Source organism: Pseudomonas sp. 1D4 (genome assembly GCF_001728925.1).
Lineage (GTDB): Bacteria > Pseudomonadota > Gammaproteobacteria > Pseudomonadales > Pseudomonadaceae > Metapseudomonas > Metapseudomonas otitidis.
In genome coordinates this window covers 1-112,212 of sequence record NZ_LXJQ01000009.1, presented here as the reverse complement: position 1 = coordinate 112,212, position 112,212 = coordinate 1, and the positions used below count along the sequence as shown (strand labels likewise).

At 67.4% G+C, this 112,212-nt stretch carries 100 protein-coding genes (1 of these 100 only partly in view); 51 read left to right on the top strand and 49 right to left on the bottom strand.

Translation table 11 applies throughout. From position 1 onward, the window contains the following. A protein-coding gene (locus A7D27_RS07300) for a low specificity L-threonine aldolase (protein WP_069564494.1) crosses the window boundary here: on the bottom strand, positions 1–481 show its start. The gene continues 563 nt to the left of window position 1, outside the view; the window shows 481 of its 1,044 coding nt (coding positions 1–481); the start codon lies at positions 479–481; the stop codon falls past the left edge of the window. A 215-nt stretch (positions 482–696) separates the two neighbouring features. Here A7D27_RS07300 and A7D27_RS07295 point away from each other — a divergent pair, with 215 nt between their 5' ends. After that, positions 697–996: a hypothetical protein gene (locus A7D27_RS07295; RefSeq protein ID WP_069559109.1), complete on the top strand. Its 300-nt coding sequence runs from the start codon at positions 697–699 to the stop codon at positions 994–996. 182 nt (positions 997–1,178) lie between these two features. Here the strand turns inward: A7D27_RS07295 and A7D27_RS07290 are convergent, their stop codons facing one another. From A7D27_RS07290 to A7D27_RS07275, 4 genes are all read right to left on the bottom strand, one after another. Next, entirely contained in the window at positions 1,179–1,484 is a 306-nt protein-coding gene (locus A7D27_RS07290; RefSeq protein ID WP_069564493.1) for an NIPSNAP family protein, read from the bottom strand. A 402-nt stretch (positions 1,485–1,886) separates the two neighbouring features. Then, on the bottom strand, positions 1,887–2,411 hold the full coding sequence (locus A7D27_RS07285; RefSeq protein WP_069564492.1) for a hypothetical protein: 525 nt from the start codon (positions 2,409–2,411) through the stop codon (positions 1,887–1,889). Beyond that, positions 2,408–3,130, bottom strand: a complete 723-nt coding sequence (locus tag A7D27_RS07280) for a hypothetical protein (RefSeq protein ID WP_069564491.1) — start codon at positions 3,128–3,130, stop codon at positions 2,408–2,410. The genes A7D27_RS07285 and A7D27_RS07280 overlap by 4 nt, the downstream gene beginning before the upstream one ends. After that, the gene (locus A7D27_RS07275) at positions 3,127–3,627 is read right to left on the bottom strand and encodes a PAAR domain-containing protein (RefSeq protein WP_069564490.1); all 501 of its coding nucleotides are present in this window, start codon (positions 3,625–3,627) and stop codon (positions 3,127–3,129) included. Before A7D27_RS07275 ends, A7D27_RS07280 begins: the two co-directional genes overlap by 4 nt. Before the next feature lie 252 nt (positions 3,628–3,879). Between A7D27_RS07275 and glyA the strand changes: the two genes are divergently transcribed. From glyA to fdhA, 7 genes are all read left to right on the top strand, one after another. Then, a complete protein-coding gene (glyA, locus tag A7D27_RS07270) occupies positions 3,880–5,133 on the top strand; it encodes a serine hydroxymethyltransferase (protein WP_069559108.1) in 1,254 nt (417 codons plus the stop codon). Between the two features lie 15 nt (positions 5,134–5,148). Beyond that, a complete protein-coding gene (locus tag A7D27_RS07265) occupies positions 5,149–6,399 on the top strand; it encodes a sarcosine oxidase subunit beta family protein (protein ID WP_044409143.1) in 1,251 nt (416 codons plus the stop codon). Positions 6,400–6,410: 11 nt separating this feature from the next. Next, positions 6,411–6,737, top strand: coding sequence for a sarcosine oxidase subunit delta (locus A7D27_RS07260; protein WP_044409140.1), 327 nt, complete (start codon positions 6,411–6,413; stop codon positions 6,735–6,737). Then, positions 6,734–9,754: a sarcosine oxidase subunit alpha gene (locus tag A7D27_RS07255; RefSeq protein WP_069564489.1), complete on the top strand. Its 3,021-nt coding sequence runs from the start codon at positions 6,734–6,736 to the stop codon at positions 9,752–9,754. Before A7D27_RS07260 ends, A7D27_RS07255 begins: the two co-directional genes overlap by 4 nt. Beyond that, positions 9,747–10,376: a sarcosine oxidase subunit gamma gene (locus A7D27_RS07250; protein WP_044409134.1), complete on the top strand. Its 630-nt coding sequence runs from the start codon at positions 9,747–9,749 to the stop codon at positions 10,374–10,376. The genes A7D27_RS07255 and A7D27_RS07250 overlap by 8 nt, the downstream gene beginning before the upstream one ends. Positions 10,377–10,486: 110 nt before the next feature. Further along, positions 10,487–11,344 carry a formyltetrahydrofolate deformylase gene (gene purU, locus A7D27_RS07245; protein WP_069564488.1) on the top strand — a complete coding sequence of 286 codons (858 nt, stop codon included), beginning with the start codon at positions 10,487–10,489 and terminating at the stop codon, positions 11,342–11,344. A 187-nt stretch (positions 11,345–11,531) separates the two neighbouring features. After that, entirely contained in the window at positions 11,532–12,731 is a 1,200-nt protein-coding gene (gene fdhA, locus A7D27_RS07240; protein ID WP_069564487.1) for a formaldehyde dehydrogenase, glutathione-independent, read from the top strand. Positions 12,732–12,855: 124 nt separating this feature from the next. Here the strand turns inward: fdhA and betT are convergent, their stop codons facing one another. Beyond that, on the bottom strand, positions 12,856–14,817 hold the full coding sequence (gene betT, locus A7D27_RS07235; protein WP_218187182.1) for a choline BCCT transporter BetT: 1,962 nt from the start codon (positions 14,815–14,817) through the stop codon (positions 12,856–12,858). Between the two features lie 311 nt (positions 14,818–15,128). Further along, positions 15,129–16,022, bottom strand: a complete 894-nt coding sequence (locus tag A7D27_RS07230; protein ID WP_069559104.1) for an acyltransferase — start codon at positions 16,020–16,022, stop codon at positions 15,129–15,131. Between the two features lie 178 nt (positions 16,023–16,200). Here A7D27_RS07230 and A7D27_RS07225 point away from each other — a divergent pair, with 178 nt between their 5' ends. The 4 genes from A7D27_RS07225 (at position 16,201) to creC (ending at position 20,307) form a co-directional block, all read left to right on the top strand. Beyond that, entirely contained in the window at positions 16,201–17,454 is a 1,254-nt protein-coding gene (locus tag A7D27_RS07225) for an HD-GYP domain-containing protein (RefSeq protein WP_069559235.1), read from the top strand. Between the two features lie 111 nt (positions 17,455–17,565). Continuing rightward, the gene (locus A7D27_RS07220) at positions 17,566–18,084 is read left to right on the top strand and encodes an ATP-dependent zinc protease (RefSeq protein WP_069559103.1); all 519 of its coding nucleotides are present in this window, start codon (positions 17,566–17,568) and stop codon (positions 18,082–18,084) included. A 79-nt stretch (positions 18,085–18,163) separates the two neighbouring features. Beyond that, positions 18,164–18,856 carry a two-component system response regulator CreB gene (creB, locus tag A7D27_RS07215; RefSeq protein WP_069559102.1) on the top strand — a complete coding sequence of 231 codons (693 nt, stop codon included), beginning with the start codon at positions 18,164–18,166 and terminating at the stop codon, positions 18,854–18,856. 26 nt (positions 18,857–18,882) lie between these two features. Beyond that, a complete protein-coding gene (creC, locus tag A7D27_RS07210) occupies positions 18,883–20,307 on the top strand; it encodes a two-component system sensor histidine kinase CreC (protein ID WP_069559101.1) in 1,425 nt (474 codons plus the stop codon). Positions 20,308–20,515: 208 nt separating this feature from the next. Here creC and A7D27_RS07205 read toward each other — a convergent pair whose 3' ends face one another. After that, positions 20,516–21,235 carry a hypothetical protein gene (locus A7D27_RS07205; protein WP_069559100.1) on the bottom strand — a complete coding sequence of 240 codons (720 nt, stop codon included), beginning with the start codon at positions 21,233–21,235 and terminating at the stop codon, positions 20,516–20,518. Between the two features lie 141 nt (positions 21,236–21,376). Here A7D27_RS07205 and A7D27_RS07200 point away from each other — a divergent pair, with 141 nt between their 5' ends. The 4 genes from A7D27_RS07200 to A7D27_RS07185 all read left to right on the top strand — a co-directional run bounded on the left by A7D27_RS07200 (position 21,377) and on the right by A7D27_RS07185 (position 26,128). Then, the gene (locus A7D27_RS07200) at positions 21,377–21,814 is read left to right on the top strand and encodes a CBS domain-containing protein (protein ID WP_069559099.1); all 438 of its coding nucleotides are present in this window, start codon (positions 21,377–21,379) and stop codon (positions 21,812–21,814) included. Between the two features lie 196 nt (positions 21,815–22,010). Beyond that, on the top strand, positions 22,011–23,372 hold the full coding sequence (gene creD / locus A7D27_RS07195; RefSeq protein WP_069559098.1) for a cell envelope integrity protein CreD: 1,362 nt from the start codon (positions 22,011–22,013) through the stop codon (positions 23,370–23,372). Between the two features lie 64 nt (positions 23,373–23,436). Beyond that, a complete protein-coding gene (locus A7D27_RS07190; protein WP_069559097.1) occupies positions 23,437–23,778 on the top strand; it encodes a hypothetical protein in 342 nt (113 codons plus the stop codon). Positions 23,779–24,025: 247 nt separating this feature from the next. Continuing rightward, complete coding sequence (locus tag A7D27_RS07185; protein WP_069564486.1) at positions 24,026–26,128, top strand: TonB-dependent siderophore receptor; 2,103 nt, start codon at positions 24,026–24,028, stop codon at positions 26,126–26,128. Positions 26,129–26,315: 187 nt separating this feature from the next. Here the strand turns inward: A7D27_RS07185 and A7D27_RS28280 are convergent, their stop codons facing one another. The 7 genes from A7D27_RS28280 to A7D27_RS07155 all read right to left on the bottom strand — a co-directional run bounded on the left by A7D27_RS28280 (position 26,316) and on the right by A7D27_RS07155 (position 34,386). Then, the gene (locus A7D27_RS28280) at positions 26,316–26,480 is read right to left on the bottom strand and encodes a hypothetical protein (RefSeq protein WP_170832279.1); all 165 of its coding nucleotides are present in this window, start codon (positions 26,478–26,480) and stop codon (positions 26,316–26,318) included. Then, complete coding sequence (locus A7D27_RS07180) at positions 26,477–27,598, bottom strand: PepSY domain-containing protein (protein WP_069559095.1); 1,122 nt, start codon at positions 27,596–27,598, stop codon at positions 26,477–26,479. The genes A7D27_RS28280 and A7D27_RS07180 overlap by 4 nt, the downstream gene beginning before the upstream one ends. Positions 27,599–27,665: 67 nt before the next feature. Continuing rightward, positions 27,666–30,092, bottom strand: coding sequence for a TonB-dependent siderophore receptor (locus tag A7D27_RS07175; RefSeq protein WP_069564485.1), 2,427 nt, complete (start codon positions 30,090–30,092; stop codon positions 27,666–27,668). 112 nt (positions 30,093–30,204) lie between these two features. Beyond that, complete coding sequence (locus tag A7D27_RS07170) at positions 30,205–31,173, bottom strand: FecR domain-containing protein (protein WP_069564484.1); 969 nt, start codon at positions 31,171–31,173, stop codon at positions 30,205–30,207. Next, positions 31,170–31,652: a sigma factor gene (locus A7D27_RS07165; protein ID WP_069564502.1), complete on the bottom strand. Its 483-nt coding sequence runs from the start codon at positions 31,650–31,652 to the stop codon at positions 31,170–31,172. The genes A7D27_RS07170 and A7D27_RS07165 overlap by 4 nt, the downstream gene beginning before the upstream one ends. Positions 31,653–31,744: 92 nt before the next feature. After that, positions 31,745–32,452 (bottom strand): PolC-type DNA polymerase III, encoded by a 708-nt coding sequence (locus A7D27_RS07160; protein WP_069564483.1) that lies wholly within the window; start codon positions 32,450–32,452, stop codon positions 31,745–31,747. Next, positions 32,449–34,386: a putative nucleotidyltransferase substrate binding domain-containing protein gene (locus A7D27_RS07155; RefSeq protein ID WP_069564482.1), complete on the bottom strand. Its 1,938-nt coding sequence runs from the start codon at positions 34,384–34,386 to the stop codon at positions 32,449–32,451. Before A7D27_RS07155 ends, A7D27_RS07160 begins: the two co-directional genes overlap by 4 nt. Before the next feature lie 192 nt (positions 34,387–34,578). Here A7D27_RS07155 and A7D27_RS07150 point away from each other — a divergent pair, with 192 nt between their 5' ends. Beyond that, positions 34,579–35,094, top strand: coding sequence for a response regulator (locus A7D27_RS07150; RefSeq protein ID WP_069564481.1), 516 nt, complete (start codon positions 34,579–34,581; stop codon positions 35,092–35,094). 25 nt (positions 35,095–35,119) lie between these two features. Here the strand turns inward: A7D27_RS07150 and A7D27_RS07145 are convergent, their stop codons facing one another. After that, positions 35,120–36,643 (bottom strand): NCS1 family nucleobase:cation symporter-1, encoded by a 1,524-nt coding sequence (locus tag A7D27_RS07145; RefSeq protein ID WP_044411873.1) that lies wholly within the window; start codon positions 36,641–36,643, stop codon positions 35,120–35,122. A gap of 304 nt (positions 36,644–36,947) precedes the next feature. Here A7D27_RS07145 and A7D27_RS07140 point away from each other — a divergent pair, with 304 nt between their 5' ends. Beyond that, positions 36,948–37,397, top strand: a complete 450-nt coding sequence (locus A7D27_RS07140; RefSeq protein ID WP_069564480.1) for a hypothetical protein — start codon at positions 36,948–36,950, stop codon at positions 37,395–37,397. 45 nt (positions 37,398–37,442) lie between these two features. Here A7D27_RS07140 and A7D27_RS07135 read toward each other — a convergent pair whose 3' ends face one another. After that, positions 37,443–39,620, bottom strand: a complete 2,178-nt coding sequence (locus A7D27_RS07135) for a malate synthase G (protein ID WP_069564479.1) — start codon at positions 39,618–39,620, stop codon at positions 37,443–37,445. A 316-nt stretch (positions 39,621–39,936) separates the two neighbouring features. Here A7D27_RS07135 and A7D27_RS07125 point away from each other — a divergent pair, with 316 nt between their 5' ends. Next, complete coding sequence (locus A7D27_RS07125; RefSeq protein WP_069564477.1) at positions 39,937–40,389, top strand: GNAT family N-acetyltransferase; 453 nt, start codon at positions 39,937–39,939, stop codon at positions 40,387–40,389. A gap of 25 nt (positions 40,390–40,414) precedes the next feature. Continuing rightward, positions 40,415–40,933 carry a glycine cleavage system protein R gene (locus tag A7D27_RS07120; protein ID WP_069559084.1) on the top strand — a complete coding sequence of 173 codons (519 nt, stop codon included), beginning with the start codon at positions 40,415–40,417 and terminating at the stop codon, positions 40,931–40,933. A gap of 213 nt (positions 40,934–41,146) precedes the next feature. Here the strand turns inward: A7D27_RS07120 and rarD are convergent, their stop codons facing one another. After that, positions 41,147–42,037, bottom strand: a complete 891-nt coding sequence (rarD, locus tag A7D27_RS07115) for an EamA family transporter RarD (RefSeq protein WP_069559083.1) — start codon at positions 42,035–42,037, stop codon at positions 41,147–41,149. Positions 42,038–42,209: 172 nt separating this feature from the next. Here rarD and A7D27_RS07110 point away from each other — a divergent pair, with 172 nt between their 5' ends. Then, entirely contained in the window at positions 42,210–42,797 is a 588-nt protein-coding gene (locus tag A7D27_RS07110) for an SMI1/KNR4 family protein (protein ID WP_069564476.1), read from the top strand. Positions 42,798–42,803: 6 nt separating this feature from the next. Here the strand turns inward: A7D27_RS07110 and A7D27_RS07105 are convergent, their stop codons facing one another. The 4 genes from A7D27_RS07105 to A7D27_RS07090 all read right to left on the bottom strand — a co-directional run bounded on the left by A7D27_RS07105 (position 42,804) and on the right by A7D27_RS07090 (position 45,713). Beyond that, positions 42,804–43,778: a serine/threonine protein kinase gene (locus A7D27_RS07105; protein WP_069559081.1), complete on the bottom strand. Its 975-nt coding sequence runs from the start codon at positions 43,776–43,778 to the stop codon at positions 42,804–42,806. Between the two features lie 66 nt (positions 43,779–43,844). Further along, positions 43,845–44,609: a TOBE domain-containing protein gene (locus tag A7D27_RS07100; protein ID WP_069559080.1), complete on the bottom strand. Its 765-nt coding sequence runs from the start codon at positions 44,607–44,609 to the stop codon at positions 43,845–43,847. Between the two features lie 66 nt (positions 44,610–44,675). Continuing rightward, on the bottom strand, positions 44,676–45,404 hold the full coding sequence (locus A7D27_RS07095) for a ComF family protein (protein ID WP_083265551.1): 729 nt from the start codon (positions 45,402–45,404) through the stop codon (positions 44,676–44,678). 15 nt (positions 45,405–45,419) lie between these two features. Next, positions 45,420–45,713 (bottom strand): hypothetical protein, encoded by a 294-nt coding sequence (locus A7D27_RS07090; protein WP_069564475.1) that lies wholly within the window; start codon positions 45,711–45,713, stop codon positions 45,420–45,422. Between the two features lie 214 nt (positions 45,714–45,927). Here A7D27_RS07090 and bioB point away from each other — a divergent pair, with 214 nt between their 5' ends. The 11 genes from bioB (at position 45,928) to A7D27_RS07035 (ending at position 58,849) form a co-directional block, all read left to right on the top strand. After that, positions 45,928–46,986, top strand: coding sequence for a biotin synthase BioB (gene bioB, locus A7D27_RS07085; RefSeq protein ID WP_069564474.1), 1,059 nt, complete (start codon positions 45,928–45,930; stop codon positions 46,984–46,986). A gap of 109 nt (positions 46,987–47,095) precedes the next feature. After that, positions 47,096–48,277: an 8-amino-7-oxononanoate synthase gene (bioF, locus tag A7D27_RS07080; RefSeq protein WP_069564473.1), complete on the top strand. Its 1,182-nt coding sequence runs from the start codon at positions 47,096–47,098 to the stop codon at positions 48,275–48,277. Further along, positions 48,270–48,995 carry an alpha/beta fold hydrolase gene (locus A7D27_RS07075; protein ID WP_069564472.1) on the top strand — a complete coding sequence of 242 codons (726 nt, stop codon included), beginning with the start codon at positions 48,270–48,272 and terminating at the stop codon, positions 48,993–48,995. The genes bioF and A7D27_RS07075 overlap by 8 nt, the downstream gene beginning before the upstream one ends. Beyond that, a complete protein-coding gene (bioC, locus tag A7D27_RS07070; protein ID WP_069559074.1) occupies positions 48,988–49,797 on the top strand; it encodes a malonyl-ACP O-methyltransferase BioC in 810 nt (269 codons plus the stop codon). The genes A7D27_RS07075 and bioC overlap by 8 nt, the downstream gene beginning before the upstream one ends. Then, on the top strand, positions 49,798–50,487 hold the full coding sequence (gene bioD / locus A7D27_RS07065; protein ID WP_069559073.1) for a dethiobiotin synthase: 690 nt from the start codon (positions 49,798–49,800) through the stop codon (positions 50,485–50,487). Positions 50,488–50,577: 90 nt separating this feature from the next. Then, entirely contained in the window at positions 50,578–50,859 is a 282-nt protein-coding gene (locus A7D27_RS07060) for a hypothetical protein (protein WP_069559072.1), read from the top strand. Between the two features lie 61 nt (positions 50,860–50,920). Next, on the top strand, positions 50,921–51,565 hold the full coding sequence (locus A7D27_RS07055; RefSeq protein WP_069559071.1) for a putative metalloprotease CJM1_0395 family protein: 645 nt from the start codon (positions 50,921–50,923) through the stop codon (positions 51,563–51,565). A 161-nt stretch (positions 51,566–51,726) separates the two neighbouring features. Then, entirely contained in the window at positions 51,727–53,532 is a 1,806-nt protein-coding gene (locus A7D27_RS07050; protein ID WP_044411932.1) for a phenylacyl-CoA dehydrogenase, read from the top strand. Positions 53,533–53,680: 148 nt separating this feature from the next. Further along, on the top strand, positions 53,681–54,973 hold the full coding sequence (locus A7D27_RS07045) for a diguanylate cyclase (RefSeq protein WP_069564471.1): 1,293 nt from the start codon (positions 53,681–53,683) through the stop codon (positions 54,971–54,973). Between the two features lie 114 nt (positions 54,974–55,087). After that, positions 55,088–56,881: an acyl-CoA dehydrogenase C-terminal domain-containing protein gene (locus A7D27_RS07040; RefSeq protein WP_069564470.1), complete on the top strand. Its 1,794-nt coding sequence runs from the start codon at positions 55,088–55,090 to the stop codon at positions 56,879–56,881. Between the two features lie 189 nt (positions 56,882–57,070). After that, on the top strand, positions 57,071–58,849 hold the full coding sequence (locus tag A7D27_RS07035) for an acyl-CoA dehydrogenase C-terminal domain-containing protein (RefSeq protein ID WP_069559067.1): 1,779 nt from the start codon (positions 57,071–57,073) through the stop codon (positions 58,847–58,849). Positions 58,850–58,891: 42 nt separating this feature from the next. Here the strand turns inward: A7D27_RS07035 and A7D27_RS07030 are convergent, their stop codons facing one another. From A7D27_RS07030 to tssA, 17 genes are all read right to left on the bottom strand, one after another. Continuing rightward, the gene (locus tag A7D27_RS07030) at positions 58,892–59,860 is read right to left on the bottom strand and encodes a serine/threonine-protein kinase (protein ID WP_069564469.1); all 969 of its coding nucleotides are present in this window, start codon (positions 59,858–59,860) and stop codon (positions 58,892–58,894) included. Continuing rightward, entirely contained in the window at positions 59,857–60,582 is a 726-nt protein-coding gene (locus A7D27_RS07025) for a PP2C family serine/threonine-protein phosphatase (RefSeq protein WP_069559234.1), read from the bottom strand. The genes A7D27_RS07030 and A7D27_RS07025 overlap by 4 nt, the downstream gene beginning before the upstream one ends. Beyond that, positions 60,579–64,094: a type VI secretion system membrane subunit TssM gene (gene tssM, locus A7D27_RS07020; RefSeq protein ID WP_069564468.1), complete on the bottom strand. Its 3,516-nt coding sequence runs from the start codon at positions 64,092–64,094 to the stop codon at positions 60,579–60,581. Before tssM ends, A7D27_RS07025 begins: the two co-directional genes overlap by 4 nt. A gap of 15 nt (positions 64,095–64,109) precedes the next feature. Beyond that, positions 64,110–64,979, bottom strand: coding sequence for a type IVB secretion system protein IcmH/DotU (icmH, locus tag A7D27_RS07015; protein WP_069564467.1), 870 nt, complete (start codon positions 64,977–64,979; stop codon positions 64,110–64,112). Positions 64,980–64,983: 4 nt separating this feature from the next. Beyond that, on the bottom strand, positions 64,984–66,315 hold the full coding sequence (gene tssK / locus A7D27_RS07010) for a type VI secretion system baseplate subunit TssK (protein WP_069559063.1): 1,332 nt from the start codon (positions 66,313–66,315) through the stop codon (positions 64,984–64,986). 1 nt (position 66,316) lies between these two features. Continuing rightward, positions 66,317–66,802, bottom strand: a complete 486-nt coding sequence (gene tssJ, locus A7D27_RS07005) for a type VI secretion system lipoprotein TssJ (RefSeq protein WP_069559062.1) — start codon at positions 66,800–66,802, stop codon at positions 66,317–66,319. A gap of 5 nt (positions 66,803–66,807) precedes the next feature. Next, positions 66,808–67,995, bottom strand: a complete 1,188-nt coding sequence (tagH, locus tag A7D27_RS07000) for a type VI secretion system-associated FHA domain protein TagH (protein ID WP_069564466.1) — start codon at positions 67,993–67,995, stop codon at positions 66,808–66,810. A 20-nt stretch (positions 67,996–68,015) separates the two neighbouring features. Then, a complete protein-coding gene (locus tag A7D27_RS06995) occupies positions 68,016–68,153 on the bottom strand; it encodes a type VI secretion protein (RefSeq protein ID WP_069559060.1) in 138 nt (45 codons plus the stop codon). A 56-nt stretch (positions 68,154–68,209) separates the two neighbouring features. Then, positions 68,210–69,721, bottom strand: a complete 1,512-nt coding sequence (locus tag A7D27_RS06990) for a sigma-54-dependent Fis family transcriptional regulator (protein ID WP_069564465.1) — start codon at positions 69,719–69,721, stop codon at positions 68,210–68,212. A gap of 10 nt (positions 69,722–69,731) precedes the next feature. Then, the gene (tssH, locus tag A7D27_RS06985; RefSeq protein ID WP_069564464.1) at positions 69,732–72,326 is read right to left on the bottom strand and encodes a type VI secretion system ATPase TssH; all 2,595 of its coding nucleotides are present in this window, start codon (positions 72,324–72,326) and stop codon (positions 69,732–69,734) included. A gap of 14 nt (positions 72,327–72,340) precedes the next feature. After that, a complete protein-coding gene (gene tssG / locus A7D27_RS06980; RefSeq protein WP_069559057.1) occupies positions 72,341–73,357 on the bottom strand; it encodes a type VI secretion system baseplate subunit TssG in 1,017 nt (338 codons plus the stop codon). Beyond that, entirely contained in the window at positions 73,321–75,108 is a 1,788-nt protein-coding gene (gene tssF / locus A7D27_RS06975) for a type VI secretion system baseplate subunit TssF (protein ID WP_069564463.1), read from the bottom strand. The genes tssG and tssF overlap by 37 nt, the downstream gene beginning before the upstream one ends. A gap of 63 nt (positions 75,109–75,171) precedes the next feature. After that, the gene (locus A7D27_RS06970) at positions 75,172–75,444 is read right to left on the bottom strand and encodes a PAAR domain-containing protein (protein ID WP_044412074.1); all 273 of its coding nucleotides are present in this window, start codon (positions 75,442–75,444) and stop codon (positions 75,172–75,174) included. Positions 75,445–75,455: 11 nt separating this feature from the next. After that, positions 75,456–75,863 (bottom strand): type VI secretion system baseplate subunit TssE, encoded by a 408-nt coding sequence (gene tssE, locus A7D27_RS06965; protein WP_044411972.1) that lies wholly within the window; start codon positions 75,861–75,863, stop codon positions 75,456–75,458. 10 nt (positions 75,864–75,873) lie between these two features. Continuing rightward, positions 75,874–77,349 (bottom strand): type VI secretion system contractile sheath large subunit, encoded by a 1,476-nt coding sequence (tssC, locus tag A7D27_RS06960; RefSeq protein WP_044411975.1) that lies wholly within the window; start codon positions 77,347–77,349, stop codon positions 75,874–75,876. A gap of 30 nt (positions 77,350–77,379) precedes the next feature. Next, the gene (tssB, locus tag A7D27_RS06955; RefSeq protein WP_069559054.1) at positions 77,380–77,880 is read right to left on the bottom strand and encodes a type VI secretion system contractile sheath small subunit; all 501 of its coding nucleotides are present in this window, start codon (positions 77,878–77,880) and stop codon (positions 77,380–77,382) included. Between the two features lie 32 nt (positions 77,881–77,912). Next, complete coding sequence (gene tssA, locus A7D27_RS06950; RefSeq protein WP_069564462.1) at positions 77,913–79,469, bottom strand: type VI secretion system protein TssA; 1,557 nt, start codon at positions 79,467–79,469, stop codon at positions 77,913–77,915. 459 nt (positions 79,470–79,928) lie between these two features. On the opposite strand from tssA, the gene A7D27_RS06945 reads away from it, so the two are divergent. Beyond that, positions 79,929–80,447, top strand: coding sequence for an Hcp family type VI secretion system effector (locus A7D27_RS06945; RefSeq protein WP_069559052.1), 519 nt, complete (start codon positions 79,929–79,931; stop codon positions 80,445–80,447). Positions 80,448–80,500: 53 nt separating this feature from the next. On the opposite strand, the gene A7D27_RS06940 is transcribed toward A7D27_RS06945, so the two are convergent. Both A7D27_RS06940 and A7D27_RS06935 read right to left on the bottom strand, forming a co-directional pair. Continuing rightward, complete coding sequence (locus A7D27_RS06940; RefSeq protein ID WP_069559051.1) at positions 80,501–81,157, bottom strand: endonuclease I family protein; 657 nt, start codon at positions 81,155–81,157, stop codon at positions 80,501–80,503. A gap of 376 nt (positions 81,158–81,533) precedes the next feature. After that, positions 81,534–82,433 carry a LysR substrate-binding domain-containing protein gene (locus tag A7D27_RS06935; protein WP_069559050.1) on the bottom strand — a complete coding sequence of 300 codons (900 nt, stop codon included), beginning with the start codon at positions 82,431–82,433 and terminating at the stop codon, positions 81,534–81,536. 103 nt (positions 82,434–82,536) lie between these two features. Between A7D27_RS06935 and A7D27_RS06930 the strand changes: the two genes are divergently transcribed. The 4 genes from A7D27_RS06930 to A7D27_RS06915 are packed head-to-tail and all read left to right on the top strand — an operon-like array spanning position 82,537 to position 85,366. After that, positions 82,537–83,235: an MOSC domain-containing protein gene (locus A7D27_RS06930; RefSeq protein WP_069559049.1), complete on the top strand. Its 699-nt coding sequence runs from the start codon at positions 82,537–82,539 to the stop codon at positions 83,233–83,235. After that, the gene (locus A7D27_RS06925; protein WP_044411998.1) at positions 83,232–83,471 is read left to right on the top strand and encodes a hypothetical protein; all 240 of its coding nucleotides are present in this window, start codon (positions 83,232–83,234) and stop codon (positions 83,469–83,471) included. The genes A7D27_RS06930 and A7D27_RS06925 overlap by 4 nt, the downstream gene beginning before the upstream one ends. Further along, positions 83,464–84,660 carry an acetylornithine transaminase gene (locus A7D27_RS06920; protein WP_069564461.1) on the top strand — a complete coding sequence of 399 codons (1,197 nt, stop codon included), beginning with the start codon at positions 83,464–83,466 and terminating at the stop codon, positions 84,658–84,660. The genes A7D27_RS06925 and A7D27_RS06920 overlap by 8 nt, the downstream gene beginning before the upstream one ends. Position 84,661: 1 nt before the next feature. Continuing rightward, entirely contained in the window at positions 84,662–85,366 is a 705-nt protein-coding gene (locus A7D27_RS06915; RefSeq protein WP_069559047.1) for a type 1 glutamine amidotransferase, read from the top strand. 296 nt (positions 85,367–85,662) lie between these two features. Here A7D27_RS06915 and A7D27_RS06910 read toward each other — a convergent pair whose 3' ends face one another. After that, positions 85,663–86,457, bottom strand: coding sequence for a carbon-nitrogen hydrolase family protein (locus tag A7D27_RS06910; protein WP_069564460.1), 795 nt, complete (start codon positions 86,455–86,457; stop codon positions 85,663–85,665). A 12-nt stretch (positions 86,458–86,469) separates the two neighbouring features. Next, positions 86,470–88,152, bottom strand: coding sequence for an NAD(P)/FAD-dependent oxidoreductase (locus A7D27_RS06905; RefSeq protein WP_069564459.1), 1,683 nt, complete (start codon positions 88,150–88,152; stop codon positions 86,470–86,472). Positions 88,153–88,552: 400 nt separating this feature from the next. Here A7D27_RS06905 and A7D27_RS06900 point away from each other — a divergent pair, with 400 nt between their 5' ends. Then, on the top strand, positions 88,553–89,443 hold the full coding sequence (locus A7D27_RS06900; protein ID WP_165666055.1) for a fimbrial protein: 891 nt from the start codon (positions 88,553–88,555) through the stop codon (positions 89,441–89,443). A gap of 4 nt (positions 89,444–89,447) precedes the next feature. Here the strand turns inward: A7D27_RS06900 and A7D27_RS06895 are convergent, their stop codons facing one another. Next, complete coding sequence (locus A7D27_RS06895) at positions 89,448–89,918, bottom strand: Lrp/AsnC family transcriptional regulator (protein WP_069559043.1); 471 nt, start codon at positions 89,916–89,918, stop codon at positions 89,448–89,450. A gap of 73 nt (positions 89,919–89,991) precedes the next feature. Beyond that, positions 89,992–90,966, bottom strand: coding sequence for a fimbrial protein (locus A7D27_RS06890; RefSeq protein WP_170832278.1), 975 nt, complete (start codon positions 90,964–90,966; stop codon positions 89,992–89,994). A 207-nt stretch (positions 90,967–91,173) separates the two neighbouring features. On the opposite strand from A7D27_RS06890, the gene A7D27_RS06885 reads away from it, so the two are divergent. Together A7D27_RS06885 and A7D27_RS06880 are read left to right on the top strand one after the other, a co-directional pair. Beyond that, on the top strand, positions 91,174–92,172 hold the full coding sequence (locus A7D27_RS06885) for a fimbrial protein (protein WP_083265548.1): 999 nt from the start codon (positions 91,174–91,176) through the stop codon (positions 92,170–92,172). Positions 92,173–92,294: 122 nt separating this feature from the next. After that, positions 92,295–93,263 (top strand): fimbrial protein, encoded by a 969-nt coding sequence (locus A7D27_RS06880; RefSeq protein WP_165666052.1) that lies wholly within the window; start codon positions 92,295–92,297, stop codon positions 93,261–93,263. A gap of 6 nt (positions 93,264–93,269) precedes the next feature. Here the strand turns inward: A7D27_RS06880 and A7D27_RS06875 are convergent, their stop codons facing one another. Both A7D27_RS06875 and A7D27_RS06870 read right to left on the bottom strand, forming a co-directional pair. Beyond that, a complete protein-coding gene (locus A7D27_RS06875) occupies positions 93,270–94,304 on the bottom strand; it encodes an AraC family transcriptional regulator (protein WP_069564455.1) in 1,035 nt (344 codons plus the stop codon). 8 nt (positions 94,305–94,312) lie between these two features. Beyond that, entirely contained in the window at positions 94,313–95,230 is a 918-nt protein-coding gene (locus tag A7D27_RS06870) for a GGDEF domain-containing protein (RefSeq protein WP_069564454.1), read from the bottom strand. A gap of 892 nt (positions 95,231–96,122) precedes the next feature. Between A7D27_RS06870 and A7D27_RS06865 the strand changes: the two genes are divergently transcribed. The 6 genes from A7D27_RS06865 to A7D27_RS06840 all read left to right on the top strand — a co-directional run bounded on the left by A7D27_RS06865 (position 96,123) and on the right by A7D27_RS06840 (position 104,678). Continuing rightward, positions 96,123–98,651: a TonB-dependent receptor gene (locus A7D27_RS06865; RefSeq protein ID WP_069564453.1), complete on the top strand. Its 2,529-nt coding sequence runs from the start codon at positions 96,123–96,125 to the stop codon at positions 98,649–98,651. A gap of 58 nt (positions 98,652–98,709) precedes the next feature. Further along, complete coding sequence (locus A7D27_RS06860) at positions 98,710–100,638, top strand: phytase (RefSeq protein ID WP_069564452.1); 1,929 nt, start codon at positions 98,710–98,712, stop codon at positions 100,636–100,638. 72 nt (positions 100,639–100,710) lie between these two features. Beyond that, on the top strand, positions 100,711–101,415 hold the full coding sequence (gene tolQ, locus A7D27_RS06855) for a protein TolQ (RefSeq protein ID WP_069559035.1): 705 nt from the start codon (positions 100,711–100,713) through the stop codon (positions 101,413–101,415). An 8-nt stretch (positions 101,416–101,423) separates the two neighbouring features. Beyond that, entirely contained in the window at positions 101,424–101,870 is a 447-nt protein-coding gene (gene tolR, locus A7D27_RS06850) for a protein TolR (RefSeq protein ID WP_044412031.1), read from the top strand. After that, positions 101,867–102,682 carry an energy transducer TonB gene (locus A7D27_RS06845; protein WP_069564451.1) on the top strand — a complete coding sequence of 272 codons (816 nt, stop codon included), beginning with the start codon at positions 101,867–101,869 and terminating at the stop codon, positions 102,680–102,682. Before tolR ends, A7D27_RS06845 begins: the two co-directional genes overlap by 4 nt. A gap of 37 nt (positions 102,683–102,719) precedes the next feature. After that, positions 102,720–104,678 (top strand): PhoX family phosphatase, encoded by a 1,959-nt coding sequence (locus A7D27_RS06840; RefSeq protein ID WP_069559033.1) that lies wholly within the window; start codon positions 102,720–102,722, stop codon positions 104,676–104,678. Between the two features lie 83 nt (positions 104,679–104,761). On the opposite strand, the gene A7D27_RS06835 is transcribed toward A7D27_RS06840, so the two are convergent. After that, positions 104,762–105,298, bottom strand: coding sequence for a tetratricopeptide repeat protein (locus A7D27_RS06835; protein WP_069559032.1), 537 nt, complete (start codon positions 105,296–105,298; stop codon positions 104,762–104,764). Between the two features lie 205 nt (positions 105,299–105,503). Here A7D27_RS06835 and A7D27_RS06830 point away from each other — a divergent pair, with 205 nt between their 5' ends. The 3 genes from A7D27_RS06830 to A7D27_RS06820 are packed head-to-tail and all read left to right on the top strand — an operon-like array spanning position 105,504 to position 108,795. After that, a complete protein-coding gene (locus A7D27_RS06830; RefSeq protein ID WP_069559031.1) occupies positions 105,504–106,793 on the top strand; it encodes an FAD-binding oxidoreductase in 1,290 nt (429 codons plus the stop codon). Between the two features lie 43 nt (positions 106,794–106,836). Then, positions 106,837–107,394 carry a helix-turn-helix domain-containing protein gene (locus A7D27_RS06825; protein WP_069559030.1) on the top strand — a complete coding sequence of 186 codons (558 nt, stop codon included), beginning with the start codon at positions 106,837–106,839 and terminating at the stop codon, positions 107,392–107,394. Between the two features lie 51 nt (positions 107,395–107,445). Continuing rightward, the gene (locus A7D27_RS06820; RefSeq protein WP_170832277.1) at positions 107,446–108,795 is read left to right on the top strand and encodes a glutamine synthetase family protein; all 1,350 of its coding nucleotides are present in this window, start codon (positions 107,446–107,448) and stop codon (positions 108,793–108,795) included. A 233-nt stretch (positions 108,796–109,028) separates the two neighbouring features. On the opposite strand, the gene A7D27_RS06815 is transcribed toward A7D27_RS06820, so the two are convergent. Next, on the bottom strand, positions 109,029–109,937 hold the full coding sequence (locus tag A7D27_RS06815; protein WP_069564449.1) for a LysR family transcriptional regulator: 909 nt from the start codon (positions 109,935–109,937) through the stop codon (positions 109,029–109,031). Positions 109,938–110,046: 109 nt separating this feature from the next. Between A7D27_RS06815 and A7D27_RS06810 the strand changes: the two genes are divergently transcribed. Both A7D27_RS06810 and speB read left to right on the top strand, forming a co-directional pair. Then, positions 110,047–111,129, top strand: a complete 1,083-nt coding sequence (locus A7D27_RS06810) for a polyamine ABC transporter substrate-binding protein (RefSeq protein ID WP_069564448.1) — start codon at positions 110,047–110,049, stop codon at positions 111,127–111,129. 43 nt (positions 111,130–111,172) lie between these two features. Then, entirely contained in the window at positions 111,173–112,135 is a 963-nt protein-coding gene (gene speB / locus A7D27_RS06805; RefSeq protein WP_069559026.1) for an agmatinase, read from the top strand. Positions 112,136–112,212: the final 77 nt, after the last annotated feature.

Below are 112,212 nucleotides of genomic sequence, written 5' to 3'. Positions count from 1 at the left end.
TGATGGCGCGGACCTCTTCCGGGCGATAGACGGTGCCCACTTCGGTGGACTGGGTCAGCGTCACCACGCGGGGTTTCGGGTAGTGGATGTCCTGGCGCTTGAGGGCGATCTCGCGCACCGCATCCGGGGTCAGCTTGCCTTGCTCGGTGCGGGCCAGCAGCAGTTTGGAGCCGTTGGAGAAGAACTCCGGCGCGCCGCATTCGTCGGTCTCGACGTGGGCCGTCTCCGAGCAGATCACGCTGTGGTAGCTCTGGCACATCGAGGCCAGTGCCAGTGAGTTGGCCGCCGTGCCGTTGAAGGCGAAGAACACCTCGCAATCGGCCTCGAACAGGCGGCGGAAGTGATCGGCGGCGCGCGCCGTCCAGCTGTCCTCGCCGTAGGCACGCTCATGGCCCTGGTTGGCCTGGGCCATGGCGGCCCACACCTCCGGGCAGATGCCGGAGTAGTTGTCGCTGGCGAATTGCTGGGTCTTGTCGGTCATCGAAGGGTCCTTTCCGTGGGCCACCCTGTGCGTAGGCGGCCAATGGGATGTAAGTTAACGCCAGCTTGGATGCACGGAAACGTGCTCAGGCGACATCTGTTTCCACCCAGGCGCTGTCCGGGCGCCTTCAGGAACTCCGGGCGGGCTTTGCGGCTCACAACAGAACCGCGCCTGCCACGGGGCCGGACCCTGCCATCACCTGAGGAGTGTCACCGATGCGCTACACCCACCTGCTTGCCGTTGCCGCCACCCTTTCCGTCAGCCTGTCGGCCGCCGCCGCCCAGTGGGGCCCGGGCGAGCGCGAGCGTTTCGTCCAGGACTGCGCCGCCGGCGCCCAGGCCCAGGTGGCCGGGGACAAGCTGCAGAAATACTGCGGTTGTGCTGCCGACAAGGTCGGTGCCGAGTTCAGCCAGACCGAGCTGGACGAACTGAAGAACCAGACCACCCCGCTGCCCAAGCCCACCCACGAGCGCCTGATCAAGGTCACCAGCCAGTGCCTGGCGCACCTCAACTGACGATATCCCCCGGGCCTGGCCGCTGGCCGGGCCCTCTCCCCGCGTTCTGTATCCGCACTCCCGCGTAAAAAACCGACGTTGCCACTCGGGCGCTGCATCTGCACGCGTTAGCTGTGCCTGTGGGTATCAGGGGCGGGCGGCGCTGGCGAAGCGGAGGTGGCGCCAGGCCGCAGTGGGAGGGGTCAGTTGAAGACCGGGCGGAAGAAGCTGCGTTCGTAGCTGAGGATGCAGCGGGTCTGCTCCGCGTAGGCGAAGGCCGCCTGGCAGTCGGCGTCCTGCATCGACTGGGCGCGGTAGGTCTCGTAGGCGGCCAGGCTGGGGACGGTGAACATCGCCATCGCCACATTGTTGGCGCCCTCGGACGGCAGGAAGTAGCCGTGGTGCTGGCCGCCGAACTTCTCCACCAGCGGAATCCACAAGCGCCCGTAGTGCTCGAACTCGGAGAGCTTGTAGGGATCGATGATGTAGCGCAGGTAGCAGGTGACCATGGGGCGTCCTTTTCTGGTGGGCGATTGCCTGGGAGCCGGCGGGCTAGCCAGTGCCCGGGCGGCCTGTCCAGCACGCCCACATCCACAGCCTGCCCTGCCCACTGCACTGCGCTGTGGGCAAGTCGCGGATTGGACAACATTGCCGCAAGCCTTTCAAAGCCTCGTCAAACCTGATCCATGGCGATCTATCCACAGGCTGTCAATAGGGCAGTGCACAGTTTCTGTGGTCAAGTGCCGGGTGTAACTCGATACTGCGCCCTGCAACTGAATATGCCCTTGCGTAAACGCTGCGACTTCAAATGCGCGGTGAATTTAGAAGCAAACAGCACAAACAGCTATCGCCATGCATTAGTGCTCGACTATTAATTAATGATCACTGCATTGGGTTGTTTTATTATTTTTTTAGTCTTGGGGGATGAGGGGTAAGATGTCTTGAACGGGCAATGTCAGGGTGTTGGAGAAGTATGCTTTATAGCGAAAGGCGTACATTACTACTTTGCAGGGTATTTCTTGCCGGTCGGCTAGTATCGTTATGATTTTTTTTTGATTCAGAAATTTATAAGACCTGCCGTCATCTTTGGTTTCGGCGAAGTAAAGGTCAGCTTTATAGGTGTATAGGTCGCTTTTTTTATTGGCTAACTCTATTGTGCCGAGCCCGAAATTTGGAATGACATGGCCCATTTGAAATATGGGCTTGGGCTCAAGGGAGCAGTAAAGTTTTTGACTGATTTTGTTGCCGCCCTCTAGCTTGGAGTAGACCTCATCAAGGTTCAGGTCTGAGGTGAAATAGAGATTAAAGCTAATGGGGCGCTCACCGATATCTGCGTGCAAATAGCTTAGGTTGGCCAATGGTTGATTGTGCTCTTTCATGCAGGCGGAGCAGGCCAGTAAGCCTAGTGCCAAGGGCCAGAACTTTGCTGCGCTCATTTTGCCAAATACTCCCGGATGGATTGTTTGACGTATTCAAGCGCCGAGAGCCCCTGCGGCAGCATGACCTTAAACAGTCGATCGGCATACAGGTGATTGATATCTGCAACCGCACTGACATTTGCCCCCTTGGGCACCCAGCGCTCGCCGAATTCAGCGACATTGTCCGAAGAGTCTGGTTGCTTGGCGTCTGCGCGAATATTTATCCAGAATTTTGCTTTGGGTGTCGGTTCGCTCATATAGATATCGGAGCCCAACCAGACTAATAACCCTTTTCCAACCGGATCCAGAGTAACTAAGACCTCTACGTTATAGCCATCATCGGTCAGTATTTCGGCAAGGTGCGCGCCATTCCAACCTCCCAAGCTGTGGCCTATCAGATAAACCGGCATGGCTTTGGATGCGATTTTGGATTTGACATCTGAGTCAATGTCCCAGCTCCCCCGTACATCGCTGTAGCCTAAATGGTGGGACTCATAGGTGCCTGATTGTCTTTCGAGCTGAAAATGGGCGTCCAGTAAAATTTGTGCGTCTGCCACATTATTGTTTGGACCTTGGAAGTAGTAGGACTCCTTATCGGCCGCTCCGCCGATAAAGAACACCACCGCCTTTTTCACCTCCACCGGTACCTGCTTGACCGTTTGATCGGATGCTGGCGTCAGTGTTCGCTCAGTCGCGCTCTGGGGCTCTTTCGGGGCAGCGTTAGCGCCTTGGCTCATGCTGCACCCCCGACCAGAATCTGAACTTTCTCTGCCTTGCCCATGCAGCTGACTAGATGGGTAAAGCCTTGGTCATCCGATAAGCCTTTTTCGATTGCGCCGTTGGCGCGACGGATGGCGTAGGGATAGTTGCACAGTGGCTCGCCTGTTTCTGCGCAAACCAGTTGAAACTTGTCCTGGAAGGCGTTCGGCAAGGGGGCTGGCGGGACGAAGAGTGCGGGGTTGTGCTGGGTGCCGACCAGTACATCTCCGGAGCCAGTGATGATCACGCCCCCATGAGCCGTGGGGCTGCCGAGAAATGCGATGGGTTGGCCATTGACGAGGATCGTCGGAATACCGGCTGCCACTGCGTCTCCGCAGGCGCTGGCGTCGCCCACACGCAGGGCCGGTAGCCCGCTGATGATGACGTCAGGGGAACCCGTGATCGTGGGGTTCACGCCGTGAGTCGGTATGGGGCAGGCATTCTGGTCGCTCAGGCGAGCAGCGGGCTTCGACATGTTCGATCTCCTTCCTGGAAAGCACCACATTTATTGAGAGCAGCCGATATTGGTGATGGATGCCGTGCTGGAGCCATCCCCTTTTGGCACTTTCAGTCGTGTCCTACACGCTGGACGTGGGGCGTTCTTGTATGTCGCAAACGCACCTGCTCGTGGCGTGCTTAGGCATCTCAATCGAAAGGGGGGGCCATACCATCGCTGCGAGGGGGCAGTCGTGCCCCGCAAAGACGACGCCACCGCAGGAGATCAGCGATGTTCAGCAAGCAAGACCGAATCCAGGGCTACGACGACGAACTGTTCAGCGCGATGCAGGAAGAAGCGCACCGACAGGAAGACCACATCGAGCTGATCGCCTCCGAGAACTACACCAGCCAGCGGGTGATGGAAGCCCAGGGCAGCGGCCTGACCAACAAGTACGCCGAAGGCTACCCGGGCAAGCGCTACTACGGCGGCTGCGAGTTCGTCGACAAGGTGGAGCAACTGGCCATCGACCGTGCCAAGGAGCTGTTCGGCGCCGACTACGCCAACGTCCAGCCGCACTCCGGTTCCTCCGCCAACAGCGCCGTCTACCTGGCCCTGCTCAATGCCGGCGACACCCTGCTGGGCATGAGCCTGGCCCACGGCGGCCACCTGACCCACGGCGCCAAGGTGTCCTCCTCCGGCAAGCTGTACAACGCCGTGCAGTACGGCCTGGACCCGGCCACCGGCCTGATCGACTACGACGAAGTCGAGCGCCTGGCCGTGGAGCACAAGCCGAAGATGATCGTCGCCGGCTTCTCCGCCTACTCCAAGACCCTCGACTTCCCGCGCTTCCGCGCCATCGCCGACAAGGTCGGGGCGCTGCTGTTCGTCGACATGGCCCACGTCGCCGGCCTGGTGGCCGCCGGCCTGTACCCGAACCCGCTGCCCTACGCCGACGTGGTCACCACCACCACCCACAAGACCCTGCGCGGCCCGCGCGGTGGCCTGATCCTCGCGCGCAAGAACGAAGAGATCGAGAAGAAACTGAACTCCGCCGTATTCCCCGGCGCCCAGGGCGGCCCGCTGATGCACGTCATCGCCGCCAAGGCCGTGTGCTTCAAGGAAGCGCTGGAGCCCGGCTTCAAGACCTACCAGGCCCAGGTCATCAAGAACGCCCAGGCCATGGCCAAGGTGTTCATCGAGCGTGGCTACGACGTGGTCTCCGGCGGCACCGACAACCACCTGTTCCTGGTCAGCCTGATCAAGCAGGGCCTGACCGGCAAGGACGCCGATGCCGCCCTCGGCCGCGCCGGCATCACCGTGAACAAGAACGCGGTGCCCAACGATCCGCAGTCGCCCTTCGTCACCTCCGGCGTGCGCATCGGCACCCCGGCCATCACCACCCGTGGCTTCAAGGAAGCCCAGTCCACCGAACTCGCCGGCTGGATCTGCGACATCCTCGACCACCTCGGCGACGCCGACGTGGAAGCCCAGGTGGCCCGGCAGGTAGCCGCGCTCTGCGCCGACTTCCCCGTCTACCGCTGATCCAGGAGTCCGAGCATGCAACGTTATTCCGGCTTCGGCCTGTTCAAGCACTCCCTGAGCCACCACGAGAACTGGCAGCGCATGTGGCGCAACCCCACGCCCAAGCCGGTCTATGACGTGATCGTGGTCGGCGGCGGCGGCCATGGCCTGGCCACGGCCTACTACCTGGCCAAGGAATTCGGCGTGAAGAACGTCGCGGTGGTGGAGAAGGGCTGGCTGGGCGGCGGCAACACCGCGCGCAACACCACCATCGTCCGCTCCAACTACCTGTGGGACGAGGCGGCGCACCTCTACGAGCACGCCATGAAGTTGTGGGAAGGCCTGTCCCAGGACCTGAACTACAACGTGATGTTCTCCCAGCGTGGCGTCTACAACCTCTGCCACACCCTGCAGGACATGCGTGACGCCGAGCGCCGCGTCAGTGCCAACCGCCTCAACGGCGTGGACGGCGAGCTGCTCAACGCCCGCCAGGTGGCCGAAGAAATCCCCTACCTGGACTGCAGCAAGAACACCCGTTACCCGATCCTCGGCTCCACCGTGCAGCGCCGGGGCGGCGTCGCCCGTCACGATGCGGTGGCCTGGGGCTTCGCCCGCGCCGCCGACGCCCTGGGCGTCGACCTGCTGCAGAACACCGAGGTGATCGGCTTCCGCAAGCAGGATGGCGCGGTCATCGGGGTCGAGACCAACCGCGGCTTCATCGGCGCCAAGCGCGTCGGCGTGGTCACCGCCGGCAACTCCGGGCACATGGCCAAGCTCGCCGGCTTCCGCCTGCCGCTGGAATCCCACCCCCTGCAGGCCCTGGTGTCCGAGCCGATCAAGCCGATCATCCACAGCGTGATCATGTCCAACGCCGTGCACGGCTACATCAGCCAGTCCGACAAGGGCGACCTGGTCATCGGCGCTGGCATCGACGGTTACAACGGCTACGGCCAGCGCGGCTCCTACCCGACCATCGAGCACACCCTGCAGGCCATCGTCGAGATGTTCCCGGTGCTGTCGCGCGTGCGCATGAACCGCCAGTGGGGCGGCATCGTCGACACCACCCCCGACGCCTGCCCGATCATCGCCAAGACGCCGGTGAAGAACCTGTTCTTCAACTGCGGCTGGGGCACCGGCGGCTTCAAGGCCACCCCCGGCTCGGGCAACGTCTTCGCCGCCAGCCTGGCCGCCGGCGAGATGCACCCGCTGGCCAAGCCCTTCTCCATCGAACGTTTCCACAACGGCGCACTGATCGACGAGCACGGCGCCGCTGCCGTGGCTCACTAAGGAGACCCGCCATGCTGCACATCTTCTGTCCCCACTGCGGCGAGCTGCGCTCCGAAGAGGAATTCCACGCCAAGGGCCAGGCGCACATCCCGCGCCCGCTGGACCCGGGCGCCTGCACCGACGAGGAGTGGGGCGACTACATGTTCTTCCGCGACAACCCCCGTGGCCTGCACCACGAGCTGTGGGTGCACGCGGCCGGCTGCCGTCGCTACTTCAACGTCACCCGCCACACCGTGACCTACGAAATCCTCGAAACCTACAAGATCGGTGAGAAACCCAGCATCACCGAAGCCACCACCGGCGAGAAGAAAGCAGCGCCTGCAGGAGTAACGGCATGAGCCAGGTCAACCGCCTTCCCAAGGGGGGCCGCGTCGAGCGTGGCCAGCCCCTGACCTTCACCTTCAACGGCCAGAACTACCAGGGCTACGCCGGCGACACCCTCGCCTCGGCCCTGCTGGCCAACGGCGTGGACGTCGTCGGTCGCTCCTTCAAATACTCCCGCCCGCGCGGCATCGTCGCCGCCGGTGCCGAAGAGCCCAATGCCATCCTCCAGCTGGGCTCCACCGAACAGGCCCAGGTGCCGAACATCCGCGCCACCCAGCAAGCCCTGTACGGCGGCCTGGTGGCCAGCAGCACCAACGGCTGGCCGAGCGTCAACACCGACCTGATGGGCATCCTCGGCAAGGTCGGCGGCGGCATGATGCCGCCCGGGTTCTACTACAAGACCTTCATGTACCCGCAGAACCTGTGGCTGACCTACGAGAAGTACATCCGCAAGGCCGCCGGTCTGGGCCGCTCGCCCACCGAAGTGGACCCGGACATCTACGACCACCTCAACCAGCATTGCGACGTGCTGGTGGTCGGTGCCGGCCCCGCCGGCCTGGCTGCCGCCCTGGCGGCCGGCCGTAGCGGCGCCCGCGTGATCCTCGCCGACGAGCAGGAAGAGTTCGGCGGCAGCCTGCTGGACACCCGCGAAACCCTGGACGGCAAGCCCGCCGCCGAGTGGGTCGCCAAGGCCCTGGCCGAACTGGCCAGTCTGCCGGAGGTGACCCTGCTGCCGCGCGCCACGGTGAACGGCTACCACGACCACAACTTCCTCACCATCCACCAGCGTCTCACCGACCACCTGGGTGAAGTCGCCCCCCGTGGCCAGGCGCGCCACCGCGTCCATCGCGTGCGCGCCAAGCGCGTGGTGCTGGCCGCTGGCGCCCACGAGCGGCCGCTGGTGTATGCCAATAACGACGTCCCCGGCAACATGCTGGCCGGCGCCGTCTCCACCTACGTCAACCGCTACGGCGTGGCCCCGGGCCGCGAACTGGTGCTGTCCACCAACAACGACTACGCCTACCGCGTGGTGCTGGACTGGCTGGACGCCGGGCAGAATGTGGTTGCCGTTGCCGACGCCCGCAGCAACCCGCGCGGCGCCTGGGTCGAGGAAGCCCGCGCCCGTGGCGTGCGCATCCTCACCGGCAGCGCCGTGGTCGAGTGCCGTGGCAGCAAGCGCGTCACCGGTGCCCGCATCTGCGCCATCGACGTCAAGGGCCACCGCGTCACCAGCCCTGGCGAAGTGGTGGACTGCGACCTGATCGTCAGCTCCGGCGGCTACAGCCCCGTGGTGCACCTGGCTTCCCACCTGGGCGGCAAGCCCACCTGGCGCGAAGACATCCTGGCCTTCGTGCCCAGCGAGGGCGGCTTCCAGAAGCGCCTGTGCGCCGGTGCCGTGAACGGCGTCTTCGGCCTCGGTGACGTCCTCGCCGACGGCTACGAAGCCGGTGCCAAGGCCGCTGCCGAAGCCGGCTTCAAGCCGGTGGAAGGCGTCGTGCCCAAGGCCGCCATCCGTCACGAGGAACCCACCCTGGCGCTGTTCCAGGTGCCCCACGACAAGTCCACCGCCCGCGCGCCGAAGCAGTTCGTCGACCTGCAGAACGACGTCACCGCCGCCGGCATCGAGCTGGCCACCCGCGAGGGCTTCGAATCGGTCGAGCACGTCAAGCGCTACACCGCGCTGGGCTTCGGCACCGACCAGGGCAAGCTGGGCAACATCAACGGCCTGGCCATCGCCGCCCGTTCGATGGGCATCAGCGTCGCCGAGATGGGCACCACCATGTTCCGCCCGAACTACACCCCGGTGACCTTCGGCGCCGTGGCCGGGCGTCATTGCGGCCACCTGTTCGATCCCAAGCGTTACACCGCCATGCACAGCTGGCACCTGGCCCAGGGCGCCGAGTTCGAGGACGTCGGCCAGTGGAAGCGCCCCTGGTACTTCCCCAGGAACGGCGAGGACCTGCACGCCGCCGTGGCCCGCGAATGCAAGGCCGTGCGCGAGAGCGTGGGCATCCTCGATGCCTCCACCCTCGGCAAGATCGACATCCAGGGCCCGGACGCCCGTGAGTTCCTCAACCGCGTCTACACCAACGCCTGGACCAAGCTGGACGTGGGCAAGGCCCGCTACGGCCTGATGTGCAAGGAAGACGGCATGGTCTTCGACGACGGCGTCACCGCCTGCGTCGGCAACAACCACTTCATCATGACCACCACCACCGGCGGCGCCGCCCGCGTCATGGAGTGGCTGGAGCTTTACCACCAGACCGAGTGGCCGGAGATGAAGGTGTACTTCACCTCGGTCACCGACCACTGGGCCACCATGACCCTGTCCGGCCCCAACAGCCGCAAGCTGCTGGCCGAGGTCACCGACATCGACCTGGACAAGGACGCCTTCCCCTTCATGAGCTGGAAGGAGGGCAAGGTGGGTGGCGTGCCGGCGCGGGTGTTCCGCATCTCCTTCACCGGCGAGCTGTCCTATGAAGTGAACGTGCAGGCCGACTACGCCCTGGGCGTATGGAAGCAGCTGATCGAGGCCGGCAAGAAGTACAACCTGACCCCCTACGGCACCGAGACCATGCACGTGCTGCGGGCCGAGAAGGGCTTCATCATCGTCGGCCAGGACACCGACGGCTCGGTCACCCCGGACGACCTGGGCATGGGCTGGTGCGTCGGCCGCAACAAGCCGTTCTCCTGGATCGGCTGGCGCGGCATGAACCGCGAGGACTGCCTGCGCGAGGACCGCAAGCAACTGGTGGGCCTCAAGCCGCTGGACCCGAACAAGGTCCTGCCGGAAGGCGCACAGCTGGTGTTCGATCCCAAGCAGGCCATCCCGATGACGATGGTCGGCCACGTGACCTCCAGCTACATGAGCGCCAGCCTGGGCTATCCCTTCGCCCTGGCCATGGTCAAGGGCGGCCTCAAGCGCATGGGTGAGCGGGTCTTCGCGCCCCTGGCCGACGGCAGCGTGATCGAAGCCGAAATCTGCAGCTCCGTGTTCTATGACCCCAAAGGGGATCGCCAGAATGTCTAACGTCAACGTCTACGAACAACGCCCGGGCAACATCCAGGGCGAGTCGCCCCTGCACCACGCCGGCCTCGACGAGCTGGCGCGCAAGGGCAAGGCCAGCGCCGGTGTCGTGCTGCGCGAGAAGAAGCTGCTGGGTCACCTGGTGATCCGTGGCGAAGCCAGCGACCCGGCCTTCGCCGGCGGCGTGCACAAGGCCCTGGGCCTGGAGCTGCCGGTGGCGCTGACCCTGGTGGCCAACGGCGACACCTCGCTGCAGTGGCTGGGCCCGGATGAGTGGCTGCTGATCGTCCCCGGTGGCCAGGAGTTCGCCACCGAGCAACGCCTGCGCGAGGCGCTGGACGGCCAGCACATCGCCGTGGTCAACGTCAGCGGCGGCCAGACCCTGCTGGAGCTGAGCGGGCCGAAGGTGCGCGAGCTGCTGATGAAGTCCACCTCCTATGACGTGCACCCGAGCAACTTCCCGGTGGGCAAGGCGGTGGGCACCCACTTCGCCAAGGCCACGGCGGTGATCCGCCACACCGGCGAAGACACCTGGGAGCTGGTGGTGCGTCGCAGCTTCTCCGACTACCTCTGGCTCTGGCTGCAGGACGCCAGCGCCGAGTACGGGCTGGCGATCAAGGCGTGAGATGGAGGGTGGACGGCGTCGTTGCCGTCCACCGCAGGCCAGCTCAGGTGGAGGGGTGAAGCGTCCTCCCCCCTGCGCCCCCTGACAGCATGGATTACCGAGACCCCGACATGAGCCGCACCCCCGATACCTGGATCCTCACCGCCCACTGCCCCAGCGTGCTCGGCACGGTGGACGCGGTGACCGGCTACCTGTTCGAGCAGCGCTGCTACGTCACTGAGCACCATTCGTTCGATGACCGGTTGTCCGCACGCTTCTTCATCCGCATCGAGTTCCGCCAGCCCGACGACTTCGACGAGGCCGCCTTCCGTGCCGGTCTGGCCGCCCGCGTGGCGCCCTTCGACATGCAGGTGGAACTGACCCCGCCGGGCTACCGCGCCAAGGTGGTGATCATGGTCTCCAAGGCCGACCACTGCCTGCACGACCTGCTCTACCGCCAGCGCATCGGCCAACTGGCGATGGACGTGATGGCCGTGGTGTCCAACCACCCCGACCTGGAGCCGCTGGCCCGCTGGCACGGCATCCCCTACCACCACTTCCCCCTCGACCCCAACGACAAGCCCGCCCAGGAGCGGCGCGTGCTGCAGGTGATCGAGGACACCGGTGCCGAGCTGGTGGTGCTCGCCCGCTACATGCAGGTGCTGTCGCCCGAGCTGTGCCGGCGCCTGGATGGCTGGGCCATCAACATCCACCACTCCCTGCTGCCCGGCTTCAAGGGCGCCAAGCCCTACCACCAGGCCTACCAGAAGGGGGTCAAGCTGGTGGGCGCCACGGCCCACTACATCAACAACGACCTGGACGAGGGCCCGATCATCACCCAGGGCGTCGAACCGGTGGACCACGCCCACTACCCCGAGGACCTGGTGGCCAAGGGGCGTGACATCGAATGCCTGACCCTGGCCAAGGCGGTGGGCTACCACATCGAGCGCCGCGTGTTCCTCAACGCCAACCGCACCGTGGTGCTGTGAACCCACAGACGTAGCCCGGGCTTCAGCCCGGGAGCGGGCCTCGCCCCGGACTGAGGTCCGGCTACAGACTTCGGCAGCCGCCCTGCCAGTTCCACCCGGCGGCTCCCGCAACAGACACAAGCTCCAGTACAAGGCCGCGTGGCCCAGGCCGCGCCTTTGTATCCACAACAACAAAGGAGATTCATGCATGTCTGGTAATCGTGGTGTCGTTTATCTCGGAGCGGGCAAGGTCGAAGTGCAGAAGATCGACTACCCGAAGATGCAGGACCCCCGTGGCAGGAAGATCGAGCACGGCGTGATCCTGAAGGTCGTCTCCACCAACATCTGCGGCTCGGACCAGCACATGGTGCGCGGCCGCACTACCGCCCAGGTCGGCCTGGTGCTCGGTCACGAAATCACCGGCGAGGTGGTGGAGAAGGGCAGCGACGTCGAGAACCTGAAGATCGGTGACCTGGTGTCCGTGCCCTTCAACGTCGCCTGCGGCCGGTGCCGCTCCTGCAAGGAAATGCACACCGGCGTCTGCCTGACCGTCAACCCGGCCCGCGCCGGCGGCGCCTACGGCTACGTCGACATGGGCGACTGGACCGGCGGCCAGGCCGAGTACGTGCTGGTGCCCTACGCCGACTTCAACCTGCTGAAGCTGCCCGAGCGCGACAAGGCGATGGAGAAGATCCGCGACCTGACCTGCCTCTCCGACATCCTGCCCACCGGCTACCACGGAGCCGTCACCGCCGGCGTCGGTCCGGGCTCCACCGTCTACGTGGCCGGTGCCGGCCCGGTGGGCCTGGCTGCTGCCGCCTCCGCCCGCCTGCTGGGCGCGGCCGTGGTCATCGTCGGTGACGTCAACCCGGTGCGCCAGGCCCACGCCAAGGCCGTCGGTTTCGAGATCGCCGACCTGTCCAAGGACACCCCGCTGCACGAGCAGATCGCCGACCTGCTGGGCGAGCCGGAAGTGGATTGCGCCGTCGACGCCGTGGGCTTCGAAGCCCGAGGCCACGGCCATGCCGGTGCCCAGCAAGAAGCCCCGGCCACCGTGCTCAACTCGCTGATGCAGGTCACCCGCGTGGCCGGCAAGATCGGCATCCCCGGCCTCTACGTCACCGAAGACCCGGGCGCCGTGGACGCCGCCGCCAAGATCGGCAGCCTGAGTATCCGTTTCGGCCTCGGCTGGGCCAAGTCCCACAGCTTCCACACCGGCCAGACCCCGGTGATGAAATACAACCGCCAGCTCATGCAGGCCATCATGTGGGACCGCATCAACATCGCCGAAGTGGTGGGCGTGCAGGTCATCAGCCTGGATGACGCGCCCCGTGGCTACGGCGAGTTCGATGCCGGCGTGCCGAAGAAATTCGTCATCGACCCGCACAGGACCTTCAGCGCCGCCTGAGGCCTGAGCCGCAACCCCTGGTGCTGCGTTCTAGCGGCGCAGTACCTGTCCTTCGAGGAGCCATGACGGCTCCTCTTTTTTATCGACGGCGGATGGGGGGCCGGGCGTTTGCCCGGGGCTGCGGTCAGCGCACCAGGTGCAGGAACTGCAGGTGCCGTTCGTACTGGTCGAGCATGTCGTCGATCACCTGCTGGCGGCTGTAGCCCACCAGGTCGTAGTCCTGGCTGCCCTCGGCCAGGTGCACCTCGGCACGGTAGTAGCGGCGGTTCTGGCGGTTGCGCGCGTCCAGCCCGGCGACGGCGAAGGAGGGCGTGAAGTAGCCGCGCATCACCACCCGGTAGAGGAACGGGTGTTCCTCGCCATGTACCACCTCCAGGCTCAGGCTGGCGCCGGCCGGGTCCATGTGGGTTTCCACCGTCAGGCCACGGGTGCGGAACTGCTCGGCGAGGGCCTCCATGGCCGGCCGCACCTGTTCCTCCATGAAGCGGTACACCTCGTCCCGCGAGGGGAAGTGCACCGCCTGGGCCAGGCGCTGGCGCCAGCCGCTGCGGCGACGGGGCGAGCGCTGGTCCACCGGCGAGGGCGCATGCAGGCGGGCACGCTGGCGCTGGGACTCCAGGTAGAAGGCCTTGTGCAGCCCCCACATCATCAGCAGCAGGATCAGCGAGAAGGGCAGGGAGGTGAGCACCACCGCGGACTTCAGCGCGTCGATGCTGCCGGCGAACAGCAGGCCGATGGTGATCAGCGCGATCAGTGCGCCCCAGAACACCCGCAGCCAGCGCGGGCCGTCTTCGTCCACCGCACCGCCCCGGGAGGAGAGGGTGGAGAGCACCACGGTGCCCGAGTCGGCTGAGGTGACGAAGAACACGAAGCTGATGAACACCGTCACGGCGATCACCGCGCGGCTCCACGGGTAGCTTTCCAGCAGGTGGTAGATGGCCATGGACGGTTCGTTCACCGCCACCGTGGCGAGGTCGCTGGTGCCGTTGAAGGCCTGCTCCAGGGCACTGTTGCCGAAGATCGACATCCACGCCAGGGTGAAGCCCAGGGGAATGAACAGCACGCCGAAGACGAATTCGCGGATCGTCCGACCGCGGGAAATCCGCGCGATGAACAGCCCGACGAAGGGCGCCCAGGCGATCCACCAGGCCCAGTAGAACACCGTCCAGTCGCCCAGCCAGCGGGTGCCGCCGTCGTAGGCGTAGAGGTCGAAGCTCTTGGTCGGCAGCGCGCCCAGGTAGTCGCCGAGGTTCTGCACCAGCATGTTCAGCAGGTGCTGGGTGGGCCCGGCGAAGAGCACGAACAGCAGCAGCGAGCAGGCCAGCAGCATGTTGACGTCGGACATCACCCGCACGCCCTTCTCCACGCCGCTGACGGCGACGATCACGGCGGCACCCATCATCAGCACGATCAGCGCCACCTGCACCCACTGGTCGTGGGGGATGCCGAACAGGTAGTCCAGGCCGGCATTGAGGTGCAGCACGCCGAAGCCCATGTCGGCGCCCAGGCCGAACACCGTGGCGATGATGCCGAAGGCGTCCACGGTGTAGCCGATGGGGCCGTTGATGCGCTTGCCGATCAGCGGGTACAGCGCCGAACGCAGGGCCAGCGGCAGGTTGTGGCGGTAGGCGAAGTAGGCCAGGGCCATGGCCACCAGGGCGAACACGCCCCAGCCGTGCAGGCCCCAGTGCAGGAACAGCAGCTGCATGGCCTGGCGCGCGGCTTCGCTGCCGCCGGCCTCGCCCTTGGGCGGCTGGGCGAAGTGGGTCAGCGGCTCCGACACGCAGAAGAAGAACAGGGTGATGCTGATGCCGGCGGCGAACAGCATGCCGGCCCAGGACAGGTAGCTGAACTCGGGCTCGTCGTGGTCGGCACCGAGCTTGATCCGGCCATAGCCGGACAGCGCGGTGACCACCACGAAGACCAGGTACAGCGTCATCGCCAGCAGGTAGTACCAGCCGACGCTGCCGGAGGCCCAGGCCTGGGTGCGGGCGAGCCATTCACCGGCCTGTTCGGCGAACAGGGTGGCAGCCAGGCCGAAGATGAGGACAAAGGCCGCCGAGCCGATCAGCACCGGGGCGTTCATGCGCAGGGATGGGGTGGAAGCTGGGGTCGAGGTGGTCACAGGGTTCCCCCTGTGTGGGTGGTCGAGGGTGTCGGCAAGCGGCATCTCCTTTAACGCGGATTCGGGCATTCGGGTGAGAGTGCGGGAGCGGGTGCGGGGTTCCTTTTAAATTGATCGGGCGTTCAATATAAACACGCTAAAGCGCGCCAACGCCAATGGCGGCGCGCTCTACAGCCATTTCAGACAAGGCATCAGGCCGGGTGGTACGGGGGCTGCGACGCTTCGTCGGAAAGCGCAGCGGGGCGGGCCGGGCGAGCGCCCGGCCGCGAGCGTCAGCCGTGCAGTTCGCTGCGCAACTGGTGGATGCGGGCGTCCTTTTCGGACCACAGGCGGGTCACCCAGTCCTGCAGGTACTGGCGGAACACCGGGTCGTTCTCGTAGTCGCCCTGCCACAGGGACGGGTCAAGGTCGCGGGTCTGGATATCGACGATCACCCACGGCACCTGGCCCGACACCAGCGCCCAGAAGCCCGGCACCTGCTGGCCGGGGTAGATCAGCGTGACGTCGAGGATCGCATCCAGTTGCTCACCCAGGGTCGCCAGCACGAAGGCCACGCCGCCCGCCTTGGGTTTGAGCAGGTAGCGAAAAGGGGAGCCCTGCTGGGCCTGCTTGGCGGGGGTGAAGCGGGTGCCCTCCAGGTAGTTCACCACGGTGACCGGCAGGCGCTTGAACTTCTCGCAGGCGGCCTTGGTGATCTCCAGGTCCTTGCCCTTCATTTCCGGGTGTTTCGCCAGGAAGGCCTTGGAGTAACGCTTCATGAAGGGGTAGTCCAGCGCCCAGAACGCCAGGCCGATGAAGGGCACCCAGATCAGCTCCTGCTTGAGGAAGAACTTGAAGTAGGGCGCCTTGCGGTTGAAGGCCTGCACCAGCGCGGGGATGTCCACCCAGGACTGGTGGTTGGACACCACCAGGTAAGAGGTGTCGTTGCGCAGGCCGTCGCCGCCGCGGATGTCCCAGCGGGTGGGGGTGAGCAGGGCGAAGATGCGCTTGCAGTTCTCCGCCCAGGCCTCGGCGATGCCCATCACCGCGCGGGAGCAGGCGTCCTTGAGTGCCTGGCCGGGGAGCACCAGCTTGAGCAGGGCGATCAGCAGCATCGGGCCGATCAGGGCCAGGGTGTTGATCAGCACGAGGAGGATGGTGGTGATACCGGTCAGCAGCGCCCTCATGGGTCCTTGGCTCCTTGGCCTGTGGATGGCGTTGCCATGATACGCAGGCGTGAACGGCTGCCAAGACACTCGTCGCCTTCCTCGGCTAAAGTCAGGCACAGCGGCTGTCCAGGCCACTGGCCATGAGGCATCATCGCCCTCGGTCCAGTTTTCCCGTGTGTTTCCATCGGTGTCCATCGTGTTGAAGAAGATCGCTGTGTCGGACCTGCGTCCGGGCATGTACGTTCAGGAACTCTGCGGCTCATGGATGGACCACCCCTTCTGGAAGAGCAGCTTTCTGCTGAAGTCGCAGAAGGACCTGGCGCGCATTCTCGACAGCGCCGTCACCGAAGTCTGGATCGACACCGCCAAGGGTCTCGACCTGTCCCCTGAGCAGGCCGCTGCCCAGGTCACGGCCGAACAGGCCAACGAGGAAGCCGACGCCCAGTTGCTGGCTGCCAACCACCCCGACAGCACTGCCGTGCGCCCCGTCAGCCTGGAAGACGAGGTGGCCCGGGCCGTGGCGCTGTGCGAGCGCTCCCGCGCCGCCGTCATGGACATGTTCAAGGACGCCCGGCTCGGCCAGGTGGTGGAGCTGAGCCAGGCCGACGGGCTGGTGGAGGAAATCTCCGCCTCGGTGCTGCGCCACCCCAACGCCCTCATCAGCCTCGCGCGGCTGAAGAACTCCGACGAATACACCTACATGCACTCGGTGGCCGTCTGCGCCCTGATGATCGCCCTGGCCCGCCAGCTCGGCCTGCCCGAGCCTCAGGTGCGCGAGGCCGGGCTCGCCGGGCTGCTCCACGACATCGGCAAGATGGCCGTGCCCAACGCCGTGCTGAACAAGCCCGGCAAGCTCACCGACAGCGAGTTCGCCACCATGCGCGGCCACCCCATGGCCGGCGCGCGCATCCTGCTGGAGAGCCACCAGGTCAGCGCGCTGGTGCTGGACGTGTGCCTGCACCACCACGAGAAGTTCGACGGCAGCGGCTACCCCCATCACCTGGCTGGCGAGCAGATCAGCCTGCTGGCGCGGATGGGCGCGGTGTGCGACGTGTACGACGCCATCACCTCCGACCGCCCCTACAAGAAGGGCTGGGACCCGGCCGAGTCCCTGCACAAGATGGCCGAGTGGACCAAGGGTCACTTCGACCCCAAGGTCTTCCAGGCCTTCGTCAAATGCGTCGGCATCTACCCCACCGGCTCCCTGGTGCGCCTGGAGAGCGGGCGCCTCGGCGTGGTGCTGGAGCAGGGCAGCGGCTCCCTGCTGATGCCCAAAGTGCGGGTGTTCTTCTCCGCCCGCTCCAGGGTGCCGATCCCCCAGGAGGTGATCGACCTTGCCACCATGCAGGGCCGCGACCGCATCGTCGCCCGCGAATCCCCCGAGGACTGGGGCTTCCGCAACCTCGAGGAACTCTGGGGCGGGGTACGCCTGAAGAAATTGGGCGGGTAGACTGCAGCCCCGCTGCCGAACCAAAGGCCCGTCGCGCCGGTCCCAGAACCTGCCGGCGCATGTGCCCCGTCGACAGATCCGCCCACCGCGCGCCACGCCGAGGAGACCGATTTGAAACCCTTGCTCGCCCTGCTGACCCTGCTCGCCCTGCCGGTATTCGCTGCCCAAGAGCCCGACCTCTACGGCCGCTACGAATACATCCGCCTGCCCGAGATCGGCCAGACCCTCAAGGCCAAGATGGACACCGGCGCCCTTACCGCCTCCCTCTCGGCCAAGGACATCGAGCGCTTCAAGCGCGACGGCGAGGAGTGGGTGCGCTTCCGCCTGGCCACCAAGGACGCCGACGACACCCTCTACGAGCACCGCCTGGCGCGCATCAGCAAGATCAAGACCCGTGCCGAGGAAGCTGGCGACGAAGAGGATGACGAGCGCGAGAAGGCCGACCCGTCCAAGCGCCCAGTCATCGAGCTGGACATGTGCCTGGGTGACACCCAGCGTACCGTCGAGGTCAACCTCACCGACCGCAGCAGCTTCAACTACCCCCTGCTGATCGGCGCCAAGGCGCTGCGCGAGTTCCGCGCTGCCATCTACCCCGGTCGCAAGTACACCGCCGGCAAGCCGCAGTGCTGAACCGTCGGCCCGGGCGGGATTGACGCCGCCCCGGCCCGGCGGCACCCTGCCGGCTTTCCAGCCGCCTCGCACGGACGCCATGCCCAGCATCCTCATCGTCGAAGACGAAGCCGCCATCGCCGACACCCTCGTCTACGCCCTGCAATCCGAAGGCTTCACCGTCACCTGGCTCAGCCTGGCGGGCGAGGCCCTGGAGCGCCTGGCCCACGAGCCCTTCGACCTGGTCATCCTTGACGTCGGCCTGCCCGACATCAGTGGCTTCGAGGCCTGCCGCCGGCTGCGGCGCTTTTCCGAAGTGCCGGTGATCTTCCTCACCGCCCGCGATGCCGAGATCGACCGCGTGGTGGGCCTGGAGATCGGCGCCGACGACTACGTGGTCAAGCCCTTCAGCCCCCGCGAAGTGGCCGCCCGGGTCCGCGCCATCCTCAAGCGCATGACCCCCCGCGAGCCCGCCCCGGTCGCCCCCGCATCCCCTGCCGGCGACGGCCCCTTCCAGGTGGACCTGGAGCGCTTCCGCATCCACTACCACGGCCAGTTGCTGGCCCTGACCCGCCACGAATTCCGCCTGCTGCAGCACCTGCTCGGCCAGCCGGAACGGGTGTTCAGCCGCGAGCAACTGCTCGACGCCCTCGGCGTGGCCAGCGACGCCGGCTACGAGCGCAGCATCGACAGCCACATCAAGAGCCTGCGCGCCAAGCTGCGCCAGGTCGCCGATGCCGAGCCGATCCAGACCCACCGCGGGCTCGGCTACAGCTACGACCCCCGCGCCTGAGCCCACCCGGGCCCCAAGGACCTGCCATGCCACTGGGCATCCGAATCTTCCTGGTCTACTTCCTCTTCGTCGGCCTGGCCGGCTACTTCGTGCTCAGCACCGTGATGGACGAGATCCGCCCCGGCGTGCGCCAGTCCACCGAGGAAACCCTGGTGGACACCGCCAACCTGCTGGCCGAGATCCTCCGTGACCCGGTGCGCGACGGCACCCTCACCCAGAGCAACCTGCCCGAGCTGCTCAAGGCCTACGGCAAGCGCCAACCCGGCGCCGAGATCTGGGGCGTGCGCAAGACCGAAGTCAACCACCGCATCTACGTCACCGACGGCACCGGCCGCGTGCTGCTGGATTCCACCGGCCGTGCCGTGGGCCAGGACTACTCCGGCTGGAACGACGTCCTGCTGACCCTGCGCGGCCAGTACGGTGCCCGCTCCACCCGAGAAGACCCGACCGACCCCGATTCCTCGGTGATGTACGTGGCAGCGCCGATCCGTGCCGATGGGCAGATCATAGGCGTGGTCTCGGTGGCCAAGCCCAACCGCTCGCTGCAGCCCTACATCTACCGCTCCCAGGTGCGCCTGGCCTGGCTCGGCGCCGGCCTCATCGTCCTCGGGCTGCTGATCGGCGGCCTGCTCTCCTGGTGGCTCAGCGGCTCCCTGCGGCGCCTGACCCGCTACGCCCAGGCCGTCAGCGAAGGGCAGCGGGCCGAACTGCCCAGCCTCAGCGGTGGCGAACTGACCAAGCTGGCCCGCGCCGTGGAGCGCATGCGCACCGAACTGGAGGGCAAGGCCTACGTCGAGCGCTACGTGCACACCCTGACCCATGAACTGAAGAGCCCCCTGGCAGCCATCCGGGGCGCCGCCGAACTGCTGGAGGGCGACATGCCCGCCGAGCAACGGCAACGCTTCGTCGCCAACATCGCCGGCGAGGGCGCGCGCCTGCAGCAACTGATCGAACGCCTGCTGTACCTGGCCCAGGTCGAGCAGCGCCAGGGCCTGGAAGAGCGCGTCAGCGTGCCGGTGGCGCCGATGGTGGATGAGCTGGTGCAGGCCCAGGCGGCGCGCATCGAATCCGCCGGCCTGCGCGTCGAAGACGCCATCGGCGACGACGTGGAGGTGAAGGGGGAGCGCTTCCTGCTGCGCCAGGCCCTGGCCAACCTGCTGGACAATGCCCTGGACTTCACGCCCCCCGGCGGCCTCATCCGCTTCGCTGCCGAGCGCGAGGGCAGCCACTGGACGCTGTGCCTGTTCAACCAGGGCGACGCCATCCCCGACTACGCCCTGGCCCGCCTCACCGAACGCTTCTACTCCCTGCCGCGCCCCGGCAGCGGGCGCAAGAGCACCGGCCTCGGCCTCAACTTCGTGCAGGAAGTGGCCAACCTGCACGGCGGCGCCCTGCGGGTGGAAAACCGCGACGGCGGCGTCGAAGTCCGCCTGCGGCTGCCCGCTGCCTGAACGCCTGCGCACCCTCCTGGTGCCGATCAGCGCCCCGTATCGACGCGACGCACCTCGTGCCAGGCCCCGGCCCCGTGTGGTGGGTCGATGGAACGCGACCCACCCTACAACCGCCCCCGTGCTCAACCCCGCGAGGGTGGGTGGCGCTTTTCCCATCCACCAACGGAGCTGGGGCGTAGCCCGGGCTTCAGCCCGGGAGGGGAGGGTTCTACTGGGACGCCGCTGGGTTCTTCGCGTACTTCGTCAGCACGCCCTGCCAGAACGCCGGGAAGCCCTCGCTGAAGCGGGTGAGCGCGGCTTTTTCGGCGCGGATTTTCGACTCGGCCACGGCGTCTTCGGTGGACCAGGTGCTGGCGCGCTGCTCCTCCTGCGCGGTGGCTTCGGTCGAGCCGTAGATGTAGCCGCTGCGTACATCCACCAGAATGCCGGCCACGGTGCTGGTGACATGGGCCTGGTGATTGGGCAGGAAGCCCAGCGACACCGCCGTCAGTGGGCCCAGCGGGGTGCTGTCGACATAGAAGCGGGTGTCCACGGTGTAGACCAGCAGCAGGTCCGAGCGCATGTGGGCGGCCGGGAGGCGCAGGTCCTTCAGGCTCTTCATGTCATCGGGGACCAGCAAGCGGCTCAGGGGAGCGACCTGGCTGATCTGCGGCTGCTCGGCGATGCGCGCGAGGTCCGCGTCGGATTCGATGTCGCGGGTCTGCACCACCTCGAATCCGTCCCGGTAGAGGCTGGCCACGCGGACGATGCTCAGTTGGGCCGGGAAGGGGCTGGCAGGTTTCTTGCTGAACAGCTCCTCGATGTCGGTGTCGTCGATGCCGGCCAGGGGAACGCCATGGCTGGGCGTGACATAGCTTTTGCTGGAGCAACCGCCGAGCATGAGCAACGACAGGACGGCGAAGGTGCAGAGGGTTTTGCGGGGCTGCATGGAATCTCCATTTCCGAAAGGCCAGGAGGGCCGAGTGCGGCGATTCTGTCGCTTCTTGCAGGTGCCCACAATTGACTATTCTCAGTTCGTCGCCGTGATGGAACGCCGTGCGCAAATAACGAAAGAAACCGGGAGCAGCCTATGAAGACCGTCGCCGAAATACTGCGGGGCAAAGCCCACACGACCCTCTACCGCGTGGACCCCACCACCACCGTGCTGGAAGCGGCCGAGCTGATGGCCGAGAAAGGCATCGGTGCCGTGCTGGTGATGGAGCGCGACGAACTGGTGGGCATCGTCACCGAGCGCGACTACGTGCGCCGGGTGGCCGCCAAGGACCGCTCCTCCTACGGCACCGAGGTGCAGGAAGTCATGACCTCCAACCTCTACGTGGTCGGTCCGAAGGACAGCAACCAGTTCTGCATGCAACTGATGACCGAGAAGAACCTGCGCCACTTGCCGGTGCTGGACGAAGGCAAGGTGATCGGCCTGCTGTCGATCCGCGACCTGGTGCGCGACATCACCGCCGAGCAGGAAAGCCTGATCCAGCACCTGGAGCAGTACATTCGCGGCGCGTGCTGATCGCCCGGCCCCGTCTCCCGTAGGGTGGGCTTCAGCCCACCGTCAGCCATCGTTCCGCTCAGGGTGATCGGCCGGCAGGATCGCGCCGCGATCCCGGCTCTTCACCCAATTCCCACACAAACTCCACATTCCCCCCATAGCCCCACCCCAGGCGCGCTCCAGACTTTCCCCATCGAACACACGAGGAGAGTCCGAGATGACCCGAACCCTGGGCTTCAAGCTGGGCGCCATCGCCCTGCTGATCCTGCTGCTGCTGATCCCGCTGCTGATGATCGACGGCCTGATCGACGAGCGTCAGATGGCCCGCGACAGCGTGCAGGCCAACATCGCGCAGAGTTCCAGCTACGCCCAGCAGGTGACCGGCCCGCTGCTGGTGGTGCCGTTCCGCCGCACCGTGCGCGAGTGGAAGACCCACGAGAAGACCGGTCAGCGCTACCTGGACGAGCGTGAGCAGCGCGGCCGGCTGTTCTTCCTGCCCGAGCGCTTCCACCTGCAGGGTGACGTCGACACCCAGTTGCTGACCCGTGGCATCTACCAGGCCCGCCTGTACAAGAGCGACAGCCGCATCAGTGGTGAATTCGCCGTGCCGGCGCATTTCGGCATCGAGGAAGGGCTGGAGGACTACCAGTTCGAGACCCCGTTCCTGGCGGTGGGCATCAGCGACATCCGTGGCATCAACAACGCCCTCAAGCTGGAACTGAACGGCCGCAGCCTGGACTTCCAGCCCGGCAGCGGTGACCCGATCCTGGCCAGCGGCGTGCATGTACCGCTGCCCCACCTGGCCAGCGGCGAGGCCCAGACCCTCAGCTACGGCTTCACCCTCAACCTGCAGGGCACCGGATCGCTGCACATCACCCCGGTGGGGCGTGACAGCCAGGTGGAGCTGAAGTCGCCCTGGCCGCACCCCAGCTTCGTCGGCGAGTTCCTCCCCGCCGAGCGCGAAGTGCGCGAGGACGGCTTCACCGCCCGCTGGCAGACCAGCTTCTTCGCCACCGACCTGCAGCAGGCCCTGGCCGACTGCGCCTATGACGACCGTTGCCAGGCCTTCAACAGCCGGGTGTTCGGGGTCAGCTTCGTCGACCCGGTGGACCAGTACCTGAAGAGCGACCGCGCCATCAAGTACGCCCTGCTGTTCATCTGCCTGACCTTCGCCGGCTTCTTCCTGGTGGAGGTGCTCAAGCGCATCAACGTCCACCCGGTGCAGTACGGCCTGGTGGGCCTGGCCCTGGCGTTCTTCTACCTGCTGCTGCTGTCGCTCTCCGAGCACCTGGCGTTCGGCCTGGCCTATGCGCTGTCCGCCTCGGCCTGCGTGCTGCTGGTGGGCATCTACGTCAGCAGCGTGCTGCACAGTTGGGTGCGCGGTGGCGGCTTCACCGCCGGCCTCGCCGCGCTGTACGGGATGCTCTACGGCCTGCTCAGCGCCGAGGACTACGCCCTGCTGATGGGCTCGCTGCTGGTGTTCGGCCTGCTGGCCTGCGTGATGGTGCTGACCCGCAAGCTCGACTGGTACGCCGTTGGCCGCCCCGTCGCTCCGTCCCAAACCCCGATCCAGGCCTGAGCCCAGGCGATCCCCGACCCCCGGCGTGGCACCCGCCGCGCCGCCTACTGAAGGAAGACCCACCATGCGCGCACTGTTCCAGTTCTCCGCCTGCTTCGCCCTCGGGCTGGTGATCTCGGTGTTCATCCTCGGCGGCCTGATGTTCGCCAACGGCTTCGGCGTCATCGAGATCTGGCTGCTGACCGGCAAGCCCCTGGCCAGCCTGGCCCTCACCGTCATCCCGGACGGCTTCTGGCACGCCCTCACCGGCGTGATGGAGGCCCGCACCAACCCCACCGTCAACTCCTTCCTGCAGATGTGCGCGGCGCTGGCCCAGGTCGCACTGGTGCTGGGCTACGGGCTGTTCCGCCTCTGGTACCGCCGCGATGACGACGAAGAGGAGGCCTGCGATGGGACCGCTCACTGAGGAACGCCGACAGGCCCGACTGCTCGCCGCACGCATCGCCCTGCATTTCCCCGGCTACCAGGTGGCCCCGGAAGGTGTGACTGGCGTGCGGCAGCCGGCCCGGCGGCAAGGGGGCGATCTACGGCCCCAGCCGGGCAGGTGACGGTGCGATGTGTCGGGATTGTAGGGAATCGGTATCAGATGGCTATCAATATCAAATGCAAATAAATATCATCTGCGCCCTTTTCCTACGATCCGGACGCCGATCATGCACCACCCCGCCCATCCCCTCGCCCTTTCCCGACTCGCACTGGGCCTGGCCGCCACCCTGATGGCACCGCTGGCCCTGGCAGCCGGCGCTTCCACCGACCTGCCGGCCATCGAAGTGGAGGGCAAGGGCAGCCAGGACACCCGCACCCGCGAGGTCTCCACCGCCACCCGCACCGCCACGCCGGTACGCTACGTGCCCCAGGCCATCGACTCGGTACGCACCCAGGACGCCCTCAACTACGGCGCCACCCGCATCGGCCAGGTGCTCAGCGGCCTGCCCAACGTCAGTGACGCCAGCGATACCCGCTTCGACGGCCTGCGCATCCGCGGCTTCGACGCCAGCAACGACTTCTACCTCGATGGCCTGCGCGACGACAGCCAGTACACCCGCGACCTGCACAACATCGAGCGCATCGACGTGCTCAAGGGGCCGGCCGCCGTGCTCTACGGGCGTGGCAGCCAGGGTGGCCTGGTCAACCGCATCAGCAAGCAGCCCCAGGCCGGCCTCGGCTCCTCCATCGAGGCGCAACTGGGCAGCCAGGACTACCGCAGCCTGTACGCCGACCTCAGCGCCGATGCCAGCGACGACATCGCCCTGCGCCTGAACCTCGGCGAGCAGGACGCCAACAGCTTCCGCAAGGGCATCGACTCCAGCCGGCAACTGTTCGCCCCGGCCATGAGCTGGCAGCTCAGCCCCGACCTCAACTGGCTGGTGCAGTACGAGTACAGCCGCCACAACCGCACCCCGGACCGGGGCATCCCCGGCCTCAACGGCCGCCCCGCCGACGTCGGCCGCGACACCACCTACGGTGACCCGCAGCGCGACTACATCGACGACAAGGCCCAGTCCCTGCGCTCGCGCCTGACCTACGACCTCAGCCCCGACTGGCAACTGCGCCAGACCCTCGGGCTGTTCATGCTCGACAGCCGTTTCGACAACACCTACGTCACCCGCGTCGATGCTGCCGCCCGCACCGTCGGCCGCGCCCGCTGGCAGCAGGACCTGACCACCCGCAACCTGTTCAACAGCGTCGAGCTGGAAGGGCTGGTGATGACCGGCGACATCGAGCACCGCCTGCTCACCGGCGTCGAACTGGGCAGCCAGCAGCGCAACCCGAAGCTCTACACCAACGCCACCGGCGCGGCCAACGCCGTGCCGGCCCTCAGCATCTTCGACCCCGACACCGGCCGCCAGCACACCGGCCGCATGGTCGCCAGCAGCGATGCCCAGCACCACATCGACAGCCGCGCGCTCTACCTGCAGGACCAGGTGCGCCTGAACGAGCACTGGCAGGTGCTGCTCGGCCTGCGCTACGACCACTTCGAGGTGGACTCCGAAAACCGCCTCAATGGCCGCCGCGAACGCCGCGTGGACGACAGCTTCAGCCCCCGCGTCGGGGTGGTCTGGACGCCCGTGCCGGAGCACGCCTTCTACGCCTCGTTCAGCAAGAGCTACGCCCCGGTGGGCGGCGGGCTGATCGGCATCACCGCCGGCGCGGCGAGCAACACCAATACCCTCGACCCGGAACTGACCCGGCAGAAGGAAGTGGGGGTGAAGAGCGACTGGCTCGACGACCGCCTCAGCACCACCTTCGCGCTGTACGAGATCGAGCTGTACAACCGCCGCACCAGCGACCCGAACAACCCCGGCAACGTGCTGCTCTCCGGCCTGCAGCGCTCCCGGGGCGCCGAGCTGACCGCCACCGGGCGCCTGTATGGCAACTGGGTGATGCGCGGCGGCATCGGCCTGCAGGACGCCACCATCGTCAAGGACAACAACGGCTTCGAAGGCAAGCGCATCGGCAACGTCGCCAAGCGCAACGGCAGCCTGTTCATCGGCTGGCAGCCCGAGCAGGGCTTCTACGGCGAGACCGGCGTGACCCTGGTGGGCGACCGCTACGCCGACAACGCCAACACTGTGGTGCTGCCCGGCTACGGCCGCTGGGATGCCTTGCTGGGCTACCGGGTCGAGCACTGGGACCTGCGCGCCGCCCTCACCAACCTGACCGACAAGACCTACTACAGCACCGCCACCAGCGCCGCGCAGATCATGCCCGGCGACCCCCGTACCCTGATGACCACCCTGGCGTATCGCTTCTGATGCGCCCGGCCCTGATCTGGAATGCGCCGTTCCCGGACTGAAGTCCGGGCTACAGCAATCGCCGGGGCTGGGTGTAGGGACCGTTCGTGGTAACGCCGAGTGTCATAGGCGGGCCTTGAACGGCTCCCTTCCGAATCACCGCCATCCGGTCGCGGTTGGGCTCGGCGCCGAGGGTTCGCCTCCCGGCTCAGCGGCGCTGCAGGAAGGGGCGCAGGGCGAGGGCGACCGGGATGCCCAGGCCGATCCAGGCCAGGGCGTCCCAGATGCCATCGCCGAGCAGTGCGCCCACCAGGCCGATGGCACTCAGTGCGGCCAGCAGGGCGGGCACGGCGAAGATGCGCGTCAGGTTCATGCCGTGGCCTCCCGCCGGCGTGCCGGGGCGCGTCGGCGCACCCACCACAGGTAGAGCCCGCTGCCGAGCACGACGATGGTCAGCACGTCGAGGGCTGCCCAGAGCAGTTGCATGGGCCGGCCGCCGTAGTCGCCGAAGTGCAGCGGCTGGGACATGGCCAGGGCGTCCATGTACCAGGGGCGCTCGCCGACCGCCGTGACCTCCAGGGTGCGCGCATCGATCAGCACCGGGGTCCACAGGTGCGAGGTGAGGTGACTGCTGCCTTTCATGAACACCGCGTAGTGGTGCTCGCTGGAGAAGCGTGTGCCGGGGAAGGCGATGAAGTCCGCCGCCATGCCCGGCGTTGCCCGGCCGGCGATTTCCAGCAGGCGCGTGGCCGGGGCCCGCTCGGTGAGCGGCGGGGCGTCGTGGTAGGGCTCGACCATAGCGGCCAGGCTCTCATTGCGCCAGGCGGCGATCACCAGGTCGGCGCAGGCGCTGATCACCCCAGTGACGCCGACCACCAGGGCCCAGGTGAGGGTGACGATGCCGATCAGGTTGTGCAGGTCCAGCCAGCGGGTGCGGGGGGAACGGTCGCGGCGCACGGTGCCGAATTCCAGGCGGCGCATGAAGGGTGCATAGAGCACCACGCCGGAGACGATCGCGACCACGAACAACAGGCCCATGAAGGCCAGCAGCAGCTTGCCCGGCAGCCCGGCGAACAGGTCCACGTGCAGGCGCAGCATGGTCATCATGAAGCCGCCGTTGGCCGAGGGCATGGCCACCGGCTCGCCGCTGCGGGCGTCGAGCATGAAGGTGTGGGAAGCGTTGGGTTCGGTGCCGGCGGTGGCGGCGGTGATGGCTACCACGCCGTTGGGCTCGTCGTCTTCCCAGCCCAGGTACTGCACCACCTCGCCGGGGCGGTGGTCTTCGGCGGCCTGCACCAGTTGCTGCAGGTCGAGGCGCGGCGCATCGGCTGGCATCTCGCGCAGCACCGGGGCATCGCCCAGCAGGTGGTCGATCTCGTGGTGGAAGATCAGCGGCAGGCCGGTCAGTGCCAGGAGCAGCAGGAAGGCCGTGCAGATCAGGCTGCTCCAGGTGTGTACCTGGGACCAGCGGCGGAGGGTGGTGGTTTTCATGATCCGTCCAGAAGCCCAAGGCCACCCAGCGGGCGGCCTCGGTGGTGCGTGGCGTGCGGCGAGGGGCTCACCACCTGTAGGTGGCGCTGGCAACGACGCTGCGCTCGTCACCGTAGTAGCAGTAGTAGCCGTCGCAGGTGGAGAGGTAGTCCTTGTCCAGCAGGTTGGTGGCGTTGAGCGCCAGCGACGCGCCGTTCAGGCTGCTGTCCAGGCGACCGAGGTCGTAGTGCACGGCGGCATCGAACACGGTGTAGGACTTGGCGAAGCCGAGCTCGCTATTGGCCTGGTCGCCGAAGGTGTTGCCGGTGTAGCGGGCGCCGGCGGCGATGCCGAAGCCGTCGAGCACGCCGTTGTGCCAGGTGTAGTCGGCCCACAGCGAGGCCTGGCGGTTGGGCATCAATTGCAGGCGCTTGCCCTTGAACTCACCGTCCTGCACGTCGGATTTCGCCTGGGTGTAGGAGGCGATCAGCTTCAGGCTGTCGGTGACGTTGCCCACGGCTTCCAGCTCCAGGCCCTTGACCTTCACTTCGCCGTCCTGGCTGGTGACCGGCGTGCCGTTGATGCGGTTCGTGACCGAAACGTTCTGCTGGGTCAGGTCGTAGACGGCGGCGCTCAGCAGGATGTCGCTGCCCGGCGGCTGGTACTTCACGCCCAGCTCCCACTGCTTGCCTTCGGTCGGTTTGAACGAGTCGGTCGGTGAGGCCGTGGCGTTGCTGGTGGGCTGGAAGGATTCTGCGTACGACAAGTAGGGGGTGAAGCCGGAGTCGAACACATAGCTGAGGGCGGCGTTGCCGCTGAAGGCCCTGTCGCGCTCGGTGTTGGTGGCATCGCCCTGGTTGAGGAAGGTGGTGCCGGTGTGCACCCAGTCCTCGCGGCCGCCGAGGGTCAGGCGCCACTGGTCGAGGGCCATCTGGTCCTGGACGTAGAGGCCGGTCTGGTGGGACTTCTGGTTGTAGTCGTAGAACGCCAGGGAGCGCGGCGGGCGGACGATGGGCTGGCCGTGCACCGGGTTGTTGACGTTGATGTCCGGCGGGGCGTAGCCGTTGAAGGCGGTGCCGAAGACCGACATGTAGTCGGTTTCGATGCGCTGGTGGTCGAGGCCGAACAGCAGGGTGTGGTTGATTTCGCCGGTGGTGAAGTCGGCCTGGAAGTTGTTGTCCACCGCGAACTGGCTGATGGCCTCATCGGTGTTGGTGCTGTTGCGACCGACATTGCCATTGGCGTCGACCACATAGCCGGAACCGGCGAGCGATGGGATGTAGCTGTTGACGGTGACGGTCTGGAACGACAGCTCGGACTTGGTGTAGCGCAGGTTCTGGCGGAACTGCCAGACATCGTTGAAGCGATGCTCGAAGGCATAGCCCAGCGCGTAGTAGGTGCGGTCGTAGAAGTCGTAGTCCGGATCGCCCAGGTTCTTGTGGTGGGAGATCTTGCCGAAGGGCATGTCGATCTTGGTGCCCTGGATCGGCCTGAACTGGCTGGTGGTGCCGGTATCGTCGCGGGTGAACTGCGACAGCAGGGTGAGGCGGGTGTCGGGGTCGATGTTCCAGGTCAGGCTGGGGGCGAGGTTGTAGCGCTTGTTGTCGACATGGTCGATCTGCGTGCCGCTGTCGCGCACCACGCCGCTCAGGCCATAGAGGAACTGGCCCTGGTCGTCGATCTGGCCGGTGCTGGCGAAGTTGATCTGGCGATGGTTGTCACTGCCGTACTGCACCTCGATCTCATGGCGGGTCTCGGCGCTCGGGCGACGGCTGACCATGTCCAGCAGGCCGCCGGGAGGGGTCTGGCCACAGACCGATGAGGCCGGGCCGCGCAGCAGGGCCAGGCGGTCCAGGTTCCAGGTCTCCGGCTTTGGGTTGGCGTACACGCCGCGCGGCAGCGGCAGGCCATCGAGGAAGTGGGTCGGCTCGAAACCGCGCACGCGCATCCAGTCGTAGCGGGTGTCGCTGCCGAAGCTGCTGGAGACGATGCCCGGCATGTACTTCACCGCGTCGTCGAGGCTGTGCACGCTGCGGTCCTGCATCTGCTCGCGGGTGGCGACGGAGATCGAACGCGGAGCCTCGGCCAGGGCGGTGTCGGTCTTGGTGCCGGCGGCGGTGCGCTGGGCCAGGTAGCCGGTGGTGGGGCCCCAGGCGCTTTCGCTGGCAGCGGCGCCGTCGATGTTGGTGCTCGGCAGGACCATGGCGTCCTGCGGCAGCGCGGCCAGGCTGTAGCTGCTGCCGTTCTGCACCAGTTGCAGGCCACTGCCGTTCAGTGCGGCATTCAGTGCGTCGACCGGCGAGTACTCGCCCTGCACGGGCTGCGCCGTCTTGCCGGCGGTCAGGCTCGGATCGATGCTGAGGACGATGCCGGCCTCGCCGGCGATGCGGTTCAGGGTGCTGGCCAGAGGGGCGGCGGGCAGTTGGTATTGCTGGGTATCGGCGCTGGCGTAAGGCGCCAGGCTGCCCAGGAGGATGGCGCCTGCGAGCAGGCTGGGGCGGAAGGCAAACGTCATTGCGAGCGACTCCTGATAGGAAACAAGTCTCAATGACTCCTTGCCGAGCCAGGATGGAAAAGTGATAGGGGTTGTGGAAAAAATTCTCGCGCCGCACGGCGACCGCCCCGGGCTACGGGGGCGGGGGTGTCCGGTGGGCGGGTACCACGCGGGTCCACCAGTCGGTGTGCCGCTCGATGCGCACCGGCAGGCTGGGCGGCAGCGCGGCCAGGGCCTGGTCGGTTTCGCCGAGGGGGAAGCTGCCGCTGATGCGCAGGTCGGCCACCGCCGGGTCGACCCCGAGGTAGCCACGGCGGTATTGGCCGAGCTGCTCCAGCAGGTCCGCCAGGCGGACGTTGTCGACCACCAGCATGCCGCGGCTCCAGGCGTCGGCACCCACCGGGGCGGCCTCGCTGCGGCCCAGGGCGTCGGCCTGCATCAGCACCTGCTGGCCTTCGCCGATGATGCGTTCGTCTTCGGCCTGCACGGGGTGCGCGGCGACGGCGGAGCGCAGCACGACCAGGCGGGTGGCCTGGCCTTCGCGGCGCACCAGGAAGCGGGTGCCGAGGGCGCGCAGCTCGCCCTCTTCAGTGGCGACCACGAAGGGGCGCGGGTCGCCGTGGGCGGTTTCGACGAGGATCTCGCCGCTGCGCAGGTAGAGCCGGCGCTGGGGGCCGTCGAACTGGATGTCGAGGGCGCTGCGGCTGTTCAGGCGCACCTGGCTGTGGTCCGGCAGTTGCAGTTGGCGCTGTTCGCCACTTGCGGTCATTTCGTCGGCCAGCCAGTCCCCCAGCGGGCGGTGCTGCTGGGCGAGGAGCAGCCCGAGCACGCCGGCCAGGCACAGGCCGAGCACGCTGCCACTGCTGCGCAGGCGGCGGCGCGGGGCTTCCAGCAGGGCGTGGCGGGCGGGTGCGCTGCTGGCGGCGCCCAGGTGCGTATCCAGGCCGTTGAGCCGCGACCAGGCGAGGGCGTGCTCGGGGCTGGCGGCGTGCCAGAGGTTGAATTCGGCCCGTTCCTGGGCGCTGGCTTCGCCGGAGCCGAGGCACAGCTGCCAGTGGATGGCTTCGTCCAGCACGCGGGAGGACACCGGCGCCGGGTTCATTGCGGCGCTCCGTAGAGGGCGATGTAGCACTGGCGCAGGCCCTGGGCGAGGTATTGGCGCACGCGGGGCACGGAGACGCCCAGGCGGTTGTAGAGGAAGGCGGCGCGGGCCTTGGCCGAGAGGCTGCCGAGCAGGCGGTCGATCTCGCGCAGGGATTCGAGCATCAGCGCCTGTTCCTCCAGGCTTGGCTGGGTGGGTTCGGGCAGGTGTTCCAGGGCTTCCAGGTAGGCCCGCTCCAGGGCGCTGCGGCGGAAGTGGTCCACCAGCAGGCCACGGGCAATGGTGGTGAGCAGGGCGCGGGGTTCGCGCACCTGGCCGAGGTCGGGCTTGCCCAGCAGGCGGACGAAGGTGTCCTGGCTGAGGTCTTCGGCGCGGTGGTGGTTGTCCAGGCTGCGGCGCAGCCAGCCGAGCAGCCAGGCGCGGTGGTCGCGGTACAGGGCACCGGCCAGTTCCTGGTTTGTGGGGTCCACCGACGACACGGCCACCTCCGGCTGAGTGCGAATCATGAGCGAGAATGATTCGCAATTATGCCGATGGCGGCGAAGTGCCGCAATTGCAGGCCGTCGGCCGGTCAGAGGCCCGGTTGCTGCTGACGACGCTGCTGCCGGGCGAGGGCGGCGGACAGTGCGGCGGGGCTGTCCAGCCCCTGGCGGCGGGCGTGGGCGAAGAGGATCAGGGCCATCTCGGCGGTGGCCAGGGCGTCGGCGCTGGCGTGGTGGCGTTGCTGCACCTGCAGGCCGAAGTACTCGGCCCACTGGTCCAGCCCGCCGTTGCGGATGCCGGCGTCGGGGCAGAGCAGGGGGGCCAGTTCGGCGATGTCGAGGAACGGGTGGCGCAGGCGCAGGCCCAGGTCCTGGCGCAGGGCGCGGGCGAGCATGCGCTGGTCGAAGGGGGCGTGGAAGGCCAGCACCGGGCTGTCGCCCAGGTAGTCCATGAAGTCCAGCAGGGCTTCGGCTGGCGCCAGGCCGGCGGCGGAGACGCTGGGGGCGATGCCGTGGATGAGCACGGCGGGGGAGTTGCCGGCGTTCCGGTACAGGGTCGCTTCGAAGCCGCGCCCGAGGGGGATGGCGTCGGCTTCGATGCTCACCGCACCAATGGACAGCACCAGGTCGCGGCTCATGTCCAGGCCGCTGGTCTCCAGGTCGAGCACCACGAAGCGCTGCTCGGCCAGGGGCCGGTCGTCCAGCGCCTGGGGCGCAGGCAGGGCGTCGCGGCGCTGCTGCTGGTCGTCTGTCAGGGCCGGGCGCTGGCGCCGGGTGAACCAGGAGAAGGCATTCATAGCTGGTAGCGCAACGCCAGGCTGGCCTGCAGGCGCTGGGCCTGGCGGAAGGATTCGCGGAGGATGCGCCGGTCCAGGTGGTTGAGGCTGTCGGGGTTGAGGTGGTTGGACAGCGGGAGCCCCTGGCGGGCCTGTTGCTGGTGCTGCTGCATGCGGGTCTGCTGGATGAAGTGGTAGGCCTCTTCGAAGGCGGCGCCGTCCTGGGCGTCGATCACTTCGCGCTGCACCAACTGGCGCAGGCGTTCGAGGGTGTTGCCGCTCTCGATGCCGTTGGCCAGGGCCAGCAGGCGGGCGCCGTCGACGAAGGGGGTGAGGCCCTGGACCTTGAGGTCGAGGGTGTCTTTCTCGGCGCCCTTGCGGGCCACCACGAAGTCGCGGAAGCGCCCCACCGGCGGGCGCTGGCGCAGGGCGTTCTCGGCCATCATGCGCTGGAACAGGCTGTTGTCGGCGACCTGCGCGAGCATCTCGCGGCGCAGTTGGTCGCAGCCGTCGTGCTCGCCCCAGACAGCGCGCAGGTCGAAGTAGATGCTGGAGGCCAGGAGGTTCTCGGGGGTGGCCTCGCGGATGAAGCCGGTGAAGCGCCGGCGCCATTCGTTGCGCGACAGGCACAGCTCGGGGTTGCCGGCCATGATCCGCCCTTTGCACAGCTCGAAGCCGCAGGTGGCGAGGGCCTGGTTGATGCGTTCGGCCAGCGGCAGCAGGCGCCCGCGCAGCAGGGCGGCCTCGGCGTCGTCGGCGGCTTCGAAGAGGATGCCGTTGTCCTGGTCGGTGTGCAGGGTCTGTTCGCGGCGCCCTTCGCTGCCGAAGCAGAGCCAGGTGAAGGGCACGCCGGGGTCGCCCATTTCTTCCAGGGTCAGTTCGATCACCCGGCACACGGTGTGGTCGTTGAGCAGGGTGATGATGTGGGTGATCTGGGTGGAGCTGGCGCCGTGGGCGAGCATGCTGTCCACCAGGCGGCGGATGTCGGCGCGCAGGGCGGCGAGGGTCTCCACCCGGCCGGCGTGGCGGATGGTGCGGGCCAGGTGCACCAGGTCGACCCGCTGCAGGGAGAACAGGTCGCGCTCGGAGACCACGCCCTGCAGGTGACCGTCCTCCACCACGCAGACGTGGGCGATGTGGCGCTCGGTCATGGCGATGGCGGCGTCGAAGGCGCTGGCATCCGGCGGCAGGTGGAAGGGTTGCTGGGTCATCAGCTCGGCGATGGGCTGGTCGAGGTCGGCGCAGGCGTCGGCGATCACCCGGCGCAGGTCGCGCAGGGTGAAAATGCCCACCGGGCGTTCGTCGCCCTGGACGATGACGATGCTGCCCACCTGGCTTTCGTGCATCAGCCGCACCGCTTCGCGCAGCGGCATGTGCGGCGGGCAGGCCACCGGCTGGCGCACGGCCAGCTCCGCCAGGCGGGTGTCGAGGGAATACTGCGCGCCGAGGGTTTCCACCGCGCGCAGTTGGACCTGCTGGTTGACTTGGTCCAGCAGGCTGCTGACGCCGCGCAGGGCGAAGTCGCGGAAGGGGTTGGAGAGGGCGAACAGCTTGACGAAGCTCGCCTTGTCCAGCAGCAGGCAGAAGGTGTCTTCGCCGGCCAGGTGCTCGGTGCGGGTGGCCCGTTCGCCCAGCAGGGCGGCGAGGGGGAAGCACTCGCCGGTGGCGATCTCGAAGGTGGTTTCGGTGCCGCGCTTGGCCGAATGCGGGCGCTCGCCCACCACCCGGCCCTGCTTGACGATGTAGAAGTGCTCCACCGGCCCGTCGCCGGGCTTGATGATGGAGTCGCCGCGCGCATAGAAGCGCAGCAGGCAATGTTCCACCAGGAAGGCCAGGTGAGCGCTTTCCATCTGGTTGAAGGGTGGGAACTTCTGCAGAAACTCCATGGTGCCGTGGACGTTCTGCATCACCGCGAGCTTGCCCGCCTGCTCGAAGGCGTTGCCTGTCGTGCTCATGCCGTGCTTCCGCGTGTCTCTTGTTGTCCCGGCATGGTCGTGGCTGGGGGCCGGGGCTGCCCATTGGACGTAAGTATAGGAAGGGGCGGCGACCGTCCGGCGGGCCAAGGGAACTCCGGCTAAGCGGCGTTATCCCACCCTAGTTGGCCGTCCATGAGGTGGACGGGCCGGGAGTCGGGCACAGGTGACGCGATGAGTTACGGCGATCTGCTCAGTGAAGAAGAACTGCTCGCGCTGGACGAACTGGTGCGCGGTCCGCACCAGGCATCGGTGCTGCTGGTGGACGGCGACGATGCGCTGTATCCACGGCTGGCCGCTGCGCTGCAGGGGCTCGGCTTGCGCTGCCTGCACGCGCCCGGCCGTGCCGAAGCGCTGGAGCTGCTGGCCTCGCGTTCTTCCATCGGGCTGCTGGTGTGCGCTCTACACCTGCCGGACGGCAGCGGCCTGGAGCTGGTGCGCCAGGTGCGCCAGTCGGCCCGCGCCAGCCTGCCGGTGGTGGTGATGGCGGGCGATGCGACGGTGCAGGACGCGGTGGATGCCTTGCACCTGAAGGTGCTGGATTTCCTGCTGGGGCCGCCCGACCTGGCCCACCTGACCACCCTGGCGCGCAATGAGCTGGGGACGCCGCCGGAGCCGAAGGTTGTCCGGAGGCGGCCCAGGCCGAAAGAGGCGGCCGTCGAAACCTGCCTCGCCCTGAAGAGCGCCTGAGCCGAGCGGCCCAGGCGTTCTTCGTTCAGTGGTGGACGCTGTCCACTGCGATGGATTCCCCCGAAACCTCCACGAACGGCTGCCGGCGATCGGCGAGCGCGACGTGGATCAGTGCCGCCAGCCCGGCGCCGAAGAACCAGGAGAAGTGCGACAGGCTCTCGAAGGCCGGCAGCAGCGCGAGGACGATGGCGATCAGCGCCGAGGGGGCGAAGGCCGCCAGGGCCCGCAGGTTGATGCCGCGGTGGTAGTGGTAGGCCGCTTCGGGCGCCTCCGAGTACAGCTCCGGCAGGTTCACCCGGCCCCGGCGCACCAGGTAGTAGTCGGCGACGATGATGCCGTACAGCGGGCCGAGCAGGGCGCCCAGGCCGCCGAGGAAGTAGAGGATCACGCCGGGGCTGTTGTAGAGGTGCCAGGGCAGGATCACCACGGCGAGGGTGGCGGCCAGCAGGCCGGCGCGGCGGAAGTTCAGCACGCGCGGGGCCAGGTTGGTGAGCACGTAGGCCGGGGCGACGAAGTTGGCCATGATGTTCACCGCCACGGTGACGATCAGGAAGGCCAGGCAGCCGAGCACCAGCAGCCCGGTGTGGGGGATGGCGGCGACGATGTCGGTGGGGCTCTGGATCAGCGTGCCGTCAAGGCTGAACTGGGCCCCGGCGAGGACCACGGCGATCAGCCCGAACAGCAGCATGTTCACCGGCAGGCCCCAGAAGTTGCCCTGGCTGATGGTGCGGCGGTCCGGGCAGTTCCGCGAGAAGTCGCAGAAGTTGAGGATCATGGTGCCGTACAGGCTCACCCACAGCGCGGCGCCGCTGAACACCTTGAGCCACAGGCCGGCGCCTTCGGCCTGCTGGCCGGTGGACCAGCTGATGCGCAGCCCGGCGCGGACGTACATCCAGCTGGCCAGCGCAGCGACGGTGACCAGGATCACCGGCCCGGCGAAGGACTCGTAGCGCCGCACCATTTCCATGCCGTAGGCGAAGATCAGCAGCTGCACGCACCAGATGCCGAGGAAGGTCAGCCAGCCCAGGGTGGACAGGCCCAGCAGGCTGTCCTGGTCGTAGGCCCGCAGCTCCGGCGCCAGGGCGGTGAGCAGCACCCGCAGCACCACCGAGGCGAGGTAGGTCTGGATGCCGAACCAGGCGATGGCGATCACCGCACGGATCAGCGCCGGTAACTGGGCGCCGTGGATGCCGAAGGCGATGCGGCACATCACCGGGTAGGGCAGGCCGGTCTTCTGGCCCATGTAGCCGGAGAGGTTCATCAGGCCATAGATGAGCAGGGCACCGAGGGCGAAGGCGGCGAGGATCTGCGCGCCGCTCATGCCGAGGGCGAACAGGCCGATGGCGAAGGAGTAGTTGGCGATGTTGTGGACGTCGTTGGTCCACAGCGCGAAGAGGCTGTAGCGCCCCCAGCGGCGCCCCTCGGCCTTGGTGGGGGCGAGGTCGGCACTGTAGAGCCGGGGGCTGAGGGCGGCTTGCTGGGGTGAGGCGGCGGTGGGCGCGGTGGCGGCACCGGGTGCAGCGGCGACATGGGCGGGGGTTGGGTTCATGGTCGGCTCGGCCTGTATGCACGGTTTGTTTGAGTTGTGTGCAATTGCGAGTTCCATGCCACTTTCCGGGCGTTGGCGGTCATCTGAGCGCTGCGCGTGCTCTCACGCCAGGTGGGGCGAGGGCTGCCGGGAATGGATTGAATTTTCCTTACCGATCATTGACTTGCGGGTCAGATTTGACGTGCCAAGTCGCGGGGCGCTTTGGGTTTTTTGTACACAAAATTGTGCGCAGGCGTTACGACGTTCTGCGTGCCTTTATCGGCTGTGTGATCATCGCGCGGTTTGATCACGGGGAGGGTGGGTGATGAGTGACGAGCCGAGTTTCGTCTGGACCTGGTACGGGCAGGACGAGCACGCCTGGGTGCTGGCCAGCTGCAAGGTAATGCAATGCCTGGAGTTCCTCGTCCTGGAGGCGCCCGAGCAAGCAGTGCGGATCTGCGGGTGCCCCGGTTGCGAAACCTGGTCGGGCAAAGTGCTGCCCCTGCATGACTGGCTCGAGGCGTGTCCGGGGTCTCAGGTGCCGCAGTTCCGCGACGCACTGCAGAAGGTTTGGGCGCTTTGCAACGAACTGCCTGACGCTGCGCTGGCTTGCTATGAGCATGACATCTACCACTGCGAGGAATGGGAGGCCGTGCGTTTAGCAGCGCGGGCCGCTCTTGCAGCCGGGGGGTGGGAGAGCGTGCGCGAGCATATCGAGGACATCACGACGACCTGTAACCGTCGTCTGTTGCCCTGGGGTCATCGCCCAGCATAAAAAAACCGCCCCGGAGGGCGGTTTCTTCAACGCGGTGCGCCGTGCTTACAGCCCGTTCTTGGCCTTGTACTCGCGGCGACGGCGGTGCAGCACCGGCTCGGTGTAGCCGTTGGGCTGCCGGGTGCCTTCGACCACCAGTTCCAGGGCGGCCTGGAAGGCGACGTTGTCGTCGAAGTTCGGTGCCATCGGGCGGTAGAGCGGGTCGCTTGCGTTCTGGCGGTCCACCACGGCGGCCATGCGCTTGAGGCTTTCCTCGACCTGCTCGCGGGTGATCACGCCGTGGCGCAGCCAGTTGGCCAGCAGCTGGCTGGAGATGCGCAGGGTGGCGCGGTCTTCCATCAGGCCGACGTCGTTGATGTCCGGCACCTTGGAGCAGCCGACGCCCTGGTCGATCCAGCGGACCACGTAGCCGAGGATGCCCTGGGCGTTGTTGTCCACTTCGTTCTTGATCTCCTCGGCGGTCCAGTCGGTGCTGGGGGCCAGGGGGATGGTCAGGATGTCGTCCACGGAGGCCGGGGTGCGCTTGGCCAGCTCGGCCTGGCGGGCGAACACGTCGACCTTGTGGTAGTGCAGCGCGTGCAGGGTGGCGGCGGTGGGGGAGGGGACCCAGGCGGTGTTGGCGCCGGAGAGCGGGTGGCCGATCTTCTGTTCCACCATCGCGGCCATCAGGTCCGGCATGGCCCACATGCCCTTGCCGATCTGCGCGCGGCCTTGCAGGCCGGTGGCCAGGCCGACGTCGACGTTGTTGTTCTCGTAGGAGCCGATCCACTTCTCGCTCTTCATGGCGGCCTTGCGCACCATGGCGCCGGCTTCCATGGAGGTGTGGATTTCGTCACCGGTGCGGTCGAGGAAGCCGGTGTTGATGAACACCACGCGCTCGGCGGTGGCCTTGATGCAGGCCTTCAGGTTGACGGTGGTGCGGCGCTCCTCGTCCATAATGCCGACCTTGAGGGTGTTGCGCGGCATGCCCAGCACGTCTTCGACGCGGCTGAAGATCTCGGTGGCGAAGGCGACTTCCTCCGGACCGTGCATCTTCGGCTTGACGATGTAGACCGAGCCGGTGCGGGTGTTCTTGCGGCTGGTGTTGCCGTTGAGGTTGTGCAGGGCGATGAGGCTGGTGAACAGCGCGTCCTGGATGCCCTCGGGCACTTCGTTGCCGGCGGCGTCGAGGATGGCCGGGTTGGTCATCAGGTGGCCGACGTTGCGCACGAACAGCAGGCTGCGGCCGTGCAGGGTCAGCTCGGAACCGTCGGCCTTGGTGTAGACGCGGTCGGGGTTCATGGTGCGGGTGAAGGTCTGGCCGCCCTTGCTGACTTCCTCGGCGAGGTCGCCCTTCATCAGGCCCAGCCAGTTGCGGTAGACGACGGTCTTGTCGTCGGCGTCGACGGCGGCGACGGAGTCCTCGCAGTCCATGATGGTGGTCAGGGCGGCTTCCATCAGCACGTCCTTGACGCCAGCGGCATCGGTTTGGCCGATGGGGCTGGTGGGGTCGATCTGGATCTCGAAGTGCAGGCCGTTGTGCTTGAGCAGCACGGCGGCGGGCTTGGCAGCGTCACCCTGGAAGGCGATGAACTGCGCGGCGTTCTTCAGGCCGGTCTCGCTGCCGTTCTTCAGGCTCACGGCGAGCTGGCCGTTCTTGACGGTGTAGGCGGTGGCGTCGACGTGGGAGCCGGACTCCAGCGGCGCGGCTTCGTCGAGGAAGGCGCGGGCGTAGGCGATGACCAGGTCACCACGGACCTTGTTGTAGCCCTTGCCCTTCTCGGCGCCGTTGGCTTCGCTGATCACGTCGGTGCCGTAGAGCGCGTCGTACAGCGAGCCCCAGCGGGCGTTGGCGGCGTTCAGGGCGAAGCGGGCGTTCATCACCGGCACCACCAGCTGCGGGCCGGCCATGCGGGCGATTTCTTCGTCGACGTTCTGGGTGCTGGCCTGGAAGTCGGCCGGTTCGGGCAGCAGGTAGCCGATTTCCTGCAGGAAGGCCTTGTAGGCCACGGCGTCATGGGTCTGGCCGGCACGGGCCTGGTGCCAGGCGTCGATCTTGGCCTGCAGTTCGTCGCGTTTGGCGAGCAGGGCTTTGTTCTTCGGCGCCAGGTCGTTGATGACCTTCTCCGCACCGGCCCAGAACGCGTCGGCAGCGATGCCGGTTCCGGGGATGGCTTCGTTGTTCACGAAGTCGAACAGGACTTTGGCGACCTGCAGGCCACCGACTTGAACGCGCTCAGTCATTGCTTGCCTCACTCTGCTCAATATCCGCTCTGGACCGTGCCTGAAAGCTTGTAGTCCGAGCCGCGGCATACTACATGAACCCGTCACAAAAAACAGGGTCGGGCGTCGCTATGCGACCGAAAAACCACTTACGGTCACTGCGGGGCAAGAATGTTCTCAAAAAACCGATAGATTGTTCCAGATAAATCTTCAAATCGTACACGATCACGATTTTCGCGGCGCTGCGACCCGGCGTCGCAGCATCTGAAAGCGTCATCAGCCACTACCTTCAGCTCTTTTCTATACTGCCTTCACTACATAAAAAGGAGCCCCACCAATGACGGTACGCGCTGCGACCGCCGCTGACCTGGATGAGCTGAGCCAGTTATTCAGTGGCTACCTGGACTTCTACCGGGTGCCCCGCCCGTTGCAGGAGATCCGCCGCTTCCTCGGCGAGCGCCTGGAGCGCGGCGATTCGGTGATCTTCGTCGACCGCGACGAGTCGGGGGATGCCTTGGGATTCGTCCAGCTTTATCCCTTCATGTCCTCCCTGGCGTTGGCGCCGGCCTGGCTGCTCAGTGACCTGTTCGTCGCCCCGTCGGCGCGCCGCCTGGGGGTGGGCGAACGGCTGATGAACGCCGCCCGCGCCCATGGCGAGGCCACCGGCGCCTGCGGCCTGCAGCTGGAAACCGCGCGGACCAACCTGGCCGGGCAGGCGCTCTACGAGCGGCTCGGCTACGTGCGGGACGAGGTGTACCTGACCTACTGGCTGAGCCTGGATCGCCGCTGAGCGACCCCGCACCAAGGAGACTGACATGCACCATCTCGTACTCACCGTGATCGCCGCCGACCAGCCCGGGCTGGTGGAACGCATCGCCCAGTGCATCGCCACCCACGGCGGCAACTGGCTGGAAAGCCGCATGGCGCGGATGGCTGGGCAGTTCGCCGGCATCCTGCGGGTGGCCGTGCCCGCCGAGGGCCAGGGCAAGCTGGTGGCGGGCCTGCAGGGGCTGGAGGCGCAGGGCATCCGCGTGATGCTGGCGGACAGCGGCGCCGAGCCGGCCAGCGGCTGGCAGACCATCCACCTGGAGCTGGTGGGCAATGACCGACCCGGCATCGTCCGCGACATCACCCACCTGCTGTCCCGCCACGGGGTCAACCTGGAGCAGTTGCAGACCGAGGTGGTGCCGGCGCCCATGAGCAGTGAGCCGTTGTTCCGCGCCGAGGCCACCCTGGCCGTGCCCTTGGCACTGTCGCTGGATGATCTGCAGGCGCAGTTGGAAACCCTGGCCGACGACCTGATGGTGGAACTGACGCTCAACGCCGACGGCTGAGGCTTACCCACGGAAAACCGGGGCAAGCCTGTGGACAAGTTGGGGATGCCCCGCTGCAAGCCTTGCCGGGCGAGGGATACAGGCGACTGGACGGAAACTGATCAGCTCGCCAGGCTTGTGCACATCCGCCGTGGACGGGGCTGTGGATAAGCTTGGGATCGACGGCTGCAGCCCCCGCCAGCAGAGGCTCGCAGCCCGTCGTTCACTCATTGCTCAACCCTGGTTGCGACGCAGGGTCATCCAGGCATCGACGCTGTAGATCGCCAGGCCGGCCCAGATGCAGCAGAAGGCCACCAGCTTGTTCGGGTCGAAGTGCTCGCCGAACAGGAAGATCGCCTGCAGCATCACCAGGGTCGGCGCCAGGTACTGCAGGAAGCCCAGGGTGGTGTACGGCAGGTGGCGGGCGGCGGCGTTGAAGCACACCAGCGGCACCAGGGTCACCGGGCCGGCGGCCACCAGCCAGAGGGCCTGCGGGTCGCTCCAGAACCCCGCCTGGCCGGTGCTGGCCTCCGGGTGCAGCAAGAGCCAGCCCAGGGCCAGCGGCAGCAGCAGCCAGGTCTCCACCACCAGGCCCGGCAGCGCAGCCACCGGGGCCTGCTTACGGATCAGCCCATAGAAACCGAAGGTCAGGGCCAGGGTCAGCGACACCCAGGGCAACGCGCCCACCTGCCAGATCTGCTGGGCCACGCCCACGGCCGCCAGGCCCACTGCCAGCCACTGCAGGCGGCGCAGGCGTTCGCCAAGGAGGAGCATGCCCAACAGCACGTTCACCAGCGGGTTGATGTAGTAGCCCAGGCTGGCTTCCAGCATCCGGCCGTTGTTCACCGCCCACACGTAGACCAGCCAGTTACTGGCGATCAGCAACCCGCTGGCGCCGAGGATGGCGAAGCGACGCGGGTTTTCGCGCAGTTCCCGCCACCAGCCCGGGTGCTTCCAGACCGCCAGCAGCACCGCGCCGAACAGGGCGGACCAGATGGCCCGGTGGGTGATGATCTCCAGTGCGGGGATGTGCTCGAGCAGTTTGAAGTACAGCGGGAAGAGTCCCCAGATGACATAGGCAGTCAGGCCCAGGGCATAGCCCCGGCGGGGATTGGCGGTGGCCATCAGGCGTCCTTGGTCGGGCAGGTTGAGGGAGGCGCGCCATTTTAGGGCGCGCGCCGGCGCTTGTCTGTGACGTTGCGGTGAGCACGGGGTTCCGCAGTGCCGTGGGAGGACGGTCGCGGCAATGCCGCCCGGCGGCTGGCACACTGCACGCCGGTTTCCCAAGGAGTGCGCCATGACCGTCGTCGAACGCTACCTGCAAGGCCTGGAGCAGGCCCTGCCCCCCGAGTCCCGTCAGCGCCTGGGCCAGGCGCTGGGGGCCACGCCGGCCCAGATGGAGGCCCTGCGCGCGGCTTATCCCCAGGTGTCCGGCAGCCTGCTGGCGCTGCTCCGGCGGATCAACGGCACCTACTGGCAGGGCCATGGCGGGGTGATGCTGCAGGAGCTGATCCTCGGCTCGGACGTGTTCGAGTACCCCTATTACCTGCTCTCGGTGGAGCAGATGCTCGCCGAGCGTCGCCGTACCGACAGCATCCTCCAGGTCTACGACGGCTACCTGGACGAGTTTCCGGAGCTGATCGGCGCCGGCATCGACCCGGCGCTGCCGATGGATCGCCGCCTGTGCTTTTCCCACTGCGTGAACAACGGCGGCACCTCGTTGCTGTACCTGGACTTCGACCCGGCGCCGGGCGGCACGGTGGGGCAGGTCGTGCGCTTCCTGCACGACCCCGATTCCTACGCGGTGATCGCGCCGAGTTTCGAGCGCTACCTCGAACAGTTGATGGAGGACGGCTACGCCTTCGTCTTCGACGAGGACGAGTGAGTTCCCTCAGAACAGCCTGAGCGGCTCCTCGTCCAGGGCCGCCAGTTGCTCGCGCAGGGTGAGCACCTGGTCGCCCCAGTAGCGTTCGCTGCCGAACCAGGAGAAGTGCATGGGGAAGGCCGGGTCGTCCCAGCGGCGGGCGATCCAGGCGCTGTGGTGCATCAGGCGCAGGGCCCGCAGGCCTTCGATCAGCGGCAGTTCGCGGCGGTCGAAGTCGTGGAATTCCTGGTAGCCGTCCATCAGCTCGGAGAGCTGCCCCAGCCGCTCCTGGCGTTCGCCGGCCAGCATCATCCACAGGTCCTGCACGGCGGGGCCCATGCGGCAGTCGTCGAGGTCGACGACGTGGAACACCTCGTCGCGGCACAGCAGGTTACCCGGGTGGCAGTCGCCATGCAGGCGGATGGGGGTGTAGCGCACCTCGGCGAACAGCTTGTCGAGGCGCTTCAGCAGGTCGCGGGCCACTGATTCGTAGGCCGGCAGCAAGCCCTTGGGGATGAAGCCACCTTCCAGCAGTGTCTCCAGCGAGGTGTGGCCGAAGTTGTCCACAGCCAGTTGCTCGCGGTGCTGGAACGGCCGGGTCGCGCCCACGGCATGCAGGCGGCCGAGCAACTGGCCGAGGCGATAGAGCTGGTCGAGATTGCCTGGCTCCGGGGCACGGCCGCCGCGACGGGGGAACAGGGCGAAGCGGAAGCCGGCGTGCTCGAACAGCGTTTCGCCTTCGCAGCGCAGGGGCGCCACCACCGGCACTTCGTGTTCCTCCAGCTCCAGGGTGAAGGCGTGCTCCTCGCGAATTGCTGCGTCGGTCCAGCGCTCGGGCCGGTAGAACTTGGCGATGAGCGGCGCGCTGTCCTCGATCCCCACCTGGTACACGCGGTTCTCGTAGCTGTTCAGCGCCAGCACCCGGGCATCGCTGAGGTAGCCCAGGCTCTCCACGGCATCCAGGACCAGGTCGGGGGTGAGGGCGTCGAAGGGATGGGACATGGGGCGGCTCCAGCGGATGGGCGCACAGTCTAGCGGGTCGCGCACCGGCCTGCCGAAACAGCCGGGCTAGAGTGCCGTGCCCAGCAGCACCTGGCCGGGGTCGAACAGCACCCGTGCCAGATGGCCGGGCTGCAGGTCGTCGTCGGCGAGGCGGGCCGGCTCGGCCAGGGCGCAGAGGGTCTGGCCGTTGCCCAGGGCGATGCGCACCTCGCTGGGACCTTCCGGGTCGGGGACGATGGCCTCGATCCGGCCCTCCAGGGCGTTCAGGTGGGCATCCACGGGCGCATGCAGCGGGCGCACCTCCAGCCAGCCGGCCTTCATCAGCGCGACCACGCCGACACCCAGGGCCAGCTCCAGCTTCTCGGTGCTGTCGTGGGTGATCTGCGCCTTCAGCCGGGCGCCGCCGGGCAGCTCCATTTCCACCAGGTCGTTGCGGCCGTGGGCCTGCAGGCCGATCACCTTGCCGCTGAGCTGGTTGCGGGCGCTGGTGCGCAGCATCAGGCGGCCCAGGCGCTCCAGGTCCTGTTCGTGCTCGGCGCTTTCCACCAGGCGTGCCTGCAGGCTTTCCAGGCGCTTGAACAGTGCCAGCAGACGCTCACCCTCGGCGGACAGGCGCGCGCCGCCGCCGCCCTTGCCCCCCACACTGCGCTCCACCAGCGGCTTTTCGGCGAGGTTGTTGAGCTCGTCGACGGCATCCCAGGCAGCCTTGTAGCTGAGGCCGGCTGCCTTGGCGGCGCGGGTGATGGAGCCCTGGATGGCGATCTGCTCCAGCAGCGCCATACGTTGGGGGCGGCGGGTCAGTTGCTGGGTGAGGGGGATGAACTGGCTCATGGTGGTCGGGGCCCGATGAACATGGCGCGCAGGCTGAGTGAGCAGGGCACGGTCGTCAAGCGCCTGTCAGGGCACGCTGCCCGGCTTGGGGGTGCGGGCCAGGCAGTAGACGTCCACCCGAGCGGCGCCGGCGCGCTTGAGCAGGCGGGCGAGGGCGTGGGCGGTGGTGCCGGTGGTCAGCACGTCGTCCACCAGGGCCAGGTGCAGACCGGCGGGGCGCGCGTGGGGGGCCAGGGTGAAGGCCCGGCGCAGGTTGCGCCGCCGGGTGGCGGCATCCAGCCCTTGCTGGGCCGGTGTGTCCAGGGTACGTAGCAGCCAGCCGGCCTCCACCTTCAGGCGCAGCGAGCGGCCGAGCCAGTCGGCGAGCATCTGCGCCTGGTTGAAGCCCCGCGCCCGCTGGCGTGCCCGTGCCAGGGGCACCGGCAGCAGCAGGTCCGGCAGCGGTTGCCGGGTGTGCCGCAGGTGGTCGGCGAACAGCTCCGCCAGCAGGCGCCCGGCAGGCCAGTCGGCACGGTGCTTGAAACGGGTGACCAGAGCGTCGAGGGGGAAGCCGTAGCGCCAGGGCATGCAGGCGCTGTCGAAGGCCGGTGGCCGCCGTTGGCATTCGCCGCAGAGCAGCCCGTCGGCCGGCAGGGGCAGGGCGCATTGGCGGCAATGCCCGGCCAGCCAGGGCAGGTCGAGCAGGCAGCCGGGGCAGATGGGGTGGATGTCATCGCCCCCCAGAGTGGCCAGGCACAGTTGGCAGCGAGCCTGGCTACGCGCCAGGCGGCGAAGCCGGTGGAGGAGTCCGTCCATGGTGGTCCTGCGGGGTCAGTGGATGAGCCAGCTCATCACCACCAGGCCAAGCAGGGTGAGGATGAGGCCGCTGATGATGCCCTTCCTCGCCAGGGCGCGGATGCCGGACACCAGCAGCATCAGTCCGATGAACAGCACGATGAAGCTGAACAGCGAGGTATCCATTCCGATGGCCCGTGCCAGACCGTGGAAGAAGTCGTCCATTGCCGACCAGATGCCGCCGAGCAGCCCGGAGAGCAGGTCGACGATGAAGCGGATGGCGCGGCCAAGCGCCTCGCCGAGCCAACCGAAGAAACCTTCTGTGTCCATGGTGGGTCCTTGAGTGGGGGGGAGTCCGCCATTGGATTCGCAGCGGCGACAAGGGTTCTGTTGGTTGTTATTTGCTCACTTGTAAACCTGTGTCTCAAATCTGGTTGACAGCGTCGAAGCCGAAATTAAGATGCCCCTTAGCCTGAACGCCCGGCCCACCGGCCCGGGCCACTCCGACAAGAGGCGCCATCCAAGCGTCGTAGGAACCCTTCCCATGAGTGCAACCGCCGCCATCGCTACCCGCCACGACTGGACCCTCGCCGAGGTGAAGGCACTGTTCCAGCAGCCGTTCAACGACCTGCTGTTCCAGGCCCAGACCGTGCACCGCGCGCACTTCGACCCGAACCGCGTTCAGGTCTCCACTCTGCTCTCCATCAAGACCGGCGCCTGCCCGGAAGACTGCAAGTACTGCCCGCAGTCCGGCCACTACAACACCGGCCTGGACAAGGAAAAGCTGATGGAAGTGCAGAAGGTGCTGGAGGCGGCCGCCGAGGCCAAGGCCATCGGCTCGACCCGCTTCTGCATGGGCGCGGCGTGGAAGCATCCCTCGGCCAAGGACATGCCCTACGTGCTGGAGATGGTGAAGGGCGTGAAGAAGCTCGGCCTGGAGACCTGCATGACCCTCGGTCGCCTGGACCAGGAGCAGACCCGGGCGCTGGCTGATGCCGGCCTGGACTACTACAACCACAATCTCGATACCTCGCCGGAGTTCTACGGCAACATCATCACCACCCGCACCTACAGCGAACGCCTGCAGACCCTGGCCTACGTGCGCGAAGCGGGGATGAAGATCTGCTCCGGCGGCATCCTTGGCATGGGCGAGTCGCTGGACGACCGCGCCGGCCTGCTGATCCAGTTGGCCAACCTGCCGGAACACCCCGAGTCGGTGCCGATCAACATGCTGGTGAAGGTCAAGGGCACGCCCCTGGCCGAGGAACAGGACGTCGACCCGTTCGACTTCATCCGCACCCTGGCCGTGGCGCGGATCATGATGCCGAAGTCCCATGTACGCCTTTCCGCCGGGCGCGAGCAGATGAACGACCAGATGCAGGCCCTGGCCTTCATGGCCGGCGCCAACTCGATCTTCTACGGCGAGAAGCTGCTGACCACAGCCAACCCCCAGGCGGACAAGGACATGCAACTGTTCGCCCGTCTCGGCATCAAGCCCGAGGAGCGCGAGGAACACGCCGACGAGGTGCACCAGGCCGCCATTGAGCAGGCCCTGGTGGAGCAGCGCGATTCGCAACTGTTCTACAACGCCGCCTTGGCCTGACGTTCGCCCGGTGGCGGGTGCTTGCGCCCGCCACACCGTGCAATCCGAGTCCCCCATAGGGCAGGTGCGCCGCCGTTGGCCGCCTGCCCGCTGCCGGTGAGCCATTGCGATGCCTTTCGATCTCGCCTCCCGCCTTGCCGCCCGCCGTGCGGAAAACCTCTACCGCCAACGCCCGCTGCTGGAAACGCCCCAGGCGCCCGAGGTGGTGGTGGATGGCCGGCCGATGCTGGCCTTCTGTTCCAACGACTACCTGGGCCTAGCCGACCACCCCGAGGTGAAGGCTGCCTTCATGCGCGGTGTCGAGCGCTGGGGAGCAGGCGGCGGCGCCTCGCACCTGGTGATCGGCCACAGCGGCCCGCACCACGACCTGGAACTGGCCCTGGCCGAGTTCACCGGGCGGCCGCGGGTGCTGCTGTTCTCCACCGGCTACATGGCCAACCTGGGCGCCGTGACCGCGTTGGTGGGCAAGGGCGATACCGTGCTAGAGGACCGCCTCAACCACGCCTCGTTGCTGGACGCCGGGCTGCTCTCCGGGGCGCGTTTCTCCCGCTACCTGCACAACGACGTCGCCAGCCTCGAGGGCCGGCTGGAGAAGGCCGAGGGCAACACCCTGGTGGTGACAGACGGTGTGTTCAGCATGGACGGTGACCTGGCCGACCTGCCCGGCCTGTGCGCCGCCGCCCGCGCCCGGGGCGCCTGGGTGATGGTGGACGACGCCCACGGCTTCGGGCCCCTTGGTGCCCAGGGCGGCGGCATTGTCGAGCACTTCGGCCTGGGCCTGGAGGATGTGCCCGTGCTGGTGGGCACCCTGGGCAAGGGCTTTGGCACCGCCGGTGCCTTCGTGGCCGGCAGCGACGACCTGATCGAGAGCCTGATCCAGTTCGCCCGGCCGTACATCTACACCACCAGTCAGCCGCCGGCGGTGGCCTGCGCGACTCTGAAGAGCCTGGAGTTGCTGCAGCGCGAGCATTGGCGCCGCGAGCACCTTAATGCGCTGATCCGCCGCTTCCGCGAAGGGGCTGCGAAGATCGGCCTGGACCTGATGGACAGTCCCACGCCGATCCAACCGATCCGGGTGGGCGACAGCGCCCGTGCGCTGCGGCTTGCGGCCCTGCTGCGCGAGCGCGGGCTGCTGGTTGGGGCGATCCGCCCGCCCACGGTGCCGGTCGGTGCTGCACGCCTGCGAGTGACGCTCAGTGCCGCCCACAGCGAGGCGCAGGTGGAACGCCTGCTGGTGGCGTTGTCCGAAAGCTGGAAGCTGCTGACCGAAGAAGGACATCCCGATGCGTGACCGCCTGATCCTCATCCCCGGCTGGGCCCTGGGCCCGGCTGCGCTCGAACCCCTGCGTGACGCCCTGGCCGAGCGCGCCCCGCACCTGGCGGTGCAGATTCAGCCGTTGCCGGAGCTGGACGACCCGGCCGCCTGGCTCGACGAGCTGGATGCGCGCCTGCCCGGCGATAGTTGGCTGGCGGGCTGGTCCCTGGGCGGCATGCTGGCCGCCGAATTGGCCGCGCGGCGGGATACGCACTGCCGGGGCCTGATCGGGCTGGCTGCCAATGCCTGTTTCCGCACCCGTGACGATTGGCCGAGCGCCATGCGGGCCGAGGTGTTCGGCGACTTCGAGGAGGCTTTCGGGCTCGACCCGGAGCTGACCCTCAAGCGCTTCCGCCTGCTGGTCAGCCAGGGCGCGCGGGACCCGCGCACCCTGGCGCGGCAGTTGCAGGTGACGCAGCCGGCCACCGAGCCGGCGATCCTCGCGGCGGGCCTGCAGCTGCTGGCCGAGCTGGATACCCGCGCCGCCCTGGGGCGCTTTACCGGGCCTCAACTGCACCTCTTCGCTGGGCGCGACGCCTTGGTCCCTGCCTCGGCGGCCGATGCCCTGCTGGAGGAGCTGCCGGACGTGGAGGTGTCGGTGATCCCCGAGGCCAGCCACGGCTTGCCGGTGGAGTGTGCGGATGCCGTTGCAGCGGCGGTGCTGGCGTTCATGTTCGAAGGTGACGATGTCTGAATTCCCCGTACCACCCGTGCCCGGCCTGCCGGACAAGCGCCAGGTGGCGGCGTCCTTCTCTCGTGCCGCCGCCAGCTACGACGCTGTGGCCGGCCTGCAGCGTCAGGTCGGTGCCGACCTGCTGGCGAGCCTGCCGGAAGGTTTCGAACCGCAGCGCTGGCTCGACCTGGGCTGCGGGACGGGGCACTTCTCCCGCCAACTGGCAGAACGCTTCCCCCGTGCCCAGGGCCTGGCCCTGGACCTGGCCGAGGGCATGCTTCGGCACGCTCGCCCGTTGGGCGGGGCGTCACACTTCATCGCCGGTGACGCCGAGCATCTGCCGCTGGCCGACGCCGGCCTGGACCTGGTGTTCAGCAGCCTGGCCGTGCAGTGGTGCGAGGACTTCCCGGCGGTACTGGCGGAGGCGCGGCGGGTGCTTCGCCCCGGTGGCCTGCTGGTGTTCAGCAGCCTCTGCGTCGGTACCCTGCAGGAGCTGCGCGACAGTTGGCGCGAAGTGGACGGTTTCACCCATGTGAACCGCTTCCGTGCCTTCACCCACTATCAGGCACTGTGCGCCGACAGTGGGTTGCAGGTGCTGCAACTGGAGCGCCGCCCCCATGTGCTGCACTTCCCCGACTTGCGCCAGCTGACCCACGAACTGAAGGCGCTGGGGGCTCACAACCTCAACCCCGGGCGTCCTGGCGGCCTGACCGGGCGAGCCCGCATGCGGGCGCTGGTCGATGCCTACGAACAACAGCGCGAGGCCCAAGGGTTGCCGGCGACCTACCAGGTCGTCCACGGCCTGCTGCGCAAGGAGACCTGAATGGGTACTGCCTTTTTCATCACCGGGACCGACACCGAGATCGGCAAGACCACCATCGCCTGTGGCCTGCTCCAGGCCGCCCGTCATGCCGGGCTGAGCACCGCCGCTGCAAAGCCGGTGGCCTCCGGCTGCGAACGGACCGCCCAGGGGCTTCGCAACAGCGATGCCCTCGGCCTGCTGGCGGGCTGCAGCCTGCCGCTGCGCTACGAAGAGGTGAATCCCTTCCCCTTCGAACCGGCCATCGCCCCGCACCTGGCGGCACGTGAGGCGGGTGTGCAGCTTGATGTCGAAGCGCTGGCCGGGCCGGTCAGCGCGGTGCTGGCGCGCAACGCCGACTTCACCCTGGTGGAGGGCGCAGGGGGTTGGCGCGTGCCCCTGACAGGTCGGGAGAACCTGTCGGACCTGGCGGTGCGCCTGGGCCTGCCGGTCATCCTGGTGGTGGGCGTGCGCCTGGGATGCATCAACCACGCCGTACTGAGTGCCGAGGCGATCCAGCGGGACGGCCTGGTGCTGGCGGGTTGGGTGGCCAATATCGTCGACCCGGCCACTTCGCGGCTGGAGGAGAACCTCGCGACCCTCGCCGAGCGCCTGCCTGCCCCGTGCCTTGGGCGGGTGCCGCGCCTTGAGGTGCCGTCAGCCGAGGTCGTTGCCGCACATCTGGACCTGCATCCGCTGAAGCTGCCGCTATAAGCCGCCGGTCGTCCATCGCGTTTTGTTTGTACGTTTTTTAAGCGGCATCTGCTTCAATTACGTCGTGGTTCCCCTGGTTCGAGGTTGACGATGGAAATCTCAGGCAGTGCATTCAGTTACGGGCTCAACGCCCTTCAATCCGGTCAGCAGCGTATCGACAAGGCCGCGTCGGACATCGCCAGTGCGCCCGTTCAACGGTCGTCCGATGTACCAGCCGCCCGCTCCCAAGGCGGTCCGGACGAAAGCAGCAGTGCCGACCTGGCTTCCAACCTGGTGGATTTGGACGTCGGCAAGTACCAGGCCCTGGCAGGCGCGAACGTCGTGAAAACGGCCGACGAACTGCTTGGCACCCTGGTCGATACCAAGGCTTGAGCCCCGGTCTCCCCATCTTCGCGGCGGAGGCCGGTGAGCGGGCTCAGGCGCGGAGGGCCTTATGCGGATCGACAGTGCGGCTCTCGATCCCCTCATCAGCTTCACTCGTTCCCGTTCATCAACGGTGGCGACTGGAGCATCCCTCGATACGGCCCTCGAAAAACCCAGCCGCTCCTCCGGTTCCCCCTCGCGCACCTCTGATCAGGGCTCTTCCCGCGCCAGTACCGAGCTGACCCAGGAAGAGCGGGAGCGCGTTAGCGAACTGATCAGCATCGATCGCAAGGTGCGCGCCCATGAGCAGGCTCATGCCTCCGTTGGCGGGCGCTATGCCAGTGCTCCCCGGTACGACTTCGAACGCGGACCCGATGGCCTTGCCTATGCCGTCGGCGGTGAGGTGCGCATCGACTCCAGCCCTGTGGCCAACGATCCCGAGGCCACCCTCATCAAGATGGACATTGTGCAGCGTGCCGCCCTGGCTCCCGTCGACCCCTCTGCGGAGGACCGCCAGGTGGCGGCACGGGCTGCCGGTTATGCCGCCGAAGCTCGGGTCGAGCTCGCCCGGTTACGCCTGGAGGAGGCGAACGGTGGGCGCAGTGCGGTTGCGGCGTCGTCGTCCGGCGCTGCCAGCACCTCCGGCGACCTTCGCCTCTACGCCCGGATTTCCCAGACAGAGCAAGCGCCGGCCTTGCTGGACACGCGTGCCTGATAACAGGGCGTGGATGCTTGACAAGGGTCAGTGCGAAACGTATGTTTCAAACACCTGTTTGATTGCGGGCGGCACCCTGCAGCCGGCAACGACTACCGTGAAGTTGTAAGCGACCGATTCACCGGTCACCTAACTAGGAACCACCGTAGAGGTTTACCGCTATGCCTGATTACAAGGCCCCCTTGCGTGATATCCGCTTCGTTCGCGATGAACTGCTTGGCTACGAAGCGCACTATCAGAGCCTGCCTGGCTGCCAGGACGCCACCCCGGACATGGTCGACGCCATCCTCGAGGAAGGCGCCAAGTTCTGTGAGCAGGTGATCGCTCCGCTGAACCGCGTCGGTGATACCGAAGGCTGCACCTGGTCCGCCGAGGGTGTTAAGACCCCGACCGGTTTCAAGGAAGCCTACAAACAGTTCGTCGAAGGCGGCTGGCCGAGCCTGGCCCACAACGTCGAGCACGGTGGCCAAGGCCTGCCGGAATCCCTGGGCCTGGCCATCAGCGAGATGGTCGGTGAAGCCAACTGGGCGTGGGGCATGTACCCCGGCCTGTCCCACGGCGCGATGAACACCATCGAGCAGCACGGCACCGACGAGCAGAAGCATACCTACCTGACCAAGCTGGTTTCCGGTGAGTGGACCGGCACCATGTGCCTCACCGAGCCGCATTGCGGCACCGACCTGGGCATGCTGCGCACCAAGGCCGAGCCCCAGGCCGATGGCACCTACAAGGTGTCCGGCACCAAGATCTTCATCTCCGCTGGTGAACACGACATGGCCGACAACATCGTCCACATCGTGCTGGCTCGCCTGCCCGATGCCCCTGCGGGCACCAAGGGCATCTCCCTGTTCATCGTGCCGAAGTTCATGCCGACCGCCGAAGGCGGCGTCGGTGCACGCAACGCCGTGACCTGTGGCTCCATCGAGCACAAGATGGGTATCCACGGCAACGCCACCTGCGTGATGAACTTCGACGGCGCCACCGGTTTCCTGATCGGCCCGGCGAACAAGGGCCTGAACTGCATGTTCACCTTCATGAACACCGCTCGCCTGGGTACCGCGCTGCAAGGCCTGGCCCACGCCGAGATCGGTTTCCAGGGTGGCATCAAGTACGCCCGCGAGCGTCTGCAGATGCGCTCCCTGACTGGCCCGAAAGCGCCGGACAAGGCTGCTGACCCGATCATCGTCCACCCGGACGTGCGTCGCATGCTGCTGACCATGAAGGCCTTCGCCGAAGGCAACCGCGCCATGGTGTACTTCACCGCCAAGCAGGTGGACATCGTCAAGTACAGCCAGGACGAGGAAGAGAAGAAAGCCGCCGACTCCCTGCTGGCCTTCCTGACCCCCATCGCCAAGGCCTTCATGACCGAAGTCGGCTTCGAAGCCGCCTCCCACGGCATGCAGATCTACGGTGGCCACGGCTTCATCAGCGAGTGGGGCATGGAGCAGAACCTGCGTGACTGCCGCATCTCCATGATGTACGAGGGCACCACCGGCGTTCAGGCGCTCGACCTGCTGGGCCGCAAGATCCTCATGACCCAGGGCGAAGCGCTGAAGGGCTTCACCAAGATCGTCCACAAGTTCTGCCAGGCCAACGAGAGCAACGAAGCCGTCAAGGAGTTCGTCGAGCCGCTGGCCAAGCTGAACAAGGAGTGGGGCGAAGTCACCATGAAGGTCGGCATGGCCGCCATGAAGGACCGCGAGGAAGTCGGTGCCGCTTCGGTGGACTACCTGATGTACTCCGGCTACGCCTGCCTGGCCTACTTCTGGGCCGACATGGCTCGCCTGGCTGCCGAGAAACTGGCTGCCGGCGAAGGCGACGCTGCCTTCTACAAGGCCAAGCTGCAGACCGCGCGCTTCTACTTCAAGCGCATCCTGCCGCGTACCCGCACCCACGTGGAAACCATGCTGTCCGGCGCCAGCAACCTCATGGACCTGGCCGAAGAAGACTTCGCCCTGGGCTACTGAGTTCTGCGCGTACTGAAGGAGCCCGCCTTTCGGCGGGCTTCTTCATTTCCGGTCCCCTGCCGGGCACCGTGCGTCGTCCGGCCGAGTGCCAGTGACCGGCGGAAGTGCCATCATATGGCCTGCTTTCCAACCAGCCGGACTCAGACGCGTGCGGACACTCCCGTCATTCCGCTTCAGCCATTTCCTGCCGCCGCTGGCCCTGGTGCTCGGCGGTGCGGTGGCGGGGACCCTGGCGGACATGAGCGAGTTCTTCGTCTCCCTGTTCAACGTCCTGCCCACCCTGCTGCTGCTGCTCGGCGGCTCGTTCTGCGCCGCCTATGGGCGCCTTCGCCAGCTCTTCCTGCTGGCATCGATCTACATCGGTTACTACCTGCTGGACACCCAGGTCGACTACTTCCAGGCCGAGCGCGTGGTGCGGGAGGATGCGGCCCTGGTCTTCCACCTCACCAGCCTGGTGCTGCCGCTGTTGTTCGGCCTGTTCGGCTCCTGGCAGGAGCGCACCCACCTGCTGCAGGACTTCGTCGCCCGCAGCGCCGTCCTGCTGGCCACCCTCGGCGTCGTCATGGCCTTGGGGCGGAGCTACCCCGAGGCGATGCTGGCCTTCGTCACCCCCGTGCGCTGGCCGTTGCTGCACGGCAGTTGGATGAGCCTGGTGCAGCTCTCCTACTTCACCTTCGTCATTGCCCTGCTGGCCCTCGGCATCGCCTACCTGCGCCAGCCCCGACCGCAGCACGCCGCCCAGGTGATCGCCCTGGCGGGGCTCTGGTGGATGCTGCCGAAGGTGTTCATCCTGCCCCACGCCCTGCATGCGATGACCAGCCTGACCATGCTCGCCCTGACCGCCTCGGTGGCCCACGAGGCCTACCAGATGGCCTTCCGCGACGAACTGACCGGCCTGCCGGGGCGTCGCGCACTCAATGAACGGCTGCAGCGGCTGGGGCGCAACTACGTGCTGGCCATGACCGACGTGGACCACTTCAAGAAGTTCAACGACACCTACGGCCACGATGTCGGCGACCAGGTGCTGCGCATGGTCGCCAGCCAACTGCGGCGGGTCGGCGGGGGCGGCAAGGCCTACCGCTACGGCGGCGAGGAATTCACCATCGTCTTCGCCGGCAAGAGCATGGAAGAATGCCAGCCCCACCTGGAGGCCGTGCGCGAGGCCATCGAGCGTTATGCCCTGCACCTGCGTGACCGCGACAGCCGGCCGAAGAGCGACCAGCAGGGGCGTGCCAAGCGCGGTGCGGCGGCGGCCCAGAGCGTCTCGGTGACCATCAGCATCGGCGTGGCCGAACGCGACGCTGAGCAGCGCACCCCGGAAGAGGTGATCAAGGCCGCCGACCAGGCGCTGTACAGCGCCAAGAGCGCCGGGCGCAACCGCGTCTTCCTCCACGGCCAGGCGCGTCGGGGCGCCGTGCGGGTACGCCAGCCGGCCACCTGAACGGCCGGTTATGGCGCTGCATTCAGCGCCCGCAGCGTCGTTGTCGAGGGGGCGCCCAGCCATTAGGGTCCGGAGGATTGGCGCCGAGCCTGGCGCAGCCAAGGAGACCCTGCCATGCCCGAGTACAAGGCCCCCCTGCGCGACATGCGCTTCCTCACCGACGAGCTGTTCGACTTCCCCGCCACCTACACCGCCATCGGCGCCAGCGATGCCAGCCCCGACATGGTCGCCGCGATCCTCGAAGAGGGCGCCAAGTTCTGCGAGCAGGTGCTCTCGCCGCTGAACCGTTCCGGTGACGAAGAGGAGTGCCAGTGGAAGGATGGCGTGGTCACCACGCCCAAGGGCTTCAAGGAAGCCTTCGCCCAGTACGTCGAGGGCGGCTGGAACGGCCTCTCCGCCGATCCCACCTACGGTGGCCAGGGCCTGCCGCATTCCCTCGGGCTGATCGTCAGCGAGATGGTCGCCTCGGCCAACCAGTCCTGGGCCATGTACCCGGGCCTGACCCATGGCGCCATGTCCGCCATCCATGCCCATGGCAGCGAAGAACAGAAACAGACCTACCTGACCCGCCTCACCGAAGGCCGCTGGACCGGCACCATGTGCCTGACCGAGCCCCACTGCGGCACCGACCTCGGCATCATCAAGACCCGCGCCGTACCCCAGGCCGATGGCAGCTATGCCATCTCCGGCACCAAGATCTTCATCTCCGCCGGCGAGCACGACATGAGCGAGAACATCGTTCACCTCGTCCTGGCCAAGCTGCCCGACGCCCCTGCCGGCACCAAGGGCATCTCCCTGTTCATCGTGCCCAAGTTCCTGCCCCGGGGAGACGGCATCGGCGAGCGCAACGCCGTGTCCTGCGGCTCCATCGAACACAAGATGGGCATCAAGGCCTCCGCCACCTGCGTGATGAACTTCGATGGCGCCACCGGCTTCCTCATCGGCGAGGCCAACAAGGGCCTGAACTGCATGTTCACCATGATGAACCACGCCCGCCTGGGCACCGGCATGCAGGGCCTCTGCCTCGGCGAGGCCAGCTACCAGGGCGCCGTGCGCTACGCCACCGAGCGCCTGCAGATGCGTGCCCTGACCGGGCCCAAGGCGCCGGACAAGCCCGCCGACCCGATCATCGTCCACCCGGACGTACGCCGCATGCTGCTGACCATGCGCGCCTTCAACGAGGGCAACCGCGCCCTGGCCTACTTCACGGCCCAGCAACTGGACATCGCCCACGGCGCCGAAAGCGCCGAAGAGCGCGAGCAGGCCGAGAACCTGCTGGCCTTCCTCACCCCCATCTGCAAGGCCTTCATGACCGAGACCGGCCTCGAAGCCACCAACCTCGGCATGCAGGTGTTCGGCGGCCACGGCTACATCCGCGAGTGGGGCATGGAGCAACTGGTGCGCGACTGCCGCATCGCCCCCATCTACGAGGGCACCAACGGCATCCAGGCCCTCGACCTGCTGGGCCGCAAGGTCCTGGGTAGCCAGGGCAAGCTGCTGATGGGCTTCACCAAGCGTGTCCACCAGTTCTGCCAGGCCCAGGCCGAGCACCCGCAACTCAAGGCCCAGGTAGCACAACTGGCCGACCTCAATCGCCAGTGGGGCGAACTGACCCAGCGCATCGGCATGGCGGCGATGAAGAATCCCGATGAAGTCGGCGCCGCGTCCGTGGACTACCTGATGTACAGCGGCTACATCGTGCTGGCCTACTTCTGGCTGCAGATGGCAGTGGTCGCTCGCCAACAACTGGACGCCGGCACCGGCGAAGCCGCCTTCTACGAAGCGAAGCTGCTCACCTGCGACTTCTACTTCAAGCGCCTGTTGCCTCGCACTGCCGCTCACAAGGCTGCGGCCGAAGCCGGCAGCGACTGCCTGATGGCCCTCTCCGCCGAGCAGTTCGCCCTCTGATTGCCTATCGTCAGAGCGACCGGGCCCGCCGCGTGCGGGCCTTTTCGCAAAGGTTAAGTTATGTGACCGGAATATTTTATATGGTCACGCGCTGACCCTATGTGTCTGTCGAGTTGTTCGGATACACTGCCGGCCTGTTCCGTGAAACCGGCCTGACCGGCCACCTGAGAGTTCCTGCGAGGTTTGCACATGGCTGACTACAAAGCGCCCCTGCGCGATATGCGCTTCGTCCTCAATGAAGTCTTCGACGTCGCCAAGCTCTGGTCCGAAATGCCAGCCCTGGCCGAGGTGGTCGATGCCGAAACCGCGTCGGCGATCCTGGAAGAGGCCGGCAAGGTCACCAGCGGCGTCATCGCACCGCTGAACCGTTCCGGTGACGAAGAAGGTTGCCAGTGGAACGACGGCCGCGTGAGCACCCCGGCCGGCTTCCCCGAGGCTTACCGCACCTACGCCGAAGGTGGCTGGGTCGGCGTCGGTGGCGACCCGGTGTTCGGTGGCATGGGCATGCCCAAGGTCATATCCGCCCAGGTAGAAGAGATGGTGAACTCCGCCAACCTGTCCTTCGGCCTCTACCCGATGCTGACCGCTGGCGCCTGCCTCTCCATCAACGCCCACGCCAGCGAAGAGCTGAAGCAGAAATACCTGCCGAACATGTACGCCGGCACCTGGGCGGGCTCCATGTGCCTCACCGAGCCCCATGCCGGTACCGACCTCGGCATCATCCGCACCAAGGCCGAACCCCAGGCCGACGGCAGCTTCAAGATCACCGGCACCAAGATCTTCATCACCGGCGGTGAGCACGACCTGACCGAGAACATCATCCACTTGGTGCTGGCCAAGCTCCCCGACGCACCGGCCGGTCCCAAGGGCATCTCCCTGTTCCTGGTGCCCAAGGTGCTGGTGAACGAAGACGGCTCCCTCGGCGAGAAGAACAGCCTGTCCTGCGGCTCCATCGAGCACAAGATGGGCATCAAGGCCTCCGCCACCTGCGTGATGAACTTCGACGGCGCCACTGGCTGGATCGTCGATGCGCCGAACAAGGGCCTGGCCGCGATGTTCACCATGATGAACTACGAGCGCCTGGGCGTCGGCATCCAGGGCCTGGCCACCGGCGAGCGTTCCTACCAGAGCGCCATCGAATACGCCCGCGAGCGTATCCAGAGCCGCGCCCCGACCGGCCCGGTCGCCAAGGACAAGGCCGCCGACCCGATCATCGTCCACCCGGACGTGCGCCGCATGCTGCTGACCATGAAAGCCTTCAACGAAGGTGGCCGTGCGTTCTCCAGCTACGTGGCCCTGCAACTGGACACCGCCAAGTACAGCGAGGACCCGGTGGTGCGCAAGCGCGCCGAGGAACTGGTCGCCCTGCTCACCCCGGTGGCCAAGGCCTTCCTGACCGACCTCGGCCTGGAAACCACCGTCCACGGCCAGCAGGTCTTCGGCGGCCACGGCTTCATCCGCGAGTGGGGCCAGGAGCAACTGGTACGCGACTGCCGCATCACCCAGATCTACGAAGGCACCAACGGCATCCAGGCCCTGGACCTCGCCGGCCGCAAGGTGGTGGGCAGTGGAGGCGCGTTCTACAAGCACTTCGCCGATGAGGTGAAGGCCTTCGCCAACGGCGCGTCGGCTGAGCTGGCCGAGTTCACCGAGCCGCTGAAGGCCGCCATCGCCAACCTGGACGACCTCACCGCCTGGCTGCTGGAAAGCGCCAAGACCAACCCCAACGAGATCGGCGCCGCCTCCGTGGAGTACCTCCAGGTGTTCGGCTACACCGCCTATGCCTACATGTGGGCGCTGATGGCCCGCGCCTCCCTGGGCAAGGAAGGCCAGGACGAGTTCTATGCCAGCAAGCTTGGCACCGCGCGCTTCTACTTCGCCCGCCTGCTGCCGCGTATCCACTCCCTGACCGCCTCGGTCAAGGCCGGCAGTGACTCGCTCTACCTGCTGGACGCCGCGCAGTTCTAAGGCGCAGCGTGAATGAAAAAGCCCCGCCTTGGCGGGGCTTTTTCATAGCCGCGCCAAGGGGCGCCTGATCCATTCCGGCAGCAACGGCCCCCGGCGCCGGAAGGTCGCCTCCAGCTCCTCCAGCCCAATGCGGCGCGCCGTGGCCGTCGGCGCCAGGGCTGCTCGCAAGGCGCGCCAGGTTCCCAGGGGCAAGACACCGGGGGCTTCCAGTTGCCGGTGGCAGTGCTGCTCCAGGGCCTGGCGGGCGTCCAGCCGGCCATAGGGGTGGCGCCCCGTCGCCAGTTCGTAAAGCACGCAGGCCAGTGCGTAGAGGTCGCTGGAGGGGCTCGGCCTGTCGCCGTCGAGCAGCTCCAGGGCGGCGTAGCGGGGCGTCCAGGCGCCGATCCGTTCCCGCGCCAGGGCGGGTAGGCCGCCGTCGGCATGGGCCAGGCCGAAGTCGAACAGCCGTGGTCCCGCGTCGGTGAGTATCACGTTGCTCGGCTTCAGGTCGCCATGCACCACGCCGCAGTGGTGAGCGTGGGCGACGGCGCCGAGCAGCGGTACGGCGATTTCACGCAGCTCCGGCCAGGGCAGCCCGGTCGGGCGATCGCAGAGCAGGTGGTCCAGGGGCAGGCCCTTGAGCAGCTCCTGGGTGATGAAGGCACGGCAGCAGGCCGTGTCCACCTCGAATGCATACAGGCGGACGATGGCCGGGTGGCGCAAGCGCACCGCCAGGGCGTACTCGCTGTAGAGCAGCGTGCTGGCATCGGGGATGGTGGCGAACTCCTCGTTCAGCAGCTTCACCGCCACCCAGGGCGCCGGTTCACCGAATTGTTCCCATAGCAGGTCCCGCGCCCGGTACACCGAGCCCATGCCGCCGATGCCCAGCAGGCGCTCCAGGCGGTAGCGTCCGTTGAGCACGGCCGGCAGTTCGCCGAGGCCGACTGCCGGGGCGACGGGACGGGCGAGGCCCACATGCGCCGCCGGCGCGGGAGCCTGGCGTGGCTTGCGGCGGCGCTTGGTCCGGCTCATCGGCGCGCCACCACGGCAGTGAGGTTGTCCGGGGCCGTCCCCAGCAGGGCCTGCTCGAAGAGCTGTTCCAGGGTGGCGACGGGCGAGGCGAGGCTGAGCGCCCGGCTCAGGTCGACCTCGTCCAGCTCGCGGTACAGCCCGTCACTGCAGAGCAGGAAGGTGTCGCCGGGGTGCAGCTCCAGCTCCAGCACATCCAGGGCGAAGTCGCCGTCACCGCCCAGGGCACGGGTCAGGGCATGGGCGGATGGGTGGCGGCCGGCCTGTTCCGGGCTCATGCCCTGGTCCTCGATCAGCTCGCGTAGCAGTGAATGGTCGCGGGTGAGCTGGTAGAGGCAGCCCCAGCGCCACAGGTAGCAGCGGCTGTCGCCGGCCCACACGCAGGCGGCGCGACTGCCCTCCACCAGCAGGGCGGCCACTGTGCTGCCCATGATCCGCCGCTGGCCGTCGGTGACGGTGAGTTCGTCCGCCAGTCTGCGGTTCAGCCAGTGCAGATGGCGGCGCAACTGCTGCAAGCGGTTGGCGAAGTCGCCCGTGGCAGGCAACTCGGCCAGGCTCTCCACCACCAGGCGGCTGGCGCGGTCGCCGGCGTGGTGGCCGCCCATGCCGTCAGCCACCACCCACAGGCCCTGGTCCGGGCTGTCCAGGAAGGCGTCCTCGTTGCGTGCCCGCACCTTGCCAGGGTGGGTGCGGGCAGCGCTGGTCCAGGTTGCGCCTGGCATCAGAGACTCACCGGCAGGCGGAAGGCACGCAGCATGCCCAGGTCGAAGGGGTTCGGTGAACGCTGGCTCTGCACCAGGTAGTGAGCCCGCAGCCCGTCCACTTCCGCCTTGAGCATCAGCACGTCGCGGCCGCTGTGGTACTCGGTCTGCATCTGGTCGAAGAGGCGGAACAGCGACCAGGGGCCGGTGTTGCGCTCGACGCCGATGCGCCGCCCACTGAGCTCCTCCAGCACCAGGCTGCTGCGCCCTTCCTCGGCCTCGGTGGGCCACTTGAAGGACATGGGCACGATGGGCCCATGGCGGTACTCCATGAGCCGGTCGCCGAAGCGGAACTCCGCGCGGCTCAGGGCCGGATCGATGGAGTAAGGCTCCAGGCGGAATCGCACCTGCGGCTCGTTGGGGTTGTCGGCGAAGAAGCTCAGGCGGATGGCCTGGGCGTTGGCCATCTGGTCGAGGAAACCGCGGGCGATGGGCAGGCTGCCGCCGTCCACCGAGCGCACGCGGTACTCACCGGGCGTGCCGATCACGAAGGGCTTGAGGTAGGTGTCGAAGAAGCGATCCGCCAGGCCCTGGGTCTTGAAGAACTCGCGGAAGTCGCTCAAGGCGACGTCGCTGTGGCTGCGCGGGTTGAACGGATAGCGCTTGTCCAGGGCCTTCAGGTAGAAGCCGTACAGCTCGCTCTGGTAGCGCTGGTTGAGGTACTGGTGGGCGCCGCTGAGGATCAGGTGCCAGCTTTCCCCCGCCATCATCGCCAGCCAACCGCCAATCGGCTGGGGCAGCCGCGAGGCGCTGCTGCGCAGGTTGGCCAGGGCATCGCTCTGGCCGCCCATGCGGTTGCGCGCGAGGTCGAAGGCGGCCTGCTCCGGCTGGCTGGAGCGGGCCAGCGTGGCCAATTGCAGCTGCAGCTCGTTGAGCGCCCGCATGACCGGGACCAGGTCGGCTGCGGCACCGCCGTTGTCGTCCAGCAACAGGTGCAGGGCTTCGAAGCGGCGCTCCATGGTCAGTCGCGCGGTGTCCGGCAGGTTGCTGGCCAGGGCGTCCCGGGCCTTCTCCGCGACGGCGGCGACCTTGCCCAGGGCGCCATCGGCCTTGGCCCCGTCGGCAGGTGCCTCGGCGGTGGCGTCGGCGATGCCGGGCAGGCGGGTGTGCTCGCGCACCTCCACCAGCAGTTGCAGCAGCGGCGAGTTGGCTGCGGTCAGCCCGGCCAGTTGCTCGGCGCCCTGGTAGGTGTCCAGCAGGGGCTCCAGCTTCAGGCGGTTGATCGCCTCGCTCCAGTGGTTGGCGTAGTCGCGGAAGTACAGCTGCTGCAGCTCGACCATCAGGCGGCCGAGGTCCTGCACGCTGAGGTTGCCGCCTTCGCCCATCACCCAGTTGTCCCGCAGCAGCTCACGCACCGTGGGTAGGCCCTTGGCGGAAAAGAACTGCTGGTAGCCCTGGCGGGTGTAGAACCCCGGGATGCGGTAGTCGGTGCCGGAGAACAGCGCGCCCTGCGGTCCCACGCGCTGGGCGAAGCTGTACTCCGGCAGGCTGCGGGCCTGGTCGCGGAGTACGCGGTAGACCACGGCTGCCAGGGATTCGCTGCGCAGGCGCTGGCGGGCCTGGGCCACCAGGGGCTCGTTCAGCGGGTGGACGAAGGGGCGCGCCAGCAGGCGGTCGAGGTGCTCGGTCAGCGCGGCCTGGGTCGCGGCATCGCCGCCGTAGCGCAGCGACCATTCGGCCTGCAGCTGGCTCTTGAGGAAGGCGGCGTCGCGCCGCTCCGGCAGGTTCAGCATGAGGTAGGCACGCAGGCTGGCCAGCAGGCGTTCGCGGTTGCCCAGGCTGGCGCGTACCTGGCCCTCCAGGCTGGTGGCGATGCGCGGCAGCAACTGCTGCTCCAGGGCGCGGCCGTAGGCGTCGTCGAGTACGGGTTGGCTGCGTCCGCCCTGGTAGAGCCCGTTGTGTTCCAGCAGCGAGCGCTCGGCGGCACTGGGGAAGACGCGGGTGGCAGCGAAGCTGTGGTCCAGCAGCGTAAGGGCGGCGCGGGCGTCTTCGCGAGGGTCGAGCAGGGCCTGTTGGGTCTCGATCACCCGACCATGGTCGCGCACGGCCTCCAGGCGCTGGTGGTTGCTGCTGAAGCCCGCCGCCCAGGCCAGGCCGAACAGCGCCACGCAGCCGAACGCGCTGGCGTAGAGCCCGCGCTGGCCCCAGTCGATGCGGCGCTTTTCGCGCGGATCGAGCCCGGCCAGGTCGGCCTCCGGGAAGATCACCTGGCTGAACAGTTGGTGGATGAAGCGCGCACGCCCCCCGCGCAGGGTGGGCAGGGCACTGCTGCGCAGGCCCAGGTTGGCGCCGACCCGGGCGGTGCTTTCGTCCAGCTCCTGGAGCAGATGCGGCGCGCTGGTGAAGTAGAAACCGCGCAGCAGGCTGGCGCGCTGGTAGCGGTTGCCGGTGAAGGCCATGTCGATGAACACGCACAGCGGCTCGCCGATCCGCCCGAGCTGGGTGGGGAAGTCGAGGATGCGCCCCCGGCGGCCGGTGTCCCGCTCCTGGTGCATGCGGGTGATGACCTGGCTGGTGAGGCGCCGCAGCAAGGCTTCGAACTCCTGGCGCACCACCTGGCCGCTGGTGCCGTTCTGCCCCTCGCGGAAGGTGGCGCCGAGGACCTGGTCGCTTTCCTCGCGGGAGAGGTGGTCGAAGAACTCTTCGAAGCCGGGCAGGGTATCGGCTTTGCCGAGCACCAGGTAGACGGGCACTTCCGCATGCAGGCGCTGGTGGATCTCCTGGAGGCGCTTGCGGACCTGCCGTGCCAGGTCGTCCAGGGCCTGCTCGTCGCCGCTCGTCAGCAGGTCGATGGGCAGGTTGACGATCACGCCATTGAGCGGGCGGGTGCGACGGCGCTTGCGCAACAGGGCCAGCAGACTGTTCCAGGCGCCGCCGTCCACCTCCGGGTCGCCCTGGGTGAGGTAGCGCCCGGGGCTGTCGATCAGCACGCCCTGCTCGGCGAAGTACCACTCGCAGTAGCGGGTGCCGTGGGTGTCGCGGGTGAGGGTGCGGTCGTTCTGGTTGAGCGGCAGGTCCAGGCCGGAGAAGTCCAGCAGGGTGGTCTTGCCACTGCCCTGGGGGCCCAGTACCAGGTACCAGGGCAGGTCGCGGCGGCGCTGTTCGCCCTGGCCCTTGTACAGGCTGGAGCGCTGCACGGTACGCAGTGCGTCCTTGAAGCGGGCGGCGAGTTCGCGTTGTTCCTCGCTGGCCTCCTCCTCACGGCGCAGTTGCTCCTGGCCGTCCTCGGTGGCTTGCTGCGCCTCGCGCTTGCGGGTACCCCGCCAGGTGCTGAAGACGATGAACAGCCCCCAGCAGAGGAACAGCACGGCGATGCTCAGCAGTCGGCTGCCGGCGTCTTCCCACGGCTTGTGATCGGCGATGCCGAGCAGGGGCCCGGCGAACCACACCAGCAGGGCCAGCATCAGCACCAGCAGCAGGCTCCAGACCCAGGTCCGGCGCAACACGGCGCCGAGCTTTTTGAAGAAATCTTTCATGACACGGTCCCTGTGTTACGGCGTGAGGTCCAGCGGGCCGGAGGCGGCCGGGAGGAAGGGCTGCAGCACGGCTTCGCGCTGATCGTCGAGCACCCAGGCGAAGCCGGCATAGATGGCCAGCAGGCAGGCCAGGGTGAGGGCCGCCACCAGCCAGGCCGGGACGCTGTGTACCAGTCCGCGCCCGGGCTCCTGCAGGCCCTGCCACTGGGGCGACAGCTCGCGGGGCACGTCGCCGCGCAGGTGGCGGATCTGTCGGTAAAGGCTGTCGCGGATGGCCTCCAGCTCGAGCATGCCGCGGGCCGCTACCCGGTACTTGCCCTCGAAGCCGAGGGCCAGGCAGAGGTACATCAGCTCCAGCATGGCCAGGTGCTTGACCGGGTTGCGGGTCAGGCGGTCCAGCAACTGGAAGAACTTCTCGCCGCCGAAGGTTTCGTTGTGGAACTGGCTGAGCAGGCTTATCTGTGCCCAGGTGCTCTGGTCGCCCCAGGCGGTGGTGACCACGGCTTCATCCAGCACGGTGCAGAGCACGTAACGGGCGGCCATCACATCGCCGTTCTCCAGGCCTTCCTGCAGGGCGTGCTGCTCGAACTGGCGGACGCCGTCGGCCAGTGCCTGGTTGAGGACGGCGAGGTCCTCCCCCTGCTGGCTGTGCTTGAGCCGCACGATCTCCGACAGCAGGCTGGCGGCGGCGGAGACCAGCGGGTTGAGGCTGATGTTGAAGGCCTCCGCCGGTCGCAGCCGGGCGGCATGCACCATGCGGCTTTCCAGCTGTTCGAGGCGCGGGGCGTCGGCCAGGTCGGTGAGGGGGCCGCGATGAGGGGCGTCGCTGCGGCGGTCGAGCAGGACGGTGCGGTCGTCCTGTGGATAGTCCATTTCCTTTTGCATGCGCTCAGTTCCTGATGGCCCAGAACTTCAGGTCCAACCCGGCGAATTCGCCGGATACGTGGAAGGCGAAGCCGCCGGAACGCTCCAGTTGGCTGCGTTCCTCCGCGGTGATTTCCAGGACGAAGTAGGTCTTGTTGGCGTGGAAGGGGATCTGCCGGGGCGCCACGGGCAGCGGGCGCACGCGGATGCCCGGCAGGTGCAGGTTGACCAGTTGGCGGATCTGCTCCACCGCGCCGGCCTTGAGGTGCGAGGGCAGGTTCTGGCGCAGTTCCTCGGGCTCGCATTGCGCGCTGGCGGCGAGCACGAAGGAGGAGGTGGAGAGCAGCGTGTGGTCCTTCAGCGGCGACACGAGGATGCCGTACTGGCGCTGCTGCAGGCCCAGTTCGATGGCGTGCTGCTCCAGCACCATGGACAGGGCCTGGCGCAGGGCATCCATCAGGGCGCGGAAGCTGGCGCCCTGGTCGTTGTGCTGGTAGCGGCTGTCGAGGCGGGCACGCTTGCTGTCGCTGGAGAAGGTGGTGATCTCGCCCAGCATGGCCAGCAGGGTGCGGTACAGCTCCTCCGGGTGCACGTGCTCCTGCTCGAGGTAGTGCCGGAGCAGCAGGTCGGTGCGGTTGATCAGCTGCAGCATCATGAAGTCGCCGACCTCGGCGCCGGCCACCTGGCCGTTGGAGCGGATGCGCTCGGCGAGGGTGTCGCCCCGGTGGCCGAGCATGCCGATGACTTCCTTCAGGCAGGACAGCAGGTAGGCGGAGCCGGCCAGGTGCAGGTGGCTGGGGATGAAGGCCGGGTCCAGGGTGATGCGCCCTTCCGGGGAGGTGTCGAGCACGTCGCAGAGTTTCAGCCTTACGTAGGCTTCGTCGTTGCGCTGTTCACCGAGGAGCAGGCGGAAGTCCGGGCGGGCGCAGGTGATCTGGGTGCTGGAGTCCTCGCCGGCGTTGGAGTCGGCCACGTCGAGGTCATGGCCGGTGTAGCGCGCCAGGACGTCGGCCTGGTCGCTGCGGCGGGCCTCGATGTGGTTGCCGGTGACCAGCGGCAGGGCCAGGTACACCGGGGTCTGGTTGGTGTTGGGCGGGATGTCCAGCGCCAGCGGCTCGCTGCGGCTGCGCAGGTCGAACAGGCTGCCGTCGGGCATCACGCCGGCGGCCTGGCTCAGCACCAGCTTGCCGGTGGCGAGGAACTGCGGGTCGATCTCCAGGTGGAAGAAGCCCCAGCAGTAGCGGCTGAGCAGGCGCGTGCGCTGGCGGATCTGGTTGTCGTGGTAGCGGTCGTTCTGCTGGAAGTGCTGGGGGCGCAGGAGCATGCCTTCGCGCCAGATGACCTTGTGGGTGTGCATATCAGCGCACCTCGCGGTTGGGCAGGTCGTGGGGTTCGAACAGGCCGCTGCGCTCCAGGTGCAGGGTGACCCGGGTGCGCTCTTGCGGCGGCACGGCGATCACGTAGCGCCAGCGGGTCTCCGGCAGGTCGCGGTAGGCCGCGAGCAGGGCCACGTAGCGGCTGTCCTTGTCGATGCTGAGCTTCAGCTCGCGGCGCTCGCCGGGGCGGATCTCCAGTTCTTCGCTGGCCACTATGTCGAGGGCGAGGGTTTCCCGGGCGCGCTCGTAGAGGCTGAAGAAGTCGGCGTTCTCGAAGGCTACCGGGTGCTTGAGTTCCAGCAGACGCAGCACCACGGGGGAGGGACGGCCGTCGAGGTCGGGGTTCAATTGGTCGCTGGCCTGCAGGTCGAGGTCCAGCTTGGTCAGCTCGGAGTAGGGCGACAGGGCCGAGCAGGCGCTGAGAAGCGCCAGCACGGCCAGGAGGGTGAAGGATTTGAAGCGGGTCATGGCGATCATTCCCTTGGGTTGCCGTGAAGGGTGGCGATGAGGCGGACCTGTTCCTCGTAGGCCTGCGCGAAGTCGCGGGCCAGCAGGCGCTCGGTCCAGTCGTCGTCGTGGCGCAGGCGCTGGTGGTAGCGCTGGTAGGCACGCCAGCGCCCGCCAGCTCCGCTCAGCCGCGAGAGGCGTCCGTCCCGCTCCAGACGCAGGGCCAGCGGCTCGGGTGCGAAGTGGTCGAGGGTGGCACGGACGGCTGCGCGACTGGCGCTGAGCAGGGCCACCTGGTGGGCCTGCAGGTCGCGGAAGGCCCGTGCCACCGCCAGCCGTGCGTTGGGCGCGCCGGTCTGGCCGGGGGCGAGCAGGGCGCCGAGGCTGTCGCGGCCGTCGAGGGGCGTGCGCAGGGGGCCGAGGTCGGTGTTCTGCATCGAGGTGAGGGGTAGGCGCAGTTCGTTCTTGATCTCCGCACGGGTCCTCAGGCTCTGCTGCAGGCCCTGGACGCACTGGCGCAGCAGGTGGGCGGCCTCCAGGGCCATGGCTTCGCGCTCGACCGCGTCGAGCCGGGCGAGGTCGACACCCAGGGCATCGCCCAGGCGCTCCCAGAAGCTGACCGGCACCTCGGCTGCAGCAATGGGCGCTGCAGTGGGCTCGGTTGGGGGCACCAGCTCCGGCAGGGGCAGGCTATCCCGCTCGATGGGCGCATGGTCGTGGGGCTGGCGCAGGGGCTCGGGGGGGGCCTGGAGCAGGCCGTGGAGGTCGTCCCGGTCTGCTTCTTCTTCCTGGTCGAGGCTCGCCAGGGGGTCGAGCTCGAGGAAGGAGTCGTCGGGGATGATGCTGCCGGCCGGGGTCGGCCGTCCGATGTCCTCCAGTGGAACGTCCTGGGTGGGCACCAGACGGGCCTGGATGTCGAAGCTGCCCATGCAGAACACGGTGCCGTTCTCGATGGGGTGCGCCTCCCCCTTGGGCAGGTGGGCCCCTGACGCCTTGAGGCGGATGCCGTTGCTGCTGGTGTCGGTGAGGAAGTAGCGCCCGTCGCGGTAGGTCACCCGGGCGTGGCGGTTGGACAGGTGGCGCTGCTGGTCGGGGATCACCCAGTCGCAGTCCTCGGCACGGCCGAGGCTGCCGCCTGCGCGGAGGAAGCGTCGCCGACCGGAGGTGGTCGGGACGAACTGCTGGGCGCCAACGATTTCTAGAACCAGTTCCATGGCGTGTCGCTCCCTGGCGGTCAGTTGCCGCGGTTGAGGATCTGCGGGGTGCCGAGCGGGCGGTAGTCGCCGTCGTCGAACTTGTAGTTGCCGCCGCAGCCGGCCAGGGCGATGCACAGCGCCAGGCCTGCGAGGGCACGTAGGGTGAGGGGGAACATCGGGCATCCTCCTTCGGAAGTCGGGGGTGAGTGGGGTGTGGGCATGGCCGGGCTCGTCACAGGTCCGCTGTGCCGATGCCGAGGCGCTCCATGCGGTAAAGCAGGGTGCGGCGGGGCAGGCCCAGTTCGCGGGCGGCCTGTGCACGGTTGCCATCGTGGCGACGCAGGGCCTCGATCAGTTGGCCGCGTTCGTAGTGGTCGAGGCGTTCGCGCAGGCTCAGGGGCTGCCCGCTGGGCAGGGGCGTGCCACGCAGGCTGAAGTGGGACGGCAGCAATTCGCCGTCGCAGAGCAGCACGGCGCGCTCCACCAGGGCCTTCAGCTCGCGCACGTTGCCGGGGAAGGGGTGCCGGGCCAGCCGCTCCAGCGCCTCCTCCGACCACAGGCAGGGCGAGCGCTGGAGAAAGCGGCAGGCCTGGTTGGCGAAGTGGCGGGCGAGGTGGGGGATGTCGTCGCCCCGCTGGCGCAGCGGCGGCAGTTCGATGGGGAACTGGCAGAGCCGGTAGAACAGGTCTTCGCGAAATTCGCCGGCGGCGATCATGGCCTGCAGGTCGCGGTGGGTGGCCGCGATGATGCGCACGTCGATCCGGTGCGGATGGGGCGTGCCCAGCGGGCGGACTTCGCCTTCCTGCAGCACCCGCAGCAGCTTGGCCTGGAGCGCCAGGGGCATGTCGCCGATCTCGTCGAGGAACAGCGTGCCGCCGTTCGCCGCATCCAGCAGCCCTTCGCGGTCCGCGTCGGCGCCGGTGAAGGCGCCCTTGCGGTAGCCGAACAGTTCACTTTCCAGCAACTGCTCCGGTAGGGCCGAGCAGTTCTGCACGATGAAGGGGGCCTCTCGCCGGGGGCCGTGGTCGTGGATCGCCCGGGCCACCAGTTCCTTGCCGGTGCCGGTCTCGCCGTGGATGAGTACGGTGTAGGGGCTGTGCAGAACCTTGCCGATCAGGCGGTAGGTCTGGCGCATCACCTTGCTCTCACCGATCAGACCGAAACCGCGCGCGCAGGGGCGGGGCGTTGCACTGCGAGAGCCGTCGCCACGGGCGGTGGGCTGCAACCGCTGGAACAGGTCGAGCTGGGCCAGCATGAGGCGGCCCATGCGCTCCAGCGAGCCGGTGAAGGCCGCCAGGTCGCGGGCCTGGCGGGTGGCGCAGAGCAGCAGTCCGCGTATGGCGCCCTGGTGCGCCCGCAAGGGCAGGCACAGCAGCGCCCGCCAGGGGCCGCCTTCCTCGGGGAGGAAGCTGGTGTCGTGCAGGCCGGGGTTGAGTTCGGTCAGGGCCAGGGGCTGGCCCTGGCACAGGCTGTACTGCAGCAGCTGCTGGTCGTGGTAGTCGGCGGGCAGGGTGGCGCGGTCCCGGGGCTGGAGGCGGGGTTCGAGGTATTCCGCCGTCAGCCCCAGGTGCGTACGCGCCGCGTCCAGCAGGTAGAGCTGCGCCAGTTCGCAGCCGCTCAGTTCGGCGGCGGCACCGACGAAGCTGCCCAGCAGTTCGTCGCTGTCGCTCAGCCCGACGAGCCGGTCGTACTGCCCGAGCAGGGTTTCGGCGTAGTCGAGCGGCTGCGGCATCTGCGCGAACATGCCCATCTCCTCAGCACAGCTCGCAGACGATGGCACCGTGCTCGCCCAGGCGGGCGTGGGCGCGGCTGACCGGGGTGCCGGTGGCCATGGCTGCGAGCAACTGGTCGGCCACCTGGGGCAGCAGGCGGGACTCCACCACCTGGTCGATCAGCCGGGCGCCGCTCTCGGCCTGCTGGCAGAGGCTGGCGATGTGCGCGACCAGATCCGGGCAGTGGCTGAATTCCAGTTGGCGGCGCTGCAGGCGGGTGCCCAGGCGTTCGAGCTTGAGCCCCACCAGTTCTTCCAGCAGCGCACCGCTGATGGGGTAGTAGGGAACGACCCGCATGCGGGCCAGCAGTGCCGGCTTGAAATGCCGCACGAGCTGCGGGCGGATGGCCTCTTCCAGCGCCTCGGGTGTGGGCTGTTGACCGTCGGCGCAAAGGCTGTCGATGCGCTCGCTGGCCAGGTTGGAGGTCATCAGGATGAGGGTGTTGCGGAAGTCGATCTCGCGCCCCTCGCCGTCGTTGGCGATGCCCTTGTCGAAGATCTGATAGAAGAGGTTCAGCACGTCGGGGTCGGCCTTTTCCACTTCATCGAGCAACACGACGGAGTAGGGTTTCTGGCGCACCGCCTCGGTGAGCATGCCGCCTTCGCCATAGCCGACGTAGCCGGGCGGGGAGCCGATCAGGCGCGAGACGGTGTGCTTCTCCTGGAACTCGGACATGTTGATGGTGGTGAGGAAGCGCTCGCCGCCATACAGCAGGTCGGCCAGGGCCAGTGCTGTCTCGGTCTTGCCCACCCCGCTTGGGCCCACCAGGAGGAACACGCCGACCGGGGCGTCGTGCCGGTTCAGGCCGGCAGCGGTGGCGCGCACGGCGCGGTCCAGGGCCTGCACGGCCTGGTTCTGGCCGCGAATGCGCTGGCGCAGGTCGTCGGCGAAGCTCAATACCCGGGCGTTGTGCTCGCGGGCCAGTTGGGCGAGGGGGATGCCCGTCCAGTGGCTGATCACTTCGGCCACCAGCCGCGGACAGACCTCGAAACTGACGAGCGACTCGGTGGTCTGCAGGTCCCGCAGGGCGCTGTGGGTATCCTGCAACTGTGCCTCCAGTTCAGCCAGGCCCGGCGCTTCGGCGGGTACCGTCTCGTCACCCTGGCGCAGCCGGGCGATGCGCTGGCGCAGGTCGAGCAGTTGCTCGGCGAGGGTGCGCTGGTGGTTCCAGCGGGCCTCGAGGGTTTGCAGTTCGTCCTCACGCTGGTGGAGGCGTGTGGCCAGGTCGTCGAGGGTTGTGCCGTCCACCGGCAGTCCGGCGTCCAGGTCGCGGCGCAGGGCCTGGTGCTGTCGGGTGTCCTCGGCCTGCTCGCCGCGCAGGCGTTCGAGGGCCTCGGGGGCGGCCGCGAGGCTGATGCGGACACGGGCGCAGGCCGTGTCGAGGACGTCCACGGCCTTGTCCGGCAATTGGCGGCCGGCGAGGTAGCGGGCGGAGAGCTCGGCGGCGGCGACCACGGCGTCATCACGCAGGTAGATGCCGTGGCTGCGCTCGTAGACGCGGGCGAGCCCGCGCAGGATGGTCACCGCTTCGGGCACGGTGGGCTCGTGGAGCTGTACGGGTTGGAAGCGTCGGGCCAGTGCCGGGTCCTTCTCGAAGTACTTCTTGTACTCGGCCCAGGTGGTGGCGGCGATGGTGCGCAGCTCGCCCCGCGCCAGGGCCGGTTTGAGCAGGTTGGCCGCGTCGGAGCTGCCCGCTTGGCCGCCCGCGCCGATCAGGGTGTGGGCTTCGTCGACGAACAGGATGATGGGCATCGGGGCGTTGCGGACCTCGTCGATGACGCCCTTCAGGCGTCGTTCAAACTCGCCCTTCACGCTGGCGCCGGCCTGCAGCAGGCCGAGGTCGAGGGACAGCAGCTCGACATCCTTGAGGGCGTCCGGCACTTCGCCATTGGCGATGCGGCCGGCCAGGCCCTCGACCACGGCGGTCTTGCCCACGCCGGCCTCGCCGACCACGATCGGGTTGTTCTTCCGGCGCCGGGCGAGGATGTCGATCATCTGGCGGATGGCGGAGTCTCGGCACAGCACCGGGTCCAGCTTTCCTTCCCGGGCCTGCTGGGTCAGGTTGTGGGTGAAACGCTTGAGCAGCGATTCCCCCGTGGACGGGGCACTGGCCGTGCCCGGCTCTGCCTGCTGGGCGCGGGCGAAGTCCCGCAGCCGTTCGGCGCTGATGTGGCCGAGCAGGGCGTGGTAGCGCGTTCCAGCGTGGCGCAGCGGGTTCTGCAACAGCGCCAGGAGCAGTGCAGCCTGGTCGATCAGGCTGCGGTGCAGTTCCAGATTGGCCACCAGCAGGGCGTCCTGCAGCCACTGCACCAGCTCGGTGGCGAACACCGGATTGCGCGAAGCGCTGTGCTCCGGGTTGGCCTGGAGCGCGGCGACCAGCTCGGCCGTGTCGACCTCGCCGTCCTGCAGGGCGCGGTGGATGAGGCTGCCGGTACGCTCCAGCATGGCCAGCAGAAGGTCCTCCACCAGGATGCGGCTGCCGCCGCGGCCGACGCAGCGCTCGGCGGCGATCTCCAGGTCACGGCGGGTGTCGGCGTCCAGGGCCTGGACGAGTTGTTGCAGGTCGATATTGATCATGGGCTCATCGGTCCTTAATGAGTGCGGCTGCGCAGCGAGACGATGCCGTCGGCACGTTCGCGGCCCAACCAACTGGTCCAGCCGAGGCGGCAGGGGTTATCGGCGCCGACCCGCAGCTCGCGGATGGCGTCGTGGCGCAGTTCCAGGCGGAGGTCGTAGTCCAGCGGGTCGCGCAGGGTGAAGCGCACCAGGGCACAGAGGGGCTGGTAGCCGGTGCCGATGGGCAGGAATTCGTGGAAGCGTTCCCAGTCCAGTTGGCGGATGTGGATGCGGAACTTGCCACCGCGATCGCGCACCCGTTCCCCCAATACCAGGTCTTCACCCAGTTGGCTGTTGGCCTGGCCCAGGCGGTTGAGCTGCTCTTGGAGGATGTCGACGCTGCGTTCGATGCATTGCTCGATGAATAGCTCGGCATGCTTGAAGTAGTAGCGCAACACGGCCTCGATCAGCGCGGCCGAGTGGGCGCGCAGGCTGAGCAGCCCGAGGTAGGGCAGCAGGCGCTTCCAGTTCAGCTCCTCGGCGCTGCGCAGTTCCTCGCTGCCGAGGCCGATCAGGGCGAACAGCCGCTCGGAAAAGGCATCCCGGGCACCACTCTGGAAGCGTGCCCGGTAGCGGTACTTGCGCCAGATCGGTAGCAGCAGCCGCTGCAGACGGTGATGGAACAGGTCGAGGAAGTCCCGGGTGGGGTTGTCGTCGTCACCCTCGTCCAGCACCTGCTCGGCATAGAAGGCAGGCAGTGGCGAGCCCGAGCCGGAGAGGCGGACGAGGTTCAGGCAGATACGCGCGCGCGTTTCGCCCCCTTCTTCGAAGAAGGTCAGGCTGTGGATGTCGGTGCCGGGGAAGCCCAGGCTCGGGTTGGCCTGGAACTCGATGCGATCGTAGAGGCGCTCCTCGTCGATCTCCTCGTCCGTGCCATCGGCCTGGTGCAGGTGTTCCATTGCCAGGAGCACAGCCTGGAACAGCGCGTATTCCCGGATGCCCTGGCTCAGGCGGCTCAGAGCAAGGGTTGCTGGCCCATGCGTGGTGTCCATTGGTACACCTCTCCCTGTGTGCTGCAGACCCGTAGCTCGTGGTACGAGTTGAGGCTTGCGTAGAGTGCGAAGAATTCGTTGAGCACCGAGGCGAAGACGAACAGGTCGCCGTCGCAGATGTAGCCCTCGGGATCGATGCTCATTTCGGTGCGCAGGCCTCGGACCGGCAGGCCGCGGTGGAGCCTGTCCACATGCTGGTGGCGGATCGACTTGAGGCCGTTGAGCAGGCGTTTGCTGACCTTTTCCGCGTGCTGGTCGTAGTAGCGCGGCAGGTCGTAGGTTTCGAGGATCACCTTCAGCGCGTCGACGTTGGCCAGCGAGAGGTAGTTCAGTGACATGTTGCTGATCAGCTTCCAGAGGAACTCGCGGTTGATCGGCGGGGCGTAGCTGGCGGTCACGGCGGTGATGTTGCGGAAGGTGAGGAAGTCAGGCGCCCCCTCTCCCGGATGGCAGATGTCTCCCAGGCGCAGGCGGCGCGGCAGGTTCTGGTTGGTGCAGGTCAGCTCCACGGAGAGGGTTTCCTGCTCCTGGCCGCTGCGCGCACCGAAGCTGAGGTAGGTGTCCAGTCCGTCGTGCAGCAGGGAGCTGCGCTGGCGCACGCTGTAGTGCGGCCGGGGCATCGGCACGTCGAAGCTGGCGTCGTGCTCGAAGGATTCGAACTGTACGTAGTCGCGATGGCCAACCCCGCCGGGCAGCCAGCCGCTGACGGTATCAACGGAGAACACGCCGCAGTGCTGTGGGTCGTATTCGGCCGGGAGGATCAGGTATTCGTCCTGCTTGCTGTCGAGACGGATGGGTAGGGCGTCGTGGCGGAACAGGTTGGCTACCGGGGTGCAGTAGAGCCTCAGATTGTCCAGGGTCGGGCGCAGGCGCTGGATGCCGCTGCGGCGGATGTCGAAACGCAGCTCCAGGCCCTTGGTCTGCTCCAGCTGCTCCTTGGGCAGGCCGCCGAGGCAGGCCAGGCCGGTGAGGTCGACGAAGAGGAACTTGTCCTGGAAGGCGAAGTACTCCTGCAGGTAGCGGTAGCCGCGGAAGGTGTTCAGCGGGTAGGGGATCAGCGCCTCCTCCTCGGCGAAGCCCACGGGGCGAATGCTGGTGGATGGCAGGCGCAGGCCGATGGGCTGGCCGCGCTCGTCCTGCAAGGCAACGTTGTTCGCATCCAGCGGCACCAACTCGATGTTGTCCAGGTCATGTACCAGCCCGAGGTAGAGCGTCTGGCTGATGTAGCGCTCGCCCGCCAGGTGCAGGCGCAGCCGGTCGAACGGGGGGGTGCCCAGGTGGCCGTCGTCGATCAGCACCAGGCGCAGGCTGAGCAAGGCGCCATCCCCGGTGATGGAGTAGCTCAGGCCATCGGCCCGCAGGGGCAGAATCTCGGTGGGGAAGCAGGTCTGGAAGCGGCAGCGCACACCATCCACCGGGTTGCTAGCCACGCAGGTCTCACGGGGCACCACCAGCGATTCACCCGCGCTGGCATATGGATCGAACTGCAGGATGCTGAACGCTGGCAGGGGGCGCATGTAGTTCGGCCACAGCAGGTGCATCAGCGAATGGGTCAGCTCGGGCAGTTCGTCGTCGAGTTTCTGCCGCAGCCGGCCGGTGAGGAAGGCGAAGCCCTCCAGCAGGCGCTCCACATCCGGGTCCCGCCCCGCCTGGGCGAGGAAGGGCGCCAATGCCGGGCTGCGCTCGGCGAAGCGGCGCCCGAGCTGGCGCAGGGCGGTCAGCTCGCTTTGGTAGTAGTGGTTGAAGGACATGGAGGACTGTGTTCCCGGTGTTCCTGGGCGAAGACTGGCGAAAGGGCCAGGGCGCTGTATTCGTCAGCCGATCAGTACGGTTCCCGAACCGCTGAGGACGACGTTGCCGTGACTGCCGATGCTTCCCACGGTGGCGGCAGGGCGCCCATTGATCAGTACGGTGGCGGAAAGGTTGGCCGCCATGGCCCCGCCGCAGGCCGACGGGTCGCCCTGGCGTGCGGCGGGCAGGCCGTCGAACAGCACGTCGGGTGATCCAACGGCGATCGGGTTGATCAGGTGGAACGGGATGGGACATGCCGTCGGGTCGGACAGGCGGGCGGCGGGTTTGCCGGACATGGGGTATCTCCTTACTGGACCTTGACCTTGCCGCTGCCGTCGAGGTGGGCGGCGAAGCTGACCTGTCGCCGGGTGCCGTCGATGTTCAGCGTGCCTTCGATGGAGAAGGACAGGTTGAGTGGGTCGTGCCGACGCGGCAGTGCGACCACGCGGACGCCCTGCAGCCGGGGTTCGTAGGCCTCGATGAAGCGCTCGATGGCGGCACGGGCCTGGTTGAGGGCGTCGTGCAGGCTCATGCGCATGTCGTTGAGGTCGGGCAACCCGTAGTCGGGCAGCGTTTGCACGCTGCCCGCCCGGGTGCTGAGCATTTTGGCCAGATGGTCGGCCACGGACGACATGACGGCGACTTCGCGGCTCAGCCCGACACGTTCGCGTGCCTTGCCGCCCAGTCGTTCGAACAGGCTGCCGTAACCGTCCATCTGCCGCCCCTTATTCCTTGTCCAGCTTGCCGACCAGGGACAGGGTGAAATCCGCCCCCATGTACTTGAAGTGCGGTCGGATGCTGAGGCTCACGCGGTACCAGCCCGGTTCGCCTTCGACATCGGTGACCAGCACCTGGGCTCCACGCAGCGGACGGCGGCTACGGACTTCGGAGCTGGGGTTCTCCTGGTCGGCCACGTACTGGCGAATCCACTTGTTCAGCTCCAGCTCCAGGTCGGAGCGCTCCTTCCAGGAGCCGATCTGCTCGCGCTGCAGCACTTTCAGGTAGTGGGCCAGGCGGTTGACGATGAACAGGTAGGGCAACTGGGTGCCGAGCTTGTAGTTCAGTTCGGCGGTGCGGCCTTCTTCGCTGATGCCGAAGAACTTCGGCTTCTGGGTGGAGTTGGCGGAGAAGAATGCGGCGTTGTCGCTGCCCTTGCGCATGGTCAGGGCGATGAAGCCTTCTTCGGCCAGCTCGTACTCGCGGCGGTCGGAAACCAGGACCTCAGTGGGGATCTTGGTTTCGATCTCGCCCATGCTCTCGAAGTGGTGCAGCGGTAGGTCCTCGACGGCGCCACCGCTCTGCGGACCGATGATGTTCGGGCACCAGCGGAACTTGGCGAAGCTGTCGGTGAGGCGGCTGGCGAAGGTGTACGCGGTGTTGCCCCAGAGATAGTGCTCGTGGTCGTTGGCGACGTTCTCCCGGTAGACGAAGGTCTTCACCGGGTTCTCTTCCGGGTCGTAGGGGTTGCGCAGCAGGAAGCGCGGCAGGGTCAGGCCGACGTAGCGGGCGTCTTCCTGTTCACGGAAGCTCTGCCACTTGGCGAACTGCGGGCCCTCGAAGTGGTCCTTCAGGTCCTTGAGGTCGGGCAGGCCGGTGAAACTCTCGATGCCGAAGAACTTCGGCCCGGCGGCGGCGATGAAGGGCGCATGGGACATGCAGGCGACGCTGGCGACGTACTGCATCGTCTTGATGTCGGGGGCGCTGGGGTTCATGTAGTAGTTAGCGATGATCGCGCCGACCGGCTGGCCACCGAACTGGCCGTATTCCGCAGTGTAGATGTGCTTGTAGAGGCCGGACTGGACCACTTCCGGGGAGTCCTCGAAGTCATCCAGCAGGTCCTGCTTGGAGACGTTGAGGATTTCGATCTTGATGTTCTCGCGGAAGTTGGTGCGGTCTATCAGCAGCTTGAGGCCGCGCCAGGAGGATTCCAGTGCCTGGAACTCCGGGTGGTGGAGGATCTCGTCCATCTGGCGGCTGAGCTTGGTGTCGATCTCCGCGATCATGCGGTCCACCAGGGCCTTCTTGACCGGCTCGCCCTGATTCTGCGGCTTCAGCAGTTCTTCGATGAAGGCAGAGACGCCTCGTTTGGCGATGCCGTAGGCTTCGTCCTCCGGGGTCAGGCTGGTTTCGGCGATGATTCGGTCGAGGATCCCGTGTTCGGCGGCCTTCGCCGACTGTTCCTGTGCTGCGCTGATACTCATGGTTCGCGTCCTTTCAATCTGTTCCGGTTGTTACTCGTCCTGGCTGGTATCGAGACCCAGCTCACCCAATACGCGGGTGCGGGACTCTTCGTCGGCCAGCACGCCTTCGATCGCCTTGCGGAAGGTGGGGGCGTTGCCCAGCGGGCCCTTGAGGGCGACCAGGGCGTCGCGCAGCTCCATCAGTTTCTTCAGCTCGGGCACCTGTTCGACCAGGTTGGCGGGGTTGAAGTCCTTCATGGAGTTGACCGCCAGGCTGATGCCCAGCTCGTCGTCTTCCTTGTCCTCCTGGAGGCGGTTCGGCACGTTCAGCGTGAGGCTCAGCTCCTGCTTGGCGAGCACTTCGTCGAAGCTGTTCTTGTCGATGCCGATCGGTTTGCGGTCCTCGACCTTGCGGTCGTCTGCGCGCTGGGTGAAATCCCCCAGCACGAGCAGCTTGAGGGGCAGCTCGATTTCTTCCTGGGCGTTGCCCGTGGCGGGCTTGAAGGTGATGTTGATGCGTTCCTTGGGGGCGACCGAGCCTTCTTTGGCCATGGTATGTCTCCTTTGCGTGGGGGCCCGAGGGCCTAGTCGAGTACCACCTCGAGATCGAGGTGGCACAGCCTGCGGTGAACCTCGTCCTTGCGTTCGCGCACACTGTGGTTCTGTGGCAGCAGCTCGCAGCAGCTATGCAGGAGGTTGAGCACCTGCAGGACGAGGTCGGGTTCCCAGGCGTGCAGGCCACTGTCCTGCAGGTCCTGGTCGAGGTTTTCGAGCTGGATACGGGCCAGCTCGTATTTCTTGGCGTGGTAGCAGAGCCGGGCCATGGCCAGTTGCCAGAAGAAGCGCTGGCGGCCGCCATGGGCTGATTGCAGGCCGTGCTTGAGGCGCTGGGTGGCGGCCTTGAGGCCGTCCTTGCGCAGGATGGCCTGGGCCTCCTGCAGGGCCTGCTCCCAGGCAGGCGCATCGTGGCCGCTGGTGGGCGTCGGGGCGGCATCGACGGTCTGCAGGTGAGGCAGGACGTGTGCGCTGATCCAACTGCGGGTAGCGGGATCGGCGAACGGGCTGCCATCGTGGAAGCGCAGTTCGACGATGCCCGGCAAACGGTGCAGGAACAGTGCGCACTGCAGTTCGACTTCGAGCATGGCGGCCTCCGCCCCCAGGCCCTGAAGGCATTCCCACGCCATGTGCTGGCCGTCCAGCCAGAAAGGCGCGCGGGCGATGCTGCCTTCCAGTTCGGCGAGCAGGTCGGCGTACTCGCCCTTGGCCAGCCGATCCCGGTAGTTCTCCAGCTTGTCCTTGGGCAGGTTGCGCAGGGGCGTGATCTGTTCGGTGTTGCGCTCCGGGAGGCTGTCGATCGCCAGCCAGAGCAGCGTGCGGTTAAGGCGCAGGGCGCGGATGTCGGTGGTGTTCTGGCGCAACCACCAGGTATTCAGGGGGCGGGCGGCGTCCTGCAGGGCGCGCAGGTTCTTCTGTGCGTCCCGCTCGTTCTCCACGGCGCTGGGTGAGGACAGCAGTTGGCTGGCCACCTGCTTGACCTGGGCCACGGTGGCGCTGACTGCGTTGTTCTCCGGTTGGCCTTTCGCAGCTTGGTTCACCCGCTCGTCGAGCCGGCGGCACAGGGGCAGGAGCAAAGGAGCATCCGCTTCCAGGCGCTTGCTCAGGCAATGGTCCAGGCGGGTGAGGGCGCTCGCCAGGTCGCGGAACAGGGGGAGTTGCTCCTTGATCGGCACAGCTTCGTCGAAAACCGGCTCCAGGCGTGTGGTCAGCCAAGCCAGGGCCGCCGAGCGAGTGCGCGGTTTGCGCGGGTGGAGGCCGTCCCAGCGCTCTTCACAGAGATGCAGCAGCAGGAGCAGTCCGGCATGGAGGCCCTGGAAGGATTCACATTGATAGAGGGCCCATGCCAGCCAGGCGGCTGGGCGCAGATCCTTCGACTGGGTGCGGAGCAACGCTTCGCTCTGTTCCCGGATCATCTGCCAGTCGATGGGCGCGCTGGTATGCAGGGAGGCTGCCTTGGCCAGCTCGTTTTCCAGGGCTTCGAATTCCGGCGAATAGCGGACGTCTTCACCCGCAAAGCTCTCCGCCGAGATAGGCGTGGCAGCCAGTTCCTGATAGTGCGCGCTGAGTTTGCCGGAGTAGCTCATCCTTGCTGGACTCCAATTGAAGGGGACTTCCTGTGGGGCAGTTAAGTGTCGCTGGGATTGCAATACCGATGGATAGACGCTCGGTCGTAGCCAATTGCCATCTTCAAGGGCGATCGATTATGGAGGGGCTTGGAAGAAGTGTGTTCGACATTGTTTGTAGGAAATAGAGACAGGTATTGAGCGTAGCGTCTCTGTAACTTCTTGACTGTTTGTAAGTGCTTGAACGGCTGGGAATATTGTTTGCTTTTTTTAAGCTTTAACTGTGCAAGAAGTTGCGTATTGAACGTATGGAAAGTGGCCGGAAGTGGTTTTATTTTTTATGTGCTTATCGCGAGGGAATGGAGCTTTATTTTGTAACTTGTTGGTTTAAAAGAAGTTTGCAGAGTTGGCATGTGACTTGTTTGTGAGTGGGGGCCTGAATTTACCGGGCCAATTATCAATCACGGCAAGGAGACCACCATGCCAACTCCCGCGTACCTGTCCCTCGAAGGCACCAAACAGGGCCTTCTCACCGCCGGCACCTTCACCGAAGACTCCGTCGGCAACATCTTCCAGGAAGGCCACGAGGACCAGATCCTCGTTCAGGCATTCAACCACCAGGTGATCATTCCTCGTGATCCCCAGTCCGGCCAGCCCACCGGCCAGCGTGTCCACAAGCCGCTGATGATCACCAAGGTCTTCGACAAGTCCTCGCCGCTGATCTTCAACGCCCTGACGTCCGGAGAGCGCCTGTCCAAGTGCCGGCTGGAGTGGTATCGCACTTCTTCCACCGGTACTCAGGAGCACTACTTCACCATCGAGCTGGAAGACGCAGTGATCGTCGATGTGCAGTCGCGCATGCCGAACTGCCAGGACCCGAACATGGCGCACTTCACCCACCTGGAAGACGTGTACTTCACCTACCGCAAGATCGTCTGGACCCATGAGGTCTCCGGCACGTCCGGCTCGGATGACTGGCGTACGCCGATCTCCGCCTGACCCTTCGGCCGGGGTTCCCCGGCCGAACTCCTTCCGCCCCGTCCGGGGCGGACCTACTCCGGAATCAGTTTGTCCACAAGCGTCGGGTCATCGATGAAGCGATTGCGCGTGCCCTGCAGGGCGGCGATGCGGTCGTTGCGGGCGCGTTCGGCGTCGTCGGGCGGGTCCTGGCGGTGCCACTGCTTGAAGACCTGCACCTGGCCGACGATGGGCAGACCGTACTCCACATGCATATAGAAGATGGCGCGGGCGACATTGCCCTTGGCCTCGTCCCTCGGCTCCATCAGCTGGAAGCTGCTCTTCAGCGGGCAGTCATCGATGGTGCGCGCGGAGGCGGCGTCACCCACCACGCCGAACAGCGCGTTGCGTCGTGCCAGTTCCACCCGTGCCAGTTCGGGGTAGAGGTTGTGCAGGTCGGCCAGCATGTAGGGGTATTGGGGGTTCGTCTCGCGGCACTGGTTGTCGGTGATGCAGCGCAAGGCGCTCTTGATCTGCTTGATGGAGTAGACCGGGCTTGCTGCCAGCAGGCCGCTCTCGCCCTGGAAGAGCTTGCCGCAATAGAGAGTGGTGTCAGCGCCGGCGTAGAGCTGTTTCCAGAAGGCCTCGCGGATCGCGGCCTTGGGATCTGGCAAGCGATTCTGGCCACCGGCAAGCAGTGGGGTGGAGGCGGCGAGGGCCGCAAGAGAAAGGGCTATCGCAACGACGCGCATGGTGATGACCCAGTAGGACGCCCCTTGGAGGGCTTGTTGTTATTCGGGACAGGCGGAGTCTAGCAACTGGGTTTTGCCAAGACAAAACCAAGCGACCGCTTGCTTGGGCTTGCAAATGGCCGTGTATGAATCGGCGCCGTGTGATGGGCATATCGTTTGTAGGGTCATGTAAGAGAATGCTTACAAGAACTGGCGGCTATAGCTGCTATCGCTGCTTGGCGGGCCTCACTAATCTACACGCCATAGGACGCCGCGCAGGAAGCGCACTGAAAAACACGGATGCAGTGGATTCTCCGCCAGGATGGCGGTTGATCAGGGATGTCAGGGAAACAAGTCTGCAGAAACCCCGCTTCGGCGGGGTTTTTCTTTTGCGCATTCAAACGCCTTCCCAGGGCGGTGCCGGGACTTTCTCCAGCAGGCTGTGCAGCAGCTCCAGGGTGGCCTGCTGGCGCTGGGCATCGCGGAACACCAGCCCCACCTTCAGCGGTACGCGCGGTTCGCTCAGGGGCTTCCACAGCAGGTACTGGTTGGCGTGCATCTGCCGCGCCCGTCCGGGCAGCACGGTGGCCAGCTGGGTATGGGGCAGGCTGTCGAGGATGCCGGCCATCTGGTTCAGCTCCGCCTGCACATTGGGCCTGCGGCCGAGCAAGGCCAATTGCTCCTGCCAGATCTGCCGCACGCGGAATTCCTCGCCCAACAGCAGCATCGGCAGTTCCGCTGCCTGGCTCAGCGACACCTTCTTGAACTCCCGCAGGGGATGTTCTTTGGGGATCACCAGTTGCAGCTCGTCCTCGTAGAGCTGCCGGCTGTGCAGGCCGGGCTGTCGCGGTGGCAGGAAGCCGATGCCGATGTCCAGGGTGCCGGTCAGCAACCGCCGCTCGATGTCCAGTCCCGACAGCTCATAGATTTGCACCACCAACTGTGGCTGGGCCTCCCGCAGCCGCTCCAGCAGCAGCGGCACCAGGCTGGCGTTGACGGTCTGCAGCACGCCGATGGCCAGGCTGCGCGGTGCCTGGCCGCGGAACCCGCGCAGCGCTTCGCGGGCACGTTCCAGGCCATCCAGCAGCGGCAGTGCGTGGCTGTACAGCGTGTGGGCGGCGAGGGTCGGCAGCAGGCGCTTGCCGCTGCGCTGGAACAGGCTCACGTCCAGCCCCTGTTCCAGTTGGCGGATATGCTGGGAAAGCGCCGGCTGGGACAGGCTCAGGCGCTCGGCAGCCCGGCCCACATGGCCTTCTTCATAGAGCGCGACGAAATAGCGAAGCTGGCGAAAATCCATAAGTTCTGCTTATCGATAAAGCTTGAAAATCGAAATGGCCCGACAACCCCGAAGCCCCTAGCCTAAGCAGCACAGAGACTGTATCTCGCGCTGGAGAGGGCGAATGTCCGGGATCGTAGTGCAAGGCGTTTTCATAGGTAAAGCCGAAGATATCGGTGGTGGGCTCAGCAGCGCAGTGGACAAGCAGGCGGTGAAGCACCGGCTGTGGCTGTGGCCCCAGGGACTTGGCAGCGACGAGCAGGGCGACCAGCGTTTTCACGGCGGCCCCGAGCGCGCCCTGCATCATTACCCGGCCGAACATTACCGCTACTGGCGCAAGCATTACCGCCACCTGGCCTGGAAGGCGCCGAGCTTTGGCGAGAACCTTTCCACCTATGGCCTCACAGAGGACCAGGTGTGCATCGGCGACATCTTCCGCTGGGGCGGCGCCCTGCTGCAGGTCAGCCAACCGCGCTCACCGTGCTATCGCCTGAGCCGCCGCTGGGGCATCCCGGCGCTGCCGGAGCAGGTGCAGGAGACCGGCCGTTGCGGCTGGTTCTACCGCGTGCTGCGTCCAGGCTTCGTCAGCCTCGACAGCACCCTGGAACTGGTCCAGCGCTCCTACCCGGGCCTGACCGTCGCCCACGCCATCCAGAGCTACTTCCACTACCCGCTGGAGCACGCCGGCCTGCAGCAGTTGCAGCAATGTTCGGCGCTCTCCTCCCGCTGGCGCGACACCGCCGCCCGACGCCTCGCCACCGGCGTGGTGGAGGACTGGAGTGCCCGCCTGCAAGGGTTGCCGCTGGAGGGGATGCGGGCATGAGCGACTACCGCATCGGCCTGCGTCGCGACCAGGTGCTGCTGGCGGAGCTGTCGGTCAACCAGGCCCGCTACGTCGAAGTGACCCGCGAACTGCGCGCCCGCTTTCCCCGGGAGGAGGGCTTCAGCCTGCACATCGAGCGCCGCCGCGAGCTGCGCCGCATCCTCGAACAGGGCCCGGAAGGGCTGCGCCTGCTGGGCATCGAATACCGCCATGAAGAGGTACCCGACCATGCGTGACCCGCTTGCCGGCATGCGCCTGATGAAGACCGTGGAGCGTCCCGAGCAGGTCTTCGTCCGTGGCCAGGGCTCCTGGCTCTGGGATGCCGACGGCCGCGCCTACCTGGACTTCACCCAGGGCTGGGCGGTGAACAGCCTGGGTCACAGCCCCAGCGCCGTGGTAGACGCCCTGAGACGACAGGCCGAAGCCGTTATCAACCCCGGCCCAGCCTATTACAGCCGCAGCTTGCTCAAGCTCGCCTCGCGCCTCTGCCAGGCCACCGACAGCGACCAGGTCTACTTCCTCAACAGCGGCGCCGAAGCCAACGAAGGCGCCATCAAGCTGGCGCGCAAATGGGGCCAGGTGCACCGGGGCGGCGCGTACCGCATCGTCACCGCCTGCAACAGCTTCCACGGCCGCACCCTGGCCACCATGTCGGCCTCCGGCAAGCCGGCCTTCGAGCACCTGTTCGAGCCCAAGCTGCCGGGCTTCACCAAGGTGCCCTACAACGACCTGGAGGCCCTCGAAGCCGCCGTCGACGACGAGACCGTGGCCGTCATGCTGGAGCCGGTCCAGGGCGAGGCCGGGGTCATCCCCGCCACCCTCGACTACCTGCAGGGCGCCGAGCGCCTGTGTCGTGCCAGGGGCGTGCTGCTGATCCTCGACGAGGTGCAGACCGGCATTGGCCGCTGCGGCACCCTGCTGGCCGAGGAGCTGTATGGCATTCGTGCCGACATCATCACCCTCGGCAAGGGGCTGGGCGGCGGCGTGCCCCTGGCCGCGCTGCTGGCCCGTGGCAATGCCTGCTGCTTCGAACCCGGCGAGCAGGGTGGCACCTACCACGGCAATGCCTTGATGACCGCTGCGGGGCTGGCGGTGCTGAAGACCGTGCTGGAACCCGGTTTCCTCGAACAGGTGCGCGAGGTGTCCCGGCACCTGCGCGACGGGCTCGCCCGGGTGGCGCGCCGCCACGGCCACGGCCCCCTGCGTGGCCACGGGCTGATGGTCGGCATGCCGCTGATTCGCCAGTCGGCCACGCGGGTGGCTCGCCAGGCGCTGGAGGACGGGCTGCTGATCAACGCCCCCCAGGCCGACTGCCTGCGCTTCACCCCCGCGTTGAACGTCAGCCTCGCCAACGTCGACGAAATGCTCAAACGCCTCAACCGCGCGCTGTCCCTGGCTCGCAGCAAAGAACCGGAGATCGCCTGACATGCGTGTCGCCATTCTTCAGCACGTCCCCTTCGAGGGCCCCGGGCGTATCGCCCAGTGGCTGGAGCTGCGCGCCACACAGGCGCGGATCTACCCTCTCCACGCGGGTGGCAGCCTGCCCGTGCCGGAAGACTTCGACCTGCTGGTGGTGCTCGGTGGCCCGATGAGCGTGCACGACGAGGCGCTCTACCCCTGGCTCCGCGAGGAGAAGGCGCTGATCCGTGCGGCGCTGGAGGGGGAGAAACGTGTCCTGGGCATTTGCCTGGGTGGCCAGTTGCTGGCCGAAGCACTGGGCGCCGAGGTACGCCCCGGGGAGGCCGAGATCGGCTGGTGGCCGCTGGAGAAGAACCCCCTGGCCGACCGCTCTCCGCTCGGGCGAATGCTGCCCCAGCGCCTGCTGGCCCTGCACTGGCACGGCGAGACCTTCGAACTGCCGGATGGCGCGATTCCGCTCTACGGCTCTGCCGCCTGTGCCAACCAGGGGTTCGTCTGGCGCGAGCACGCCATCGCCCTGCAATGCCACCTGGAAAGCACCCCGGAGAGCATCGAAGCCTTGTTGCAGGCCTGCCCGGAGGATTTGGCTCGACCGGGTTCGGTGGAGGATGCCGCCGCGATCCGTGACGGCTACCCCCAGTGCAGTGCCTTGGCGCCGACGCTGTTCCGCCTGCTGGACTACCTCACCGGCCCCCACGCCGTGCTGACCTGATTCCCTTCTCGAGTCCTTTTTCTCAACCGCCCGGCGGCCCTGTCTTTTGCCCCGGGCGGTTTTTCTTGGTGAGGATCTGATGCGGTTCGCGGAGCTCACCGCATCCTACGGACGTGACCGCAGCGGAGGGTGGAACGCGATTCATCGATCCAGCGGGAGGCCATGCAGAACGCCACTGGTGGATGGAAAGAGCGCCATCCACCCTGCGCCGTGGCCATCGCAGTGCGCTTCGGGGAATGCTGCGGAGTCGCCGTAGGATGGGCTTCGCTGTGCGAAGCCCATCATCCCGGCTCGCTTCAGGCCAGGGGGCCGTAGAGGGCGGCGCGGCGGTCGTTGAGGTAGGTCAGGGCCTGGCGGGAGCGCTCCAGCAGGTCCCGGCGCAGGTCGGCGAAAGCCAGGGTTTCCTCACGGCCACACAGGGCGGCCAGGCTGCCGTCCGGGGCGCTGACGCTGGAGAGGCCGCAGTAGCGGATCTCGCCTTCGGCGCCGCAGTAGTTGGCGTAGGCCAGGTAGCACTGGCTTTCGTAGGCACGGGCGCGTACCAGCACCTCGCAGACGAAGTCGAAGGGCGCCATGTTCGCCGTGGGCACCAGCACCGCGTCTGCCCCGGCCAGGGCCAGGCGGCGCACGTTCTCGGGGAACTCCACGTCGTAGCAGACCAGCAGCCCCAGCTTCCAACCCTCCAGTTCCACCAGCGGGGACAGGTCCTCGCCTGCGCTGAACATGCCCCGGTCCAGCTCGCCGAACAGGTGGGTCTTGCGGTAGTGGCCGAGGCGTGCGCCCCGGGCATCGATCAGTTGCACCGCGTTGTACAGCTCGCCGTTCCCGTCTCGCTCCGGGTAGCCGTAGAGCACGGCGATGCCGTGCTCCCGGGCGATGCCGGCGATGCGTGCCGCCCAGTCGCCATCGCAGGGTTGGGCCAGGCGCTGCACGGCCTCCAGGCCGATGTCGTAGCCGCTGAGGAACATCTCCGGCGTGATCAGCAGCCGCGCCCCGCGCCGGGCTGCTTCGGCCGCCCTTTGGCGCAAGCGCTCAAGGTTGGCCTCCGGCTCCAGCGGCAGTGGCGGGCATTGGTAGAGGGCGATGCGCATGGGGTTCTCCTGTCAGTCCGGCAGGGCGATGGGGCCGAGTTCGGCGAAGCAGTCGCCCGGGCCGGGGTTGTCTGCGGGGGTGCTGCCGCCGAAGTGGTGCATGATGCCCCACACCGCATTGAGTGAGGTCTGCACCGCGCCCTCGACCCAGGCCGGCGTCCACGACACATCGTCGCCGGCGATGAAGATGCCGCGCTGCTCGGCGGGCATGTCGTCCTGCATGAAGTGCGCGTACATGCGCTGGTTGTAGCGGTAGTGGCCCGGCAGCGCGCCCTTGAAGGCGCCGAGGAAGTGCGGGTCGGCCTCCCAGGACACGGTGATCGGGTCACCGATGATGTGGCTGGCGATGTCCACGTCCGGGTAGATCTTCTTCAGCGCGTCCAGGGCCAGCTTCACGCGCTTCTCCACCGGGTGCGGCAGCATCTTCAGCGCATCGCTCATCCACGAATAGGACAGGCAGATCACCCCCGGCCTGTCGTCGCCGTTGTCGAACAGGTAGGTGCCACGGGTCAGGCGGTCGGTGAGGGTCATGCTCAGGGTGTCGCGGCCGGTCTGCGGGTCCTTGTCCTTCCAGAAGGGCCGGTCGACCATCACGAAGGTCTTCGAGGACTGCATGTAGCGGGTGCGGTCCAGGGCCATCCACAGCTTCTGCGAGAACAGCGATTCCTCGCACTCGATCTGGGTGGTCAGCAGCCAGGTCTGGCAGGTGGCGAGCACGGCGGCGTAATGGCGGGTGTCGCCCCAGGTGTCGGTGACCGCCAGGCGACCATCAGCGGCGCGGACGATGCGCTTGACCCCCGGCCGCGCCGCACCGTTGTGCAGGGACGCCAGGCAGGTGCCCGCCGGCCAGTGCACGCAGCGCTCCGGGGCGTGGCGCCAGATGCCCAGGGGCACCTGCTGCACACCGCCGACGATCAGGTGCTGGTTGTCGTCGCAGGCGGTCATCACCACGCGGAAGATCTCCAGCATGGAATTGGGGAAATCCGAGTCCCAGCCGCCGGTGCCGAAGCCCACCTGGCCGAACACCTCGCGGTGGTGGAAGGAGAGCTGGGCGAACGCCTTGGAGCTGGCGACGAAGTCATAGAAGGTGCGGTCGTCCCAGAGCGGCACCAGGGTGTTCCACAGCGCCTTCAGGCGCTTCACGTCGCGGTCGCGGATGGCCTGCTGGATCTCGCCGAACTGTGCGCCGTCCTCCAGGGCATCGGCCCAGGCGTCGGCCACTTCCTGGAACAGCGCCGGCAGGTCTGCCAGCTTCTCGGCGTAGTAGGTCTTGCCCTCGATGTCGATCACCGTGCTGCCGGAAGCCGGGGTGAGCGGGTTGGGGAAGGGCTGGGTCTTGAGGCCGAGCATGTCCACGTAGTGGTAGAAGGCCGTGGACGAGGCCGGGAAGCGCATGCCACCCAGCTCGGCGATGATTCCGTCGGTGCCTTCGAAGGTCTGCGAGCGCAGGCGCCCGCCCATTTTCGAGGCCTCGTAGACCACCGGCTTCAAGCCCATCTTCATCAGCTCGTAGGCCGCCACCAACCCGGCGATGCCGGCACCGACGATGGCCACCTCGGCGCCGTGGTGCTCGGCCGGGATGCTGCCCAGACCGGCGGGGTGACGGATCCAGTCGTCGAAGGCGAAGGGGAAGTCCGGGCCGAAGATGGTGATGGGGTTCTTGCCGTCGGCGGGGTGGCGATTGTTGTTGTGCATGGCGACCTGCGAGGAATGCTTGAGGGGCTGTCTGTGCAGCGTTGGCACCATTCTAGGGAGGCTGAATTTCGTCTATAAGACGATTTATGTCGTCATTAATATGGATATAAATACAGAATGACGATATTTTTTAGCGAAATGTCGAATTCTTGTGTGCAGGTGATAAGTTCCTAGGAAATTTCCCTTGTGTCGTAGGTTGTTGGCTTTCGTGATGAAGGGAGGCGCCTCGGATCGTCCAGGCAGGGTGATCAGCCATCATGCGGGCCTTCGTATCCAGGACACAGGGAGATGGCTCATGCGTACATGGGTTGGCCGTTCGCTCGTTCTTTTCTGCACGGTGCTTGGGCTGCATGAGCAGGAGGCATGGGCGTTCCCTGCGACGTGCAAGGGATCGCCTGCGATGACCACCTACACCTTGCCTTCAAGCTTGACGGTTCGCCGCGACATGAGTGTTGGCGATGTGCTGTTCGACACCCAGGGCTGGGTCGGTGGAGGCCAGGCATACATCACCTGTGGCGGCTTCCTGCAGCACGGTGACCTGTGGCTCGATCGGGGCTTTACTGGAAGCCCTGCGGCTGTCCCCGGATTGCCTTATGTCTACGCCACGGGAGTCCCTGGGGTGGGGATTCGCGTCGCTTGGTCGCGAAATACGTCCACCCCGGCGCAGATGTCGGGTGGGCAGTACATGACTAGTCCGCGCATCAGTAACGAGTTGCTCGCATGGGGCCGCTACACTCCGGCCAACCTCTGGTGGATTCAACTGATCAAGACCGGCCCCATACGCAGCGGCACCTACTCAATCCCGACGGTCGAGGTCTTCTATCACAACCAGCTTTCCAATCGCCTGGCCTTTTCCGGGGTGAATCTGGCTGTGCAGACCCAGGGCTGTCGCCTGCTCAATCCCTCGCAGAACGTGCTGCTCGGCAAGTCCTGGATGAAGGATTTCAAGGGTGTGGGCAGCACCGCTTGGCCCAAGGACTTTGACATCGATCTTCAATGCGAGCCTGATATCGCAGTCTCCTACCGAATCGATGGGCTCAAGGTTGACGACTCCACCCTGAAGAACAGCGAAGGCCGTGACATGGCTAAAGGAGTCGGTGTTCAGCTGCTTAGCCGACATGGATTTGTGGGACCGCTGGCCATGGGCAGAGAGGTGCTCCTTGGGCGCACCGCCGCGTCAGGTACTTCCGTGGTGCGCATCCCGCTGACGGCTCGCTACCGTCAGGTCGACAGTGCGGTCGGCCCGGGTCAAGTGGTGACCTCAGCCACCATCACCCTGTTCTACCGCTGACCCCTCAGGCCGGCCCCGGAAGGGGCTGGCCCCGGTCGATCTTGCAACTGAGGATGATGGAGGTGGTGGTGCGCTCCACCCCTTCCACGTTGCCGATCTCGTCCAGCAACTGGTCCAGCCGCTCCGGCGACTCGGCTCGCAGCCAGGCCACATAGTCGAATTCCCCGCTCACCGTGCATAGCAACTGCACCTCCGCCATGCCGGTCAGGCGGCGCAGCACGTCCTTGCCGCTGCGTGGCCGCACGGTGATGCCCACGTAGGCCTGCAGCCCGCCTTCGGATACCCGCTGGCCCAGGCGCACGCCGTAGCCGCTGATCACCCCACTGCGCTCCAGCCGTGCCAGGCGCGAGTTCACCGTGGTACGGGCGATGCCCAGGCGGCGGGCGAGGGTGGCGATGCTTTCCCGGGCGTTGATCTGCAGCGCGGCAATCAACTGGCGGTCGGTTTCGTCGAGGAAGGCGAGGGCGTCTGACATGGCATGGATTCGGCGTCCAGGGGAGGACAAGGCTACCCGAATGGCAGGCCATGTCACGGTGCCGACGTTCGCATCACTCGTAGTACAGCGTCAGTTGCACCAGCGCCTCCACCGTCCCCGGCACCAACCGGGTGTCGTACTGGTAATAGCGAGCCGTCAGCGGGATGTTCACGAAGGCCTCCTGGCCCGACGGTAGCAAGGCATGGAAGACCTTCTCGCCGAAGACCACCGGCATACCGCCAGGCTCCCGCAGCAACTGCATGCCTACGCCCCTCGCAGTGGCACGGGTGTCGCTGTTCTTCACCACCGACGGCGAGGCCTTCAGTGGCGCGTCGAGGCTGTAGGAGACGCGCAGCTCCGGATCGCACTCCAGGGGAATCTGGAAAGTGTGCGGACGGGCCGTCGAGCCCGGTCCGTCGAAGTCACGCAGGTTCGCCTTGGCCAGACGTACCTCCATGTTCGCTTCAAGCAGTCGACACCCCTGCTTCTGGAACACCAGTTGGCTGGCGGAGAACTCCAACTCATTGGTCAGGAGGTCGTGGTAGTAGATACGGATCGGCGAGATGCGGAACGTGCCCGATGCCATGGGGCCGGTCTTGATCAACTGAATCCACCAGCGCTGGGCCGGGACGTAGTCATCACGGGCGATCTCGATGTTTGAGCGCGGCGATGTCATGAAGGCGCCGGCGTTCATGCTGCCAGGGGTCTGCTTGGCATTGTTGTACCAGGCCACCTTGATGCCGATGCCCGGCACCCCGGTCTCGTAAACGTACTTCAGCGAGGTCGACGCCATGTTGTTCGCATAGCCCTGGCTCAGCCAGAACGAGCCCCATCCCCGACAGCGGGCCGAGGCCTGGCCGTTACCGATCCAGCCGCCCGTGTCGTACAGCACGGTGCCAATGGGGACATCCCGGGGCACGGTGAGGGTAGCGGGCAGGGTGTGGGCAGTCTTCAGGCCCGAGCCGGTGCAACTGGCGCCCATCACAAGACTCGGCGCCAGCAGAAGAGCGAACGCATGAACGAAGGTAATGCACAGCTTGGTAGACATCGTCGGCACCGTGGGCGAGGGACGGGACATCCATAGAAGGGCGACCTACGGGCCTGCTGCCTTTAAACCAGCGGAGAGAGCCGGACGCGCTCTGCAGGTCTTTTTGACTACGCCCTGCGCGCTATCTGCTTACCTGACGGGTGGCTTCTTGTAGGTCATGCCGCACGGTGGCGGGCTTTTGAGGCCGTTAGAATCTCGGCCCATTTCATGTCCTGGATCATCAGCATGAACCGTAACGCATACAGCAAGCTGGCAGGTGCTTTGGCATCCCTGTTTGCCTCGGGCATTACCTGGGGCGCCAGTTGCAGTGGAGGGGATGCTCTGCGAACCAACTACACGCTCCCTGCAACCATCACTCTGCAGCGGGATGCCCCCATTGGCACCGTGCTGTACGACACCAACGGTTGGGTCGGCGGCGGAAGGGCCCTGAGTGTCTCCTGCAAAGGACCCGGCACGATCTGGCTAACCGACGGCTTTCGTGGCGGGGCGGTCAAGACCGCTCTGGAGCACGTCTACGAGACCGGGGTGCCGGGCGTCGGCATCAAGGTGGCGTGGAGCAACAATGGGCGTAACCCACCTACGTCCATGGGCGGCGGTCGCTACATGAACGACCCGCCGGCCGAAGTGCAGATCTCTGCTAACGACTACGTACCCGCCCAGCAGTGGTGGATTCAACTGATCAAGACCGGCCCTATCGAGTCAGGTACCTTCCAGATCAAGCCAGCGCGGGTGTTCTACCACAACCTGCTGTCCAACGAGCTGACGTTCACGCCGTCCCAGCTCGTGTTCAACAAGCAAGGCTGTCGGTTGCAGACCCCGAATATCACCGTGGCGTTGCCCGTGGCCAATCTCCACCACTTTCAGGGCGTTGGCAGCTCAGCCTGGCAAAGTCCGTTCAATGTTTCCCTGGAATGTGATCCGGATATCCGCATTTCCTACCGGATTGACGGGCAGCAGGTGGCGGATTCGGTGCTCAGGAATGGCGAGGGTGCCGAGATGGCCACGGGGGTGGGCGTTCAACTGCTCAAGGGGGGTGGGGATGGCGGCACCCCGCTGGTGCTGGGGGCCAAGGCTTACCACATGGACATGGGCGCCGTCGGCGGGCTCAGCAAGATTCTACTGATAGCCCGCTACTACCAGACCGAACCCCGCATTGTGCCCGGTGCGGTAATGGCCACGGCCACCCTGACCCTGTTCTACGAGTAGTGCGCCTGATCGTCCTGCGGCGATGGCCTACAGACGTGGCGGTCATACCGGAAGCCTGTCCGACAGAGCGCAGGGGGGCTAGCCGTTAGAGTTTCTCCCCGTTTTTTTCTTCGGTCATGCTCATGAACCTGCCTCCCCGCCTGTTCGCCAGCGCCCTGATGCTCCTGCTCACGTCCGGCACGGTCTGGGGAGCTAACTGCACCGGGTCTGCAAAAACCAATCAGTTACCTCTTCCCTCCACCCTGACTGTCCACCGCGATGTGCCGATCGGCACTGTGCTGTATGACACCGGCCGCTGGGTTGGCGGTGGCAGCGCCAGCGTCACCTGCACGGGGCCCGGCGAGCCGTGGATGGACCATGGCTACCGCGGGGCCATGACGCCAACGTCCCTGCAACACGTCTACGAAAGCGGCGTGCCGGGCGTCGGCATCAAGGTGGCCTGGGCCAACAACAGTAGCCGCCCGCCCGCCACCATGGGTGGCGGCATTTTCATGGACTACCCGCGCAGGGGGATGCCGATTCTCGCCACCTCCTACTCACCGGCTCAGTTGTGGTGGTTCCAGTTGATCAAGACCGGCCCCATCGAGTCAGGCACCTTCGGCATCAATCCGATCCAGGTCTACTACCACAACATGCTGACCAACGAGCTCACCTTCCCGCCGACCCGCCTGGTGTTCAACAAGACCGGCTGCCGGCTGCTCAACCCCGCCGTGACCGTGCACCTGCCCACCGCCAACCACCACCATTTCAAGGGTGTCGGCAGTTCCGCCTGGGAGCGTGCATTCGACATCCACCTGGAGTGCGACCCGGACGTCAGCATCTCCTACCGCGTGGATGGGACGCAGGCGGCGGATTCGGTGCTCAAGAACAGCGAAGGGCCCGGCATGGCCACCGGCGTTGGGGTCCAGTTGCTCAAGGGGGCGGGCGGTGGCACACCGCTGGTCCTGGGGGTCAAGGCGTATCACCAGACCAGCGGCCCCAGCGGCGGGCCGAGCCCCATTCCGCTGATTGCCCGTTATCACCAGCACGAACCGGACATCACCCCCGGCGCGGTGGTGACCACGGCCACGCTGACACTGTTCTACGAATGACGCCCCTCAAGCCCCGAACAACTGGCGCAGCGCGCTGGGGGAGAGCCCCGTCCAGCGCCTGAGCGAGCGGCGGAAGTTGGTGCTGTCGTGAAAGTGCAGGTACGCCGCCACCTCGTCGTTGCCGTAGCCCTTGATGCGGTAGAGGTAGAGCGCCACGTGCTTGCGCACCAGGTCGCGCTGCTCCTGGTAGTGCGTGCCGTGCTTGGCCAGCTTGCGCTTGAAGGTGGCCGGGCTCATGGCGAAGGCCAGGGCCGCATCCTCCAGCACCGGCGCCTCGCGCACCCGCTCCAGCAGCCAGCCGTAGAGCCGGTCCAGCAGGCTGGCGCGATGGCCCAGCGCCGCCAGGTGGCGCGCGCATTCCTGGCGTGCCACCTGGCCGGCGGTCTGCGAGGCTTCCGGCAGTGCCTGGGTCAGCCAGGCGCGCGGCACCTGCATGGCGTCCACGTGCTGGTCGAAGCGCACCTCCTCCCCCAGGTGCACCCAGTACTGCTCGATGCAGCGCGGCTGGGCATGGGCGAAGTGGTAGCGCCACGGCAGCCGCTCCCCGCCCAGGCGCCGGCACAGTGCCGCCACCGCCGTCATGCTCGCCTCCAGCAGGAAGCGCCGGTGTTCCCCCGCCCCGCAGGCGTCCACCCAGTAGAGCCAGGCGTCCTGCTCGTCCAGCACCAGCCGGGGCGCCAGCAACGGCGTCAGCAGCGCCCGCTGGCGGATCAGTTGCCCCAGCGCATCCTGCAGGTGCTCGGCATGCAGCAGGGTGTGGCTGGCGGCGCCGTAGTGGCCGGGCAAAAGCCGCTGGCCTAAGAGAAAGGCCGTGTCATCGGCCGCCAGCAGGCGCCGGGCATTGCCGATCAGCCCGAGGAATTGCTGCGGGCTGACCAGTTGCCCGCCGGCGAGGATGTCCTCGTAGAACAGCCCGGTGCCCCGCAACAGGCGGTGGCTGTCGATCCCCCGCGAGAGCGCCAGGTCGATCAGTACCGCCGGCTGGCCGTGGGCCGGGATGAAGCGGCTGTCGCACTCGTACCAGTCACCCCTGATGGTCATCGCGCACCTCAGGCACTGTGGGCCAGGCGCGGCGAGCGGGCCTTCGCCAGGGCCAGGTTGAGCCGTTGCAGCAGCGCCTCGGGGCTCTCGTCCAGGGCCATCGCCACCGCCGTGCTGGCGCGCAGTTGCAGGCGCTCGCCGTGCTGGCGGGTGCGGTGGGCGAAGTGCGCCACCGCCTCGCCCAGCTCCGTGGCCAGTTGGTGCGCCTGGCGCTCGCCGGTGTTCGGCAGCAGCACCACGAAGCGGTCGCCGGCCAGGCGGCAGAGCAGGTCCTGACGGCGCAGGTTGAGCAGCAGCAACTGGGTCAGGGCCAGCAGCAGGTGGTCGCCCTCGGCATGGCCGAAACGGTCGTTGACCTGGCTGAAGTCATCGATGTCGAGGATCACCAGTGACAGCGGCTGGCCGTTCGCGGCGGCCTCGCCCAGGCCCAGCTCCAGTTGGCGGCGCAGGTAGTCGGCGTCGCCCAGCGGGGTGAGCGTGTCGAACTGGCGGTGCTCGCGGAACAGCCGCTCGCGCTTCTCCATCTGCGCGCTGATGGCCAACTGCTCGCGGTGCCAGTGGTAGATGCCCAGGGTCAGCAGCACCAGGCCGATGGGCATCGGCACCGACTCCAGCCAGTGGTCCCAGTGCACCGTGTCGGGTATGCGGATGAACTCGTCGAGGCTGTCGATCCACCAGGAGAAGAACACCCCCGCCAGCCCCAGCACCAGCAGGTTGGTCACCCGCCCGGCGGGCCGGCTTTTCAGCACCAGGCCGATCCACACCAGCGCCAGCAGCGCCGAGCCGCCCTCGCCGAGGATGTCCAGCCAGACCCACTCCGACGCCGCCTTCAGGTCGCCCACCGCCAGGTGCAGCAGCAACCCGGCATTGGCAGCCAGGAACAGCGCGGTGAGCTTGAGGCGGTGCAGCTTCAGCAGGGAGGTCATGGGCAGGTCCGGCGGGTTAGACCGGGCCAGCAGAGCAGATGATTGTGACGGCGAGGTTGCAGCGCCGGAGCGGGGTGGGAGGGTCGAATCGGCTCAGGGCACATGGGCAGATTTTCAGGTGCCCGGGTCGCATTCCGTAGGGGCGAACTCATTCGCCAAGCAGCCCGCAGGGCTGCCCCAGCGTGGCCTGGACGCTGCGTCGCCCCTGCGGGTCGGTGGGCGAATGAATTGGCTCTGTCTGCGTTAAGTGTTGCTAGAGGATTTGAGTCCAGCTGATTGCCGAGCTCTGGTGATGATTCTGGTTTCGCCCTCCCGGGCGAGTCCCTTTTTTCAATCGCCAAAAAAGGAACCAAAAACGCTTGCCCCATCATCCGGCCCCGGCTTCGCCGGGGTTCCCTCACTCCATCGTCGCTCTGGGGGCCGGCGCGATGGGCCATCCATGGCCTGGCGCGCCTCTCGCGGCATCCATGCCGCTCGTCCCCCGGCGCAACGACTGCGTTCGGCCTCCTGGAGGGGCGTTGGCGGCTGCTCCAACTTTCTTCGTCCAGCGCATCGCCACGTGGTGCGCACAGGCTTTCGTAGGATGGTGTAGAGCGAAGCGAAACCCATGCGGTGGCGGTGGCACGACCCCTTGGGCGCCCGGAAATGGCCGTGCTTGAGCCCTTGCATTAAAACCACAACAGCTAACGCCGACAGAGCCAATGAGTTCGCCCCTACGGCGGCTCTGGAGGGTCCTATCAGCTCAAAACCCCAGGGTTACCCCCGCAAAACCCTGCCATTGCGGCCCGGTGCCGTTGGCCTGTCACAGAAGCTTCATCCGTGCTGCCTAGCGTCCGCTCCCACATTGCCGGGCCATTTGCTCGGCCTGGATTCCATCTTGGGGAGAGCATTCATGTACAAGCGCAGCACCGCCGCCCGGCTCGCGGGCTTCACCTTCAGCGCACTGACCCTGGCCATGGCCGGCGTCGCGCTGGCCGCCGACGAGGGCGCCGCCGGCGCTACCGAGCACGTCGAGGTGGTCGGCCAGGCCGTGAGCATCGACAAGGCCCTGAAGGAGCAGCGCGCCTCCGACAGCGTGGAAAGCGTGGTGCATGCCGATGGCGTCGCCCAGTTGCCGGACCAGAACGCCGCCGAAGCGGTGCAGCGCCTGCCCGGCGTCTCGGTGGAGCGCGACCAGGGCGAAGGCCGCTTCGTCAGCGTGCGCGGCCTGGGCCCGGACCTGAACAGCGTCACCATCAACGGCACCCTGGTGCCGGCCCCGGAAAGCGACCGCCGCGCCGTGGCCCTGGATGTGCTGCCCGCCGAGCTGGTGCAGTCGCTCACCGTGATCAAGACCCTCACCCCGGACATGGACGCCAACTCCCTTGGTGGCACCGTCGAGGTGGAGAGCCTCTCCGCCTTCGACCACGAGGGGCTGTTCTACACCGGCAGCACCGAGGCCAGCTACGACGAGAACACCGACAAGACCAGCCCCAAGTTCTCCGGCGCCATCAGCGACCGCTTCAGCCTCGGCGACGGCATCGACAACTTCGGCGTGGCCGCCGCCCTGAGCTGGCAGGAGCGCAAGTTCGGCTCCGACAACGTCGAGACCGGCGGCGCCTGGGACTTCGAAAACGGCGCCCGCCTGGAGGAGCTGGAGCAGCGCGACTACGCCATCACCCGCGAGCGCGCCGGCGGTGGCCTCAACTTCGACTACAAGCCCGACGACGTCTCCAGCTACTACCTGCGCACCCTCTACAGCCGCTACAAGGACAGCGAGACGCGCAACGCCGCCGGCATGGAGTTCGACGATGCGCGCCTGCCGGGCGAGACCGGCGATGGCGAGGGCTACCGCGAGCTGAAGGACCGCGAGGAAACCCAGGAGATCCAGTCCTACGTCTTCGGCGGCGAACGCATGATGGGCCTCTGGACCCTGAGCGGGCAGGCCGGCTACAGCCGCTCCAGCGAAGACAGCCCCGGCCACATCGCCGGCGCCACCTTCAAGGGCACCCGCGACTTCACCGGCACCGGCTTCGACGACAGCAGGAAGCCTCGCCTCAACGTCGAGGACGGCTTCTACGACCCGGCCAACTTCGCCCTCGACCAGGTCGACTGGGAAAAGCAGAACACCAAGGACACCGAGAAGAACATCCGCCTCGACCTCGCCCGCGACTACGACCTCTCCGGCTACGCCGCCCAGGCCAAGTTCGGCGGCAAGCTCAGCCGCCGCGACAAGACCAACGACCTGGAAGCCTGGACCTACGAGGACCTGGACACCTTCTTCACCGACGAGCAGCTCAACCTCGGCCAGTTCCAGAAGGGCACCGTGCACTACGCCCTCGACCGCTTCGGCCCCGGTATCAGCGCCAGCGCCGTCAAGGGCCTGCTCGGCCAGCTCAACGCCGCCGACTTCTACAACGAGGAAGAGTCGCGGGTGAACGACTTCGACATGAGCGAAGACATCAACGCCGCCTACCTCATGAACACCCTGGACGTGGACGACTGGCGCTTCATCGCCGGCATGCGCTACGAGGGCACCGAGTTCGAGGCCAAGGGCACCGGCATCCGCGACGGCGACTTCGAGAGCATCGAGCGCAAGCGCGACTACCACCACTGGCTGCCCGGCCTGCACGCCCGTTACCAGATCGACAAGGACACCCAGTTGCGCGCCGCCTGGACCAAGTCCGTGGTGCGCCCGACCTTCGGCCAACTGGCCCCGGGCTTCGTCATCGACGGCGACGAGGCCAGCTTCGGCAACCCCGACCTGTCGCCGCTGGAGTCGAGCAACTTCGACCTGGGCATCGAGCACTACCTGGGCCGCGCCGGCGTGGTCTCCGCCTTCGTCTTCTACAAGGACATCGACAACTTCATCTACAACACCGACCTCGCCGGCAGCGGCGCCTGGGCGACCTTCGACGAAGCCAACACCTTCGCCAACGGCGACAGCGCCAAGCTCTACGGCCTGGAACTGGCCTACTCGCAGAAGTTCGACTGGCTGCCCGCCCCCTGGAACGGCCTGCTGCTGGGCGCCAACGCCACCTTCAGCCGTTCCGACGCCAGCATCGAGGGCTTCGACCAGGCCAGCGGCCGCACCCTCGAGCGCGACATCGACCTGCCCAACCAGTCCGACACCGTCGGCAACCTGATCCTGGGCTGGGAGAACGACAAACTCAGCCTGCGCCTCTCGGCCAACTACAAGTCCGACTACCTCTACGAAGTGGCCCCGGTGGGCGACCGCCAGCACGACCTGCACGTGGATGCGCAGACCTTCGTCGACTTCAGCGCCCGCTACTTCCTGACGAAGGAGCTGCAACTGTCCTTCGAGGCGCAGAACCTCACCGACGAGCACTACTACGTCTACACCGGCAGCCGCAGCTACAACGCCCAGTACGAGGAATACGGCCCCACCTACAGCCTCGGCCTGACCTTCACCCACTTCTGATCGCCGCGCCCTCCCCGCTAGGGGAGGGCCGTTCCCCCGCATCGCCTGGAACCGCCCGATGACCCACACCCGCACCCGCAACCCCCTGCTGCTCGCCGCCCTGCTCGGCCTGGCCGCCTGCCAGCCGCAGCCGCCCGCCGAAGCCCAGGCCCCGCAACTGGCCCTCAGCCCCTGGGGCGCCTCGGCCAAGGTCAGGGCCGACGACCTGCGCCCGCTGCCCGGCTCCGCCCTGCGCCTGGCCGCCAGCGAGCGCAACGGCCTGCTCCTGCTGGACGGCGAAGGCCGCGAGCTGGCGCGCCTGCCCGGCTCCTACTCCGGCCTCGACCTGCGCAGCGCCGGCCCCAAGGGCGTGATCGTTGCCAGCCTCGACAACGCCACCCAGCAGGCCACCCTGGTGAGCCTGGACACCGACACCCATCGCTGGGGCCGCCCGCTGCAACTGCCGGCCCGCGACTACGCCGTGGCCGGGCTCTGCCTGTACCGTGACGACGCCCGCAACCTCTACCTGTTCCTGGTAGGCGAAGACGGCCATGGCGAGCAGTGGCTGGTGGGCGCAGGCCCGCGCCTGAATGCCGAGGCCCGGCGCGTGCGCGGCCTGGCCCTGCCGCCGGCCGCCGAGTACTGCCAGGTGGACGACGCCGCCAACCGCCTGTTCGTCAACGAAGAGAACGTCGGCCTCTGGGCCTACCCGGCCCACCCGGAAGCCGACAGCGCCCGCGTACCGGTGGACCTGGTCGCCCCCTTCGGCGGCCTGGCGAAAAGCGCCGGCGCCCTGGCCGTGGTCCCCGGCGGCCTGCTGGCGCTGGACCCTGCCGCCGCCCGCCTGCACCTCTACCAGCAGCAGGGCGAGGCCTGGAACGCAGTGGCCAGCCTGGCGCTCCCCGGCCTGGACGAGCCCGAGCGCATCGCCGTCGCCGGCAGCGCCCAGGGCACCGACCTGCTGCTGCAGGACGACGCCAGCGGGCGCCTGTACCAGGGCCGGCTGGACTGGCAGGCGCAGCCCGTGGCCCTGCCGCCGGTGCTGCCCAGCGTCGCCGCCCTGCGCCAGAGCGAGCCGGTGGGCCGCCAGGGCGACGCGGCGGACGACCCGGCCATCTGGGTCAACCCCAACGACCCGGCCGCCAGCCGCGTGCTCGGCACCAACAAGAAGCAGGGCCTGCTGGTCTACGGCCTCGACGGCCAACTGCTGCAGGAGCTGCCGGTGGGCCGCCTGAACAACGTCGACGTGCGCCCCGGTTTCGCCCTCGGCGGCCAGCGGGTCGACCTGGCGGTGGCCAGCAACCGCGACCGCAACAGCCTCAGCCTGTTCGCCATCGACCGCACCACCGGCGAGGTGAAGCCGGCCGGCGAGGTGCGCACCCCGCTCAAGGAGATCTACGGCATCTGCCTGTTCCAGCCGGCCTCCGGCGAGCTCTACGCCTTCGCCAACGGCAAGGACGGGCGCTTCCTGCAGTACCGCCTGGACGGCGCCAGCGGCGAGGCGAGCGGGCAACTGGTGCGCGAGTTCCGCGTCGAGAGCCAGCCCGAGGGCTGCGTCGCCGACGACCAGCGCCAGCGCCTGTTCATCGGCGAGGAGGACGTCGGCGTCTGGGCCCTGGACGCCCGCGCCGACGCCCCCGCCGACCTCAAGTCGGTGATGAAGGTGGGCGAGACGCTGCACGCCGACGTCGAGGGCCTGGGCCTGTACCAGAGCGAGGCCCGCGACTACCTGGTGATCTCCAGCCAGGGCAACGACAGCTACGTGGTGCTCGACGCCGAGCCGCCCTTCGCCCTGCGCGGTGCCTTCCGCGTCGGCCTCAACGCCGCCGCCGGCATCGACGGCGCCTCGGAGACCGACGGCCTGGACGTCACCTCCGCCAACCTCGGCGGCCCCTGGAACCAGGGAATGCTGGTGGTGCAGGACGGCCGCAAGCGCATGCCCGAGCAGACCCAGAACTTCAAGTTCGTGCCCTGGGCCGAGGTGGCCCGGACCCTGGGTCTGCACTGAGCTGTCATCAATCCGTCATCGCCGCGTAATCGAATAGGGCCCTGCGGGGCCCGGCCACACGAGGAACCAACCATGCACGCAACACTGGAACAGATGACCGTCTGGGGCCTGATCAGCGACGCCAGCCTGCTGGTGAAAGGGGTGATGGCGATCCTGCTGCTCGCCTCCCTGTTCAGTTGGTACCTGATCGTCCAGCGCGGCACCCTGCTGGCGCGCGTCGAGCGGCAGGCCAAGGCCTTCCAGGCGCGCTTCCGTGGTACCGCCGACCTCAACCTATTGCAGCGCAAGGACGGCGAGCCGGACGAGGACGCCGCCCTGGAGCGCATCTTCCAGGCCGGCTACCAGGAATTCGCCCAACTGCGCCGCGAGCCGGGCATCGCCCCGGAGAGGGTGGTGGACGGTGTCGAGCGCAGCCTTTACGTCGCCATCGCCGAGGAGGAAGAGCGCCTGGAGAAGGGCCTCACCTTCCTCGCCACCGTCGGCTCGGTCAGCCCCTACATCGGCCTGTTCGGCACCGTGTGGGGGATCATGAATTCCTTCATCGGCCTGTCCCAGGTGCAGCAGGCGACCCTCTCCACCGTCGCCCCGGGCATCGCCGAAGCGCTGATCGCCACCGCCATCGGCCTGTTCGCCGCCATCCCCGCGGTGATCGCCTACAATCGCTTCTCGGCCCGCGCCCAGGGCCTGGTGGCGCGCTACTACGCCTTCGGCAACGAACTGCAGGGCCGCCTGCAACGTCGCCTGGCCGGTGCCAACCCCGTCGCCGCAGCAGCCTGAGGTGCAGCATGCTCGTCCGCCCCCAGCGCAAGCACGGCCCCAAGGCCGAAATGAACGTGGTGCCCTACATCGACGTGATGCTGGTGCTGCTGGTGATCTTCATGGTCACCGCACCGATGCTCACCCAGGGCGTGAAGATCGAACTGCCCAAGGTGGCCAGCGAGGCGCTGCCCCGTGACAGCCAGCAACGCATCCTCACCCTCTCGGTGCAGGCCGACGGCGGCTACTACTGGAACCTCGGCACCGAGCTGGACACCGAAAACCGGACCGACAGCGCCGTGGCCCTGGAGGAAATGACCGCCAAGGTGGGCGCGCTGATCGCCGAGCGCGGTGACACCCAGGTGTACATCCGCGCCGACCAGGACGCCGGCTACGGCAAGGTGGTGGCCGCCATGGCCGCGCTGCAGCAGGGCGGGGTGGCCAACCTCGGGTTGATCACCGAGGCGCCGCAATGAGCGTGATGGTCATGAGCGATGCGCCTCTCTTCCGCCTGCCGCTGCCCGGCGCCCGCACCTGGCGTACCGTCTTCGCCGCCGGCTGCGCCCTCGCCCTGCACCTGGGCGTGCTGGCGCTGCTGATGGCCGGCTGGGCCCCCGAGCGCCCCGCCGAGCCCGTGCAGCGGGTGCTCACCACCCAGCTCATCAGCCTGCCCGCGCCGACGCCCGAACCGGCCCCCGCGCCCCCGGTGCCGGCGCAGCCGGCCGTGGCCGAGCCCGCCCCGGTGGAGCCGCCGCCGGCGCCGCTCGAACCGCCGAAGCCGCAGGTGGACCCGCGAATCGAGCAGCGCAAGCTGGAGCAGGCCGCCCTGGCCCGCAAGCGCGTGGAAGAACAGCAGCGCCAGGAGCAGGTGCAGCGGGAAACCCGGCGCCGCGAACAGCAGCGCCTGGAGGCCGAGCGCGCCGCCGAGCAGCAGCGCCAGCAGGAGCTGGCCCGCCAGGCGGAGCAGCAACGCCTGGCCGCCGAGCGCGCCCGCCAGGCTGAGGCCGCCGCCAACAGCCGCCAGTACCTGCCGATCGCCAAGGAAGCGCCGGACTACCCCCAGCGCGCCCTCGACAAGGGCATCCAGGGCGACTGCACGGTGGAGTACCGGGTCAACCCGCAAGGCCGCGTCGAGGACCCGCAGGTGGTGGGCGACTGTCACCCGCTGTTCATCCGCCCGTCACTGGCCGCAGCGCAGACTTTCCGTTACCAGCCGCGCCTCGAAAACGGCCAGCCCGTGGCCGTGCCCGGCGTGCGCAACACCTTCCACTACCGCATCGAACGCTGAGCACGCAGCGCCGGCGCATAACCAGAAGAGAGACGTGATGAACCGGGACTACGACGCTTTCCACGCCGCACTGGCCGCCCACGACGACGTGGCCATCAACCCCAGCGGCAACCGCCCCCTGGACCAGATGGTCGATGCCGGCCGCCGCAACGTCCTCAAGGGCGGCCTGGCCCTCGCGGCTCTGGGCTTCTTCGGCGGCGGCATCAGCGCCTGCCGCACCCTGGCCGAGACCCCGCTGCTGGGCTTCAAGGGCGTGCCCCAGCAGTTCGATGCGAAATTCGACCAGGTCATCGTCGCCGAGGGCTACAGCGCCCGGCCGTTCTTCTCCTGGGGCGATGCCGTGCTCGCCGATGCCCCGGCCTTCAAGGGCGACGCCAGCGAAACCTGGGAAGACCAGCTCAAGCAGGCCGGCGACAACCACGACGGCATGCACTTCTTCCCCTTTCCGGAGGCGCCCAACGACCACGGCCTGCTGGTGATCAACCACGAGTACATCAACCCCACCCTGCACGCCGCCGGCATCGTCTACGTCGATGGCAAGCGCAAGGTGGAGGACGTGAAGAAGGAGCAGGCCGCCCACGGCGTCAGCGTCATCGAGGTGAAGAAGGACGGCAGCGGCCACTGGCAGCGGGTCGCCGGCTCGCGCTACAACCGCCGCATCTCCACCCTCACCCCCATGCAGCTCAGCGGCCCGCTGGCCGGCAACGCCGCCATGAAGACCGCCTCCGACCCCAGCGGGCGGGAGGTGATCGGCACCCTCAACAACTGCTCCATGGGCGTCACCCCCTGGGGCACCTACCTCGCCTGCGAGGAGAACTGGCACAACTACTTCATCAACCGCGACGCGGCCGACCATGCCCAGCGCGTGTCGCACAAGCGCTACGGCATCGCCAAGGAAGGGCTGAGCAAGAACTACGGCTGGGAGACCGCCGACCCCCGCTTTGACGCCACGCCCTACCGCGACCAGCCCCACGACGGCCATGTGCAGGAGCCCAACCGCTTCGGCTGGGTGGTGGAGATCGACCCCTTCGACCCCACCAGCAAACCGAAGAAGCGCACCGCCGTCGGCCGCTTCTGCCGCGAGTGCTCCACCCTGTCACTCGGCAAGGATGGGCGCATGGCCTACTACTACGGCGACGACACCAAGGGCGAGTACATCTACAAGTTCGTACCCAGTGGCCGCTTCGACGCCGCCAACCCCAGGGCCGCCCGCGACCTGCTGGACGACGGCACCCTCTACGTCGCCCGCTTCGACGACGACGGCAAGGGCCAGTGGCTGGCCCTGGTGCACGGGCAGAACGACCTCACCGCCGAGAACGGCTTCCCCAGCCAGGCCGAGGTGCTGCTCAATGCTCGTGCCGCCGGTGACGTTCTCGGCGCCACGCCCATGGACCGCCCCGAGTGGGTGGCCGCGCACCCGGAGACCCGCGAGGTCTACGTCACCCTCACCAACAACGACGAGCGCGGCACCAAGAAGCCGGTGAACGCCGCCAACCCGCGCCCGCACAACCTGCACGGGCAGATCCTGCGCTGGAACGAGGCGGGCGGCGACCCCACCGCCACCACCTTCGAATGGGAGATCTTCCTGCTCGCCGGCGAGCCCCAGGGCGCCAGGGACGACAAGGGCCAGCCGGTGCCGGCCAACCTCATCGGCACCATCAACGGCGACGCCTTCTCCTCCCCGGATGGCCTGGCCTTCGACCCCGCCGGCCGCCTGTGGATCGAGACCGACTTCGACGACATCGAGCCGGCCATGGCGCGCATCGGCTGCAACCAGTTGCTCTGCGCCGACCCCAGGACCCGCGAGGTGCGCCGCTTCCTCGTCGGCCCGCGTGGCTGCGAGCTGACCGGCATCACCTTCACCCCGGACGGCCGCAGCATGTGGGTCAACATCCAGCACCCCGGCATCAGCTACCCCGCCAGCGACGGCAAGAGCCGCCCGCGCTCCACCACCGTGCTCATCACCAAGAACGACGGCGGCGTGATCGGCAGTTGAAGGGCCTCAGGTCCCCGGCATAGCTCGGCAACGAACTGGCAAGCCATGCAACGGCAAGCGCCATTTGCACATCCTGCTTGCCCTCAATCGCCCGGCAGCGCCTGCACCGCCTTGCAACTGGCCTCGTAGTGCTGGGCGCAGGCCGCCCGGTACAGGCGGCGGGCCTGGTCCGGGTCGCGCGGTACGCCTTCGCCGCGCAGGTACAGGCTGCCGAGCACGTGCTGGGCCATGGGGTTGCCGGCGGCAGCGGACTGATTCAGGTAGCGCAGCATCTCCGGCTGGTTGGCCAGGGCTGGGTCGTTGCGGCCGGTGTAGAGAAAGGCCAGGCTCACCGCCGCCATGGCGTGGCCCTGGTCGGCGGCGCGGGCCCACCAGTACTGGGCCTGGCGGTAGTCCTTGGCCACGAAGAAGTGGCTGCCCAGCTTGAACTGGCTCTCCGGGTCGCCGCGCTGGGCCTGCACCTGCAGCACCTCTTGCTCGCTGGGCGGCGTCTCGCGGATGACGTTGGCCGGTGCCTGCGGCTCGGCAGGGCGCTCCGGTGTCTTGGCGGTGTGGGTGCAGCCGGCCAGCAGGACGGCGGCCAGCAGCGGGACGGACAGGCGGGACAGTGACGGACGCATGGAGGCTCCTCGGCCAGGGCAGGGATGGGCGGCGGCGCCGGGCGTACAGGGTGATCGGCTTCCGGCCGTGCTTCAAGGTGTTGCCGCCAGTGGGACCGGCCCCGCGTGAAAGGGTTCTCGTCGGTTGCCGGCTCGGGGTTGGCTTTGTGAAATTTATTGGATAGATTTTCATGAAATTAAATCTACAAAATTTCACGAGGCCCCCATGTTCAAGCAATCCGCCCAGCATGTCGGTACCTGGTACGCCGCCGCCTTCCCCGGCTCCATTCCGCTGCGCCCGCGCCTGCAGGCGAGCCAGGACTGTGACGTGGTGGTGGTCGGCGGCGGCTTCAGCGGCCTGCACACCGCCCTGCGCCTGGCCCTGGCCGGCAAGCGCGTGGTGCTGCTGGAAGCCAGCCGGCTGGCCTGGGCGGCCTCCGGGCGCAACGGCGGGCAGGCCTTGCTGGGCTGGTCCTGCGACATGCCCCCGCTGGAGAAGGCGCTCGGCGTCGACGGCGCCCGCCAGTTGTGGGACAGCATGCGCTGGGCCGCCGAGGAGATCCGCGAGCTGCCCACCCGCCACGGCTTCGAGGTGGACTACCGCAGCGGCAGCCTGTGGGCGGCCGTGCTGCCGCGCCGGGTCGGCCAGTTGCACGAGGCCCAGCGCGAGGCCGAAGCGAAGTGGGGCTACGACGCCTTGCGCGTCATCGAACGCGACGAACTGCCCGAATGGATCGGCAGCCCGCGCTACCAGGCCGCCCTCTACGACCCCGAGGCCGGCCACCTCGACCCGCTGAAGCTGGCCCACGGCCTGGCCAATGCCCTGGAAGCGGCTGGCGGGCGCATCTTCGAACAGACCCAGGCCCTGGAGTACCGCGCCCGCGGCGAGGGCTACAGCGTGCGAACCCCGGAGGGCGAAGTGCGCGCCGACGTGCTGGTGCTGGCCTGCAACGCCTACATCGATCGCCTCGACCCGGCCCTGGCCCGGCGCGTGCTGCCGGTGGGCTCCTACCAGGTCGCCACCGAGCCGCTGGACCCGGCGCTGGCGCGCTCCCTGCTGCCGCGCAACAGTTGCGTGATCGACAACCAGTTCGTCCCCGACTATTTCCGCCTCACCCCCGACAACCGCCTGCTCTTCGGCGGTGGCTGCACCTACCTGGGCGGCCTGCCCAGGGACGTAGCGGCCGCCACCCGGCCGCACCTGGAGCGGGTCTTCCCGCAGTTGCGTGGCGTCGGCATCGAGTACGGCTGGGGTGGGCACCTGGACTGCAGCATGAAGCGCACCCCGGACATCGGCCGCACAGGCCAGCGCTACTGGCTGCAGGGCTTCTCCGGGCACGGCGTGCTGCCGACCCTGGCCGGCGCCCGCGCCGTGGCCGACGCCATCCTCGGTGACGACCGCCTGCTGGGGCTCTACCAGCGCCTGAACAACCCCGGCTTCCCCGGTGGCGCACTGCTGGCGCCACCGCTGGAGGCCATCGGCAAGGCGTACTACCGCCTGCGCGACCTGATCTGAAGGGCTGCCCGCCGGCACCCGGCGGGCACCACGGAGATTCCAGATGGACAAGCAAGACGAAATCGAAGGCCTCGCGATCCTCATCCGCGACCTGCGCAAGCACAAGAACGTGACCCTGGGCGACCTGGCCACCCGCATCGACCGCTCGGTGGGCTTCCTCTCCCAGGTCGAGCGCGGTCTCTCGCGCCCCACGGTGGCCGACCTCACCGCCATCAGCGAAGCGCTGGGGGTGCCGACCACCTACTTCTACAGCCTCAGCAAGCCCCGCGAGATCCCCTGGATCACCCGCCCCGACGAGCGCCGCACCCTCTACTACGCCGGCGGCATCACCGACGTGCTGGCCTCGCCGACCATGTCCGGCGGCTTCTCCATGCTCGAAAGCCACCTGGAGCCCGGCGCCACCAGTGGCGAAGGGCACCTGGACGACAGCTCCGAGCAGGGTGGTTTCGTCCTCGAAGGCGAGCTTACCCTCTGGTACGGCGACGACGCCGAGCCGGTGACCCTCCAGGCCAACGACAGCTTCCAGCTACCGCCCCATGCGCAGTTCCGCTACGCCAACCTCACCGAACGGCCGACGCGGGTGCTCTGGGTCTTCACCTGACACCCGGCGGCTTCTCCCCTGAACACCTCTTTCCCATGCAGGACCGCAGTGATGACAACAACAAGACCCCCCGATCTGCTCAGCGAAGTCCGCGCCTTCCGCGAACGTCACCCGGACATCCGCTACGTCGACCTCATCTGCCTGGACATCCCCGGACACTTCTACGGCAAGCGCTACCCCATCGACATGCTGGAGAAGGTGGCCGCCGGCGGCCCGCTGAAGGTCCCGCAGAACTGCGTGCTGCTCGGCACCCAGGGCGGGCTGTACCCCATCGGCGATTACTGCTTCGCCGACGGCGACCCGGACGCCCCGCGCCGCCTGGTGCCGGGCACCCTGGTGCCGGTGCGCTGGGAGAAGGAGCCGCTGGGGCAGATGCTGATCACCTCCGACGGCACCGAAGCACCCATCGAATTCGAACCCCGTGAAGTGCTCGCCCGCGTGCTGCAGCGCCTGGAACGGCGCGGCATCCGCCCGGTGGTGGCCTTCGAGCTGGAGTTCTACCTGTTCGACCGCAAGCTCGACGCCGGCCTGCCGCGCTTCCCCCGTGACCCGCTGTGCGAGGACGAGGACGATCAGCCGAACATGCACATCGAGCGCCTCTCGCGCTTCTCCAGCGTGCTCCACGAAATGGTCGACGCCGCCAACGAACAGGGCGTGGCCGCCAACGTCATCACCGCCGAGCTCGGCCCCGGCCAGTTCGAGATCAACTTCGGCCACTGCGACGACGGCCTCCAGGCTGCCGACTGGGCCGCCCTGTTCTGCCGCAGCACCCGTGGCGTGGCCCTCAAGCACGGCCTGCGCGCCAGCTTCATGAGCAAGCCCTACCTGCAGGCGCCGGGCAGTGGCATGCACGTACACGTCAGCCTCTACGACCGCGACGGCCACAACCTGCTGGACGCCCAGGGCCAGCGCCCGCTGCGCCACGCCGTGGCCGGCTGCCTGGACCTGCTGCCCCACTGCATGCCGATCTTCGCCGCCAACCACAACGCCTTCCGTCGCTACGGCGCCATGGTCAACGCCGCCAGCCGCGCCAGTTGGGGCTTCGAAGACCGCGATGCGTGCATCCGCATCCCCGAGTCAGACGGCCGCAACCTGCGCATCGAACACCGCCTGGCCGGCGCCGACGCCAACCCCTACCTGGTGCTGGCGGCCATCCTCACCGGCATGGAGCACGGCCTCGACGCCGCCCGCGACCCCATCGCACCGCTCAACGAAGACCGCTCCAGCGGCATCGACTTCCCCACGGACATGCTCACCGCCGTCGCCGCCATGCGCGACCACCCCGTGGTCAACCAGGGCCTGGGCAGCGAATTCGTCATGGTCTATTGCGAGAACAAGCGCCAGGAGTACCTCGACTTCATGAACGAAGTCAGCGCCCGGGAATACCGCTGGTACCTGTAGCGGGACGCGCCGGGTGCGGGGTGGGTGGCGCGCTTCCCATCCATCCATGGCGCTCGCCATGGCCCCGCACGGTGGACCGGTGAAGCGTGGTCCACCCTACGTCTTTCGCGAGCAGAGCTCGCCCCTACACGCCGGCACGTCGCTGGTCGGGGCGTAGGGTGGATGGCGCTCTTTCCATCCACCAGCGGCGCTCGCCATGGCCCCGAATGGTGGGCCGATGCAGCGTGGTTCCCCTACGCCCGGTCCACCCCGCCAAAGGCGGCCAGCAGGTCTTCGACGAACGCCTGCTGCGCTTCGCTGGGTTCACGGCCGCGGTGGTGGGTGAGGCGGAATTCCACGTCGAAGCCCAGACGCTCGGGGAGCAGGGCGCGGAGTTGCCCGCGTGTCTCCCAGGGCGCGGCGATGTGGCGGGGCAGGTAGCCGATGTGGGCACCGGAGAGGATCAGCGCCAGGGTGCCTTCCACCTGCTCGGTGACCGCGCTGCTGGCGGCGGACTGGAAGGGCTCGGCCTCGCCGATGAAGCGGTAGGGGTGCAGCACCCGGTCGCAGTGGCGCAGGTCGCTCTCGGTCACGCGCGTGCGGTCGAACAGCGGGTGCCCGGCGCCGCAGAACAGCAACTGCTCCTCGACGAACAGCGGCCGGTGTGCCAGCGCCTGCTGGTTGCCGGAGAAGTAACCGATGGCCAGGTGCAACTGGTCCTGCAGCAGGCGCCGCTCCAGTTCGGCGGGCATGGCGCTGAGCAGCTCGATGCGCACCGCCTGGCGGCGCGAGCGGAAGCGCCGGATGGCATCGGCCAGGCGTTGCATCACGGCATCGTCGAGGGCTTCGGAGAGGCCGATGCGCAGCTCGCCCAGGAGCATGTCGGCCATGCCCCGCGCCTCGCCCTTGAAGGTTTCGATGGCGCCGAACAGGCGCCGCGTGGCCGCTAGTACCTGCTCGCCCTTGGGGGTCAGGCGGAAGCCGGCCTTGCCGCGCTCGCACAGGCGAAAGCCCAGGCGCGTCTCCAGCTTGGCCATCTGCGTGCTGATGGTGGACTGACCCACCCCCAGCGCGCCCTGGGCGGCGCTGAAGCCGCCGCTTTCGACCACGGTGACGAACAGCCTGAGCAGTTGCAGGTCCAGGTCCTGGAGTTGGGCGAGCATGGAATCTCCAAACATCGATGGCGAGCGATGCCAAAGTAGAACACTTCATATTTATCCGAAGCAAAGCCCGGCGCAGGATCGCTCCATCACCGCTCCGGTAGCTTTCGCCATGCGCCTTTCCCTGTTGTTCGCCCTGCTCGCCGCCTGTGTCCTGCCCGCCCATGGGCAGGACCGGGAGCTGAACCTCTACAGTTGGTCTGCCTACATCCCGCCCCAGGCGCTGGAGCGCTTCAAGGCCGAGACCGGCATCCAGGTGAAGTACGACATCTTCGACAGCGCCGAGGCCCTCGACGCCAAGCTGATGACCGGCGGCAGCGGCTATGACGTGGTGTTCCCCGCCAGCAGCGGACTGGCGCGGGCGATCAAGGCCAATGCGGTGCAGCCGGTGCAGCGTGGGCAATTGCAGCACTACGCCAACCTCGACCCGCAGCTGCTGGCCAAGCTCGCCAGCGTCGACCCCGGCAACCGCTTCGGCGTGCCCTACACCTGGGGCACCATCGGCCTGGGGCTGAACCGCGACGCGGTGCAGCAACGCATCCCCGACGCACCGCTGAACAGCCTCGACCTGCTGTTCAAGCCCGAGTACGCCAGCCGCCTGAAGGACTGCGGCATCGCCGTGATCGACTCGCCCCAGGAGGTCATCAGCGTGGCCCTGCACTACCTCGGCAAGGACCCCTACAGCTCCGCCAAGGCCGACCTCGCGGCGGTCCATGAGCTGCTCACCGCGCTGCAGCCGAACCTGCGCTACGTCGGCACCGGCAAGCACATCAACGACCTGGCCAATGGCGAGATCTGCCTGGCGCTGACCTACAGCGGCGACGCCATCATCGCCGCCGGGCAGGCCCGCGAGACGAAGATGCCCTTCGAGGTGGTCTACCGCATCCCCCGCGAGGGTACGCTGATCTGGTTCGACACCCTGGCCATCCCCGCCGACGCGCCGCACCCCAAGGCGGCCCATGCCTTCATCGACTGGATGCTGCGCCCCGAGGCCATCGCCGAGCTGACCAACAGCCAGTTCTTCGCCAACGCCAACCAGGCCGCCACGCCCTTGCTGGACCCGGCGGTGGCCAACGACCCCGACATCTACCCGGCCCAGGCCGTGCGCGAGCGCCTGTTCGGCGAGCAGGCGCTGACCCTCAAGCAGCAGCGCGAGCGCACCCGCCTCTGGACGCGCTTCCGCACCCAGTACTGAACCCGCGCAGACGGGAAACACCCCACCGATGGAGCCCGATGACATGGAACACGCCTACGACAACGACCAGGCCATCACCCGGCCGAGCCTGCTGGGCACGGCCGCCGAAGCCACCTACGCCGGCATCACCAGCTTCATGCGCCGGCGCTACAGCCGCGACCTTGCCGGCGTCGACCTGGTGGTGAGCGGGGTGCCCTTCGACACCGCCACCACCAACCGCCCCGGCAGCCGCTTCGGGCCCCGCGCCATCCGCGCCGCCTCGGTGCAGATGGCCTGGGCGCGGCACTTCCCCTGGGAGTTCGACCCCTTCGACCACCTGGCGGTGATCGACTACGGCGACTGCGCCTTCGACCACGGCACGCCGCAGCACACCCCGGAGGCGATCCAGGCCCACGCCGCGCACATCCTCGAGGCCGGCGCGGCGATGCTCACCCTGGGCGGCGACCACTTCATCAGCTACCCGCTGCTCAAGGCCCACGCCGCCAAGCACGGGCCGCTGTCGCTGATCCACTTCGACGCCCACAGCGACACCTGGCCGGACGAAGAAGGCCAGCGCATCGACCACGGCACCATGTTCTTCCACGCCGCCCGCGAGGGCCTGGTGGACCCGGCGCGCTCGGTGCAGATCGGCCTGCGTACCACCAACGACGACGTGATGGGCTTCCAGGTGCTGGACGCCCGCGAGGTGCACCGCCACACACCGGAGCAGATCGCCGAGCGCATCCGCGCGCGGGTGGGGGACAACCCGGTGTACCTGACCTTCGACATCGACTGCCTCGACCCGGCCTTCGCCCCCGGCACCGGCACCCCCGTGTGCGGCGGGCTCTCCAGCCACCAGGCGCTGGAAATCCTCCGTGGCCTGCGCGGCATCAATCTGGTGGGCATGGACGTGGTGGAAGTGGCGCCGCCCTACGACAACGCCGAAGTCACCGCCCTGGCCGGCGCCACCCTGGCGATGGAGATGATCTGCCTGTATGCCGCGCGGCATAAGGTGGGCGAGCGATAGGCGCGGCACTGAGGGAGCGAGTTCATTCGCGAACGAGGTAAAGCAAGAGCATCGCGGCTGAAGCCGCTCCCACAGTG

Excerpts from the sequence above, each read along its gene's own strand:
- A7D27_RS07060 (WP_069559072.1), top strand. The coding sequence starts at position 50,578 with ATGGAAATCTCAGGCAGTGCATTCAGTTACGGGCTCAACGCCCTTCAA.
- A7D27_RS06915 (WP_069559047.1), top strand. The coding sequence starts at position 84,662 with ATGCGTGTCGCCATTCTTCAGCACGTCCCCTTCGAGGGCCCCGGGCGT.
- tssM (WP_069564468.1), bottom strand. The coding sequence starts at position 64,094 with ATGAAAGATTTCTTCAAAAAGCTCGGCGCCGTGTTGCGCCGGACCTGG.
- A7D27_RS06995 (WP_069559060.1), bottom strand. The coding sequence starts at position 68,153 with ATGTTCCCCCTCACCCTACGTGCCCTCGCAGGCCTGGCGCTGTGCATC.
- tssC (WP_044411975.1), bottom strand. The coding sequence starts at position 77,349 with ATGAGTATCAGCGCAGCACAGGAACAGTCGGCGAAGGCCGCCGAACAC.
- bioB (WP_069564474.1), top strand. The coding sequence starts at position 45,928 with ATGAGTGCAACCGCCGCCATCGCTACCCGCCACGACTGGACCCTCGCC.
- A7D27_RS06925 (WP_044411998.1), top strand. The coding sequence starts at position 83,232 with ATGAGCGACTACCGCATCGGCCTGCGTCGCGACCAGGTGCTGCTGGCG.
- A7D27_RS07120 (WP_069559084.1), top strand. The coding sequence starts at position 40,415 with ATGCACCATCTCGTACTCACCGTGATCGCCGCCGACCAGCCCGGGCTG.
- A7D27_RS28280 (WP_170832279.1), bottom strand. The coding sequence starts at position 26,480 with ATGAACCTGACGCGCATCTTCGCCGTGCCCGCCCTGCTGGCCGCACTG.
- bioD (WP_069559073.1), top strand. The coding sequence starts at position 49,798 with ATGGGTACTGCCTTTTTCATCACCGGGACCGACACCGAGATCGGCAAG.
- A7D27_RS07110 (WP_069564476.1), top strand. The coding sequence starts at position 42,210 with ATGACCGTCGTCGAACGCTACCTGCAAGGCCTGGAGCAGGCCCTGCCC.
- A7D27_RS07285 (WP_069564492.1), bottom strand. The coding sequence starts at position 2,411 with ATGAGCGCAGCAAAGTTCTGGCCCTTGGCACTAGGCTTACTGGCCTGC.
- A7D27_RS06970 (WP_044412074.1), bottom strand. The coding sequence starts at position 75,444 with ATGTCCGGCAAACCCGCCGCCCGCCTGTCCGACCCGACGGCATGTCCC.
- tssA (WP_069564462.1), bottom strand. The coding sequence starts at position 79,469 with ATGAGCTACTCCGGCAAACTCAGCGCGCACTATCAGGAACTGGCTGCC.
- tolQ (WP_069559035.1), top strand. The coding sequence starts at position 100,711 with ATGCACGCAACACTGGAACAGATGACCGTCTGGGGCCTGATCAGCGAC.
- A7D27_RS07255 (WP_069564489.1), top strand. The coding sequence starts at position 6,734 with ATGAGCCAGGTCAACCGCCTTCCCAAGGGGGGCCGCGTCGAGCGTGGC.
- A7D27_RS06810 (WP_069564448.1), top strand. The coding sequence starts at position 110,047 with ATGCGCCTTTCCCTGTTGTTCGCCCTGCTCGCCGCCTGTGTCCTGCCC.
- A7D27_RS07295 (WP_069559109.1), top strand. The coding sequence starts at position 697 with ATGCGCTACACCCACCTGCTTGCCGTTGCCGCCACCCTTTCCGTCAGC.
- glyA (WP_069559108.1), top strand. The coding sequence starts at position 3,880 with ATGTTCAGCAAGCAAGACCGAATCCAGGGCTACGACGACGAACTGTTC.
- A7D27_RS07160 (WP_069564483.1), bottom strand. The coding sequence starts at position 32,452 with ATGAATGCCTTCTCCTGGTTCACCCGGCGCCAGCGCCCGGCCCTGACA.
- A7D27_RS06845 (WP_069564451.1), top strand. The coding sequence starts at position 101,867 with ATGAGCGTGATGGTCATGAGCGATGCGCCTCTCTTCCGCCTGCCGCTG.
- bioF (WP_069564473.1), top strand. The coding sequence starts at position 47,096 with ATGCCTTTCGATCTCGCCTCCCGCCTTGCCGCCCGCCGTGCGGAAAAC.
- bioC (WP_069559074.1), top strand. The coding sequence starts at position 48,988 with ATGTCTGAATTCCCCGTACCACCCGTGCCCGGCCTGCCGGACAAGCGC.
- A7D27_RS07170 (WP_069564484.1), bottom strand. The coding sequence starts at position 31,173 with ATGAACCCGGCGCCGGTGTCCTCCCGCGTGCTGGACGAAGCCATCCAC.
- A7D27_RS07095 (WP_083265551.1), bottom strand. The coding sequence starts at position 45,404 with ATGGACGGACTCCTCCACCGGCTTCGCCGCCTGGCGCGTAGCCAGGCT.
- A7D27_RS07185 (WP_069564486.1), top strand. The coding sequence starts at position 24,026 with ATGCACCACCCCGCCCATCCCCTCGCCCTTTCCCGACTCGCACTGGGC.
- A7D27_RS07260 (WP_044409140.1), top strand. The coding sequence starts at position 6,411 with ATGCTGCACATCTTCTGTCCCCACTGCGGCGAGCTGCGCTCCGAAGAG.
- A7D27_RS06865 (WP_069564453.1), top strand. The coding sequence starts at position 96,123 with ATGTACAAGCGCAGCACCGCCGCCCGGCTCGCGGGCTTCACCTTCAGC.
- A7D27_RS07290 (WP_069564493.1), bottom strand. The coding sequence starts at position 1,484 with ATGGTCACCTGCTACCTGCGCTACATCATCGATCCCTACAAGCTCTCC.
- tssE (WP_044411972.1), bottom strand. The coding sequence starts at position 75,863 with ATGGACGGTTACGGCAGCCTGTTCGAACGACTGGGCGGCAAGGCACGC.
- A7D27_RS06895 (WP_069559043.1), bottom strand. The coding sequence starts at position 89,918 with ATGTCAGACGCCCTCGCCTTCCTCGACGAAACCGACCGCCAGTTGATT.
- A7D27_RS06830 (WP_069559031.1), top strand. The coding sequence starts at position 105,504 with ATGTTCAAGCAATCCGCCCAGCATGTCGGTACCTGGTACGCCGCCGCC.
- A7D27_RS07055 (WP_069559071.1), top strand. The coding sequence starts at position 50,921 with ATGCGGATCGACAGTGCGGCTCTCGATCCCCTCATCAGCTTCACTCGT.
- A7D27_RS06875 (WP_069564455.1), bottom strand. The coding sequence starts at position 94,304 with ATGACCATCAGGGGTGACTGGTACGAGTGCGACAGCCGCTTCATCCCG.
- A7D27_RS07035 (WP_069559067.1), top strand. The coding sequence starts at position 57,071 with ATGGCTGACTACAAAGCGCCCCTGCGCGATATGCGCTTCGTCCTCAAT.
- A7D27_RS07140 (WP_069564480.1), top strand. The coding sequence starts at position 36,948 with ATGAGTGACGAGCCGAGTTTCGTCTGGACCTGGTACGGGCAGGACGAG.
- A7D27_RS06890 (WP_170832278.1), bottom strand. The coding sequence starts at position 90,966 with ATGTCTACCAAGCTGTGCATTACCTTCGTTCATGCGTTCGCTCTTCTG.
- tssB (WP_069559054.1), bottom strand. The coding sequence starts at position 77,880 with ATGGCCAAAGAAGGCTCGGTCGCCCCCAAGGAACGCATCAACATCACC.
- icmH (WP_069564467.1), bottom strand. The coding sequence starts at position 64,979 with ATGCAAAAGGAAATGGACTATCCACAGGACGACCGCACCGTCCTGCTC.
- A7D27_RS06880 (WP_165666052.1), top strand. The coding sequence starts at position 92,295 with ATGAACCTGCCTCCCCGCCTGTTCGCCAGCGCCCTGATGCTCCTGCTC.
- A7D27_RS06840 (WP_069559033.1), top strand. The coding sequence starts at position 102,720 with ATGAACCGGGACTACGACGCTTTCCACGCCGCACTGGCCGCCCACGAC.
- tssF (WP_069564463.1), bottom strand. The coding sequence starts at position 75,108 with ATGTCCTTCAACCACTACTACCAAAGCGAGCTGACCGCCCTGCGCCAG.
- A7D27_RS07265 (WP_044409143.1), top strand. The coding sequence starts at position 5,149 with ATGCAACGTTATTCCGGCTTCGGCCTGTTCAAGCACTCCCTGAGCCAC.
- A7D27_RS06990 (WP_069564465.1), bottom strand. The coding sequence starts at position 69,721 with ATGTTCGCGCAGATGCCGCAGCCGCTCGACTACGCCGAAACCCTGCTC.
- A7D27_RS07125 (WP_069564477.1), top strand. The coding sequence starts at position 39,937 with ATGACGGTACGCGCTGCGACCGCCGCTGACCTGGATGAGCTGAGCCAG.
- A7D27_RS06820 (WP_170832277.1), top strand. The coding sequence starts at position 107,446 with ATGACAACAACAAGACCCCCCGATCTGCTCAGCGAAGTCCGCGCCTTC.
- A7D27_RS06885 (WP_083265548.1), top strand. The coding sequence starts at position 91,174 with ATGTCCTGGATCATCAGCATGAACCGTAACGCATACAGCAAGCTGGCA.
- A7D27_RS07180 (WP_069559095.1), bottom strand. The coding sequence starts at position 27,598 with ATGAAAACCACCACCCTCCGCCGCTGGTCCCAGGTACACACCTGGAGC.
- A7D27_RS07275 (WP_069564490.1), bottom strand. The coding sequence starts at position 3,627 with ATGTCGAAGCCCGCTGCTCGCCTGAGCGACCAGAATGCCTGCCCCATA.
- A7D27_RS06935 (WP_069559050.1), bottom strand. The coding sequence starts at position 82,433 with ATGGATTTTCGCCAGCTTCGCTATTTCGTCGCGCTCTATGAAGAAGGC.
- A7D27_RS06870 (WP_069564454.1), bottom strand. The coding sequence starts at position 95,230 with ATGACCTCCCTGCTGAAGCTGCACCGCCTCAAGCTCACCGCGCTGTTC.
- A7D27_RS07090 (WP_069564475.1), bottom strand. The coding sequence starts at position 45,713 with ATGGACACAGAAGGTTTCTTCGGTTGGCTCGGCGAGGCGCTTGGCCGC.
- A7D27_RS07250 (WP_044409134.1), top strand. The coding sequence starts at position 9,747 with ATGTCTAACGTCAACGTCTACGAACAACGCCCGGGCAACATCCAGGGC.
- A7D27_RS07145 (WP_044411873.1), bottom strand. The coding sequence starts at position 36,643 with ATGAACCCAACCCCCGCCCATGTCGCCGCTGCACCCGGTGCCGCCACC.
- A7D27_RS06835 (WP_069559032.1), bottom strand. The coding sequence starts at position 105,298 with ATGCGTCCGTCACTGTCCCGCCTGTCCGTCCCGCTGCTGGCCGCCGTC.
- A7D27_RS07190 (WP_069559097.1), top strand. The coding sequence starts at position 23,437 with ATGCGCGCACTGTTCCAGTTCTCCGCCTGCTTCGCCCTCGGGCTGGTG.
- rarD (WP_069559083.1), bottom strand. The coding sequence starts at position 42,037 with ATGGCCACCGCCAATCCCCGCCGGGGCTATGCCCTGGGCCTGACTGCC.
- fdhA (WP_069564487.1), top strand. The coding sequence starts at position 11,532 with ATGTCTGGTAATCGTGGTGTCGTTTATCTCGGAGCGGGCAAGGTCGAA.
- creD (WP_069559098.1), top strand. The coding sequence starts at position 22,011 with ATGACCCGAACCCTGGGCTTCAAGCTGGGCGCCATCGCCCTGCTGATC.
- A7D27_RS07280 (WP_069564491.1), bottom strand. The coding sequence starts at position 3,130 with ATGAGCCAAGGCGCTAACGCTGCCCCGAAAGAGCCCCAGAGCGCGACT.
- A7D27_RS07155 (WP_069564482.1), bottom strand. The coding sequence starts at position 34,386 with ATGAGCACGACAGGCAACGCCTTCGAGCAGGCGGGCAAGCTCGCGGTG.
- A7D27_RS06920 (WP_069564461.1), top strand. The coding sequence starts at position 83,464 with ATGCGTGACCCGCTTGCCGGCATGCGCCTGATGAAGACCGTGGAGCGT.
- A7D27_RS07040 (WP_069564470.1), top strand. The coding sequence starts at position 55,088 with ATGCCCGAGTACAAGGCCCCCCTGCGCGACATGCGCTTCCTCACCGAC.
- A7D27_RS07075 (WP_069564472.1), top strand. The coding sequence starts at position 48,270 with ATGCGTGACCGCCTGATCCTCATCCCCGGCTGGGCCCTGGGCCCGGCT.
- A7D27_RS06930 (WP_069559049.1), top strand. The coding sequence starts at position 82,537 with ATGTCCGGGATCGTAGTGCAAGGCGTTTTCATAGGTAAAGCCGAAGAT.
- A7D27_RS06900 (WP_165666055.1), top strand. The coding sequence starts at position 88,553 with ATGACCACCTACACCTTGCCTTCAAGCTTGACGGTTCGCCGCGACATG.
- A7D27_RS06825 (WP_069559030.1), top strand. The coding sequence starts at position 106,837 with ATGGACAAGCAAGACGAAATCGAAGGCCTCGCGATCCTCATCCGCGAC.
- tolR (WP_044412031.1), top strand. The coding sequence starts at position 101,424 with ATGCTCGTCCGCCCCCAGCGCAAGCACGGCCCCAAGGCCGAAATGAAC.
- A7D27_RS06860 (WP_069564452.1), top strand. The coding sequence starts at position 98,710 with ATGACCCACACCCGCACCCGCAACCCCCTGCTGCTCGCCGCCCTGCTC.
- A7D27_RS07135 (WP_069564479.1), bottom strand. The coding sequence starts at position 39,620 with ATGACTGAGCGCGTTCAAGTCGGTGGCCTGCAGGTCGCCAAAGTCCTG.
- A7D27_RS07175 (WP_069564485.1), bottom strand. The coding sequence starts at position 30,092 with ATGACGTTTGCCTTCCGCCCCAGCCTGCTCGCAGGCGCCATCCTCCTG.
- A7D27_RS07205 (WP_069559100.1), bottom strand. The coding sequence starts at position 21,235 with ATGCAGCCCCGCAAAACCCTCTGCACCTTCGCCGTCCTGTCGTTGCTC.
- betT (WP_218187182.1), bottom strand. The coding sequence starts at position 14,817 with ATGAACGCCCCGGTGCTGATCGGCTCGGCGGCCTTTGTCCTCATCTTC.
- purU (WP_069564488.1), top strand. The coding sequence starts at position 10,487 with ATGAGCCGCACCCCCGATACCTGGATCCTCACCGCCCACTGCCCCAGC.
- A7D27_RS06945 (WP_069559052.1), top strand. The coding sequence starts at position 79,929 with ATGCCAACTCCCGCGTACCTGTCCCTCGAAGGCACCAAACAGGGCCTT.
- creC (WP_069559101.1), top strand. The coding sequence starts at position 18,883 with ATGCCACTGGGCATCCGAATCTTCCTGGTCTACTTCCTCTTCGTCGGC.
- A7D27_RS07150 (WP_069564481.1), top strand. The coding sequence starts at position 34,579 with ATGAGTTACGGCGATCTGCTCAGTGAAGAAGAACTGCTCGCGCTGGAC.
- A7D27_RS06940 (WP_069559051.1), bottom strand. The coding sequence starts at position 81,157 with ATGCGCGTCGTTGCGATAGCCCTTTCTCTTGCGGCCCTCGCCGCCTCC.
- tssJ (WP_069559062.1), bottom strand. The coding sequence starts at position 66,802 with ATGACCCGCTTCAAATCCTTCACCCTCCTGGCCGTGCTGGCGCTTCTC.
- creB (WP_069559102.1), top strand. The coding sequence starts at position 18,164 with ATGCCCAGCATCCTCATCGTCGAAGACGAAGCCGCCATCGCCGACACC.
- A7D27_RS07100 (WP_069559080.1), bottom strand. The coding sequence starts at position 44,609 with ATGAGCCAGTTCATCCCCCTCACCCAGCAACTGACCCGCCGCCCCCAA.
- A7D27_RS07230 (WP_069559104.1), bottom strand. The coding sequence starts at position 16,022 with ATGAGGGCGCTGCTGACCGGTATCACCACCATCCTCCTCGTGCTGATC.
- A7D27_RS07030 (WP_069564469.1), bottom strand. The coding sequence starts at position 59,860 with ATGAGCCGGACCAAGCGCCGCCGCAAGCCACGCCAGGCTCCCGCGCCG.
- speB (WP_069559026.1), top strand. The coding sequence starts at position 111,173 with ATGGAACACGCCTACGACAACGACCAGGCCATCACCCGGCCGAGCCTG.
- tssG (WP_069559057.1), bottom strand. The coding sequence starts at position 73,357 with ATGGACACCACGCATGGGCCAGCAACCCTTGCTCTGAGCCGCCTGAGC.
- A7D27_RS07050 (WP_044411932.1), top strand. The coding sequence starts at position 51,727 with ATGCCTGATTACAAGGCCCCCTTGCGTGATATCCGCTTCGTTCGCGAT.
- tssK (WP_069559063.1), bottom strand. The coding sequence starts at position 66,315 with ATGCACACCCACAAGGTCATCTGGCGCGAAGGCATGCTCCTGCGCCCC.
- tagH (WP_069564466.1), bottom strand. The coding sequence starts at position 67,995 with ATGGAACTGGTTCTAGAAATCGTTGGCGCCCAGCAGTTCGTCCCGACC.
- A7D27_RS06815 (WP_069564449.1), bottom strand. The coding sequence starts at position 109,937 with ATGCTCGCCCAACTCCAGGACCTGGACCTGCAACTGCTCAGGCTGTTC.
- tssH (WP_069564464.1), bottom strand. The coding sequence starts at position 72,326 with ATGATCAATATCGACCTGCAACAACTCGTCCAGGCCCTGGACGCCGAC.
- A7D27_RS07105 (WP_069559081.1), bottom strand. The coding sequence starts at position 43,778 with ATGTCCCATCCCTTCGACGCCCTCACCCCCGACCTGGTCCTGGATGCC.
- A7D27_RS06905 (WP_069564459.1), bottom strand. The coding sequence starts at position 88,152 with ATGCACAACAACAATCGCCACCCCGCCGACGGCAAGAACCCCATCACC.
- A7D27_RS06910 (WP_069564460.1), bottom strand. The coding sequence starts at position 86,457 with ATGCGCATCGCCCTCTACCAATGCCCGCCACTGCCGCTGGAGCCGGAG.
- A7D27_RS07200 (WP_069559099.1), top strand. The coding sequence starts at position 21,377 with ATGAAGACCGTCGCCGAAATACTGCGGGGCAAAGCCCACACGACCCTC.